Below are 115,343 nucleotides of genomic sequence, written 5' to 3'. Positions count from 1 at the left end.
GTTTCGGCGGTGACCCGCACAACGTGACCATCATGGGCGAATCCGCCGGCGGCGCCTCGGTGATCGCGCTGATGTGCGTGCCCTCCGCCTTCGGTCTCTACCACCGGGCGATCGCCCAGTCCCCGCCGATCTCCCTGCTCCACTCCACCGCCCAGTCCACCCTGTGGGCCCGGGAACTGGTCTACCGCATGGCCCTGCCCCGGCAGACCACCGTGGACGCGCTGCGCCGTGAGAACGCCGCGGACCTGGTGCGCGCCGGGCAGTCCATGATGTGGGGGAGCGGGGAACTGATCTACCTGAACTCCTGCTACGGACCCACCGTGGACGGGACGGTGCTGCCGGACCATCCGCTGACCATGTTCCACAACGGCGAGCAGGCCCAGGTGCCGCTGCTGCTCGGCACCAACCTGGACGAGGCCAGCTTCAGCAAGTTCTTCTACCTGCGCGCCTCCGCCCGCAGCCGGGCGGCCCTCCGGCTGCTCTCCGCCTTCGACCCCGTCAACGCCGCAGACGTGCTCGACGTCTACGACGGGGCGGTGTCCCGCGCGGACTTCGCGGAGATGCTTGCCGACGCCGTCTTCTGGGCCCCCGCCGTCCAGACCGCGGCTGCGCACGCGGCCACCTCACCGACCTGGATGTACCGCTTCGACTACGCCCCCGCCGCCCTGCGCTGGTTGGGACTGGGGGCCATGCACTCGCTGGAGCTCTCCGCGGTCTTCGGCGCCCCGGAGGCCTCGCGGGCCCGCAACCTCTCCCGCTGGGGCGGACTCGACGGACTGCCCGAGATCACCGAGCAGATGCAGAGTCACTGGAGCAACTTCATCCACCACGGGAACCCGGGCGGGCAGTGGCCCGCCTACCAGGCGGGCACCCCGGACGAGCCGCGCCGGGCCACGAAGATCTTCGACGTGGACACCACCGTGGAATATGACCCCAAGAGCGAGAAGCGCCGGGCCTGGTACGACTACGACATGCTCGAGTGGGGCACCGGGCGGCCCGAACTGCTCGCGGAGCTGGGACTGGCCGACGATGACCCGTGGTGGTACTAGCCTGCGGGAACCGCGTCGCAGGAGGGCGACAAAACCCGGTGACGGCGACTAGGCTTGGATCGGACCGTCGCGGCCCTCGCGACGGTCAACTCATCACCGCTTCGTTGGAAGGTTTGCCGGACATGAGCTTTTTCGAGGACATCGCGGCGGCCCTGGATGCCGATGGCATCGAGTCCCGCGTCAATGACGACACCATGTTTGTTCCGATCACCTCTGACCTGGAGATCCAGTTCGTGGAGATCGATGCGCTGCTTCCGGCCGCCAACGTCTACATCGCCGCTGCCGACGTGGACGAGGATGACGAGGATTTTGAGGCCGTGCTGGTCTCTGTCGTGTTCAGCGTGGAGGGTGCCGTGGCGACGGTGGCCCGCCACGTGGCCACCGACCAGGTGATCACCGTCCTGCGCGACCTGCTGGAAGGCACTGACGAACGGATCGGGGACCTGGAGTTCTACCAGGACGCGCTCAACGCCAACCTGGTGCGGGCGGAGGTCGGGTCCAACTCCGAGCTGCAGGTGCTCGTCGAGGTGCTCGACGGCGTCCCCACCGCTGAAGTCACCTTCGTGGCCATCGGCGAGAGCTTCGAGGAGCTGGTGGACCAGGCGATCTCCGAACTGTGGGAATCCGACGGCGAGGCCATGCTCAACGATGAGGACCGGCAGCAGATGTTCGCCGAGCTGTCCAATGACGCGGAGCTGGCCACCGACGAGATCCTGGATCTGGGCACCTTCACCGACTTCGACCGGCTCTTCGACGTCCTCTCGCTCGCCGCGGACCAGGCGGAGGACTGGGAGGAGCAGCTCGTCCCCTTCGATGACGAGGAATTCGACCAGCCCGAGGTCTACGACATCTTCGGCGAGGACGATGAGGACGACGATGACTTCGACGAAGATGACGACGATGACGAGGATGTGGCACTCGACGAGGAGGTCGACGCGGAATCCCGCGGCTGACGGGTCCCGGTGAGGTAGGTGCTGACGTGACGAGAATCGGGTTCCACGCCTCGCACGAGCAGATCGGCCCGGCGGAGCTGCTGCGCAACGTGCAGCAGGCCGAAACCGCCGGATTCACGGCGGTAATGTGTTCGGATCACCTGGAACCATGGTCGCACCGTCAGCGCCACGCGGGGCACGCCTGGTCCTGGTTGGGTGCGGCGTTGGCCACCACGACGCTGCCGTTCGGCGTGGTCACCGTGCCCGGCTACCGCCACAACGTCACTGTTCTCGCCCAGGCGGCGGCCACCCTGGCGGAGATGTTCCCGGGAAGGTTCTGGTTCGCCCCAGGCAGCGGGGAGTACCTCAACGAACACGTCACCGGCGAGGACTGGCCGACGAAGGAGGACCGCCAACAGCGACTCGGGGAGTGCCTGACCGTGCTCCGCCGGCTGCACGAGGGCGAGCGGGTCACCCATCACGGCGCGGTGACCGTGGACCGGGCCCGGGTGTGGGAACAACCGGAGCAGCGTCCCGCCATGTTCCTGCCGGCCCTGACACCGGAGACCGCGCAGCGCTTCGCTCCGCAGGTGGACGGTCTGATCACCGTCAACCAGCCGCTGGCGAACCTCCGCCGGATGATCGACTCCTACCGTGCTAGCGGTGGCACCGGGCGCCTGGCGCTGCAGGTGCACCTGAGCTGGGCGGAGACTGAGGATGAAGCCCTCGCCATCGCCCATGAGCAGTGGCGGACCAATGTGTTCAGTTCGCGGACCATGGCCGGGATGGCGTTGCCGGAGGACTATGACCGGAAGGCGGAGCGGGAGCCGGTGTCACCCGGCCAGTTGCGCGGGGCGGTGAATATCTCAGCGGATCCGGGACGGCACGCGGCCTGGTTGCAGGAGTACGTTGAGCTGGGGTTCGAAGAGATTCATCTGCACCATGTCGGGCGGTGCCAGCAGCGCTTCATCGAGGAATTCGGTGAAAAGGTGTTGCCGCAGTTCGGCTGAAGGGGGCCCGCCGATTGGTCTGGGAACGAGACAGCGGCGAATATGGTGACATGAACATCGATATCCCCGGACTCGTGGACGCGGTGTCCCAGCACGCGTGGTTGGTGATCGCCCTGATTGCCGCTGCGGCGCTGGCGGAGGCCGCGCTCGGCTTCGGGGCGATCGTGCCGGGCGAGACCATCGTGGTGCTGGGCGCCGTCGTCCTGTCTAACACGAGCAACTGGTGGGTGGTCTCCGGCTGTCTGGCCGTGGCCGTCGCCGCCTCCGCCGGGGACCACATCGGTTGGTGGATCGGCCGCAAGGCCGGACCGCCGATGCGTGACTCCAAGGTCGTGAAGTCCGTGGGAACCGGGTACTGGGACAAGGCGATGAACGCCGTGGACCGGCAGGGGTTGTTCCCGCTGGTCCTGGCCCGCCAACTTCCCGGCGTCCGCACGCTGGTGGCTGCCGCCTGTGGCGCGGCCCGGGTGCCGTACCGCCGTTTCGCCACCGCGAGTGTGATCGGCGCCGTCATCTGGTCGCTGCTGTGGGTCGGCGGGGGCGCGATCGCCGGCCGTGCCCTGCTCGAGTTCCTGGGGCCCATCCTGCCGATCATCGTGGTGGTGTGGATCGCGGGCGTGGTCGGACTGGTCATCTTCCGCACCGTGCGCAACCGGCGGAACCGGAGTCGAAAGACCGCTTAGACTGGGGGGCATGGCGGCATGGGAGAGGCTCGCGGAGAAACTGGCGGCGGCAGCCGGCAGGAAGCACGGTCCCACCGCGCTGCTGGTGGCCGAGGCTGACGGCCCGCGCCGCTCCATCGGGGTGGGCGGGCTGGACATTGACGGCCCCTACGCGATCGACGCCGTGAGCAAGTTGTTCACTCACGCCCTCATCTTCCAGCTGATCGATCAGCGTCTGCTGCGCTATGACGACCGGCTCCTTGAATTGTGGCCGGAGGCCGGGGAGCTGCTGCCCGGCCTGGAGAAGGTGACCGTGCGCCAGCTGGTCAACCAGACCTCGGGCCTGCCCGCCCCGGACGACGACGAGGCCCTGGCGCGGAACCGGAAGGTGGCGCTGCCGGAGATGATGCGGGTGGCGGCGACGATGAAGCGGCCTGCGGGACGCCACGCCCACTACTCGGGCCTCAACGCGGAACTGCTGGCCCAGGTGGCGGCAGAGATCACCGCTGAACCGTTCCCCGAACTGTTGCACAGGGGGATCTTCGTGCCCCTCGGGCTGCATCACACCGCTCCGGTCGAACCTGCCGGTCAGGACTACGCCGCCGTCATGACCGCCGAGGGGCCGGTGCGGGGGCCGCGCTACCTGGCCGGCGCGGTGGCATCCGGTGGAATCATCTCCACCGCCCGGGAGCAGGTGCACTTCATCCGGGCCTTCCACGAGGGGGAGCTCTTCGAACGCAGGCACATCACGGATCCGGCCTTCCGGCGGATTCAGCTGGCTCCGCTGCAGTACGGCGCCGGAATGATGAGCATGACGGCCGCACGTTCCTCCTCGGAGCTCCCCGCGCCTGAGATCCTGGGCCACTCCGGTTCCACCGGCAGCTTCGCCTTCTACTGCCCCTCCCGGGAGTTGTTCCTGGCCGGGACGATCAACACGGTGCTGAGCCCTCCCTACCCCGTGATCTACCAGGCCCTGGATGCGTACTAGGCGGCCTTTTCCGCTCCGGCGAACAGGGAACCGGGGGAGTGGAGCGGCCGGTAGCGGCTGTCCACGAGCCAGCAATAGGTGGGCGGTTGATCCCCGGTGACCTCGTGGACCGCGTCAATCAGGTCCGCCGGCACCAGCGCCCGGATCCAGGCCTCCGCCACGGCCGCGTCGGCTCGACCATGTCTTCCGGTCAGCCGCACGGAAACCAGGTAGGCCGGCTCGCGGTGTTCCCCGAAGCCCCGGACCCGGGCCCTGGCCCGTGGACCGACCCGGTGCCGGGTCACCGCCGCACTCAATTCACCACCGTTCACCTCCGGCAGGACTTTCGAGGGCGGCCGCCAGGTGGGGACCGGGCGGGCCAGGGAACGAGGATGGTGCAGGATCGAGGTCAACGCCTGCAGGGACTCCGCCTCCCGTTCCCGGAGTTCCGCGGCGAGGGCGACGGGGTCAAGCTGGCTGGGGCGGTGGGAAAAACGGCGGGAGCGGGGGAAACGAAAGTGGCTGGGGGAGGAGTGGGAGGAGTTCATCATGGCCTGGATCCTAAAACCTCGTGCGAACATGTTTACGAAAACACTTTAGAACGCCTGTTCGAACATCTCAAGAGGAGGAACCTGCCCTGATGGCTCAGGAGCGAGATTGTGGCTAGCCTATGGAGTGACATGTCCACTGATCACCCAACTGCGCAGCCGGTATCTGGTGAGCGCCCCGGTCCCAAGCCCCGCATCCCCACGGAAATCTGGGTACTGGTCGCGGCGGCGTTCATCATCGCCCTCGGCTACGGTCTCATCGCCCCGATCATCCCCCAGTTCGCGCAGAGTTTCGACGTCGGCATGGCCGCTGCCGGCGCCGTGATCTCCATCTTCGCCATGAGCCGGTTGCTGTTCGCACCGGTCTCCGGGCGGCTGATCGACAGGCTCGGCTCCCGCAAGGTCTACCTGACCGGCCTGCTGACGGTGGCGGTGACCACCGGCCTGGTCGCCTTCGCCCAGGAGTACTGGCACATCCTGCTCCTGCGCGGCATCGGCGGCGTGGGATCGACGATGTTCACGGTGTCTGCGATGGGCCTGATCGTGCGCATGGCCCCGCCGACCATCCGCGGCAAGGCCTCCAGCGCCTACGCCTCGGCGTTCCTGATCGGCAACATCTTCGGCCCCGTGATCGGTGCCGTGCTGTCCATGCTCGGGATGCGCATTCCCTTCGCCATCTACGGGGCGTCCGTGGCGCTCGCGGCGTTCGTGGTGTGGTGGCGGATGCCGAAGACGGACGTCAGTGCGGAAACCAGCGGGGACACCGAGCCGCCGCTGCGCTTCGGACAGGCCATCAAGGACTCCGCCTACCGCAGCGCGTTGTTCGGGGCCTTCGCGAACGGCTGGTCCAACTTCGGTGTCCGGGTGGCCACCCTGCCACTGTTCGCGGCGGCCATCTTCGAGCACGGCGGCGCGACCGCCGGCCTGGCGATGGCCACGTTCGCCCTCGGCAACGCCATCGCGCTGCAGTTCTCCGGAAGATTGTCCGACAGGGTCGGCCGCAAACCGCTCATCATCATCGGCCTCATCGTCAACGCCATCTTCACCGGTGGAATGGGCTTCGCCGCCAGCTTCTGGCCGCTGTTGATCGTCTCCGCGCTGGCCGGTGCGGGGGCGGGCATGCTCAACCCCGCCCAGCAGGCCACCCTGGCCGACGTGATCGGCAACAACCGCTCCGGGGGCAAGATCCTGGCCAATTTCCAGATGGCCCAGGACTTCGGCGCGATCACCGGTCCGATCATCGTGGGCGCCATCGCCGAGGCCGCCGGTTTCCGCTACGGCTTCCTGCTGTGCGGTGTGATCGGTCTGATCGCCGCCGCCATCTGGGCCTTCGGTCGCGAGACCCTGGAAAAGGAAGAGCGGCATACGCCGGAGAGGGTGGAATAGCGCAGTGGTCACCGCACCGGACCGGGCCGGGGCCATCCCCGAGCCCCAGGCATGGAAGGCCCTGGCGGCCCTGTGCATCGGACTGTTCGTCACGCTGCTGGATCAGTCCCTGATCGCGGTGTCCCTGCCGCGGATCCGGGAGGACCTGGACGCCAGCATCAACCAGGTGGTCTGGGTTTCGGCGATCTACCTGCTCACCTTCGCCGTGCCACTGTTGATCACCGGCCGGCTGGGCGACCGGTTCGGCCAGCGCAACGTCTACCTGGTGGGCATGGCGATTTTCACCGCGGCGGCGCTGGCGTGCGCCTTCGCACCCACCATTGAATGGCTGATCGCGCTGCGGGCCATCCAGGGACTGGGCGGCTCGCTGATCAACCCGCAGCCGCTGAGCATCATCCACCGCATCTTCGCTCACCACCGTCGCGGTGCGGCCACCGGCGTGTGGAGCGCGGTGGCCAGCTCCGCGGGTCTCTTCGGCCCGGTCATCGGCGGTGTGCTGGTGGGCACCGTCGGCTGGCGCTGGGTGTTCTTCGTCTACGTCCCGCTCGGGGCCATCTCCCTGTTCATGGTCGCCCGCTACGTGCCGAAACTGCCTACCGGCACCAGCCGGATCGACCTCCTGTCGGGTCTTGTCTCTCTGATCGCAGTGACCGGTGTGGTCTTCTCCCTCCAGCAGGGCCCGGAGGTGGGCTGGAGCTGGTGGCTGTGGGTGGTACTCGGCGTGGGGGTTCTGGCCTTCCTGCTGTTCATCCGGCTGCAGAAGTACGCCGCGGACCGGGGTTCTGCGGCCCTGGTGCCGTTGGAGCTGTTCAACTACCGCAACTTCTCCCTCGGTGTCTTCGCGGTGGCCACCCTCGGCTTCACCGTGTACTCCATCAACCTGCCGATCATGCTCTACCTGCAGAACGCCCAGGGAATGTCCTCTCAGCTGGCCGGTCTGATGCTGGTCCCCATGGGTGTGATCTCCGTGATCATGGCCCCGGTGGTCGGCCGGATCACCGACCGGGTGCCACCGGGACGGATCTCCAAGATCGGATTCACCGCCATGGCCGCTGCGATGCTGCTGTTCGGCATCCTCATGCACCTGAACGTCGCGCCCGGCTGGCTGCTGATCTCCATCCTGCTGCTCGGTTTCGCCAACTCCATGTGCTGGGCGCCGAACTCCACGATCTCCATGCGGGATCTCCCGCCGCACCTGGTCGGCGCGGGTTCCGGTGTGTACAACACTGCCCGCCAGGTCGGGGCCGTGCTCGGCGCCGCGGCCATCGGCGCGGTGATGCAGATGGGCGAGGGAGCCATCGGTTTCCACTCTGCGATGGGCAACGCGCTGCTGTTGCCCGTGCTCTTCCTGGTGGCCGGGTTCGTCGCGGTTTCCCGCTACCGCAGCACGGTGGAGAACGCTTGACGACGCCGTAGTGGGGGAAGGGGGCCCTGGCAGTACCTCCCTAACCTGTGCCTGGTGACCCACAATGGGGACAGGGGTACTTCACCGCCGCGGAACCGGCCGGTCATCTGCGTCTGAAAAGACGAAGACTGCCTGAGAGAAGGAAGAACAATGTCACGACCAAAAATCATCTGCCACATGCACACGCTGCTGAACGGGAAGATCGACGGGATCGCCAACCCCACCACGGTGGGCATGCGCTCCCAGAAGCTGTACTTCGACCTGTTCCTGGGCGAGGACCGGTACTACAAAAAGCACCGCGGCTGGCTCAGCGGAAGCGGGACGAGCCGGGCACTGATGAACGATGCACCTGCCCCGGAACTGTCTGAGCCAGCCGAGCCCGTACCCGCCGGCGATTTCATCGCCGACCCCGGGGCCGAGATGCACTACTTCGCCGTCGACCGCTCCGGCACCCTCCTCTGGGACCGGAACTCCTTCGAGTACTTCGACGTCAACGCCCACATCGTGGAACTGATCCCGGCAACAGTCAGTGACGCCTTCAAGGCACACCTGCGGTCCGTCGGCGTCTCCTACATCATCGCCGGCGATGAGCAGCTGGACATGGCGGAGGCGGTGCGCAAGATCGGTGAGATCTTCGACGTGGAGGAGTTGATCCTCGGCGGCGGGGGAACCCTGAATTGGTCGATGATCCGCGAGGGGCTGTGCGATGAGATCAGCCTGGTGCTCATGCCGACCGCGGACGGAGAGAACCACACGCACTCGTTGTTCGAGGCCAACGAGAAATACTCCACCCCCATGCCGTACGCGTTCTCCCTGAAAAACGTTGAGCCCCTCGAGGACGGCAGCGTCTGGCTGCGCTATGACGTGCAGAGCCCCGTTGATCAGGACTGACGCCTTTGCGCCTCGGGCCCCTCATGGAATACTCGGGGCTTCCGGCGGAATGTTGAGCGGCATCTTCGAAGCGGTTGTAGGGGCAAGTTTCCGCTGACCGGGTTTCCGGCGCCACTTATCGAAGCGGCTCCTGCTTGATCTCGGCGGGGCGGTGCTGGACCACCAACACGCAGAGCAGGGAGGCGGCTACCATGACCAGTGAGAAGACCAACATGCTGGTCATACCGGCCCGCTCGATCAGGGTGCCGCCGATCATCGGACCGAGAACGAATCCGGTGCCGATCATCAGGTTGGTCGTGTTCATGACCTGGCTACCTCCGGCATCACCGAGTGTGGAGAGCAGGTAAGGCAGGATCAGCGTCCAGGCGAACTTGAAGATGATCGCCGCCGCCGCAAACTGGATCAGACCCGGTGTGCCGAGCAACAGGAACACACTCAGGATCATCCCGATGAAACCAAGGCGCAGGTATAGTCCCCGTCGCGGAGTGTCGCCCAACACCGTGGCCAGAAGCGCGGAGACAATACCGGCTACCGTCGCGATCGAGAGCACCAGGCTGGTCGGCGAAAGCGCGATGCCGGCCTCGGCGGAGATCTGGGCCATGAAACTCCACACTCCACTCAGTGCCACATAGAACAGCAGCACCGAGGCAAGTCCCAACACCAGCTTCGACAGTGACAGCTTGGGCTTATCCGCTGCGTCGGTCAGAGCCGGAGCGCGCAGCGCCTCGCCGTCGATACCGCGGACCACCGGTAGACACAGCACCGCCAGGCCAGCCAGGGTCCAGTAGATCGCACCGACTTCGGCATCGGCGTAGAGAGTGGGGAACACCGCCAAAATCAGGGCACCCATGGCCAGCTGGAACACCACGAACAGGCCAAAGGCTCGGCTCGGATTGGCGGTCTTCCTGCTCAGCGTCAGAATGATCACCGTGATGGAACCGGCGGCTAAGGATGTGATCACACGTGCCATAGCCAGCAGCACGAAACTGTCGATGAATCCGGATACCAGGTTGCCCAGGATCACGATCACAGCGAAGAAATAAGTGGCGGTACGCAGATTCACCCGGCGCAGCCAGAGGTAGGCCGGAATTGTCGCCAGGCTGAACGCGCCCAGCTCCGCAGAAAGCAACGCACCCACCTGGGAGGGGCTCGCTGCAAACTGCTCGGTGAGTTTGCCAGCCACAACCGGGGCGGTCAGCAGCACGGTGTAGAGCACCGCGCTGAACAACGAGATATAGAGGTAGGTGCCCCGGTCGGATTGCTCGACGGGGTTGGTGGTCAAGGGACGAAGACTGACGGCCATGACGGGCTCCTAGTGAGCTAGATGTTCAGGCCCGAGGTTGCGGCCTCGAACATTTTGCGACCGGCGAACCAGGTTTGACGGGCAGTGATCTTGGGAAGTACATCGAGGTCAACCTCGAAGGGGTTGTGACTGAGCACCACGAAATCAGCGGACTTGCCGGGAGTAAGTGAACCGGCGACGTCATCGATGCCCATCGCCTTGGCCGGGGCGGTGGTGTAGACCCGGATCGCTTCCTCCAGGGTGATGGCCTGCTCCGGCCAGAGCGCACCGGGGAAATTACCGGTGGGATCTTTGCGGGTGACTAGGCCGTAGATGCCCTCCCAGACGTTGGGGGATTCGCTGACCGGCCAGTCGGAGCCGCCGGCGACGATGGCTTCGGTGTCGATGAGCGCGCGGTTAGGGTGCATTTTCGATGCCCGTTCGGCGGGCAGGACCGCTGCGATGGCCTCGGAGATCACGCCTGGGAACCACAGCGCGGGGGAGATGTCCGCGATAACACCGAGCTGTGCGAAGCGCGGAATGTCCTCTGGTCGGACGAACTGACCGTGCGCGATGTGATAAGTCGGTTCGCTGAAACCGGCGTCACGAACCTTTTCAACGGTGTCGAGCACCAGGCGGACGGAGGCGTCACCGGTGCAGTGGACCTTTGCGGAGATCCCCTGCGCGGCGGTACGCATCAACCACCCCTCGAGCTCAGCCGGGTCCATCGTCGTCCCACCACAGTGGCACTTCGGGAAACCGACGTCCTCCAGGTAGGGCTCGATGAAGGCGGCGGTGCCGGCCGGCGGGACCCCGTCCAGGAAGATCTTGATGAAATCGGGGCGGTGATGTTCGCTCCGGGTGCTCTCGCGGTGCTCGATGATGCCCTCGCCCAGGGGAGTGGTGCCGAAGATGAAATCATTGGCCTGCATCGAAGAGACCACCCAGGAATGCAGCTCACCCTGGTCATCCAGGGTCTTCAGTGCCCGCAACAGCTGCAGCGAGGAGGCGGCGTCCTGGAAACCGGTGATGCCGTGCGAATGCAGGATCTCGATGCCACGGGCGGTGGCCCGGGCGAGATCCTCGGTGGAGGTCGGCTGCAGTTTGGCGAGCGTCTTCTCCACGAGTACACCACCGGCCTCGATCAGGACACCTGTGGCCTCGCCCGACCCGTCGCGCAGGATCTCTCCGCCCTCCGGATTCGGGGTGTCGGCGTTGATCTCGGTCAGCTCCAGGGCGCGGGTGTTGGCCCAACGGTTGTGTTTGCTGTCGTCTTTGATCAGCGCGGGGCGACCCCCGGTGACCTCGTCCAATCGACGCCGGGCTATTGCAGTGTTGAGTTCGTTTAGCAGGCCGGAACCCCAGCTGCCACCGACCACCCAGGCTTCAGGGGCGAGCTGCGCGGCGTGCGCCTCGATCTCGGCCAGTAGCTCATCCAGAGAGAGCGCGGGCGAGGCATTGAGCTCGAAGAGCTCCATCTGGCCGGCCAAAGCGTGATGGTTGTGCACATCCAGCAGGCCCGGCATCAGGAAAGCCCCGTGGAGATCGGTCACCTCGGTGCCCGGTCCCTCGACCTCTATGGCTGCCTGGCCGAGTGCGGCGATCTTACCGTCGATCACCGCCAGAGCGGAGGTCCGTGGTTCGGTGCCATCTAACGTCTCAATGGTGCCGTTGAGGAACAGTAGATCTGCATAAGCGTTAGTCATGTGTCTCCTATCTTAAAAAAGTCATTTTGTGTTGAATATCACTATATGGACTCCTCTGAAGGTCAACTTGGCAAGTAGTGCAGGCCACTTGTCCTGTGGTGAGCAGACTTCCGCGACACCGGCATCTTTGGCAGTCCATAATGGCTGACCTCCACGCCGTGTATTCCTTGTTGCCCATGGCGGCGACACAATCCCGCCGCCATGGATGAAGCTCTGTCCGTAGCGATGCTCCTCCGTTAGAGCACGGAAAATCGTGTTGCTTCTTGGCTACTGTGACCGCTGTGGAGATCCTCGGAATCTTCTTCAAGGATTATGAAGGTCGAACGCATGGAACCCCTGAGTCAGGTATCCCCAGCAAAACCCCTCTGAATCGATCACGAAGCGCCGTTCCAGGTTTGACTTGACGCGTTGACCTGCGCAAACTCACTAAGGTGAAGATCTCCCAGCGCCCATCCCGATTCCGCGCAGCCGTGGCGGCGGCCATCGCCGCCGGTTTAATGCTCACCGCCTGTTCCGCCACTGGCGGTGCTCCCCGCAACACCGGAGGCGGTGAGGGCGGTGGAACCGTGGACACCCCACGCATCGTGGTCTCCATGGTCAGTCACGGCGCGCCGGGTGACACGTTCTGGGACCTGGTGCGCAAGGGCGCGGAGGATGCGGCACGGAAGAACAACGTGGAGCTCCGCTACTCGGCGGACCCGGAGGTGCCGAACCAGGCCAACCTCATCCAGTCCGCCATTGACTCGAACGTGGATGGCCTGGCCGTCACCATGCCCAATGCTGATGCGCTCGGACCGGTCGCCCAGCGCGCCGTCGACGCCGGGATCCCCACCGTGGGGCTGAACGCCGGCATGGAGCGCTACCAGGAGTTCGGGCTCTCCGGTTTCTTCGGCCAGGAGGAACGGGTGGCCGGCACCCGGGCAGGGGAGCGGCTCGCCGAGGACGGTGCGGAACACGTCCTCTGCGTGATCCACGAGCAGGGCAACTCCTCCCAGGAGGACCGCTGCGCCGGCGTCGCCGATGGAGCGGGACAGAACACGGAGGTGGAGACCATCTACGTCAACGGAATGGACCTGACCTCCGTCCAGTCCACCCTGCAGGCCAAGCTCGCCCAGGACACCTCGATCGACTGGGTCATGGGCCTGGTCACCCCGGTTGCGCTGACCGCCGTGGACTCCGTGGACGCCGCCGGCTCCGAAGCGCAGATCGCCACCTTCGACACCAACGCCCAGCTGGTGGACGCCATCCGCAACGGTGACATCCAGTGGGCCATCGATCAGCAGCCTTATCTCCAGGGCTACATGGCCGTGGACGCCATCTGGCTCGCCCACCGCAACGGCAGCACCATCGGCGGTGGCCGTCCGGTCTACACCGGACCGAGCTTCGTGGACACCTCGAATATCGAGACGATCGCCGAGGCCGCGAAGGAGGGCCTGCGATGAGCACCACCACGACGAAAGACACCGCAACCGCAGACGAACCCAACCGTCTGGCCAACCTGATCAAACGACCGGAGCTGACCAGCCTGCTGGGAGCGGTCATCATCTTCGTCGTCTTCATGATCGTCGCCCCGGCCTTCCGTTCCCTGGACGCGTTCGCCACGGTGCTCTACGCCAGCTCCACCATCGGCATCATGGCCGTGGCCGTCGGCCTGCTGATGATCGGCAATGAGTTCGACCTGTCCGCCGGTGTCGCCGTCACCACCGCGGCACTGGCTGCGACGATGCTCAACTACAACCTCTGGCTGAACTCCTGGGTGGGTGCCCTGCTCGCACTGTTGATCTCCCTGGGAATCGGCTTCCTCAACGGCTACCTGGTCACCAAGACCAAGATCGCCTCCTTCCTGATCACGCTTGCCGCCTTCCTCATGCTCCAGGGCCTGAACCTGGCTGTCACCAAACTGGTCACCGGCCAGGTGGCCACGCCGATCATCTCCGACATGGAGGGATTCGGCTCCGCCCGGGCCGTGTTCGCCAGCACCATCAACATCTTCGGCATCAACATCCGCATCACCGTGTTCTGGTGGATCCTCTTCGTTCTGCTGGGCACCTGGCTGCTCTACAAGACGAAGTTCGGCAACTGGATCTTCGCCGCCGGCGGGGACGAGGAAGCCTCCCGCGCCGTCGGTGTGCCCGTCAAGCGCGTGAAGATCATCCTGTTCATGTTCGTCGGTTTCGCCGCCTGGTTCGTCGGTATGCACAACCTGTTCATGTTCGACTCCATCCAGGCCGGCCAGGGCGTGGGCAACGAGTTCCTCTACATCATCGCCGCCGTCATCGGCGGCTGCTCCATGACCGGCGGTCGCGGCACCGTCATCGGCACCGCCATCGGCGCGCTCATCTTCGGCATGGTCAACCAGGGCATCGTCTACGCCGGCTGGAACCCCGACTGGTTCATGTTCTTCCTCGGCGCCATGCTGCTCTTCGCCGTCCTGACCAACAACACCTTCGAGAAGTTCAACAAGGAGCGGTCATGAGCGAGCACACCGAGCTGATCCGACTCGAGGAGATCTCCAAGTCCTACGGCGCCTTCAAGGCGCTCAACAACGTCTCCCTGGCCGTCCGCGCCGGGGAGGTCACCTGCGTGCTCGGCGACAACGGCGCCGGCAAGTCCACGCTGATCAAGGTGCTCGCCGGGCTCCACCCGGCTTCCTCTGGCGCCATGTACGTTGGCGGGGAAGAAGTGCGCTTTACGACGCCCCGGGACGCCCTCAACGCCGGCATCGCCACCGTGTACCAGGACCTGGCCGTGGTGGGGCAGATGAGCGTGTGGCGCAACTTCTTCCTCGGCCAGGAACTCACCGGCTTTCTGGGGAACCTCCGCGAGACGGAGATGAAGAAGATCGCCGACGAACAGCTGCGCGAGATGGGTATTGAACTGCGCAATGTCGACGTCCCCGTCGCCTCACTGTCTGGCGGGCAGCGGCAGGTGGTGGCGATTGCGCGTGCCATCTACTTCGGCGCGAAGGTGCTGATCCTGGATGAGCCCACCGCAGCCTTGGGTGTGAAGCAGTCCGGGATGGTGCTGAAGTTCATCGCCGCGGCGCGCGACCGGGGGATTGGCGTCATCTTCATCACCCATAACCCGCACCATGCTTACCTGGTGGGAAATCACTTCGTGCTGCTCAGCCTGGGGAAGCAGGTGCTGGACGCCACCCGGGATGAGGTGACTTTGGAGGAGCTAACCCTACAGATGGCCGGTGGGGGAGAACTGGACTCATTGGGGCATGAGTTGAGGGGTTGACTCACGCTATTCGATCCCGCGGTTCGGGTTCACCACCGTTCGCCCTGGCAATGGAACCTAATTCATGGGCTGTGGTTATCCCAGAGCACCAAGAGTTCACTGGGCAGTTACATAGTGGCGGCTAATCGTTAACAACGCTTGCATAGTGTCGTTTTGTCACTCTTCCGGGTCCCCTCCCGGATTTAGCTGAAAAGGACTAAACCATGCATATCAGCCGCCGTTCTTTGCTCGCTGCCGTCGGAGTTGCCGGAGCTGGGGCGCTTTTTTCCCCGGTCGCTCGCGCCCAGAGCTCCCTGAGCAGTCTTCTTAGCAGTAACAGCAGCTCCTCTCCGGGTTTGATTCCTGACCGTCCCAAACTGACTCATGGTGTTGCCACCGGTGATGTCAGAGCCGATGGGGCACTGGTGTGGACCCGTGCGGACCGTCCGGCACGAATGTTTGTGCAGACCTCCGCCACCGAGAACTTTCGCAATCCGCAAATCTTCCGGGGCAACCTCTTAACTCCGGACTCCGGCGGCACGAGTAAGTTGCGGCTGACCGGCCTGGAGCCCGGCCAGCAGATCCACTATCGTGTTTTTGTCGAGGATGAAGACACTCGGCTGCGCTCGGAGCCGGTTACCGGTACCTTCCGCACCGCTCCGTCAAACAGTCGCGATATCCGTTTCCACTGGTCGGCGGACGTAGCAGGGCAAGGCTATGGGATTAACCCCGACATCGGCGGGATGACAGGATGGGCGACTATGGCCTCCCGTAACCCGGACTTTTTCCTGCACTCCGGTGACACCATCTACGCGGATGGCCCTATCGAAGAAACCGTGAGTTTGGAAGATGGCCGTGTATGGCGCAATGTCACCACGGAGGCGAAGAGCCACGTGGCACAAACTCTGGCGGACTACCGCGGAAACTACGCCTACAATTTGCTCGATGACAACTACCGTGCCTTCAACGCTCAGGTGCCATCCATCGTGCAGTGGGACGACCACGAGACGGTGAATAACTGGTACCCGGGCGAGATTCTCGACCTAGCGGAGTACTCGGAGAAGAATGTCGATGTGCTAGCTGATCGCGCCTTCCAGGCATTCCACGAGTGGCAGCCGGTGGACCCGACGATGGCCGTGGATGGCCGCATCTACCGCAAGATCTCCTATGGACCGCTACTGGATATCTTTGTGCTGGATATGCGTACGTATAAGGATCCGAACTCGCTGAACCATCGGGGAACCTCCGCCGACGGGCAGATTCTGGGAGAGGAGCAGGAAAAGTGGCTGATCGATTCCGTCAATACCTCAACCGCGACATGGAAGATCATCGCCAATGACCTCCCCCTGGGCATTGTCGTTCCCGATGGTGAGGCCCAGGAAGGTGTGTCGAACGGCGGTCCGGGTGCGCCCGTCGGGCGCGAGGCGGAGTTGGTCCGTGTGCTGCGTAGTATCCGTGAGGTGAAGAACGTGGTGTGGCTGACCGGAGACGTGCACTACACCGCAGCTCACCACTATCACCCCAATCGAGCCGCTTTCCAAGATTTCTCCCCGTTCTGGGAGTTCGTCTCCGGTCCACTGAACGCCGGTGGTTTCGGCCCGAACGATATGGACTCTACCTTCGGGCCTGAGATCGTCTACTATCATGGCCCGGAATACGCGAACCAGTCGCCGCTGGACGATATCCAGCACTTCGGCGAGGTTGACATCAATGGTGAGACTAAGGAGATGACGGTACGGCTGCTCACTACAAGGGGCACCGAACTATTCACCCAGATGTTGGCGGCGGAGTAGTGCTACATCTGCTCTGCTACGAGATACAAGAGCGCTGGGCCCGGGTGGATCGAACCGGAATGAAGATATTCCGGCTGAGACTGTAGAGGGAAAATGCGTTCACTGCTTCAACCGTCTGACAATCGATTCAGTCGAGAGAAGCGTTGGTCAAGTAGTCGTAGAGGCCCTGCTCGACAGGACTGCGTAACTCAAGGTCCATGGTTACGACATTCAGAGATTTTCCATCATTGCCGGTCATCTCCTTTTGCTCGGGATTCTGAGAATCCACCTGTCCCATGTAGAAGAAGTCACTACCTTCAGCGTCGTCTTTCTTCACGAATAGGTGGAGGGCGAGCTCATTATTGATAATGGGAGCTAACTCGGCGCTCGCAAGGGTTCGGTTGCTTTTGGTGTACCAATGCATCGTTTGAGGACTGGTGAATTCGTCCTCATATTTAGTGCTTTCCGAAACTTCATCATCCTTGTGATAGGTGACGAAGATCGGCATAGTCGCGGTCGCAGAATCCTTTTTGTACCCGTACAACGTACTTTCATGATTGTCCGGCCAGTCCAATAGCCAACATACTTCTTTTCTAGAATACATAGACCCGGACTTTAGTCCTCCAGACCAAAATCCGCGCTCTCTCGAGAGGAACAGGCCAGTCTCGATAATGTCATCAATGTGCTTGCTGAATGACTCTGCTGCACTGTGATTCGACCGTGGCTCAGCAAAGTAGAGTTCGTGGAATAGAGGGCTGAGCTGGTAGCCGTCTTTGGTGTTAACCACCAGTGGCTCGCCCCCGTACTTCTTGATCTGGCCCTTGGTGTAGAACTCCAATGAAAGGACACGTTCGACCGAGCTCAGTGTGTAGTCGGAGCTGGGAATCCCTTTGGAATCTAGCAATTTTTTGAATTGGGAACGGGAAACCGATGACCGTTCAATTGCAGCTCTAAGGAGCAGCAGCTCATGGGGGCGCTTGCCGGAAAGAAGCTCAGCGGACAGGAAGGCAAGAAAAGCAGACTCAGAGGGAGAGGGACCGTTCTCCACAAACTTGAGGGACTTGAGTAGTTGCCAATAGTTCTTCAGGGCAGAGCCTTGCTCATACTTCGATGCGAGAAGAACTGGATCAACCGTGTCAAAACGTGCGAAGTCGATGAGGCTGGGAATTCGACCAAGACGATTTTGAAGCTGAACAATGTCTTCTTTGAAAACTTGCTTTCCGATCAGCCGAGCTTTGCTCAAGGAGTCCAGGATCCGCTCCTGTGCGATCTGGTCGAAGTTCACGCTGGACACTCCTGCGATAGTGTTCGTTGAGTTGTTGTCCAGCAGGTTTTTCCGAATCGAGTCCTTATTTCTAGAGTTATCACCAAAAAGTGCTACTGGGATGAGATAATTGTTTCGGTAGTTGCCAATGAAATCGATAACTCGCAGATGGTCTTTACCCTCGGCCTTACGCAGCCCTCGACCTAGCTGTTGGGTAAAGATAATGCTGGATTGAGTTCCGCGAAGCATGACCACTTGGTTTACTGGTGGGATATCGATTCCCTCATTGAAAATATCGACGGACAAGATGTAGTCCAGCTGGCCGTCCTCAAGTTCCCTAACTACTGCTTCGCGTATTTCCGCTGAGTCATCGCCTGTGAGGACTTTCGTGCGAAGCAGGTGTCCATTCAGGGTAGCTTCATTGAGCAGCCGGGAAAGCTCATAGGCCTCGCCTTTGTTGCTACAGAACATCAATCCCTTTACATCGGAGGGATGCCCGTATCTGCGCAGCATGTGGAGGATATGGACGATGCGTTCTTCCGAAACAAGGTGGGACAGTTGAGAGACATCGTCGATGGTTTCGTTCTCTGTCGTAACGAAGTCGGTTACGCCGTAGTAGTGGAAAGGGACTAGCATCTTCGCTTCGAGAGCCTCGTGGAGGCGAATCTCGTAGGGCACGTTGTAGTCGAAGAGCTCAAAGACGTTGAAACCGTCGGTGCGCTCCGGCGTTCCGGTAAGCCCGAGTAGATAATCCGGGGCGAAATGGTTAATGATCCGTCGATAGCTGTCGGCGCCTGAGCGGTGGACTTCATCGATGATGATGTAGTCGAAGGCCTCAGGATCAATACTGCTGAGTGTGTCTTCAACAGATAGGGTCTGAACCATCGCAAAAACGTACTTGCGGTCAGTTTGACGAAGATTACCTACCAACTTGCCGAACTTTTCTGCGGGTTCTTCGAGAACTCTCTGAAACTCTGAAATTGCTTTGTTGAGGATCTGTTCTCTATGAACGATGAAGAGCATCTTCTTTGGCTGTACAGCACGTACCGCGAGAGCCGCCAGTATGGTCTTACCGGTGCCAGTAGCGGAAATGATCACCGCTTTACCTTCGCCCTGTTCACGAAGTTCACGGAGCGCTTCCAATGCCTTAGTCTGCATCTCGTTGGGGACGATCCGAGCGCCGACAGGAGTTTCGAGTGCGCTGTCGCCGCCGGCAATGCGAAGAGGGCGGAACTTGCGGGTCTTTTCGTAATCGGCAATCCACGCTTCGCTGAGTAGCAAGGAGCGGTCCTTCTGTCGCTGCACCGCATCATTCAGCTGATAGGTGATGTCTCCTTCAAAGAAAGCCGAAAATCGGAGGTTCCACTCCTGGTTAACCAACAGGGCATTATCGGTCAGGTTTGAGCTACCGATGATGGCAGTGATGCCTTCTTCGCGATGGAAGATATAGCCCTTGGCGTGAAAACCTCGATCAACATCGTCATGAACGTATACGTCGATATTTTCAAGGAGAAGCAGTTCTCGGAATGCGGCGGGCTCATTGAAGTCCAAGTAATTGGAGGTGATGATTTCGCCAGTACCTTGGAATTCAACGAGAGCTTCCTTCAATAGCGCAATGCCCCTGGGACTAATAAAGGCTACCGAGAAGATGAAGTGATTGGCCTTAGCAAGCTCCTGCCGGATTGCGTGGAGCATCTTATGCTCATCGCTATTGGCAATCAGTAGTGGATTTAGAAGCTGTTCAGATCCAATTGCAGCGTTGAGAAAGCCGAACTCGGTGTCACCGGACAGCGAAGAGCTAAAAGAAGCCATTATCTTAGCTGCTCAGCGATCAGGTTAACCGCGGGGACATCAGCCGGAGCCCACTCGAGGGTGTGAAGTTCATCCGGGGCCACCCAGCGAACTTCCTCATGTTCGGTGAGCTGGGGTTCGCCGCTTTGCACGGTGCAGTAGTAAGTCGAGAGCACCACGATTCCAAAGTCATATTCATGCTCGGTGGTGGTGATGTGATCGCCGACGCAAGCATCAATAAGAAGTTCTTCGCGTAGTTCTCGAGCGAGAGATTCCTCGGGAGTTTCATCAGCTTCGATTTTCCCACCAGGAAATTCCCAATAACCGGCAAGCGCTTTCCCGGGGCCTCGGCGAGCGGCAAGGATCTTGCCGTCACCGGTGAGAACTGCTCCGGTTACATTTATGCGCTTTTTCAACTGTGCTCCCATGTTTAAGGCGAAAAGTCCTGTTCAGGCTAACATGCAAGGCGTTCAGGACTTGTTGCCGATATACATAACCGGCTCGAGAAAATCTTGAACGGGGGCTACGTCCGGACCGTTTTCTGTCCGCCCGCCGTCGCCGCCATGTGTCCCGCCGCAATCTCGTGAATCAACCGGCCCGCCACTCGTGCGGTCCGCTTGTCCACGTCGAGGCCGGGGTTGAGCTCCACCACGTCCACCAGACCAAGCTTCCCGGTATGGGCGAGGGTTTTGCAGATCGCGCGGATATTGGCCAGCGGCACGCCGACGGCGGCGGGGGAGCTCACTCCCGGAGCAACCGCGTTGGACAGCACATCCAGGTCGATGCTCAAGTGAATGGTTTCGCGTCCCCACGCGGCTTGCAGCGCCTTCGCTGCGGCTTCCGCCGAGCTGCATTCGGCGAGTTCGTCGTCCAGAACCACCCGGACGCCCATCCGCTCGGCCTCCTCGAAGTTGAAGGTGGTGTTGTCAGCGGGGGAGACGCCGAAGACGGCGTAGTCGAAGTCCTTGCCCACCTGTTCGAAGATCTGTCGGAACGGGGTGCCGTGGGTGGGTCGCTCGGAATTGCGGATGTCCAGGTGCTGGTCCAGGTTGATGATCGTCGGCGGCATCGCGCCCTTGGACATCGAGGACCGCAGGCCGCAGTGGGAGCCGAAGGCGGCCTCGTGCGTGCCGCCGAGCACGATGGGCAGGTGGCCGGCCTTGCGTACGGTGGCGACGGCGTCGGCAAGCTCCTTTTGCGCGCCCTCCATGTCATCGCCGGTGACACCCACATCGCCGGCGTCATAACGTGGGTATTCATCGTGGACAGCCGTCCAGCCCAGGGCGGCGCGGATGCCGTCGGGGCCATCGGCAGAGCCGGGGCGCCCGTAGTTGCGGCGCACGCCCTCGTCGCAGGCGAAGCCGATGAGCGCTGCGCCGGGTGGGACGCCGCCGGGATCGGACATCGGCTGGATCGTGGTGTACCAGAGGGCGTGTTTGGGGTTGGGGCCGTCGATGCGGCCGACCCAGGCGTCGGAGAGGTTGTCGCTGAAGATGGTGGTATTGGTGCTCATGACCCGGAGGGTAGTGATCTCTGGCACGGATGACATTGAGGTTCTCAGCTGGTAAATGCCGGTGATATAGCGCAGGCGGGGTCATACGCCGGCACTGCGACTCCACGAAAACCTCCGCAAAAACTGCGTGACCCTCTGATACGGGCACTACGGGCTGGGACACCAGCTGGCGTCCCTGAGTCCTCCAGACCGTTGACGTCCTGCTTGTCTGCGGGCCCCGCCGTGCTCGCGGAGCCGAACGGGGAGCGGGGCGTCATAAAGCGCGGGCGTCCTAATCCTTCAGCGGATCCAGTTCCTCGTAGTTCAGTGGTTTGACGGCCTTCGGCCGACCCGTGGCGTAATACAGGACGGTCATCAGCACCAGGAAGCCCACGCCCACGGCCAGCGCCAGGTGATACTCCGAGTACCAGAGCATGATGCCGAAGGTGAACAGGATGAAGGCGATGGCGAAATACTGTCCGTAGGGCCAGAAGGGGACCGGGAACTTCAGGCTCTTGACCTCGGCCGGGTCCATGTGGCGGCGGGAGGCGACCTGGGCCAGCAGGATCATCAGCCAGACGTAGACGGTGGCGAAGGTGGCCAGCGAGGCGACGATGGTGAACACCTGCTCCGGCAGCACGGCGTTGAGGATCACGCCGACGATCAGCACCACGAGCAGGATGGCGGTGGTCATGACGGGCACGCCGGACTTGGAGATCCTGCCCATCGCCTTCGGCGCGAGGTTCTCCTTGGCCAGGCCGGTGAGCACACGGCCGGCGCCGAAGAGGTCGGCGTTGATGGCGGACAGGGCCGCCGTGATCACCACGACGTTGAGTAGGGCGGCGGCCCAGTTCACGCCGAGGGTGTCGAAGATCTGGACGAAGGGGGACTCCTCGCCGGTGATCGAGGGCCAGGGGTTCAGCGCCAGGATCACCAGGATGGCCAGGACGTAGAAGAGCAGGATGCGCACGGGCACGGTGTTGACGGACTTGGGCACGGCCTTGTCCGGGTCCTCGGCCTCGGAGCCGGCCACACCGATGATCTCGGTGCCGCCGAAGGCGAAGAGCACCAGGATGAAGGCGGCGATCATGCCCTCCGCACCGTTGGGGAAGAAACCGCCGTGCTCCCAGAGGTTGGACACCCCGGCCACATCGGAGGTGCCCAGGCCGAAGGCGAGGATGGCGGCACCGCCCACGATCATCGCGACCACCGCGGTGACCTTGATGATGGTGAACACGAACTCCAGCTCGCCGAACCAGCGCACGCTGGCCAGGTTGGCGCCGCCGACGATCAGCAGGGTGGCGGCCACCCAGATCCACTGCGCGGTGTCCGGGAACCAGAACTTCATGTAGATGGCGATGGCCGTCAGATCCGCCAGGCACACGATCAGCATCTCGAAGGCGAACATCCAGCCGGTGATGTAGCCGGACCAGCCGCCCAGGTGGGCACGGGTGTACACGGCGAAGGAGCCACGGACGGGGTGGTGCACGGACATCTCGCCCAGGGCGCGGAGCATGAAATAGACCACCGCGCCGCCGAGCAGGTACACCAGCAGCACGGAGGGGCCGGCCGCCTGGATCGCGCCGGCCGAGCCGTAGAACAGACCGGTGCCGATCGCGGAGCCCAGGGCGATGAAGTGGATGTGGCGGGCCTTCAAACCACGGCGTTTGAACGTGGTGGAGGGGGCGGTGGCGTCTGTGCCCGTCGGGGAAACCACTGGTGGAACCTCTGCTTTGCTGTCTACGGAAGCTTTTCTGGGCCGCCTGGGCCGGATTGTTGCGCCGGCAAATCAATGGCGGTGTGACGGCGTTAGACCTTACGCCGCTGCGGTTGAGTTACAGAATCAGCACTTTTGTGACCTGCATTTCTGTGAATGGCTTTTCTGTGCTGAGGGGAGTAAGGTTGCGGTGCAATGAGCATTACCGATAACGCCGCCGGCGGCGCAGAAGAGCCGGATAACATCATTTCGTCGGAATCTCAGGAAACTTCGCAGGACAATGCAGCAGCTGCTGCATCCGCTGAAACCTCCAACACTGATCAGATCCAGGCAGAGAGCCAGGATTCTGGCGTGGCGCAGGATGCGGACCAGAACAACGGGGATGCGAACACTTCTGAGGCTACCGGCTCCGCAACTGAAGCGGACAACGACTCCACCGGTTTCGATCGTCTTGGGCTTCCCTCCGATGTGCTGGCCGCCATCAAGAAGGTCGGCTTCGAAACTCCCTCTCCCATTCAGGCTGAGACCATCCCGTACCTGATGGATGGTCGCGACGTCGTGGGCCTCGCCCAGACCGGTACCGGCAAGACGGCTGCCTTCGCGCTGCCGATCCTGTCGCGTATCGACGTCGCCGAGCGCTCCCCGCAGGCGCTGGTGCTGGCCCCGACCCGTGAGCTCGCGCTCCAGGTCGCGGACTCCTTCCAGTCCTTCGCGGATCACCTGGGCAAGATCCAGGTCCTGCCGATCTACGGTGGCCAGGCCTACGGCATTCAGCTGTCCGGTCTGCGCCGTGGCGCCCAGATCGTCGTGGGCACGCCCGGTCGTGTCATCGACCACCTGGAAAAGGGTTCCCTGGACATCTCCGCCCTGAAGTTCCTCGTCCTCGACGAGGCGGACGAGATGCTCAACATGGGCTTCCAGGAGGATGTCGAGCGGATCCTCGCCGACACCCCGGAGGAGAAGCAGGTCGCCCTGTTCTCAGCCACGATGCCCAACGGCATCCGGAAGATCTCGAAGCAGTACCTGAATGAGCCGCAGGAGGTCTCGGTCAAGTCCGAGACCCGCACGGCGACGAACATCACGCAGCGCTACCTGAACGTGGCGCACCGCAACAAGCTCGACGCGCTAACCCGGATCCTCGAGGTCACCGAGTTCGAGGCGATGATCATGTTCGTGCGCACCAAGCACGAGACCGAGGAGCTCGCCGAGAAGCTGCGCGCCCGTGGGTTCTCCGCCGCCGCCATCAACGGTGACATCGCGCAGAACCAGCGTGAGCGCACCGTCGACCAGCTCAAGGACGGCCGACTGGACATCCTGGTGGCCACCGACGTGGCCGCCCGTGGTCTGGACGTCGAGCGCATCTCGCACGTGCTCAACTACGACATCCCGCACGACACCGAGTCCTACGTCCACCGCATCGGCCGCACCGGCCGTGCCGGCCGTTCGGGCGAGGCGATCCTGTTCGTCACCCCGCGGGAGCGCCGCATGCTGCGTTCCATCGAGCGCGCCACCAACGCGCCGCTCAACGAGATGGATCTGCCGAGCGTCGATGACGTGAACGAGGCCCGCAAGACCAAGTTCAACGACTCGATCACCGCCTCCCTCGAGGACAAGCAGCTGGATCTGTTCCGCACGATGGTCAAGCAGTACTCCGAGGAGCACGACATCCCGCTGGAGGACATCGCCGCGGCACTGGCCACCCAGGCCCAGTCCGGTGAAGACTTCCTGCTCAAGGAGCTCCCGCCGCAGAAGCGTGACCGCTTCGACCGGGACGACCGCCGCGACCGCGACGATCGTCGTGGCGGCCGGGACCGGGACCGCGGTGACCGTGGTTCCCGCTTCGAGCGCAGCGCTGACATGCAGCTCTACCGCCTCGCGGTGGGCAAGCGGCAGCACGTGCGCCCGGGTGCCATCGTCGGCGCCCTGGCCAACGAGGGTGGCCTGAACTCCAAGGACTTCGGCCGGATCTCCATCTTCGCCGACCACACGCTGGTCGAGCTGCCGAAGGGCCTGGGCCGTGAGGTCTTCGACCGGCTGTCCGATACCCGGATCTCCGGTCAGCTGATCAACATCGAGCAGGACAACGGCCGTCCGCCGCGTCGTGAGGATCGCGGTGGCGATCGTGGGGGCCGTGGTGGCTTCCGCGGTGGCCGCGACCGCGATGACCGTCGTGGGGGCCGTGGCGGCTTCCGTGGCGGCCGCGACCGCGATGACCGTCGCGGTGGCTGGCGCGACTAGTCCGTCCCGCAGCTTCAGCTGAACCCGCTTCCCAACCTGTTTCAGGTGGGGGAGCGGGTTTTGCCGTGGTGTCAGGATTTGAGCAGGTGCCGGTCATCCACGGACACCGCCCCAGCGGCGATCCCCGTGATCACCGCGCTGCTGGAGAGGTGGACGATCCAGAGACTGTCCAGTTCCCAGCCGGTGGCCAGCAACATGACCGAGGCCAGCGCCGTCACCGCTGTGGCGCTCCAGAGCAGCTTCCGTAACGGGGGAAAGGGCTCGGCCATCCGGTTCCGTATCCGGGAGATGGCCCACGCAAGCAGCTCCCCGAGGGTCAGCAACTGCGCCACGGCGGCAAAGAGCATGGCGATCAGCAGCGCGAAGCCGGCGCCGATATTCGTGTCCCAGCCATCCAGGGCCATCCCGGCGGCCGCGACGAACGCCAGGAGACTGATTCCCCAGCAGACGGCGGCGCTGGGCCAGAGTCCTCCCACAAGTGTCTTCATGGCTCCAGGCTATCGGCGCAGTGGCGGAGACGGTCGAACCCGGTCAGACGTCCCATCCGGCACAGAAACCGGCCCCCTCCGCAACTGGCGGAGGGGGCCGGTGCCTCGTGCCGCGGCGGGCTGGCCGCGGTGAGGGAGCTCCTAGAGGAACATCAGGACGAGCATGATGACCCAGAGCAGGGAGAAGATGCCGCCGAACATGGACAGCTGGCTCTTGATCTTGCCCCAGTCAGCCACCTCGAAGGTCTTGCCCTCGGTGTCTTCCGGCTCCAGCAGTCCGAGCGCGCCCATCATCTTCCGCTGGCGGGGAAGGATGAGGAAGAGCAGTAGCGCCCAGGCGATCACGGCCAGCGCGATGGCGGCGTGGAACTGGCCCATCTTCCAGTACGCGGTGTTGGTGAACATGACGGCCACACCCAGGATCGGCACCAGCAGGGAGAGCATTCCGTAGGTGTTGGTGATCTTGTGCAGGATGGTGGCGCTGCCGACGGCCCGGCTGTCACCCTCGTGGACGCGGAGGGCACGCCCCTGGAAGGAGGAGACCGCGACTGTGACGGGGCCGAGGAAGAGCACGGCGGTGAGCACGTGGAGGATGACGAAGACGGTGTACATCAGTGGGAGAGGGCCTTTCAGCGGACGTTCCGGGTGGTCGTTGCTTCAACCATCCAGCCTATTCATCGGGGTGGGAATTCGCGAAGCAGGCACTGCCGCTTCATCACCCCGATGTCCGCGGTCGGCAGCGGCAGCTGGTAACTCACGGCAACCTCCGCCAGCCGCCGGGCGTACCAGCAGCGCGTCGCCGGGTGCTCCGGTAGCCAGTCGGTGGGCAGGTCATCGGATTTCTCCTGGTTGGCGGCCTGTGAGGTGACCACCAGGTTCACCGGGTCATTGGCGAAGTCGCGCCGTCGGGCGTGATCCCAGTGGTGGGCGCCGAGGTCCCAGGCGCCGCTCAGCGGGAGGATGTGGTCTATTTCCACGGGGTCAACTGATGGGTTGAGTGGCTCGCCCGTGTACGGGTCGGTGGTGGTGCCGGTGGCCTCGCACCCGGCGTGGGTGCCGTGCACGGCCGCCAGGATCATCAGTTCCCGGGTGTCGCAGCCGCGGTAGGAGCTGGTGGACCAGCCGTTGCCGAACTCCTCGCGGGAGTAGCCGAGCACGCGGACGCGCTGGGGCACCTCGTCCAGGTGCGGCAGGGAGGAGCGCAGGTGCGGGGGAGGGGTCCCCGGGGTGGGCGGGGCGTCGATAAGCGGGAGCAGCGTGGCCACCGTGAGCGCGATGGTGGCCACCCCCAGCAGAAGCAGGTAGGCGCGCAGGTACGTCATATCCGCATCAGACTGCCTGCCATGGCCGCCGGTTCCCCGGGAAACGGAAATCCCCGCCCCGGCGGGAGCCGGAACGGGGAGGGGAGGTGGGGCAGGGTGGCTGCTACCGGACCTCGCGGGAGTCGACCTTGTCGGTGACGGTTTCGCCGTCGAGCTTGGCCTTCGCGGCGGTGATGTCCATCTCCGGGTTCTTCAGGGCCACGTGGTTCAGGCGGACGGCCTCGTCGAACTCGTCCTGGACCTCCGGCACCGGGGGGCTGGTGATCAGGGTGACCACGATCATCACGAGGCCACCGATGATGAAGCCCGGGACCATCTCGTAGATGAGGTCGCCGAAGAACTGGCCCCACACCGCGGAGACCGCGGCACCGGCGATCATGCCGGCCAGGGCACCGGCGGCGTTGAGCCGCTTCCAGTACAGGGCGGCGAGCATCAGCGGACCGAAGGCCGAGCCGAAGCCGGCCCAGGCGAAGCCGACCAGTCCCAGGATGGAGTCGTTGGGGTTGATGGCCAGCACCGCGCCCACGATGGCGACCACCACGACCGCCGTGCGGGAAAGGTTGATCAGCGTGAACTCGCTCGGCTGGTTCTTGCGGAAGATCTTGAACAGGTCCTCGATCAACGAGGTGGACACGACGAGCAGCTGGGAGGACATGGTGGACATGATCGCGGCCAGCACCGCGGTCAGCACCAGACCCGCGATCAACGGGTGGAACAGGATGCGGGCCATGTCCAGGAAGATCGTCTCGAAGGCCTCACGGTCCGTGATGGCGATGTCCGGGTTCTGGGAGAAGAACACCGTGCCGATCAGAGCGGTGAAGGTGGCGCCGATGACACAGATGAGCATCCAGCCGATGCCGTAACGGCGGCCGGAGACCGCCTCGGAGGGCCGGCGCAGCGCCATGAAGCGGACAACGATGTGCGGCTGGCCGAAGTAGCCGAGACCCCAGGCGAGGTTGCCGATGATGGCGGTGAGGGCCACGCCCTGGAACATGTTGAAGTAGGTCTCGTTGCCGGACTCCCACGGACCGTACGGGTTCTCAGTGGCCCAGGAGAAGATGTCGGAGGGGTTATCGAGGGCGAACAGCGCCATGACCGGAACGAGGATCAGGGAGGCGAACATGATCACGGCCTGGACCGTGTCCGTGTAGGACACCGCCAGGAAGCCACCGATGAAGGTGTAGGCGACGGTGACGAATCCGACGAGCATCAGACCCACCAGGTAGTCACCGCCGAAAGTGGATTCGAAGTACCGTCCGCCGGAGACCATGCCGGAGGAGACGTAGAAGGTGAAGAAGAAGATGATGATGAGTGCGGAGACCACGCGCAGGGCACGGGACTTGTCACGCAGCCGGTTCTCGAAGAAGGACGGCAGCGTGATCGAGTTATTGGCGATCTCGGTGTAGGAGCGCAGCCGTGGTGCGATCCACTTCCAGTTGCACCACGCGCCCAGGGTCAAGCCGATGGCGATCCACAGCTCGGACATGCCGGTGACGAACAGGGCGCCCGGCAGGCCCAGGAGCAACCAGCCGGACATGTCCGAGGCGCCGGCGGACATGGCGGCCACGAAGGGGTGCAGGCCGCGGCCGGCGAGAACGTAATCGTCGTATTTGTCGGTCTTCCGGTAACTCCAGTAACCGATTGCCAACATCGCCAGCATGTAGATGATGATGGCGATGACGAACCAGGTTGTCTGAGACACTGGTTCCTCCTCCTTAGTGTCGCGTCGCGGGCACCGGGATCATGCGGTGCCGGGAGTGTGGCGCCGCATCGTCCCGATGCCCGCAGATGCGGTTCGTGGACAGGTGAGTCTACTGATTATAAGTGGCTCATATCACATACCGTAGGCGGCTGTGCCGCCCGCTGCAGCGGAATGGAGCACCGTTCGACGGTAGGGGGCCGTCGGGTGCGTCCTCAAACGCGGCGGCACGCATTGTGTTCATTGTGTGCTCAGGTTTTGCCGGTTTCGCGGTATTCACCTGCCACTATTACAAACGTGTAACGATCACAGTCTCCGGCGCCTTTTGGTGCTGTGTGTCACCACCTGGGGGTGAGCTGCGATGATGGAAATCTGTGGTGCATTAGAAACCCTGTCCGGGATCTCGGTGCGGTGGTGGGAGGCCCCTCCACCGGCGCGGTCCTGAGACGGGAGTACCGGTGGCGCCGTCAACTTCGCCCACCGTGGCAGCGTGTCCGGAGCGACTGGTAGAAATGTCCTTATGACCTCTCACCTGCTGCATGGACTCTGGATCAGGGGTTCCGGACTCCATTTGTGGATTGAACAGGTGAGCGGACACCGTGTTGTGCTGCCCAGTGGGGTACCCGCCGGCACCTTTCCGCCGGCCGCTGACCACCTGCTGCAGGACAAGAGGTTCCGCCATCGCCTCCGCGCCGATCTGCGGACCCCGAAAGGTCGGGAAGTTGAACTGGTGATCCCCACCGCCGCCTTCGCCCCGGAGCAGGCGGTCCAGGTGCTTTCCCAGCTGGAATTCCTCGACCACCCCACGCCGGCCGCCACGAAGGCGCAGCGGCTGGCCATCGCGCCGGACCTGTACTGGCTCATCCGGATGTACGGCGGGTTGACCCGGTTCATCCGGGCCGGCCGGGTGACCATCAAGCTCTCCTACGAGGATGACCAGTGGTGGCCGCAGTGGCAGTTGGCCTCCGGGTTGAGTGAACGCGGCTGGATCGCCCAGATGGCGGCCGCGGCGCCGGGCATCCTGACCCGCAACAACCCGATCGTGGCCGATGACCTCACCGGTGTCCTGCCGCACTGGATCGCCAGTGCGCTGCTGGCGGATCTCGCGGAAGGGGTCCGCCCCTATCCCTGGCATGAATTCACGGACGCGCTGCTGCAGTCACGGTCCCTGCGCCGCGGCGGGGCGAACCTGCTGGGGCGGTTGAATGAGTGGAAGGACTCGATCACCTCCGTCGACCTGCAGCTGGTGATCATCATCGAACAGCCCCCCGCGGAGGCCGAGGCGGAGGACCCGCGGGACTCGACCTGGCCGGTGCTCGTCCAGGTGCGCTCCGGCGTGGACAGCCCCGTGCCCATCCGGGTCGGGGAGCTGGACCGGGGCAGCGTCGAGAAGCTGCGGCAGCGGCAGCGCCGGGCACTCGAGATCACCCCGCTGCTGGACCCGGTCACCCGCCCGGCGGTGCGTGGCAGTGGCTCCGGGGACTGGGACGTGGCGCTCACCACGGAGGAGATCGTGGACTTCATCGGCCGGGACGTCCCCCGCCTGAAGGACGCCGGCTTCCAGGTGATGTTGCCCAAGGCCTGGTCCAACTATGAGACGAAGGCCCGGCTGGAGACCTCCGAGGCCAGCGACCCGACGGTGGGTGCGACCAGGTCCACCATCGGGCTGGACCAGCTGGTCGAGTACAACTGGCGCCTGTCCGTCGGGGACGTTGACCTGACCGACGAGGAGATGACCGAGCTGGTCAACTCCAAGTCCGGTCTGATCCGGCTGCGCGGCGAGTGGGTCATGGCCGACCCCCAGGCGTTGTCGAAGATCAGCGGCTACATGCAGCAGCTGTCCCAGACCTCCCAGAAGCACAAGCGCGAGGAACTGGACAAGCTGGCCAAGCGGGCCGAGCTGGCCAAGGCCGAGAACCGCTCCGACTGGCCGGAGCTGATGGCGGAGGTCGAGGCCAGGCGCGAGGAGTACAACCGCAACTATTCCCAGCTGGGCGAGGTCACCGTCGCCGAGCTCCGCCAGCTGGCGCTGGAGGCCGTGGCCGCCGAACCGGTTGAGTTCACCGGCTCCACCTGGTTCACCTCATTGCTGGGCGGCACCGATTCCCCCGCACCGGACCGGGTGGAGATCCCGGACACGGTCACCGCCGAGCTCCGCGACTACCAGCGGCGCGGCGTGGACTGGCTGTACTGGATGTCGCGCAACAACTTGGGAGCCGTGCTCGCCGACGACATGGGTCTGGGCAAGACCCTCCAGCTGCTGGCTCTGCTCGCCGTGGAGAAGGAACAGGGGAGCCGGGGGCCCACCCTCGTGGTCGCCCCGACGTCCGTGGTGGGCAACTGGGCGAGGGAGGCCGAGCGCTTCGTCCCCTCCCTCAAAACCGTGGTGCACCACGGCACCAGGCGGCTGAAGGGCGAGCAGCTTGCCGACGCCGCGCCCGACGCCGACCTGGTCATCACCAGCTACGGGGTGGTCACCCGCGACTTCAAGGACCTGGGCAAGGTCAACTGGGAGCGCGTGGTGCTCGATGAGGCCCAGCAGATCAAGAACTCCACCACCAGGTCCGCCAAGGCCGTGCGTTCCCTGCCCAGCCGGCACCGCGTCGCACTGACCGGTACGCCGGTGGAGAACCGGTTGTCCGAGATGCGGTCCATCCTGGACTTCTGCAACCCCGGGGTGTTGGGGTCGGCCAGCTTCTTCCGCAACCACTTCGCCAAGGCCATTGAGCGGGAGGAGAACCCGGAGATGACGGAGCGCCTGCGTGCCCTGGTCGCCCCCTTCATCCTGCGCCGGCTCAAGACGGACCCGACGATCATCGACGACCTGCCGGAGAAGACCGAGCAGATCCTGACCGTGGACATGACCGCGGAGCAGGCGGCGCTGTACAAGTCCCTGGTGGACAACGTGCAGGAGCAGCTGGCTCAGCGGGAGGGCATCGCCCGGCGCGGGCTGGTGCTCGCCACGATCACCCGCATCAAACAGATCTGCAACCACCCGGCGCACTATCTCGGCGACGGTTCCACCGTGACCATCAAGGGGCGGCACCGTTCCGGCAAGGTCGCGGAGCTGATGCGCCTGGTGGACGAGGCGGTCGAGTCCGGGCAGAAGATGTTGATCTTCACCCAGTACCGTGCGTTCGGCGATCTGTTGGCGCCCTACCTCAGCAACCGGCTGGGGGAGGAGATCCCCTTCCTGCACGGTGGTGTCACGAAGTCGCGCCGGGATGACATGGTGGAGCTGTTCCAGTCCGCGGACGGCCCACCGGCGATGCTCCTCTCGCTCAAGGCGGGCGGCACGGGCCTGAACCTGACGGCGGCGTCGGTGGTGGTGCACATGGACCGCTGGTGGAACCCCGCGGTGGAGAACCAGGCCACCGACCGGGCCTTCCGCATCGGGCAGCGCAAGAACGTCACGGTGTACAAGATGATCACGGCGGGCACGATGGAGGAGTCGATCCAGGATATCCTCGACGGGAAGATGCACCTGGCCGGTGCCGTCATCGGGGAGGGCGAGGGTTGGATCACCGAGCTCAACCCCGATGAGCTGGCCGAGCTGATGAGCTACCGCGGAAGGGAGGCCTCACGGTGAGTGAACGTCCGCAGCAGGACAATGTGATCTACGCGAACTTCGGCCGCAGGACCCGGGTGGACACCCCCGATATGTCCCATACTGCGCCGGCGCCCCCGGGGATGGCCACCGCCGCCACGTGGCTGCTCAATGCGGTGACCGCCCAGACCGACCAGGGCCGGATCACCCGCGGCCGCTCCTACGCCCGCAACGGCAACGTGCTCGGCGTCGACATCCAGCAGGGGCGCATCCACGCGGATGTGGCCGGTTCCCAGAATGAGCCCTTCCACGTCAGCCTGCAGCTGCCCTACCGCAACGGCGACGACCTGAGCGAGGTCACCGCCGGCCTGGCCGAGGCCACCAACGGGCTGAAACAGGCCCAGGCCGGGGACATCGACGAGGAACTGCTGGAGATCCTGCTGACCGCCCCTGGTGAGGACATCCGCTGCTACTGCGACTGCCCGGATTCGGCCACCGCCTGCAAACATGCCGTGGCCGTGGCGGAGGTGGCCGCCACCAAGATGGACGCGGATCCGATGATGGTCTTCCGGCTGCGGGGCCTGGATCTGGTGCAGTTGGAGAAGGCCGTCAGTGAGCAGGCCGCGGTGCTGGGCCAGGATTCCGCGTATTCCAGTGATGAACGCTTCTGGAACGGCCGCGAGCTGCCGGACCTGCCGACCCCGAAGACGGCCTCCGCGCTCGAGGACTCCGACCTCGATGCCCTGCACCGGGCGATGAAGCTGGTCTCCTACACCGCGGTGGACCAGCTGCGCGCGGTCTCCGACATCGAGGACATGTACGACCACCTGACCCGGGGACAGTAGTGCCGGGCGGGAATGTCCACTCCAGCTGTTAGAAGTAGAGGCATGACCAGCACCAGATTCCTGCACACCTCCGATCTGCAGATCGGCATGGACCGGCACTTCCTGGACGATGACGCCCAGGCCCGTTTCAATGACGCCCGGCTCCGCGCCATCACCCGGCTCGGGGAGGTGGCCCGGGAGCAGGACTGCGAGTTCATCGTGGTGGCGGGGGACGTGTTCGAGAAGAACTCGTTGAGCGCCCAGACCACCGCCCGGGCGCTCGAGGCCCTGAAACAGCTGCCCGTCCCGGTGTATCTGCTGCCCGGCAACCATGACCCCCTGGTGGCGGACTCGATCTTCTACCGCACCACCGGCATCGAGGGCGTGCACGTGCTGGCGGACTCCGAGCCGGTGCAAGTCTCGGCCGGGGTGGAGCTGGTCGGGGCACCGCTGCTCAGCCGCTACGCCACCGTTGATCTGGTGGGGCAGGCCCTGGCGGGGCTCAGCCCCTACGACGGGGTGCGCATTGCGGTCGGCCACGGGCAGGCCCATTCCCGGGCCGCGGAGGCCACCCCGGACCTGATCGATCTGGAGTCAGTGGAGCAGAAGCTCGCCGACGGCACGATCGATTACCTGGCGCTGGGTGACACCCACTCCGCCCAGCCGGTGGGCGACAGCGGCCGGGTGTGGTTCTCCGGCGCCCCGGAGACCACCGACTTCCACGACCTGACCCCCGGTGTGGCCGGTGGGGAGGTCAATTCCGGCAAGGTGCTCGTGGTGGAGGTCGGCGGCGGCGCGGTGGACGTGCAGGAGGTCGAGGTGGGGCAGTGGACCTTCCACGCCCTGTTCGCTGAGCTGACGGACACCACGGACGTGGACGAGTTCCTGGCACGGCTCAGCGCCTACCCGGACAAGGCGCGCACCGTGATCAAGTACGCCTTGCGCGGCACCCTGGGGTTGAGCGACCACCGGCGGTTGACGCAGGGCCTCACCCGCCTTGCTCCGGCCTTCGCGGCCCTGTATGAGCGGGAACGACTGATGGACCTGCACCTGGAGCCGGGGGAGGATGAGATCGAGGCGATGAATCTCAGCGGCTACACCGGCGCAGCCGTCGACGAGCTGGTGGAACGGCGGGAGGAACCCGCCGCCCGTGACGCCCTGAACCTGCTGTTCCGCCTGAGCAAGGAGGCCTGAGGACCATGCGCATCCACGACATCACCATCGAGAACTTCAAGGCCATCACCCGCCTGGAGCTGAAGGAGCTTCCCGGCACCGGCGTCATCGTCATCGCCGGGGACAACGAGCAGGGCAAGTCCACCATCATGGAGGCCATCGACACGGTGCTCACCGCCAAGCACCGGTCGAAGGCTGCTCCGGTGAAGGCCATCCAGCCCGTCGGCCAGGATGTACCGAGCACCGTCTCGCTGAAGGTCACCGTCGGCGAGGTCACCCTCCGGGTAACCAAACAGTACAACCGCAAGGCCAGCGCCACCCTCGACGTGCTCGCTCCCCGTACCGAGAACTACACCGGGGACCAGGCCGAGGACCGCCTGGCGGAGATCCTGGCCCAGAACGTCGACGAGCAGCTGTTGAGCACACTGTTCATGCGGCAGGGCGAGGTCGACGCCGGTATCCAGGCCGTGGGCATTCCGTCCCTGTCCCAGGCCCTGGACGGGCAGACCGACAGCTCCGGGGTGGAGGACACCGGGCTCACCGAGGCCGCGCGGAGCGAGTACCGCCGCTACTACACGAAGGGCGGCCGGGAAGCCGGCGAGCTGAAGAAGATCCGCGGCGAGGTCGAGGCAGCGGAACAGGAGCTCACCGAGGCCAGCACCGAGGTAGAGCAGTTGGCCGGCTACGTCGACAACGTCAGCCGCCTGAGCGCCGAACGCGAGCGCGCCGAACAATCCCTGCCGCAGGCGCGGGCGGATCTGGCCGAAAAGGAGGAGGCCCGCAGCGAGGCCGAACAGGTGAAGTCCAGGCTCGACGCCGTGACCGAGGAACTGGTCCGGGCGACCGAGGACCTGGCGCGCGCCACGGCCGAGCAGGACCGCCGCGAAGTGCTGCGCGGGGAACTGGAAGCGCTGCGCGAGGCCCTGGACACCCAGGCCGCATCCCGTAGCTCGGTGCAGGAGAAGGCCGAGCAGGAAGCCGAGCAACTGGAGCAGCTCGGGACGGCTCTGGACGAGGCCCGCCAGAACGAGGACACCGCGGCCGCCGCATTGCGCAGCGCCCGGCAGGACCACCGGTTGGTGGTGGACGCGGCCCGGCGCGCCGAGCTCAGTGAGCTGCTGGACAAGGTCACGGAGGTTGACACGAAGATCGCGGCCGTCGGGGAAGCACCGGAGATCACCGGGAAGCAGCTGGCCCAGGTGGAGGAGGCCGCCACCGAATTGTCGGTGCAGCAGCGCCTGCGTGAATCGCTGGCCGCGAAGTTGACCCTGCGCGCGGATTCCGCGGAGACCGTCACCCTCGACGGCGAGGACCTCGAGGTCGGCCAGACCCCCGAGATCATCGAGCTGACTCAGGGCACCAGTCTGCGCATCGGGGCCGTCACCGCCGAATACTCCCCGGGCGAGCAGCACGGGGCCGACACCGTGGAGGAGGCCGAGCGTCGGTTGTCCGGACTGCTGCGCGAACTGGACTGCCCGGACATCGACGAGGTGCGCCGCCGTCACGAGCAGGCCCGGCGGGCGAATGCGGCCACCGAGAGCCTGGAGCGGGAACGCGCCGCACTCCTGAGTGGACAGGACCCTGTGCTGCTGCGGCGGGAACTGGAGACTCTGCAGCAGACGGAGCCAGCGGAGATCCCGGAGATCGGCGTCGCCCTGGCCGAGGACACCGTGGCCGAGCTGGAGCAGGCGCTCACCGACGCCCAGGAAGAGGTGAAACTTGCCGAGTCCCGGATCGAACCCTGGCGGGAGAAGAAGCACAGCCATGAACTGACGGTGCTCGAGGCCCGGCTGGAGGCGGCCCAGAGCGCGGTCGACCGCAAGGCCTCAGAACTCAAGAACGCCGAGGAGGCCCAGTCGGCGGAGCTGCTGGCGCAGGCGGTGACCGAGGCCGAGTCCACGCGCACCGCGGTGGCGGCGCGACGGGAGGAGGCGGAGGAGGCGCTCAGGGCGGTGGACCTCGAGTTGGCCGTCCAGTTGGCTGCGGGGGCGAAAACCAGGGTGAGCGGCCTGGAGGAGACGATCAGCCGGGCGAAGGAGGACCTGGCGCGCTTGACCGGATACATCGAGCAGGCCACCGGCGCGGCCGAACGGCTGGACCGGGCGGAGTCGGAGTTCACCGCCGTGCAGGCACGCCTGGCCTCGGTGGAGCGGCGGGCCGCGGCCGCGGAAGTGCTCTGTGAGGTGCTCGACCGGCACCGGGACCGGGCGCGCAGCCGCTATGCCCGGCCCTTCGCCGAGCAGCTGACCGCCCTGGCCCGCACCGTCTTCGGTTCCGATGTGGCGTTTTCCCTGGACGATCAGCTTCAGGTGGAGGCCCGCAGCATCGGGGAGCGCTCCGTGCCGCTCGAGTCACTCTCCGGCGGGGCCAGGGAACAGCTGGCGATCCTCACCCGCTTCGCCATCGCCCGGCTGGTGGCGGAGGGGGCCACCAGTGTGCCGGTCTTCGTCGATGATGCCCTGGGCTCGACCGACCCCGAGCGGCTGGACCGGATGGCGGCCCTGTTCAGTCAGGCCGGCCGGACTTCCCAGGTGTTCGTGCTGACCTGCGTGCCGCAGCGCTATGAGTCGGTCACCGGGAAGCTGGAGTACCGGATCGAGGATCTGAAGGCACTGTCGGCGGGCTGAGCCGCTCAACCGAACTGGGCGAACACCAGCGTGGCGGTGGCGAGGGTGTTCACCACCATGTGCAGCAGGAAACCCGCCCACAGGGAACGGTGCCACCGGGTGAGCAGCGCGCAGCCCAGACCGAGGAAGAAGGTCCAGACGACCACCGGTGCCACCACGTGCAGCAGGGCGAAGGCCAGGGAGCTGAGCACGGTGGACAGCGTGAGCGCCAGCCATCGGGCGGGCAGGAGCGCACCGAGCACACGATCCAGCCAGCCCATGGTGATCCGGCGGATCATGATCTCCTCGAACAAGGGGCCGAGGATGAGGGCCGCCGCGAGCACCACGAACAGTGCCCCGGCGCCCTCCGCGGCGGCGTCGGTCACGCTGCCGCTGTCTCCGGCCGGTTCCAGACCGAGCAGCGTCCCGGCGATCACCGCGGTGGCGGTCAGACCCACACCGATGGTGAGCGGGATCTGCCAGAGCAGGTGCCAGCCCCGGCGGCCCATCGAGCGGAATCCCAGATCCAGCCAGGTCCAGCCGCGGCGCAGGAAGGCCCACCACACCCCGAACAGGCACAGCAGGAAACCGATGGCGGAGCCCAGCTGTCCGAGCAGACCGGGGAAGCCGTCCACCACCAGAGGCAGGATCACTCCGGCGATGATGACGATCAGAGAGCCCAGGAATATCCCCCAGATCGCCAGCACGTCACGTCCGGTGACGGTGCGGAGGTGTCCGGAGGCCCGGGAACGGTCGGAGGTACGTTGTTCAACTGCGGAGATTCCCATGGTGTCCCATCCTGCGTGGTGTGCCGGGGAGGTCACAGCGGCCGGAGGTATCGCTTCGGGATACTTTCGGCTGACATGGCGGGGTAGGAGGCGGTCGTATCCTGAGGGACATGGCACAACAACAGACGACACCGACAGCGCGGCGCACCTCCCGGCTGAGGCGGGTGGCGGTCTGGGGCGGGCTGGTGCTATCCGGCCTGTTCATACTGCTGATCCAGGTGCCGGCCTCCGTCGGCTGGCGGGAACTGGACACCTTCACCACCGCCGAGGCCGGCGCCTTCACCGTCTATCTGCTGCTGCAGATCATCGCCGGGATCATCGCGGTGACCTTCCTTTACCCGGCACTGCGGAACCGGCGGATGCGCTGGTGGCTGCCGGTGATCTTCTTCGGCGGCGCCTCCGCGCTGGGACTGCCGGGAGCCGTCGCCTGCCTGGTGCTCGTGGGGACCACCCAGCAGACGCGCGCGATGGTGGTGGCCGCCCTGGCGTTCCTGCTCGGCGGTTCACTGGATCTGCTGTTGTCCCCGGAACAGAATCTGGACCCGCCGGCTGTGACCCTCGCCGTCGTTGTCACCGCGCTGGTGCTGCTGGTCGGCCACCAGGTGGGGGCTCGCCGCCGGCAACGCCAACTGCAGTTCGACGGGGAGCGCGCCGGGGAAAGGCTGCGTATCTCCCGCGACATCCATGATTCCCTGGCGCATCGGCTCAGTCTCATCGCCATCCATGCCGGAGCCTTGGACTACCGAAAGGAGCTGGCCCCGGAGCAGGTGCGGCAGGCCGCCGGGGTCATCCGCCAGCAGGCGGAGCACGCCAATGACGAGCTGCACGAGATCCTGACCGCCCTGCGCACCGGAACCACGGAGCTGGGCCCCGACTTCTCCATCGCCGAGTTCGTGGTCGCCGCCCGGGAGGGTGGCACCGATATCACCACCGACGGGAATCTGCCCGTCGAGACGGAGCTCCGGGAGCGCCTGTCGACGCTTGCCTGGCATGCGGTGCAACGCACCCTTCAGGAGGCGGTGGGCAACGCCCGAGCCCACGCCCCCGGGCAGGCGGTGCGGTTGAGCTTCGAGGAAACCGGGTCATGCTTCCGGATGTGGGTGAGCAACCCGGTCGCGGAACAGTCCCCGCCACTGCCCGGTCGGGGGCTCGGCCTGGTGGGGCTGCACGAGCGTGCGGAACTGGCAGGTGGGAGACTACGGGTGGACAGGACCGGGGGTTTTCGGATCGGGATCGAGGTGCCGTGGCAGAAGAAGTGATCAGGTTGCTGATCGCCGATGACGAGGAGTTGGTGCGTGCCGGGCTGCGCCTGCTGCTCGACGGCGCTGACGGCTTGAGCGTCGTCGGGGAAGCCGGGGACGGAGAGGCGGCGCTCAAGGAGGCCGCGCGTCTGCGGCCGGATGTAGTGCTCATGGACATCCGCATGCCGGGCGTCGATGGCGTCACGGCGCTGCGCCGGTGGCCTGTGGACGGCCCGGCGGTGCTCATGCTGACCGCCTTCGACACCAGGGAGGACATCTCAGCGGCGCTGCGCGCCGGGGCCCGGGGGTTCCTGCGCAAGTCCACCGATCCCGCCGGTCTGGTCACGGCGATCCACTCCGCCGCCCGGGGCCAGGCGGCGCTGAATCCGGAGGTCCTGACCACGCTGCTGGGGGAGAGCGGTGGAACAGGGGAGCGGGACCTGGTGGCTGCCCTGAGCGGGCGGGAGAAGGAGATCGCGGGTCTGGTGGCGGAGGGGCTGTCCAATGAGGCGATCGCCGCCCGCGTGCATCTGGCGCTCCCGACGGTCAAGACCTACGTCTCCCGCGTGATGACGAAACTGGCTGCCGAGAACCGGGTGCAGGTGGCGGTGATCTATCTGCGGGGCAGCCAATGAAAAACCCGCCCCGGACACCTGGACGGTGACGGGGCGGGTCCGGTGGAACCGGGTTGCCCGGAGGTGCTTAGGCCTCCTTGATGCCGGATCCCTCGATCTCGATCTTGATCTTGTCCGAGACCAGGACGCCGCCGGAGCCCAGCGGGGCCTGGAAGTCGATGCCGAAATCCTTGCGGTTGATCTCGGTGGCAGCTTCGAAGCCGATGCGGGTGTTGCCGAACGGGTCCTCCTCGACACCGAAGATCTCGACGTCCAGGGTGACCGGCTTGGTGGTCCCCTTGATGGTCAGGTCACCGGTGACGGTCCCCGCCTTCTCGTCCTTGATGTCGAAGGAGGTGGCGGTGAAGGTCATCTCCGGGAACTTCTCGACGTCGAAGAAGTCCTCGCCCTTGACGTGGCCATCCCGGTCGGCGTTGCCGGTGTTGACCGAAGCGGTCTTGATGGTGGCGGTGGCCGAGGTGTTGGCCGGGTTGTCGGTGTCGACGACGACCTTGGCGTCGAACTCGTCGAACTTGCCGCGGACCTTGGTCACCATCGCGTGGCGGGCGACGAAGCCGACTGCGGTGTGGGCGGTGTCGAGGATGTAGGTGCCGTTGAGGTTGCTCATGAAAGTCTCCTGTAGAAAATCGAGTTCTGTTGTCCGCGTCCCCCGTTCCGAGGACCTGGCATCCATCATAGGCAATTTTGGTGACACATCAACAGCTCTGTGGGAAATTGATTGATGTTTCAAGTATTTTTGCAGTTCATCGCCCGGAACCGGAATGAATATAAATAGCGGGGCCGATGGCCGCAGGATGGGGGAGGATTCTCGGGTTTCCAGTTCTTCAGTATCAGTGATTAAGGTGAAGTGCATGACAACTCCGAGATGGCTCACCGACGAAGAACAGGCGCTGTGGCGGCTCATGCTCGCGGCCTCCCGGAAGATGGACCGGTGCATGGACGAGACGCTCCTAGCCGGTAACGATCTCTCCACCTCGGAGTTCGCGGTCCTGGTGACGCTCTCGGAGAGCGGGGCACCGGGCCTCCGGCTCCGGGACCTCTGCATCGAGTTGGACTGGGACCGCAGTCGCACCTCCCACCAGATCACCCGCATGGAAAGGCGTGGTCTGGTGACCAAGGAGAAGTGTGAGGGCGACGCCCGTGGGGTGCTGGTGGTGCTCACCGCGGAGGGGCAACGGCGGTTGGAGCTGGCCGCGCCGGAGCACGTGGAAAGTGTGCGGCGCCTAGTCTTTGATCACCTGAAGCCGGAGCAGGTGCCGGTGCTGCGGGAATTCCTGGGCGACATCATGGCGGTGGACAACGTGCCGGGCGCGGAGCGCTTCGGGGACCGGCTCGAACAGGAGTAGCCCGGTAGGGGAGTCCTCCGGTTGAAGATCAGGGAGGGGATCAGGGGAATACCTGATGTGGTGACGGACCTTTTCGACGACACTGGAAACCAGTCAACGAGTCGAGAGGAAAACCTGATGTCCACCAACCCTGTCCCCTTCCACAAGCGACGTCTGCAGCGCTCCGCCGGCGACCGGTGGGTCGGTGGCGTCCTGGGCGGCGTCGCCGAAACCTACGGTTGGAACGCCACGCTGGTCCGCCTGCTCTTCATCGCGGGCATCCTGATCCCCGGCGTGCAGCTGCTGATTCCGCTCTACCTGATCGCCTGGTTCATCATGCCGGCCAGCCGTTAATCAACCGGTGCCGGACAGCGAAACACCTGCCCCGCATACTCCACGGAGTATGCGGGGCAGGTGTTTGGTGGTGTCCCCGACACGATTCGAACGTGCGACCTTTGGTACCGGAAACCAATGCTCTATCCACTGAGCTACGGAGACGGGCATCACCTCGCGGTGACAACATTGGATATGTTAGCACCACCGCGGTGAGTGACCTAAACGCGGGGTCGGATTCCCCGTCCCAGGGCCGCCGACCACCGGTTCAGCCCCTGGTCAGGCCAGGCCCGGGAGGTCGGTGGCGTCCGTGGTGCCGGTGCGCAGGTACTCCACCACGACCTGGTCCACCGCTTCATTGCCCATCCCCACGTGGCCGTGGCCCGGCCCGTGCACGGTCACGAACTGGGTGCCCATCAGCTCGTGCAGGCGACCGGAGTCGTGGTACGGGGTCTGCGGGTCGCCGGTGGCCTGGATCTGCAGCGGGCGGTGCTCCAGGGCGTCGCCGTTGATCGCGGGGCCGTCGGTGACGGGCTCGGCACCGGCGCACGCGGCGCCGGAGCTGAACATGTCGGAGGGGGCGCCGAAGATGTCACCGGTGATGTAGTTGGACCAGATGTAGTCCGGGATGTCCTCCGGCTTGGCGGCCACCCGGTTCTCGTTGCAGAGCATCAGTGACTGCATGAAGTAGGAGGTGTTGCCGGACAGGATCTGCTCCTCGGTGAAGGAGGTCTCCGGGACCTGCTCGGTGCCGTTGATGACGGCGGCCAGGGTGGGCCACTGCTCGGCGCGCGGCAGCAGCTGCCGGGTCAGGGCGAGCGTGGGGGAGTATGCCTGGTTGGCGCCCGGATGCGTCAGCTGGTTGATCACCCCCTGAGCCTCGACGATGCCCGGGTTGGCGGCGTTGTAGGCGTCCGCGCCCGCCTGTCCGGAGGAAGTGAGTGCCGGCGGCAGGTCGCCGACCTGGGCCGGCGGCGGGGCGACCGTCGGGTTGGTGCCGGTCTCGGCGACCACCTTGTTGGACCAGGCCTGGTAGGCGCCCAGCGGGGTGTCGCCCATTCCGTAGGTGTCGTCGTTCTCGGCCAGCCAGCCGAAGAAGTCGTGCAGGGTGGAGGTGTACGCCTCCTCCTGGTTGTCCAGGATCGCGTTCCAGGCGCTTTCGGGGTTCATGCCGGAGTCCAGCACCACCTTGTCGGTGTGCTCCGGGTAGGCGGTGGCGTAGGCCGAGCCCAGGAAGGTGCCGTAGGACAGCCCCATGATGGAGATCTGCTCCTCGCCGAGGGCCTGCCGCACCAGCTCCCAGTCGTGGGTGGTGTTCTCCGTGGTCAGGGACGCGCTGTAGCCCGGCGTGCCCTGCTCGCAGATGTCGCGCAGCACGCCACCGGCCTGCGTGTACAGCGAGACCGGATCCACCTGGGCGTTCTCGAAGTCGCACTGCACCGGGGTGGAGCCCTGCAAGCCCCGCGGCTGGACGGCGATCATGTCCCACTCGTTGCGGATCTCCTCCGGCCACGCCAGGGCCTCGGGCATGCCAAAGTAGGAGTAGGCGTCCCCGCCCGGGCCGCCCGGGTTACCGAAGAGGGCGCCGCGGCTCTCGCCGGCGGCCGGGACCTTGACGAAGCCGACACTGATCTGTTCGCCGTCCGGGTCCGAGTGGTACATGGGGACGTCGATCCGGCCGCATTCCGCGGTGGAGGCCGTGACCTGTGACGGGCATTCCTCCCAGGTGATTTCTGGGGCGGTCTGGGCACCCGCGCTCACGGTGGCCACCCCCAGGCCGGTCAGGCCGGTGACGGTCGCGGTCAGCGCGGCCAGGACGGTTCTTTTCATCGACATACAACGCCTTATCTTGTTCTCGCGGAGACATATTCTGTTGAGAGGACGATTTGTAGCCTATCGGGGAAAGCTGTGTACCGCTGTGGGATTCCCGCATCATGGTGGGGTTTTCTTCTCTCCTGGCTCAGGCGAACCACAGGCAACACGGGTAACTGAAGGTCGGGAGGCGCCGGGCAATCCCGGCCCAGTTCCGCCCGGACAGGGTTGCTCGACTACACTTTTCCCCCATGACACCTGCAGATCTATCGTCCCTCATCAAGGACACCGCGTTGTCGGTCTTCGCCGATCGTGACCTGGACAAATCCGTGATTCCGGAGCAGGTCACCGTCGAGCGACCCCGTAACCCGGAGCACGGTGACTACGCCACCAACCTGGCACTGCAGGTGGCGAAGAAGGTGGGACAGAACCCGCGTGAGGTCGCGACCTGGCTGGCCGAGTCCCTGGCCGAGTCCGATGCGATCGACGTCGCCGAGATCGCCGGCCCCGGGTTCCTGAACATCCGGCTGGCCGCCGCGGCGCAGGGTGCGATCGTGGGCAAGATCCTCGCCGCCGGGGAGAGGTTCGGCGAGTCCGACCTCTACGCCGGCACGAAGATCAACCTGGAGTTCGTCTCCGCGAACCCGACCGGGCCGATCCACCTCGGTGGTACCCGCTGGGCCGCCGTGGGTGATTCCCTCGGCCGTGTGCTGACGGCCGCCGGTGCGCAGGTCACCCGCGAGTACTACTTCAACGACCACGGCGAGCAGATCGACCGCTTCGCCCGTTCGCTGGTCGCCGCCGCCAAGGGCGAGCCGGCCCCGGAGGATGGCTACGGTGGCGCGTACATCTCCGACATCGCCACCGCGGTCGTCGAGCAGCATCCCGACGTGCTGGCGCAGGAACCCGCCGAGCTGCAGGAGACCTTCCGCTCAGCCGGGGTGGACATGATGTTCGAGCACATCAAGGAGTCCCTGAAGGAGTTCGGCACCGAGTTCGACGTGTACTTCCACGAGAACTCCCTGTTCGAGAACGGTGCCGTGGACCGGGCGATCCAGACCCTGAAGGACAACGGCAACCTCTACGAGTCGGAGGGTGCCTGGTGGCTGCGCAGCTCCAACTTCGGTGACGACAAGGACCGCGTGGTCATCAAGTCCGACGGCAACGCCGCCTATATCGCAGGCGACATCGCCTACGTGGTGGACAAGATCGAGCGTGGCCACGACCTGTGCATCTACATGCTGGGTGCGGACCACCACGGCTACATCGCCCGGCTGAAGGCCGCCGCCGCGGCGCTGGGCTACGACCCGGAGCGGGTGGAGGTGCTGATCGGCCAGATGGTCAACCTGCTGCGCGACGGCAAGGCCGTGCGCATGTCCAAGCGGGCCGGCACCGTCATCACCCTCGACGATCTGGTGGAGGCCATCGGCATCGACGCCGCCCGGTACTCGCTGATCCGTTCCTCCGTGGACTCCTCCCTGGACATCGACCTCGCGTTGTGGGCCTCGCAGTCCAATGACAACCCCGTCTACTACGTCCAGTACGGCCACGCCCGCCTGTGCTCGCTCGCCCGTAAGGCGGCCGAGCGGGGGGTGGACTTCGAGGACCCGGACTACTCGCTGCTGACCCACGAGCACGAGGGCTACCTGATCCGTACCCTCGGCGAGTTCCCGGCCGTCATCAGGGCCGCCGCGGAACTGCGTGAGCCGCACCGGATCGCCCGCTATGCTGAAGACCTGGCGGGCGTGTTCCACCGGTTCTACGACAACTGCCAAATTCTGCCCAAGGCGGGGGAGGAGACGGCGCCGATTCACGGTGCCCGTCTCGCCCTCGCCGCCGCTACCCGACAGACCCTGGCCAACGCCCTCCGCCTGGTTGGAGTCACCGCCCCCGAGAGGATGTAGATGACCTCCGCAGACGCTTTCAATGAGTTGCCCGCGCACGTCTGGCCCCGCAACGCCTGCCGCCAAGAGGACGGGGTGATCACCGTTGCCGGGGTTCCGCTCCCGGAGATCGTCGAGGAATTCGGCAGCCCCGTCTTCGTCGTCGACGAGGACGACTTCCGCTCCCGGTGCCAGGACATGGCCCGCGCCTTCGGCGGTGGGGAGAACGTCCACTACGCCTCCAAGGCGTTTCTGACCAAGACGATCGCGCGCTGGGTCGACGAGGAGGGGCTGAGCCTCGACGTCGCGTCCGCCGGTGAGCTCGCCATCGCCCTGGCCGCCGGTTTCCCGGCCGAGCGCATCACCGCCCACGGCAACAACAAGAGCGCGGACTTTCTGCGCTCCTGTGTGCGTGAGGGTGTGGCCCAGGTCGTCCTGGACTCCGAGCAGGAGCTGGAGACCCTGGACTGGATCGCCGCCCGGGAGGGCCGGATCCAGGAGGTGCTGATCCGCGTCAAGCCCGGCATCGAGGCGCACACGCACGAGTTCATCGCCACCAGCCATGAGGACCAGAAGTTCGGCTTCTCCCTGGCTTCCGGCTCGGCGTTCGCGGCCGCGCGGGCCTCGATCAACGCCGAGAACCTCCGGCTCGTCGGGCTGCACTGCCACGTCGGTTCCCAGGTCTTCGACGCCGACGGCTTCGCCCTGGCCGCCGAGCGCGTCCTGGGCCTGCTCTCGCGGATCCACGCCGAACTCGACGCCGACGCCGCAGCCACCGTCAACGTCCTGGACCTGGGTGGTGGCTACGGCATCGCCTACACCGAGGCGGAGGAAGCCCTCGACGTCGACGCCGTGGCCACCGAACTGCGGGCGAAGGTCGCCGAGCACGCCCAGTCCCTGGGCATCCAGACCCCGAAGGTGATGGTCGAGCCGGGCCGGGCCATCGTCGGGCCGTCCACCGTCACCATCTACGAGGTCGGCACCATCAAGGACGTCCACGTCGACGACGACACCACCCGCCGGTACATCTCCGTCGACGGCGGCATGTCCGACAACATCCGGCCCGCCCTCTACGGCTCGGAGTACGACGCCCGCGTGGTCTCCCGGTTCGTCGACGGGGAACCGGTGGCCTCCCGCGTGGTGGGGTCCCACTGCGAATCCGGCGACATCCTGATTCACGATCAGCAGTACCCGGATGACATCAAGCCCGGTGACCTGGTCGCCCTGGCCGCCACCGGCGCCTACTGCTACGCCATGAGCTCGCGCTACAACCAGTTCACCCGCCCCGCGGTCGTGGCTGTGCGGGCCGGGTTGATCAAGCCGATGCTGCGCCGGGAGACCATCGAGGATCTGCTGGCACTGGAGGTGTAGAGGGGGCGTCCCCGCACCGGACCAGGTCGAAGGCGCCGTGACTTTTTAAGTCGCGGCGCCTCACCCATTGGAGGATGACCGTCCGCGACCCGCTTGTGACTGGTGGCGCCGGTACTCCGGAGGGCCGGAGGAAGACCGCTACTGAGCAGAGGCCCTGCAGGCCAGAAGAAAACGCTGAGAGATGGTGTAGGTGCCACGAGCCCTGAAGGTATCGCTCCGAAACTCACCCACACACCAACGGGGGAGTCTCCGTTGAGCCACAATCCGCTGGAATTCGTCATCGGTGCAGGGCAGAGCTGTGGAAGATCCGGACTTCGCAGATCCTCGAAAACCCGTTCCCGCACGCGAGGGCCGGATGTCACCGTTTATACCTAGGCTCAGGAACATGAAGTACAACATCGTCGCGGTGGACGACCATGAGGTGACGCTCTCAGGAATCTCGACGATCCTGGATGCGGACGGCCGCTGTGCCGTGTCCGCGGCCACGGCCACCGTCGATGAGGCCTGTGATTTCATCACTGCTCACCCTGAGGCGACGGACCTGGTCCTGCTGGATCTGCGGCTCGCGGATGGCTCGGATCCCTATTACAACGTCGCGCGGTTCCTCGAACTGAATGTGCCCGTGCTCATCTTCTCCTCACTGGAGAGCCCCTACCTGGCACGTCGGGCGCTGCAGGCCGGCGCCGCCGGCGTCCTCCAGAAGTCAGCCCCGGTCGCGGAGGTGGTGCAGGCCATCACCACGATCTGCGCCGGGGACACCTACGCCTCGGCGGACTGGGCGGCGATCATCGATTCCGATCCGCGCCTGGGCACCGTCGACCTCTCCCCGCGTCAACGGGAGGTGCTGGAGCTGTACGCCTCCGGGGAATCCGCCAAACGGGTGGCCGCCCTGACGTCGCTGTCCACGGACACGGTGCAGGACTACATCAACCGGATCCGGCACAAGTACGCCCTCGCCGGACGGCCGGTGCGCACCAAGATCGACCTCTACCGGCGGGCCCAGGAGGACGGCTATCTGCCCGGCCCGCTCGAGAGCTGACCGCATGGCTACCTCGGACGGGGAGCCCCGGGCGTCGGTAAGCACGGACTTCCCGGAATCCTTCTTCGACAGCGCGCCCCTGCGGCGCTCCGGTGAGCTGTCCGTCGCCGCCGCGCAGCGTTTCCACCGGCTCCGCACCGCCTCCCTGGCGCTGTCGCGGGTGGTGGCGCTGGGCACCGCCGTGCCCTGGCTGGTCTTCATGGCGCTGGGTCGACTCTCCTCCGGGGGATATGGCCCGGCATGGCAGGTGGTGTGGGGACTGTTCATCACCGCCTCGATCGCGGTCATCATCGCCGCCGTCCTGCACCGCGAACGGTTCTACCTCTTCAGCTTCCTGGGTGCCGGAGGCAGTTACTGCATCGTGCTGGCTGTGCACGTGGGCTTTGTCCTGCTGACCGGACAGTCCCCGCTGGCGGGCATGTACCTGGGTGATTATGTGGGACTGCCGGCGGCGATGCTGGTCACGGCCCTTCCCGTGCGGGTCGCCACACCGGTGGCGGTGGTCATCATCGCGGTGGCCGCCACCTTCAACCTCGGTACCCCGCCGGGATTCACTCTGATCCTGGAGATCGCCCATGCCGAATTGCTCATGCTGCCCTTCCTGCTGCTGTTGCAGGCCGGACGCAGCGCCTCCCGCCTTTTGGACGAGATGGCCACGCGGGCCCACCGCCTCGCGGCCCGGGTGGCGCGGACGAAGGCCCTGGCGGAACTGGAGACCCGGTTCCTGGCGCACCTGCACGACCGGGTCCTGACGTACCTGGCGGGACTGCGCCGCGGGGTCATCACCCCAGAGGACACCGCCGCCCGTGATGCCGCGCTGGAGCCGCGGGTCACGGAACCGGCCGCGTTGGTGTCACTGGCTGGAGTCGTGGCGGATCTGGTCGACGACGTGGCGCGGGAGGCGCCGGATATCCGGGTCACCGTCCCCGGAGCCGTGCCGGAGGTGACGACCATCCCGGCGGACGCAGCTGCCGTGCTTCACGACGCCGCCGTGGAGGCCGTCGTCAACACCTGCCGCCACGCCCCCGGCGCCCCTGCCTTCCTGGATGTGGCGGTGAACCTGAGCGGAACCAGGTGCACCGGAGTCACGGTCACCGTCCGGGATGAGGGGCCGGGCTTTGATCCTGCGGCCATTCCGGCTGACCGTGCCGGGATCCGGGTGGCCCTGGCCGGACGGATGCAGACCACCGATGGTTGCGGTCTGCTGTTGGACACCGCTCCGGGGGACGGCACCACGGTGGCCTTGTCCTGGGCACCTGATGGGCCGCGGGCGGACGGGGAGACGGTCGACGAGGTCAGCGTGCCGGGTGTCTATGAGCTGCTGGGAGTGGGGCGGATCTTCCGGCCGCGCAACGCGGTCATCGCATGGCTGGTGTTCCTGGGCCTTGGTCTGAACAATCAACACGGCCAGCCGCTGTTCTGGACGCTGTCGTTGGCGGCGGCAGGTCTCGCGCTGGCTGCGCTGACCACCGGCAGAGTGCTGCGGCTGCCCGGGCGGGCGAGCGCCGTGACCGCGCTGGCGATCCTCGTCTTCTTCCTGGCCGCCATCCTGGATTTCTCGGTCCCCGCCGAAACCTGGCCCCACGCCTGGTTCGCCCGGGTGTTCATCCTCCTGTGCACCTATCTGGCGCTGCGTGACCGGGCTGTGACGGTGGCGCTGACGTGGGCGGCGTGTCTGATCCTGGCGGAGGTGTTGACCGCCTTCGGCCTGAACACCCCCGCCACCGGGGCCGCGGTGCTGGCCCCCATGAGCATCGTGCTGATTCCCGCCGTCCTGATTCCGCGCATGGTCAAGCTGACCACGCGGGGACTGCCGCTGGCCCTGGAACTCGGACGCAACCGGGCGACCGCCACGGAGACCGTCGCCACCCAGACCAGCTTCATCGAAGATTCCGCCGGGTGGGTGAGGCACCTGGTCTTCGCCGCCCTCCATCCCGCTCTGCCGCAGCCGGTGCGCCGGGCGAATGGGGAGCTGCTGGAACTGCGGCTGCGGGATTCCATCCGCTCCCCGAACTTCGATTCCGCCAGGGTCAACCGGGCGGTCTGGGACGCCCGTGCCCGCGGTACCCGGGTTCGCCTGCTCGATGACGGCGGTGGCCACGAACCGGGTGCTGCCGCCGAGGAACTGCGGGACACGCTGATCCGGGTACTCGAGCAGGACCGTGGAAACGCCCCCACGCAGCAGGTGACGGCCCGGATCCTGCCGCCCGGCCGGGGCCGCTACGGCACTGTCGTCATCAGTGCGGGGGAACAGGTGGAGCGGATTGAAGTGGGGTGAGAAACTCCGGGGACCGGGGGAGGAGTGCCACACCATGCCCGGGTTTCTGCTACCCGTCATGTCCGAAACAGGGCGCGGCGGCAGGGGTGTCGCACATTGTCCGGCAGACGGAAAAGGAACCCTCCCCCGCGGCGTTTGTCACCCGCTGCCAGCTCAAACACCGGGTGCCCCGGATGCCGGGACGGATTCGAAAAGGTAGCCACAATCTGAACCTATGGTGTTAACATTTGCCCCATGAACATTAATGTTGTCGCGGTCGACGATCATCGGGTTGCCCTCCTGGGCATTGAACGGATCATCGCCGGTGCCGCAGACATCGAGTTGGTGGGGAAGTACCACTCCATGCCCGAGGTGCTCGCCCACCTGGCGAACCCGAACCAGCCGAAGGCCGACGTCGTGCTCCTGGACCTGCGGCTGGGCAAGGACTCGGATCCGCTGGACAATGTTCTCCAGCTCACGGAAGCCGGGATGCCCGTGCTGGTCTACAGCTCCCTGGAGAGCCCCTACCTGATGCGGCGGGCCATGGCCGGTGGGGTCTGCGGGCTGGTGGAAAAGACCGCGGAGCCGGAGCTGCTGCTGGAAGCGCTGCGGGTGGCCGCGGCCGGGCAGACCTTCGCCACCTCCGAGTGGGCCGGGCTGATCGACTCGGACCCGTTGCTGGACGCGGTGGAACTCTCCCCGCGCCAGCGGGAGGTGGTGGAGCTTTATGCCATGGGCGTCTCCGCCCGGGAGGTGGGCGTGCAGACGGGACTGTCCCAGGAGACCGTCCAGGACTATCTGAGCAGGATCCGGGTGAAGTACTCCCTGGCGGGCCGGCCGGCGGTGACCAAGGTGGATCTGTTCCGTCGTGCCCAGGAGGATGGTTTCCTGCCCGGACCGCATGAGTGATGGACCTCCCGCCCGAGTTTTTCGCCCCCGCGCCGCTGCGTCGGCCGGGGGTGCTGGCCGCGGCCGTCGAGAAACGCTACGGCCGTCGCCGTGCCTTGACACTCATCCTCCGGGCGGTGGCCCTGCTGGGCGGGACAGGGCTGTTCGTGATGCTGCTGGTGACCCGCGGTCGTTGGCAGGTCATCCTGGATCCGGCGGCCTGGTCCCTGCACCGGGTGGACACCTGGGTGGGCCTGCTGTTGACCGCGGCTGCGCTGCTGGTCATCTTCGCCGGGATCCGTCACCAGTGGGCGTGGTATGTGACGAGCTTCCGCATCGCCGGCGGCGTCTACCTCGCTGCCGTCGCCTGCCACGTGATCGGGCTGCTGAGTGGTGGGTCCGCGCTGCAGTCCCTCCACCTGGCCGATTACGCGGCGTATCCGGCCATCTTCCTGATGCTGTCGGTGCCGGTGCGTCTGGGTCTACCCCTGGCGATCACCACCTTGGCCGTGGTCAGTGGTACCCACCAGGGCATCCCGCCGAGTATCTCCAACCTGGTCGAGGCGCTGTGGGCCCTGTTGCTGGTGTTGCCCTTCCTGTTGTTAATCAACTCCGTCATGCGGTCAGCCGAGAAGATCGACCAGGAGGCGGGCCGGCGCTACGCGGAGAACCTGCAGATGGTGCGGTCGAAGGCGCTGTTGGACACGGAAACCCGGTTCCTGGGCTACGTCCACGACCGCGTGCTGCAGCATCTGGACGGCATCCGGCGGGGTCTGATCGCCCCGGAACGCCTGGAGGTCGATCCACCGGCCGGGACAATGGACATGGCGCAGCCCCTGCCGAGCAACATGGGCCGCGGGGTGTTGGAGCTGTCGCAGGCGTTGCGCCGGCTGGATCCGGAGATGCCGCTCGGGTTGCCCGCGGAAATCCCCACCCGTGCCTTCCTGCCGGCGGAGGCGCTCAGCCTGATCACCGACGCCGCCGTCGCCGCCCTGGACAACAGCCTGCGCCATGCCCCGCAGGCCCGCCGTTGGGCCGAGATCCAGGTACGCACGGATAAACAGGGGAACGGTGCCTCGCTGCACGTGACCATCTCCGACGACGGCCCCGGCTTCCGCGTCGCGGACATCGATCCGGAGCGCGCCGGGGTCCGGGTGGCCATCCTCGGGCGCATGGCTTCCGCGCCTGGGCTCGCCGCGGCGATCGATACGGAGCCTGGCCAGGGTACGCGCATCACCTTGTGGTGGCGGCGTCACCAGGAGTCCGTGGTGCCGGCGTCGGGCGTGCCTGCCGATGAGGTCCGGGAGATGTTTGACCTGCGCAAGACCTTCAACGCGGCCTTCGCTCTCGCCGCCGGGGCGCTGATCCTGCTCAAAGGGCTCGGGCATGATCACTCGGAGAGACCGGGTTGGTTTGTGGCGTCTCTGGTGCTGGCGGGGATCGTCCTGGCCGGTCTGGTGCAGGGACGCAGCAACCGGTTGCCGTGGCGGCCCGCCCTCGTGGTGGCGTTTGGCCTGGTTGCCTTCGCAGTCCTCGCGAGCCTGGAGAATGTGGGGCTCTCAGCCTGGTGGCCGCCGCTCTGGTATGCCTCGGTATTCGCCTACCTGTGCCTGTTGCTGGCCATCCGTGGCCGGCCCGGGGTGGCCTGGCTGGTGATGTTCGCCGGCGGGGCCGCGATGCTGTGGCTCACCCGGGACAGCGAGGTCGCGGACTACCTGACGGTGTCGAAGATGATGGGGCTGGCCACGCTCCTGGTGCCCGGGACGCTTGTGCCGTTGGCCCTGTACCGGTTGATGAAGGTGATGGCATCAGGGCTGGTCGAGGATATCGGCGAGGACACCGACCTGGCGGTGGCGGCCTCCCGGCGCAGCTACATCTCAGAATCGGTCACCTGGCTCCAGCGGCAGCTGGACGAGGTGCTGGATCCCGGTCTCCCGGTCGGGGAGCGGATCTGCGGAGCACACCTGCTGGAACTGCAGCTGCGCGACAGCATCCGCTCCCCGCGGTTCAGTGAACCGGACACGAGCCGTGCCGTCTGGCAGGCCCGTCAACGCGGGGTCACGGTCCGGCTCCGCGATGACCGCAGCGACGTCCACGGCGTGGATCCGGCACCACAGCCGGTGGCGCACGCTGAGCTGCACCGTCAGCTCCAGGACCTGCTGGTCACAGCGGAGGGGGAGGTCACCGCCCGGATCTTCCCGGCCGGACGGGCGACTTACGCCACCATCCACGCCGCCCGCGACACGGATGGAGACGAGCTTCAATCGCGGCAGTTGCTCATCCCCGTGGAGAGGTCGCGGGACACCCCAACCCCGGAGACCGAGCCGCACGCGGTACCCCATCACCGGGAAAGCGGCGTCCCGTCCGCTGGGGAGACCGGGATAAACGGGGGATAGTATCCTGCATCGCCAGGACTTAGGATGAGATTTAATTTATATATTTCTCAACTTCGGCCGAGCAGGTGAGCCCCACGGTGAACGAGCAGGCAGCGTCGTCGAGCGCAGAGCTTTCGGAGAGGTTTTTCGCGGCGGCGCCGTTGCGCCACACCGCTGAACTGGCGCCGGAAGTGGAACGGCAGTTCCGGGAATTCGGCACTGTCTCCCTGGCGCTGTCGCGGGTCATCGCGCTGGCCACCGCGATTCCCTGGCTGATCTATCTGATCTTCGGCCGGATCACCCTGGGGCTCAGTCACCCTGCCCAGCAGGTCGTGTGGTTGTGGTTCATCATCGTGGCGGGCCTGGTGGTCGCTGCTGCAGTGGTCCACCGCCGGCGCTGCTATTTTCTGTCCCTGCTGGCCGGTGGCGGGAGTTTCTGCCTCGTGCTCGTCATCCACATCGGTTTTATTCTGGCGACCGGGAGTTCTCCACTGGCCGGCAGCTTCCTCGGGGACTTCGCCGGTCTGCCGGTGGCCATGTTGGCCACGGTTCTGCCGATCGCGCTCGCCACCCCGGTTGCCGCGGTGGTGATCGCCGCCGCGGTCACGTTCAACCTGGGGACACCGTTGGGGCTGAACACGGTGCTGGAGATCGCCCACGCGGAACTGCTCCTGGTCCCGTTTCTCATGCTGCTGCAATCCAGCCGGGCCACCACGCAGGTGCTGGACGACGTGGTCCGGCGGGCCCGTCGCCGAGCTCTCCGGGCGGCGCGGACCAAGGCGCTGGCGGCGATGGAAACCCACTTCCTCGGGTACCTCCATGACCGGGTCCTGACCTTTCTCAACGGAATCAGCAATGGGGTGCTCGACGTCGGGGACCGCACCCTGCGGGAGGACGTCCTAACCCTCCACGCCCCGGAAACGGGAGCCCGGATCCCGGTGGGGGAGGTGGTGGCAGAGCTGGTCGAACAGGCCCCGGGGACCGCCCCCGGAATCATCCTCACCACCCCTGATCACATTCCGGCAGCCGTCGATATCCCGGCTGAGGCCGCCGCCGCGTTGCATGACGCCGCGCTTGAGGCCGCCGCGAACACCCTGCGGCACGCACCGGGCGCGCCCGCCTCCCTGACCATCGAGGTGGAGGTGGCTGCGGAATCCTGCACCCGGGTGCGCATCGTCGTCCGGGATGAGGGGCCGGGCTTCGGGATGTCTGAGATACCGCCTGGAAGGGCCGGGGTCCGGGTATCCATGGAAGGCAGGATGAAGGCCGTCGACGGCGGCGACATGGTACTGGACAGCCACCCCGGGGACGGCACCACAGTGGAGCTGAGCTGGTCGGTCACCGGCCCGGCGGCCGTCGTCCCTGACGCCCCCGGGGTCATCATCCCGCAGGTCTATGAGCTGGTGGGCATCGGCCGGGTGTTCCGCCCCCGCTACGCCGTGCTCGCCTGGCTGGTGTTCGTGGGACTCAGCCTGAACAACGTGCACCTCCAGCCGCAGCTCCTGATCCTCGCGCTGGGGAGCGCCGCCGTGGCGCTCGGGGCGCTGGTCACCGGGGACACGCTCCGGTTGCCGGCAAGAAGCACGGTCATCGCGGCCACGGCCATCCTCGTCTTCTTCGTGGCCGCCGGCAGTGAATTCAGTGAACCCGCCAGGTCCTGGCCGCAGGCCTGGTTCCCCTGGGTGTTTGTCCTGCTGTGCAGCTACCTGGCGCTCCGCGACCGGGCGGGGACCTCACTGCTGGTGTGGTTGCTGGGGTTGGCCGCGGCGGAGTTGCCGGGGGAGATGGACCTGGCGGGATCGGCCGCCGGGGCCGCGCAGATCATCCCGATGAGCACCGTATTGCTGGTCGCGGTGCTGATTCCCCGGATGATCAGGCTGACCACCAGCGGACTGCCGCTGGCGCTGGAACTGAACCGGAACCGGACGTTGGCGGCTGAACTGCTGGCCACCCGGACCCGCTTCGTCGCCGACTCCACCGTTTGGCTGCGGCGCCAGGTCACCGAGGCTCTGTCACCTGATCTTGCGGCCCAGGTACGCAGGTCCAACGCCGCGTTGCTGGAACAGCGTCTCCGGGACTCCATCCGGTCGCCGGGTTTTGACACGGTCGCCGTCAACCGGGCCGTGTGGGACGCCCGGGCCCGGGGCCTGCGGGTCCGGCTGCTGGACTACCGCGGCGAACACAATGTTGATGACGAGCGGCTGGTGCAGGTGCGGCGGGAGTTGATTGAGTTGCTGACCAGGCAGGCGAACACGGACGGTGTCACCATAACCGCCCGCATCCTGCCTCCCGGCCGTGACCGCTGGGCCTCCCTGGTGGCCAGTGGCGGTGGGGAACTGCAACAGATAGACGTGGAATGACCCGGCGATCCACGCGGATGGTGGGGGTGATGGGGCACAACCTCTTCCGTGCCCGGTTCCCATACTTTTGCCGGGTGAGAATTGAAGACCGGATGGGGATCGGAAAGACGGAATTTCGCACGAGAACAGCATTTTCCGCGGTGATGTCATGGCACGGAATGCCTGGTGCCAGAGGGGGAAGGCACAGGTTAAAGGTATGATCAAACCTGTTTTGGTCGGTTGCCCGGGCATTGTCCGTTGTTTATGGTTTATTTTGTCTGGAAAATCCAATAAAAATTAGCGTCGGGATTATTTGTGGTGAGATTCGGGATGAGAAGAATGTGCGGACAAGGGGCGGGTGTGGCACCTCAGGCTTGCGGCACCGCCGGCCCGGTCTCGATGGGGTTCCTGGCGCACCACCACGGCCCGGCCAATGTCCCCCGCCCCGGGAGCCCCACGGCATGACCCCACCCGAGGAGCTGTTTGCTCCAGCTCCGTTACGGCATAAGGGGCAGCTGACCGAGGAAGCCGAGAAGCAGTTCCGCCGCAGCCGCACCGCCACCCTGGCGCTGCTGCGCACCGCCACTCTCATCGGGGCCGTCTACTGGATCGGTGTGCTTTTGGCCGTGGACACGCGCTGGATGGTGTGGGACTGGGTCGGTGCGGGCGCGATCCTCGAGCCGGCGACCTGGGTGTGGCTACTGCTGCTGGCCTGCTGTCTGCTGCTCTTCTACGCGGCGTACCGCCACCGCCTGGCGTCCTACCGGCGGATTCTGCGGTTCGTCGCTGCCGTCTACCTGCTCCTGGTCCTCTTGGAGCCACTGGCGGTGACGTTGGAGGACTTCTCATCTCTGGAGCCGATGGTTCTCGATGCCCTCGGGGCGGCGCCGTTGACGCTGCTCGTGCTGGTGCTTCCGGAACGGATCAGTCTGCTGGTGGTACTTCCCTTGTTCGGGGTGATCAACGGGGTCAGTGAGGGCTTTCCGTTGACGTATGCCCACCTGGTGGAGGCGGTGTGGGCGATGGTGACGCTCATGCCGTATATCCTGCTCACCCACGCGGCGCGGATGGCCGCCATCCGGATTGACCGGGCTGCCACCCGGCAGTACCGGGAGGCGCGCAAGGCTGCCAGCTCCTCGGCGCTGATGGGACTGGAGAGTCGGGTGCTGGGGTTCCTGCACGACCAGGTTCTCCACTACCTGACGATGATCCGCACCGGAATGGACGGCGGGTCCCGGGCCGACCTGGCGAAGGCGCTGCCGACCGATACGGACGGGAATGATGCGGCAACGTCGGCGATGGGCCTTCCTGCCCCTCTCGCTCTCCGGCAGCTGCAGGAGATCCTGTGGGGCATCGATCCAGGACTCCGGATCGAGGTTCCCGAGGAGATCCCCACCGGACACGGCATACCGACGGTGACACTCGACATGCTCGGTGACGCCGCGGCCGAGACGCTGCACAATTGCCTCCGGCACGCCCCGGGTGCGCAGCGGTGGGCGCGACTGGAGATCATCACCGGCCAGTCCGGTTCCTTCGACGGGTTGGAACTGGAGATCATCGACCAGGGGCCGGGATTCCGGCTGGAGGACACTGATCCGGACCGCGCCGGGTTGCGCGTCTCGGTACTGGGGCGGATGGCGGCCTCCCCGGGCGGATTCGCCGACGTGGACTCCTCCGTCGCGGAGGGCACGCGTGTGCTGCTCGGCTGGCACCGTGACAGCCAGGGAAGCACCCGCCACGTGCCGCTGCCCGAGGTGGAGGAACACCGGAACGGCTTCGAGATCGGGCGGACCCTGACCCCGGTGTTCGGGGTCCTCGCGTTCTCGATCTATCTTCTGAAGGGCATGACGCAGGACCACTCCGGCGCGCCGTTGTGGTTCGTCCTGGAGATGGGACTGCTGGCGGTGGCCTTGTGGGCCATGGTGCGCGGGAACAGCGAGCGCCTACCGTTGCGCGAGACGGTGGTGGCGGTGATCGCCATCTACGGCTTCGGTTGGACCGCGACGTGGGAGGGTCTGCCCGTGGCTTCCGACTGGCCACACGTCTGGTACCTCTCCGTGTTCGCGGTGATGTGTTCCTTCCTGGCGATCCGTAACCGTCCCGTCTTCGCTCTGGTGCTCAGCGTCGTCGGCCTGGCCACTCTCTGGCTGCTGGCCCGGGGTGGCCCCACGGAGGAGTACGTGACCATCGGCAGGATGGTCGTCCGGTGGATGATGCTGGTGCTGCCCGCCGTCATCCTCACGTTGGGGTACCGGAAACTCACGGCGTCCCTCGCGGCAGGGGTCCGTGCGGAGGGGGAGCGCACCACGGACCTGATGGTGGCGACCACGCAGCGCAGCTATCTGCGGAATTTCACCGCCTGGCTCAATTCCCAGCTGGCGGTGGTGCAGGATGACGCATTGCCGGCCCGCCGCCGGCAATGCTGGGCCTTCCTGCTGGAGCTGCGGATCCGGGACGCCATCCGTTCCCCGGCCTTCGACCGGGCGGAGACCAACCGGGCGGTGTGGCGGGCCCGGGAACGGGGGACCACGGTCCGGCTGCGCGATGACCGCAGCGACACCGACGGGGCCGATCCCGCACCACAGCCGACGGCTGACGCGGAACTGCACCGGAAGCTCCGGGAGGTGCTGGACACGGCTGACGGCACGGTGACCGCCCGGGTCCTGCCGGTGGGCCGTGCCACGTACGCGACGATCCTCCTCAGCGCGGAGGATGACACCGGGCAACCGGCGTCCCGGAGCATCCGCATCCCGGCGGACGGCCCCGAGCCGCAGTTCGTGGCCGGTGGACCGTCCGGGCTCCTCTCACCGAGCCGGGGCGAAGGGGACAAATAAGACAGCTTTGTCTATAGTGGAGCGGTGGTGGTCAGCCGCCCGGTACCCGAACCGGGTGTGACCTGCCCACCCCGTCCGGCCGGATTGAGAGCTGAAAGCTACAATCGCCAGACATGTGCCCGTTGCATCCGGCAGCGGGTGGACACCGATGTTTACCCCCGATTCTGGAGAGATATGACCACGACAGCTCAGAGCACTTATAACCCCGGCAAGGGCGTGGGAGAGCCCGTCGGTATCGCCATTCTGGGGCACGGTACCGTCGGCACGGAAGTCGTGCGCCTGATGTACGAATACTCCGAGGACTTCACCCAGCGCATCGGCGGTCCGCTTGAGCTCAAGGGTGTGGCCGTTTCAGACAAGGAGAAGCACCGCGGCTCCATCGCCGAGGAACTGCTCACCGATGACGCCACCGCTCTGATCGAGCGGGACGACGTCGACCTGGTGGTCGAGGTCATCGGCGGCATCGACTACCCGCGCAAACTCGTGCTCGCCGCCCTCAAGGCCGGCAAGTCCGTCATCACCGCCAACAAGGCCCTGGTGGCCGCCCACGCCGCGGAGCTTTCCGACGCCGCCGACGCCGCCAACGTCGACCTCTACTTCGAGGCCGCCGTCGCCGCCGCGATCCCGGTGGTCGGCCCGCTGCGCCGCTCCCTGGCCGGTGACCAGATCGAGTCCGTCTCGGGCATCGTCAACGGCACCACCAACTTCATCCTCGACGCCATGGATTCCACCGGCGCCAACTACGACGACATGCTGGCCGAGGCCACCGAGCTCGGCTACGCAGAGGCGGACCCGACCGCCGACGTCGAGGGTTATGACGCCGCCTCCAAGGCAGCCATCCTCGCCTCCCTGGCCTTCCACACCCGCGTGACCGCTGATGACGTCTACTGCGAGGGCATCACCAAGATCTCCGCCAATGACATCGAGGCGGCGAAGAAGGCCGGTTACACCATCAAGCTGCTGGCCATCTGTGAACGCATCACCAATGCCGAGGGCAAGCAGTCCATCTCCGCCCGCGTCCACCCGACGCTGATCTCCCGGGAGCACCCCCTGGCCTCCGTCAGCAAGTCCTTCAACGCCATCTTCGTCGAGGCCGAGGCCGCTGGCCGCCTGATGTTCTACGGCAACGGTGCCGGCGGCAACCCGACCGCCTCCGCCGTGCTCGGTGACATCGTCGGTGCCGCCCGCAACAAGGTCCACGGCGGCCGCGCCCCGGGGGACTCCACCTACGCCGACCTGCCGATCGCGCAGTTCGGTGAGGTCTCCACCCGCTACCACATCGACATGGAGGTCGTGGACCGCGCCGGTGTGCTGGCGGAGGTCGCCAGCCGTTTCGCCGCCGAGGGGATCTCCCTACGCACCGTGCGCCAGGAGGAGTCCGGTGAGCACGCCCGCCTGATCGTGGTCACCCACACCGCCGCCGAGGCCAAGCTGTCCGAGACGGTGGAGAAGCTCAAGGGCACGGACATCGTGAAGGCCGTGAACAGCGTCATCCGCCTCGAGGACCAGTGATATGGCGATTGATCTGGAGGTAGGCACCCGGGTCAAGATCCGGGTGCCGGCGTCATCCGCGAACCTCGGCCCCGGCTTCGACACCCTCGGCCTGGCACTCAGCCTCTACGACACCGTCGAGGTCGAGGTCACCGCATCCGGGCTGGACATCGAGGTCTTCGGCGAAGGCGAGGGCGAGGTGCCGCTCGACGGCTCCCACCTGGTGGTCAAGGCCATCCGGCAGGGGCTGACCGCGGCTGACGCCAACGCCCCGGGGCTGCGGGTGGTCTGCCACAACAACATCCCGCACTCCCGGGGCCTGGGCTCCTCGGCCGCTGCGGCGGTGGCGGGCGTGGTCGCCGCCAATGGCCTGGCGGGCTTCCCGCTGACGGACGACCAGGTGGTCCAGCTCTCCTCGGCCTTCGAGGGGCACCCGGACAATGCCGCCGCCTCCGTGCTCGGCAGCGCGGTGGTCTCCTGGACCGAGATCCCGGTGGACGGCCGCAGCACGCCGTCCTACCGGGCCGTGACCGTCCCGGTGCATGAGTCGATCCGGGCCACCGCCCTGGTCCCGGACTTCCACGCCTCCACCCAGGCCGTGCGTCGGGTGCTGCCGAGCCACGTCACGCACACCGACGCCCGCTTCAACGTCTCCCGGGCCGCCGTGATGACGGTGGCGTTGCAGAACCACCCGGAGCTGCTCTGGGAGGGCACCCGCGACCGGTTGCACCAGCCCTACCGGGCCGATGTGCTGCCCGTGACCGCGGAATGGATCAACCGGCTCCGCAACCGCGGTTATGCCGCCTACCTCTCCGGCGCCGGCCCCACCGTCATGGTGCTGTCCCAGGACCCCGTGCAGGAGGAGATCCTGGACGCCGCCCGCGAGGCGGGACTGCGCGTCCTGGAACTGGCGGTCGCTGACCGCGTCAGTGTCGAGGTCTCCCACGTCTGACGGCGCGGCAGCGGGGCCGGGGCGATGCCGCCGGCCCCGCCTTCCCCGTTTCTAACCGGTCTCCGGTTCGCTCAGCCGGACCGTGCACCGGCCTTCCTCGGAGAAGGGCTTCAGATCGACCCGGACCGGGCCGTTTCCGCCGACCACCTGCCGGATGAAACCCTCGTGGATCGCGCAGACGAAGGGGGAGGGGCGTAGGTTTCCGGCCACGAAGGGGCAGCTGTACAGCGAGAGGTCCGCCGTGTGTTCGCCTTCGGCGGCGTCGGCCGGGTCCTCGTTCAGCGAGGGGTCGAAGCCCATGTCGCGCAGCCGTTGGAAGAGTGGTTCGAGGGCATCGTCCAGGGTGGTCCAGTTCTGGCCGTTGACCGCCATGTGCTGCGCCCACTGCTTGCCGATCGCCCGGGCCCGTTCCAGCGACTCCGCATCCGGGTGGTCCGGATCGCCGAGGGAGGAAACCAACACCTCGATCAGCGAGATGTACTCGTGGGCCACCGCCCGGTTGTCCGGCACCCGGACCTGGAAGATCAGGGAGGGCCGGCCCCGTCCCTTCGCGGGGGCCGTCACCGTGCGCACCGCCTCCTGGACCAGCAGTTCCTCGAGGTGGCCGCGGGCGGTGTTGACGTGCATGCCGAGCTTCGCCGCCACCTCGGCGGCCCGGGCACCGGCCGGGAACTCCTGGAGGACGGCCAGCACCTCGCGCTGCTTGGGGCTCAGCCGGAGCGAGTCCGGGAAGAGCTCGGTGGCGGGGCGCGGCGGCTGGGGCGGGGTCATGGTTTCCTATCCAATTCAGTGGGCTCGGGGGTGGACGCGCACGGACAGCGCCTTGGTCACGCACTCCACCTGCGTTCCGGGCTGCAGGTCCAGATCCACCGCCGAGGCGTGGGTGACCGGGACGAGGACGGTGGTCGCCTGACCCAGCCGCACCGTGACGTCCACCTGGGTACGTCCGGCGGCTGCAAGTTCAACGACCGTACCCCGCCAGAGGTTCCGGGCGGAATCCCGGGCAACCACGCCGGGCAGCCGGAGAGTGGTGGCCGCCGGGTCGATGGTGGCCACCGCGTGCTCGCCGACGCGGAGTTCCGCGCCCGGATCTGCCACGCCGGTGACCACCTGACCGTCTGCGTTGATGTTAACCGTGTCGCTTCCGATAGCGGAAATCATTCCCGGGACGCGGTTGACTCCCGCCAGTGCCGCCACGAAGGAGGTCGGCGGGACGGCCAGCAGCTCCGCGGGCGGGCCCTGGGCGACGGTCGCCCCGCGTTCCAGCACCACCAGATGATCGGCCAGTCCCGCGATGTCCACCGGGTCGTGGGTGACCATGATGGTGGTTCGGTCGGCCGCGGTGCTGCGCAGCAGCCGGCGCCAGCGGGCGGTCGCGGCGACGTCGATGGCCGCCAGGGGTTCGTCGAGGATCAGCACCTCAGGTCGGGCTCCCAGCGCCCGGACCAGGGCCACCTGGGCGGCCTGGCCGCCGGAGAGTGCGGGCACGGGGACGTCGGCGAGCGGACTCAGCCCCGCCGCGTCCAGGAGCTGCCCGGTCAGCTCCTTCGAGCGGGTGACCATCGTGACGGCCCCGGCGACCGTGGTGGTCCGCGGCAGTCCCGGACGCTGGGTCAGCAGCACCACGCCGCGTTCCCGGGCCGGGATGAAACGGGCGCCGTCGACCTCTCGCTCGCCCACCCGGATCCGGGCGCCGCGCAACCGGCCCGCAACCGTGCCGACCATCGTCGTCTTGCCGGAACCGTTGGGGCCGATCACCGCGGTGGTGGCCCCGGCGGGGAAGCGGGTGCACACCCCCTCGGCCTCGTGGGTGACCGCGGGCCCGACCGTGGGGCGGCACAGCTGACGGATCCGCGCGGCGTCGAAATCGCCGAGGGTTCGCGCGGCAGGGGCAGGTGTACGGCGGAGCACCGTCGGCAGTCCGGCGAGGGCCAGCGCCACCACCGCCAGGACGATCAGCACCGCGGCGAGTACGTAGGCGCCGCCGGGATCGACCTCCCGTTCCAGGTAGATGCCCAGCGGCATCGTGCGGGTGACACCGGGCATGGAACCCGCGAAGGTCAAGGTGGTGCCGAACTCGCCGAGGGAGCGGGCCAGCGCCAGGCCGCCGCCGGTGCCGATGGCCGGGGCGATGGCCGGCAGGGTGATCTTGCGCAGGATCTCAGCCGGCGTCATCCCCACCCCGGCCGCCGAGGCCAGGATCTCGTGGTCGATCTGGCGCAGGCTGGCCTCCACGGCGACCACCACGTAGGGCAGGGTGATGAACACGTGCGCGGCGACGACCCCGAGGAAGGCGAAGGCGAACTGGAGGCCCGGGACGTCCAGTAGCGGGGCGAGCAGACCGCGGTTGCCGATCGCGGCGGTCAGCGCCAGGCCGGCGACCACGGGCGGCATCGCCAGGGGGAGGAGCACCAGCAGCCGGACCGCGCCTGCGCCGCGGCGCAGGGTGGACAGCCACACCGCCAGCGGCACACCCAGCAGCAGGGTGATGATCGTGGACTGCACCGCGGCGTAGAGGGTGACGCTGAGCATCTCCGCGGTCGCCGGCTCCCGCAGCACCTCGGTGAAGCGCGGCCAGGGGACGCGGCCCGCCAGGGCGATGACCGGGCCGGCGATGACGACAATGGCGATGCCGGCCACCAGGGTGACCGGCCAGGGGACCCGCGCGGGGGCGGGGCGAGGGGCGGTGCTCATCTACCGGGCCGGGGTGAAACCGTTGTCTTCCCAGACCTGGGCCATCTCCCCGCTGGTAATCAGCTCCACTAGCTCCCGGGCCTGCTCCGGGTGCCCGGTGCCGGCGGTGACGGCGGCATAGAGGGTGTTGGGCACCTTATCCGCGCCCGGGATCTCGAAGACCTCGACGGCGTCGCCGGCGGCCTGGGCGTCGGTGCGGTAGACCCAGCCGGCGTCGGCCTCCCCGGAGGCGACCTTGCCCAGGGTGTCGGAGACGGAGTGCTCCAGGCTGACGGGCTCGATCTCGATCCCCTCGTCGGCCATGATCTGCTCGGAGACGTTGCCGCAGGGCACCTGCGGATCACAGAGCACTACGTTGGCGCCCTCCAGCGACTCGTCGACGCCGGTGATCCCGGCCGGGTTGCCCGCGGGCACGACCATGACCATGGAGTTGGTGGCGAAGGCGACCGGATCGGCGGCCACGCCCTCCTCGACGGCGCGGTCCATGGACTCCCGGTCGGCGGTCAGCAGCACGTCCCCGGGGGAGCCGTCGGCCAGCTGCTGGACCAGGGTGGAGGAACCGGCGTTGACGAATTCCAGATGCTGTTCGCTGAGTCCGGACAGCTGCTCGTTGGCCACGCGGGTGGACGCCGCGCCCAGCACAGTCAGTTCCGTGGCCTCGGCGCTCTCCCCGGACTCCGCGCCGTCGGTGGCAGTCGAGGTGCCGGCGGGGGGCGCTTCGCTGGGGGCCTCGTTGTCCGGGGCACAGGCGGCGAGCAGCGTGCCGGCGCTGAGCACGGCGATGGCGGAGCTGAGCGAACGGGAGAGCTTCATGTCCTGTCTTTCTGATCAGTTCTTTCCGGGACTTCCCAGCCTAGCGCGGCGTGATCAGCGGGGGACGGCAACTCAGGCCCCGTACCACCGCGCCTCGTTATTCACCTGCTCCTTGTTGGAGCGCACCGGCTCCCAGGCCACGTGGCGTCGGGCCGGACGGGCGGTGATGTCGCGGGAACGGTAGACCACGTATGGCCGGGTGGTGTAGCCGACCGGCGCGGAGAAGGCGTGCACCAGACGGGTGAACGGCCAGACCGCGATGATCGTGAAGCCGGCGATGACGTGCACCTTGAACTGCCACGGCACGTTCGCCATCAGCTCCGGCTGCGGGTTGAGGATCAGCAGCTGGCGCAGCCAGGGCGAGATGGTCTCCCGGTAGTCATAACCGTGGGGCCCGCCGAAGAGCTGCAGGCTGACCGTGGCGATGAACCCGCTCAGGATCGCCAGGCCGAGGAAGACGTACATCACCTTGTCCGAGCGGGACGTCGACAGGAACACCGAGCGGTTGACCACCCGGCGGTAGATCAGGCCCGCCAGCCCCAGCACCGTGGCGACGCCGGCGACCACGCCGGGGTAGGTGGCGATCAGGTGGTAGACACCGTCGTTGATGCCAACCGACCTGGTCCAGGACTTCGGGATCGCCAGGCCCATGAGGTGGCCGAGGACCACGAACACCATGCCCCAGTGGAACAACGGGGAGGACAGCCGCAGCAGCGCGGACTCATAGATCTGGGTCGAGTGGCTGGTCCAGCCGAACTGGTCGGTGCGCCAGCGCCAGATCATGCCGATGACGAAGGCGGCGATACACAGCCAGGGAAATGCCACCCACAGGAAAATTTCAAAGGCGGGCATGACGGGTCTCCTTCTAGGGTTGATCCGGTTGATGGGTCGGGAAGGGGAGCGGAGTGCCGATGCCGACCAGTTCCGCGGGCGGACCGGTGCGGATGAGCTCCAGGTAGCTGTCGGCGGTGGATTTGTCGATCTCGGGCAGCCCCATGGTCAGGGCGATCACCAGGTGGGCGAAGGGGGAGTTCAGGTGCTCGAGCGCCGCCCGCAGCACCTCGATGCCGTCGCGGTGCGCGGACAGGATCTCGGTGGCCCCGCGGTGGGCGTTCCGGTCCCCGGTGGCGGCGGCCTCCAGGATGACCCCGATGTGGTCGGCCAGCTCCTCCCGCGCCAACTCGAAGCCCAGTGCCTGCAGCTGCTGCCGGAAGGCCAGGATGGCGGCCCCGCGCTGGCGGGTGTCACCCACGGCGTAGTAGCTCAGATACGGCGAGCAACGCCGCCGCTGATCGAAGGTCTCCACGTAGTGGGTCTGCAGCCCGCGCAGCCCCAGTCTCCGGGCGGCCTCCAGAAACTCCGTCAGCTCCCGGGCCACCGCCGGGGGCAGCTCCCCGGCCTGCTCTGCGGTGACCGCCAGGATCTCCAGGTAACGGTTGTCCGCCGGGTAATCCAGCAGCAGCGAAGCCATCATGAACAGGCTGCGGCGTTGGGCCTCCCTCAACTTCACCGGGCGGGTGAAGTTCTCCGGCAGCTTGCCGGTGTGGGTGCGTCTCATCGCGCATCACCGCGGTCGGGGAACAGGGCGTCGGGACGCTCGCCCGGCCCCCAGGACAGCAGGCTGACGGTACCGGCCTTCCCGTCATCGGCGGCACCGTCGTCGCCGCAGCCGCAACCGCCCTCGGTGGTGCAGGCGGTCGGAGCCCCCATGCCCAGGTCGTCGCGGGGGAGCAGGTGCCGGGTCGGGTCGGCGTCGCCGAAGGGGTCCAGGCTGGTGATCCCGCGCGGCGTCTCCGGGGAGGCGGTCGGGATGACATAGCGGTCATCATATTTGGCGATGGCCAGCAGCCGGTACATGTCCTGGACCTGTTTTCCGGTCATGCCCACGGCTTCGGCGATCCGCTCCTGCGGCTCATCACCCAGGTTGATGTCGCGCATGTAGGACCGCATGGCCACCAGTCTGCGCAGGGATCTCTCCACCGGCACGGTGTCACCGGCGGTGAACAATCCGGCCAGGTACTCCAGCGGGATCCGCATGGTGGACAGGGCGGTGAACAACACCTTGTCATCCTCGCCGTCATTGCCGGAGGCCGTGACCTGATCCACGATCGGGCTCAGCGGTGGGATGTACCAGACCATCGGCAGCGTCCGGTATTCCGGATGCAGCGGCAGGGCCACCTCGTAGGTGAAGATCAGGTCCCAGATCGGGGACTGCTGGGCGGCCTCGATCCAGGAGTGCGGGATGTTCTCGGCCCGGGCGGCCTCGATGACCCGGGGATCATGCGGGTCCAGCAGGAGGTCCTTCTGGGCGGCGAGCAGGTCGTGCGGGTCCTCGGTGGCGGCGGCCGCCGCCACCTTGTCCGCGTCGTAGAGCAGGACGCCGAGGTAGCGCAGCCGACCGACGCACGTCTCGGAGCACACCGTCGGCTGGCCGATCTCGATGCGCGGGTAACACAGCGTGCACTTCTCTGCCTTGCCGGTGTGGTGGTTGAAGTAGACCTTCTTGTAGGGGCAGCCCGAGACGCACATCCGCCAGCCGCGGCAGTGGTCCTGGTCCACCAGGACGATGCCGTCCTCCGTGCGCTTGTACATGGCACCGGAGGGGCAGGAGGACACGCACGTCGGGTTCAGGCAGTGCTCGCAGATGCGCGGGAGATAGAACATGTAGGCGTCCTCGATCTCTTTCCGCACCGTCAGGTTCATCTCCTTGAGCACCGGATCCTCGTCCAGGGTGGTGGTGGAGCCGCCGAGGCTGTCATCCCAGTTCGACGACCACTCGACCTTGTCGATCTGGCGGCCGTCGAGCTGCGAGATCGGCCGGGCCGTCGGCTGGGTGCGCTGGCCCTTCGGCGCGCTCATCAGCTTCTCGTACTCATAGGTCCAGGGCTCGTAGTAGTCGTCGATGCCCGGCAGGTTCGGGTTGTGGAAGATGGTGGCCAGCTTCTTCAGCCGTCCCCCGGCCTTCGGCTTGATCTTGCCGTTGGCGGTGCGGACCCAGCCGCCCTTCCACTTCTCCTGGTCCTCCCAGCCGCGCGGGTAGCCCACGCCAGGGCGGGTCTCGACGTTGTTGAACCAGACGTACTCCATGCCCTCCCGGTTGGTCCACGCCTGCTTGCAGGTGACCGAACAGGTGTGGCAACCGATGCACTTGTCCAGGTTCATCACCATGGCGACCTGTGCCATTACCTTCATTAGTACTCAACCTCCTGGGAGCGGCGACGGATCCGGGTGACCTCGTCGCGGTTGTTGCCGGTGGGACCGATGTAGTTGAAGCCATAGGTCAGGTGGCCGTAGCCGCCCGCCACGTGCAGCGGTTTGATCATGATCCGGGTCAGGGAGTTGTGGCTGCCGCCGCGACGGCCGGTCTTCTCGTTGACCGGGGTGCCCATGGTCCGTTCCTGGGCGTGGTGCATGAACACGGTGCCGGCCGGGATGCGGTGGCTGACGATCGCGCGGGCGGTGACGATGCCGTTGCGGTTGTGTGCCTCGACCCAGTCGTTGTCGGCGATGCCGACCTGCTCCGCGTCCTTGTGGGACATCCAGATCACCTGGCCGCCGCGGGACAGCGAGAGGGTGTGCAGGTTGTCGTAGTACTGGGTGTGGATCGACCACTTGTTGTGCGGGGTCAGGTAACGCACCGTCACCTCCCGCTCGCCGGACTCCCCGGTCAGCAGTTCACCGGGGCCGGCCTCACCGTTGAGGTGCAGCTTGTCCAGCGGCGGGCGGTAGATCGGCAGCGACTCGCCGTAGTCCATGAACCAGTCGTGGTCGAGGTAGTAGTGCATCCGGCCGGACAACGTGTGCCAGGGCTTGTCGTACTCGATGTTGATGGAAAAGGCCGTGTAGCGGCGCCCGCCCTTCTTCGAGCCGGACCACTCGGGGGAGGTGATCACCTCCGCCGGGCGTTCCTTGACCATGTCCCAGTTGATACGGCTGCCCTCGACGTCGGTGTAGAGCTCCGACATGTCCGTGCCCACGCGGGTGCCCTGGTTGATGAAACCCTCCTTGGACACCGCGCCGTTGGATACCCCGGACAGGTGCAGGATCATCTCCGCGACCTTCGGGGCGGTGTCCAGCAGCGGGCGCTCCCCGGCCGAGACGGTTTCGCCGGTGCTGTTGAGCAGGGCCAGCTCCTCGACCTGTTGGGCCACGTTGAAGGAGGTGCCGTGCACAGCGGTGCCCTTCTCCCCGGTCAGCGGGCCGAGGTGCAGCCACTTCTCGTGGATCTTGGTGTAGTCGCGCTCGACGGGGATCAGCTTGGCCATCGTCCGACCGGGGACCAGACCCTCCTGTTCCACATCGGGGACGACACCGCCGGGCATGTTCAGCTCGTCCGGGGAATCATGGCCCAGGGGCGCGGCGATCACGTCCAGCTGTGTGCCCAACCAGCGGTGGGAGAGCTCGGAGGTGTAGCGCGACAGGTCCCGGAACACCTCGAAATCGCTGCGTGCCTCCCACGGTGGGGCGATGGCGGCGTTGAAGGAGTGGATGAACGGGTGCATGTCCGTGGTGGACAGGTCATGCTTTTCGTACCAGGTCGCCGCGGGCAGCACCAGATCCGAGACCAGGGTGGTGGAGGTGTTGCGGAAGTCCGTGGTCAGCATCAGGTCGAGCTTGCCCTCGGGCGCCTGGTCCCGCCAGACGATCGACTCGGGCCGCTCATCCGGGCCCAATTCCTGCGCGGTGGCGTCCGAGTCCACGCCCAGCATGTGGCGCAGGAAGAACTCCGTGCCCTTGGCCGAGGAACCCATCAGGTTGGTGCGCCAGTTCAGCAGGATCTTCGGCTGGTTCTGCGGCGCGTCCGGGTCCTCACAGGCAAACTGCAGGTTCCCGGAGTTCAGCTCGTTGACGATGTGGTCGGCGACCGGGATGCCCTTGTCCTTGGCCTCCGCGCCCAGCAGCAGATTGTTGCGGGAGAACTGCGGGTAGGAGGGCATCCAGCCGCGCTTCATGGCCTCGATCAGGGTGTCCGAGGTCATCTTGCCGTCCACCGATCCGCGGTTGGCCAGCGGGGAGGCCAGCCGGTCGGCCCGGGTGTTGTCGTAGCGCCACTGGTCGGTGAGCAGGTAGTAGAAGCCGGTGGTGATCATCTGGCGCGTCGGGCGCTGCCAGTCCAGGGCGAAGGCGTACTGGGACCAGCCGTTCATCGGCCGCAGCTTCTCCTGGCCCACGTAGTGCGCCCAACCGCCGCCGTTGACCCCCTGCGTGCCGCACATCGAGGTCAGCGCCAGGAAGGTGCGGTAGTGCGAATCGGCGTGGAAGTAGTGGTTGACGCCGGCACCCATGATGATCTGGGAACGGCCCTTCGAATCCACCGCATTCTGCGCGAATTCACGGCCGATGCGGATGGCTGCGTTGGCCGGCACACCCGTGAGCTCCTCCTGCCAGGCCGGGGTGCCTACCACCGCGGCGTCGTGGAAGTCAGCGGGCCACTCTCCGGGGAGGTTGAGGTCGGTGCGGTTGACCCCGTAGTGGGCGAGCATGAGGTCATAGACGGTGGTGACCAACTGCCCGTTGACCTCGGCCACGGGCACGCCGCGGTGCACCACGCCCGCCCCGATGGGGCCCGCTTCGCTGGCGACGCCCGGGAGGTCGAACCGGGGGAAGAGCACCTCCGCGGTGGCGGTGGTCCCGGTTTCCGCGACCGACATCACCGGGTCGGCGTCGTCGAGACGCAGGTTCCACTTGCCGACGCCGTCCTCGCCGTAACGGTCCGCGACGGTGCCGCCCGGGTCGACCACCGAGCCGTCGGCCTGCATCACCAGCAGCCGGTGACCGGCGTGGGCGGTCTCCGCCAGGGCGTCGTCACCCGCGTGGGTGGCGGTCAGAAACTTTCCCGGGGTGTGGGTGCCGTCCTCGCGCTGGTCCAGCGAGATCAGGAAGGGCGAGTCCGTGTACCTGCGCATGTAGTCGAGGAAATAGGGTGTCTGCCGGCCCACATGGAATTCGGAGAGGATGACGTGCCCCATGGCGAAGGCCAGCGCCCCGTCGGTGCCGGGGGCGATGCGCATCCATTCATCGGCGAACTTGGTGCTGTCGGCGAAGTCGGGGGAGACCACCACGACCTTGGTGCCCTTGTACCGGGCCTCGACCATGAAGTGGGAGTCAGGCGTGCGGGTGACCGGGATATTCGAGCCCCACATCATCAGGTAGCTGGAGTTGTACCAGTCACCGGATTCGGGCACGTCGGTCTGGTCGCCGAAGGTCTGCGGGGAGGCGGGCGGCAGATCGGCGTACCAGTCGTAGAAGGACAGGGCGACCCCGCCGATCATGGAGAGGAACCGGGTGCCGGCACCGTAGGAGATCTGGGACATCGCGGGGATCACGGTGAAGCCGGCGATCCGGTCGGGGCCGTACTCCCGGATCGTGTACACGTGGGCGGCCGCGGCGATCTCGATGGCCTCTTCATAGGGGATCCGGATGAGACCGCCCTTGCCGCGTTGGCTGACATAGGCATGCCGGTTCCCGGGGTTTTCCACGATTTCCCGCCAGGCCAGGACCGGATCCCCGGTGCGCCGTTTCGCCTCGCGGTAGAGGTCCACCAAGGCGCCGCGGGCGTAGGGGTAGCGGATCCGCGTGGGGGAGTAGGTGTACCAGGAGAAGGAGGCCCCGCGGGGGCAGCCGCGCGGCTCATAGTCCGGCATGTCTGAGCCGGTGGCGGGGTAGTCCACCGCCTGGGACTCCCAGGTGATCACGCCGTCCTTGACGTAGACCTTCCAGGAGCAGGACCCGGTGCAGTTCACGCCGTGGGTGGAGCGCACCATCTTGTCGAAGGACCAGCGGTTGCGGTAGAAGATGTCCGCCTGACGGCCGCCCTGCAGAAAGATCTGCTGGCCCGCGGGATCGGAGGAGCCCCGGCGCAGGTAGGTGCCGAACTTGAACAGCGGATTGGTCGAGTCGTTCCCGGTGGCGGACTTCGGGTGAGCGGTGGTCATGGAGATCCTTTGGTCACGAGGGGGATGGGGGAGCGGGAGTTGTCCGGTTGACTATCCCGGGTAGGGCGCCCTGGGCCGTGCGTAGAAGACCCAGGTCAGTACGGTGGCGAGACCGAAGAAGACGACACAACCCCAGAAGAAGGTGGCGGGGGCCAGCATGGACAGCAGCACGCCGACGAGGAAGGGGCCGAAGGCGCCGATGGCCCCGGTCCAGCCGATCACCCCGCCCGACTGCCGCTTCGGCAGGATCATCGGCATCTGTTTGAAGGTGCCGGCGTTGGCCAGGCCGGAGAAGAAGGCCATGACCAGCATGGCGGCCAGGAACCACCAGAACTGGCGGTGGCTGTCGGGGGTGAGGAAGAGGGCGGCCACACCGGTGAAGACGGTCATGCCCAGCAGTCCGAGGAAGGTCCAGATCGCGCCGCCGAAGCGGTCGCACAATGGTCCCCACAGTGCCCGGACGGCCGCGCCGATGAAGGGGAAGAGGAAGGCCCACGCGGCACCGCGCGGGAGGTCCGCCTCGGGTACGGTGCCCACGAACCCGGAGCTGATGCCGAAGGTGTTGTTGATGAGCAGGGCGAGCTGGGCGGAGAATCCCGCGAAGGCACCGAAGGAGGCGAGGTAGACGATCGTCAGGATCCAGGTGTTGATGTTGCCGAAGATGTCGATCTGCTGCCGGAAGTTGGCCTTGACCGGCACGTCCTTCAGGTAGAGCCAGGCGATGACCGCCATCAGCACCGACCAGGGGGCGAGAAAGATGGCCGGGTTGTGGACGAAGATGTGCTCGCCGATGTCCGTGCGCTGTGGGGCGACGAAACCGATGCCCAACAGGGTGAAACCCATCAACCAGGGGGCGACCAGCTGGATGAAGGACATTCCGAGGTTGCTCAGGCCCGCCTGCAGCCCCAGGGCGGTGCCGGATTTGCGTTTCGGGAAGAAGTAGCCGGTCGAGGGCATGAAGCCGGAGAACACGCCGCCACCGATGCCGGAGAGGAAGGACAACGCCAGCAACCACCAGTACGGGGTGTCGGTGGACTGGACGGCAAAGAACCAGCCCAGCATCGGCAGGACGAACAGCAGGGCCGAGAGGCTCACCAGCTTGCGGGTGCCCAGCACCGGCGGTAGGAACATGAACAGCAGGCGGAAGATACCGCAGGCCAGCCCCGGGATTGCGGTGAGCCAGTACAGCTGGGCGGCCGAGAGATCAAACCCGATCTGATTGAGCAGCGGGGCAATGGCCGAGACCAGGTACCAGGTGGCGAAACCGATGAACAACGTGATGGTCGAAATCCACAGCGTCCGCCAGGCGATGGTGGAGTCCCAGGTTTCCTCGTCCTCGGGGTCCCACCCGTGAAGCACCCGGCCATCAGTATTGAGCGCTGTCATTGCACATGCACCTCACCGCGAAAATATCGCAACGAAAACTGAAAGAGTTTCGGAATGATCTTTTTTTATCCGGGGGTTGTCTTCAGTCGTTGAACCGCCGGTTAAATTACGATCCTTTTTCAGTGTATCGCGTCTGACCTGCACTGTCGATCGGTATAACAGCCGTGGGTAAAGGTAATTAGCGAACACTATTGTTGCGGAAATAGGTTACTGCAGGTCATCAGTAGTGCGGGTTTTTATCCTTTAGAAATATGGTTGAATAGGAGGGTATTCACATTCTGAAAGGGACTTCCGCGAAGTGGAAAAGAGGTAGAATGTTGCGGCACGCCACGCTACGGGGAGCGGTCATCGTCGTCTCGGACCGCTGTGTCAGCGGGGAACGGGAGGACGGGGCCGGCCCCTTCGCGGTGGCCGCCCTGGCCGAGTACGGCGTGAGGGTGCCCGATGTCCGGGTCGTCCCAGAGGGGCGAGGGGCCGTCGGGCAGGCGATACGCGCCGCCCTGGAGGATGGTGCCCGCGTGGTGCTGACCGCCGGGGGCACCGGGGTCGGGCCGAGAAACTTCACCCCCGAGGCCACTGCGGGTTTTCTGGCCGTCCAGCTGCCCGGGGTGGCCACCCAGATTCTGCTGGCCGGCCTGGCCACCACCCCGCAGGCGGGTCTCTCCCGCGGCCTGGTGGGGTTGACCAGCCGGAACCCGGACGCGGCGTTGATCGTCAACGCCCCACACTCCCGCGGTGGAGTGGCGGACGTGGTGGGGGTGATCGGACCGCTCCTGCCGCACCTGTTGGAACGGCGGGACACGGTCAGTGGGTGAGGGGAAGTGCGGGGAGGAGGTCCAACCGCGGAGGTCGCGGTTCCGGTGACGTATTCCGGTTGGACACCAGGCTACTGCTCGGGGAGTTCGTACTCGCCGAGCGCCGCCAGTTCCTCGAGCGTGTCATAGTCGCGCTCTTCTCCGGTGCCGGCCAGCTCGGTGACGGAGCCCGCGGCACCCACCAGCGCCTTGGCCGGTTTGTTGGCGGCATCCCCCAGTTCATTGAGCGCCAGCCACAGGGACTCGGTGTGCCAGACCGCGCAGAGCGGCTGCAGGTGCCCGCCTTCCTCCCGGATCACGGCGACGTCGGCGCCGGACTCATCGAGGGCCTCGTTGAGCTCGGGGATCAGGGTGGCGGATTCCGGGGCGTCGACAGCGAGTACGGCGGTACGTTCGGCCGCGGCCTCCCGCAGCTCCTCCATTCCCGCCAGGATGCCGGCCACCGGCCCGGAGAACGGCGGGTCCTCGGCGGTGACCTTCACACCGGGACGCACCTCGAGGTTGCGGCCGGAGACCACGACAACCTGCTGCAGGGCGTCCAACACGGAGACCTCGTCCAGCAGATGGTCGATCAGCCGTTCCCCGTTGACGGTGACGGCGGCCTTGTCGACACCACCCATGCGTTTGCCGCGGCCACCGGCCACGATGATGACGTCCATTCCAGGTACGGTGTTCATGATGCGGGCAGCTCCCGGTTCCAGTCGCCGGACCGTCCGCCGGACTTCGCGGTGATGCCGCAGGTCCGGATATAGGCGGAACGATCCACTCCCTTGACCATGTCGATCACGGCCAGCGCGGCGACGGAGACCGCGGTCAACGCCTCCATCTCCACGCCGGTGCGGTCGGCCGTGCGCACGGTCGCCTCAACGGCCACGTGATCGTCATGGATGGTCAGCTCGACCGCACAGCCGTGCACCCCGATGGTGTGGGCCAGCGGCAGCAGATCCGGGACCTTCTTCGCCGCCGAGATCCCGGCGATGCGGGCCACTGCCAGCACATCCCCCTTCGGCACGGTGCCGTCACGCAGGGCAGTGAGAATCTCCGCGGAGCACGCGACCTCACCACGGGCAGTGGCGGTGCGGACCGTCGGGGTCTTCTCGGTGACGTCGACCATGTAGGCCGTGCCATCCGCGGAAAGGTGGGTGAATTTCGGTGCGGTCATACTTTCCCAAGTTACCGGATCAGCAGCACCGGCAGGGGAGGTCCACCCGAGGATTCGGGGTCCGCCGGGTCCAACACCGCCAGCCCGTCCACGCCGGACAGGGAGACCACCAGATGGCTCCCGACCCCGGACGGGGTGAAGGGGGTGGCGGTGGGTGCCCCACCGCTCCAGTCCAGCCGGACCGGCACCAGCAGGGGACGCTTCTTCGGGGTGGGGAACGCAGCTGCGGGCCGGGCCCACACGTGCGGGCGGTCCAGGAGCCCGGTGCCGGGACGCCCCCCACCCAGGGCCTGCAGCAGCGGGGCGACGAAGAGGTGGAAGGACACGAACACCGCCACAGGATTACCCGGCAGGCACACCAGGGGAGTGCCCTCCCAGGTGCCCAGGCCCTGCGGCTTGCCGGGCTGCATCGCCACCGGGCCGAACCACACGCCTTCGGCACCGGCGACCTCGCGCACCACGTCGAAGGCCCCGGCCGACACCCCGCCGGTGGTGATGACCAGATCCGCCTGTTCCGCCGCGGCGTGCAGGCCGGCGCGGAACTGCCTGGGGGAGTCACCGGTGTGGAAGCAGGTGATGCCGGTGACGCCGGCCCGGGACAGGAGTCCGGTCAGCAACGGCTGGTTGGAGTCGGGGAGCTGGCCCGGTCCGGGGAGCTGGCCCGCGGGCACCAGTTCATCCCCGCTGCTGAGTACCGCCACCCTCGGCGCCGGATGGACCGGCACCTCGGTGATTCCCACGGAGACCAGGGCGGCCAGGGTGCCCGGGTCGATCCGGGTGCCGGACGGGACCGCGACCTCACCGGGGGCGATGTTCTCTCCCCGGCACCGGATGTGGGCGCGGTCCGGGACTTCGGCGGGCACGGTGACCGTGGTGGGCAGCTCCTCGGGGCCGGCGGGGACGTCGGTGAGCTCCACCGGGATAACCTGCAGTCCGGGCGGTACCGGATCCCCGACGGGGGCGCCCGTCATGATGCGCACCGCCTCTCCGCTGCGGGGCGGACGGGCGACACCGCCGGCGGGGACGTCCCCGGCCACCGGCAAGGTTACGGCGTGATCGGGGGATAGATCACCGCTGTGCACCAGGTAGCCGTCCATGGCGGAATTGCTGAAGGGCGGCACCGCGAGGGCCGCCACGGCATCCGCGGCCAGCACCTGCCCCCCGGCCGTGGTCACGGGGACGGTCCGGGTGAGTGGGGTGGGGGCCAGGGCGAGCACCCGGGAGAGGTGGTCGGTGATGCTGCGGGGGTGGTCCGCCACCTCAGCCGCCGATCGCGGACATGGGCCGGTCCGGCTGCAGGAAGCCGGGATCATCGATCCCGTGCCCCGGGAGCTTGCCCCACATGGCGGTGGCCCACGCGGTGGCGAGCTCGGCGTCGGATGCTCCACTGCGCATCAGGTCCCGCAGCGGGGTCTCCGAGTTGGCGAACAGGCAGTTGCGGATCGCCCCGTCCGTGGTCAGACGGGAGCGGTCGCAATCGCCGCAGAAGGATTCGGTGACCGAGGCAATGACGCCGAGCTGGCCACCCGGGTACTCGGCGACGTCCCATTTCGCGGCCGGGGCGGAGCCCCGGGGCTCACTGGCCGGGGTCAGGGTGAACTCGCCCTGCAGACGTGCCAGGATGTCTGCGGCGGTGACCATCTCGCTGCGTTTCCACTGCTCGCGCGGACCCAGCGGCATCTGCTCGATGAACCGGAGCTGGGCTCCCTTGGCCAGGCAGTACCGGGCCAGCGGGACGATGTCGTCCTCGTTGACCCCGGGCATCACGACCGCGTTGATCTTCACCGGGGACAGTCCGGCGTCGACGGCGGCGTCGATGCTGCGGAGCACGTGGTGCAGCCGGTCGCGCCGGGTCAGGGACTTGTAGCGTTCGGCGTCGATCGTGTCGAGGGAGATGTTCACCCGGTTCAGTCCCGCCTCCCTGAGACTGGCCACCTTTTTGTCCAGCCCCAGGCCGTTCGTGGTCAACGCCGTCTGCACGGCACGGCCTTCGTCGGTGCGCAGCGCCGAGGTGAAGGCGATGATCTCGGCGAGTTCGCGGCGCAGCAGCGGCTCACCGCCGGTGAACCGGATCTGCCGGATCCCGAGCAGCTCCACGGCGATGCGGATCAATCGGGTGACCTCGGCGAAGTTCAGGGTCTGCTCGGTGGGCAGCCACTCCAGTCCCTCAGCGGGCATGCAGTAGGTGCAGCGCAGGTTGCAGCGGTCCGTCAGGCTCACCCGGAGATCACGGGCGACGCGGCCGTAGCGGTCGGCCAGACGGCGGGTGCCGTCGGCTGCCGCCGGCGGCAGGTCAGCGGGAGCCGTGGGGGCGGAAGGTGCCCCAGGCGGCGTGGTCAGCAGCGTCAGGTGCGTGGTCATGTTCCTCCAATCCTACGGAGCGGCGGGCTTATTTCAAGGTTTTCCCGGGAAAATAGCGGGGCCCAACTCCCGTTCAGGGGCACGGCCATTAGTCATCGCCCGGTCCTTTGAGTTTGATGACGTGGAGATCTCCCGCGGCCAGGTGTTTGCGGAGATCCTTCTTGTCGTATTTATCCACTGAAGTCTTGTCGATGCGGTCCACGAAAGACCAGTACTCCGGCAGCATCCAACTGGGCAGTTCGCTGCGCAGGCCGTTCCGTAACCGCTCCGCGGTGTGGGAGCCGGGGTCGATCTCGTTGTGCAGGACCACCACCGCCAGGGGGCGCTCCCCCCACTTCTCGTCCGGGTAGCCGATGACCGCGCACTCGACCACCTGGGGAGCGTCCACGATCAGGTTCTCCAGCATCACCGAGTAGATCCACTCCCCGCCGGAGCGGATCACGTCGCGCGCCCGGTCCTGGACCGTGAGATAGCCGTCCGAGGTCACCGAGCCGACGTCGCCGGTGCGCAGCCAGCCGTCGGCGGTGAACTGGGCGTCCGCGGTGTCGACGGGCTGGCCGCGGAACGTGCTGGCGGGTCCGTTGTCCTCGGCGGGCGAGTGATAGTAGGAACCGGTGACCCAGTTGCCGCGGACCTGCACCTCACCCTGATTGCGGTCCGTCCGGGCGACAACCTGGCCGTCATTGACCACCCGGAACTCCAGGGAAGCGGGGAACCTGCCCTGACTGATGCGGTAGGCCCAGCGGTCCTCGCCGGAGACCCCGGTGGGGGGTCGGGAAACGGTGCCCACCGTGGAGGTCTCCGTCATGCCCCAGACGTGCACGATGTCCACTCCGTAGCGTTCCTCCCACAGCCGGATCAGCATGGGCGGCGCCGGGGAACCGCCCACGAAGATCTCCGTCAGCGACATCCGCTCCGGGGGGCTGGTCAGGTAATGGACCATCAGCTGCGTCCACAGCGTGGGTACTCCGTGGGCCACGCGCGGATGTGTGGTGGCGATGATCTTCGCCAGGGTGGGGGCGGACAGGTCGGAGCCCGGAAAGACCAGTGGAGTGCCGGCCATGAAGGCGGCGAAGGGCACGCCCCAGCTGAGGACGTGGTAGATCGGGACCCCGCACAGGAAGGAGGTTCCGTGGGTGATGGCCAGGGAATCATTGGAACGCAGCGACATGGACTGCAGGTAGATTGAGCGGTGGGAGTAGGCAACGCCCTTGGGCGCCCCGGTGGTGCCGGTGGAGTAGCAGATGGCCGCCGCGGTGTCCTCGTCGAGCACCGGCCAGTGGTAATGGGTGGAGCGGCCGTCCAGCAGAGCCTCGTAGGAGTACACCGAGACCCGCTCCGGGAGCAGGTCCCGGGGCCGCGTGAGGTCACCGTATCCGGTGACCACCACCGCCCGGACTGAGGGGCAGTTGGTCAGGACCTTGCCCAGCTGCTCCACGAGCCGGGGATCGACGATGATCACCTCATCTTCGGCGTGATTGATGATGTGCCGGATCTGATCGTTCATCAACTGCTTGTTCAGCGGGTTGAACACAGCCCCCATCGCGGTGACCGCGAACATCGTCTCCAGATGCTCGGCGCAGTTGTAGAGCATGGAACCCACCCGCTGGTCACCGGTGATGGCCAGATCGTCATGCAGTGCGTGGGCGAGGGCTGCGGCCCGTGCCCCGATGGCGGCGAAATCCGTGACCTGGGGCTCCCCGTCAACGTAGGTGGTGACCTGGGTGGTGCCGTGGACCGACGCCCCGTAGTCGAGGATCCGGGAGATCGACAGGGGGAGGTTCTGCATCGTGGAGCGCATGGGATCCACTCTAGCCGTGCACCGGACAGACGGAAGGCGGGGTTTGGCCCGGTCCGAGGGTGGCGCCCGGCCCCCTGAGAATCAGGTTGGCGGGAAGAATGCACCGGGGAAGTTGTTCCAGCAGGGGAGGGGCGGTGACCGCGGCACCGCGCCTGCCAAGACCCGTATTCCGCGGCTGGAATGCAGATGCGCTAGAATGTCGGGCAGATCGATAAGGCACCTGTATTCGCCCTGAGCGATCGCTTGCCCGAGTGGCCGGCCCACCGCACAGGTCCGGGCTGAAACCCGGGTGCCGTCAATTCCTCGGTCTGCTGAAACCGGAAGTCTCTCATTCCGGAGACAATTTTTCTCTTGGGGCTCCACGTCCGGTGGCGTCGGGGTTGGAATCATCCGTGCGGATGATTGACTCCCGCGCTCCCCATGACGTCGTTGCCCCGGCAATTCCACAGAAGTAGCGCTCGCAGTCACTCGGTGACCGATTTTCCGTCACACGTGTATCTGAACTGCTGAAGCCCATGAAAGGAAATCTGTGACCCAAACGGATAGCGCCGCTGCCACGGCAGGCGGCGAACAGCAGAACCTGGCCTCCCTGCGGATTCCCGAACTACGGAAGATCGCTGCGGAGAAGGGACTGAAGGGGGTGTCTGGGCTGCGTAAGGGGGACCTCATCACCGCGATCCAGACCGGCCGAGCGCCCGCTGGCGTCCGAGCTCCCAAGAAGGGTGACCCGGCGCAGTCCGAGGCGGCCCCGCAGCAGGAGAACACGGCGGAGAAGCAGGCTCCGAAGACCGATGCCCCGCAGGCTCCGAAGGCGGAGCAGCAGGCGGACAACGACGCCGACGACAGGCCGGGGGACAACGACCAGTCCCAGGACGGCGATTCCGGTGATGACCACCGCTACGAGTCCCGTTCCGCGGCCCGCCGCGCCCGCCGCAATCGCGCCCGTCAGAATCAGCGGGACCGTGATCATCAGGATGACGGGGAGCCGCAGGATCACAAGTCCGCGGATGACTCCTCATCCGATCCCCAGCCCAGGCAGCAGTCCCGTGACACCAAGAAGGATTCCGGCGGGGACTCCCACAAGGACGGGGAGCGTGAGGACAAGCCGGAGCACTCACGTGATAAGCAGGATGACCGCGATAACCGCAATGACCGCGGTGACCGCAACTCCCGGGACAACCAGGATGACCGCGATAACCGCAATGACCGCGGTGACCGCAACTCCCGGGACAACCAGGGCGGCCGCAACGACCGGAATGACCGCAACGACGGTGATCGTCGGGGCCGGCGCAACCGCCGCGGCCGTCGGAACCGGAATGACCGCGACCACCGCGACCAGAACCAGCAGGACGACAACCAGCAGGACAACCTGCAGGACGTCGCCGGCATCCTGGACATCCTGGACAACAACACCGCGTTCGTCCGGACCACCGGCTACCACGCGTCGCCGGCCGATGTCTTCGTCCCCAACCAGCTGATCCGCAAGTTCGGACTGCGCCGTGGTGACGCCGTGACCGGACAGGTCAAGATGTCGGGCAACCAGGGCGGCCATCACGGAGGTGGCCGCAACCGGCAGAAGTACAACAACCTGGTCCGCGTGGAGACCGTCAACGGCATGACGGTCGAGGAGGCCCGGGGCCGCGATGACTTCGGCAAGCTGACCCCGCTGTACCCGAACCAGCGACTGCGCCTGGAGACCGAGCAGAAAGTCCTGACCACGCGCGTGATCGACCTCATCATGCCCATCGGCAAGGGACAACGCGCGCTGATCGTGTCCCCGCCGAAGGCCGGTAAGACCACCATCCTCCAGAACATCGCCAACGCGATCGCCACCAACAACCCGGAGTGCTACCTCATGGTCGTCCTCGTGGACGAGCGTCCCGAGGAAGTCACTGACATGCAGCGCAGCGTCAAGGGCGAGGTCATCTCCTCCACCTTCGACCGCCCGCCGGGAGAGCACACCGCTGTGGCGGAACTGGCCATCGAGCGCGCCAAGCGCCTGGTCGAACAGGGCAAGGACGTGGTGGTCCTGCTGGACTCCATCACCCGCCTGGGCCGGGCCTACAACAACTCTTCGCCGGCCTCGGGCCGCATCCTGTCCGGTGGCGTCGACTCCAACGCCCTGTACCCGCCGAAGCGTTTCCTGGGTGCCGCCCGAAACATCGAAGACGGTGGTTCCCTGACGATCATCGCCACGGCGATGGTGGAGACGGGTTCCGCCGGCGACACCGTGATCTTCGAGGAATTCAAGGGCACCGGCAACGCCGAGCTGAAGCTGGACCGCAAGATCTCCGAGCGCCGGGTCTTCCCGGCCGTGGACGTCAACCCCTCCGGAACCCGCAAGGATGAGCTGCTGCTCAATCCGGACGAGGCCCGCATCATGCACAAGCTGCGCCGGATCCTCTCCGCCCTGGACAACCAGCAGGCGATCGATCTGCTCATCAAGCAGCTGAAGAAGACCCGTTCCAACGGTGAATTCCTCATGCAGGTCGCCTCCAGCGCGCCGATGGCCGCGGACAAGGACGAGGAGGACTATTCCTAAACATGAGCAATCAGGTTTCAGCGGTTGACGACATCCTCTCCGAGTACCAGGGTCTGGAGGCCCAGCTCGCGGATCCGGCGCTGCACGATGACCCCGCCGCGGCCCGGAAAGTGGCCAAGCGCTACTCGGAGCTGCAGCCGGTCATCAACGTCCACACCGAACTGACCCAGGTCAGCGAGGACCTCTCGGATGCCCGGGAGATGGCGCACGAGGACCACGAGTTCCAGGGCGAGGTTGAACGGCTGGCCGCCCTGGAGGTCGAACTCGAGGAGAAGCTCGCCGACCTGCTCGCTCCGCGCGATCCGCAGGACGGCGAGGACATCATCATGGAGGTCAAGGCCGGTGCCGGGGGTGAGGAGGCCGCGCTATTCGCGGGTGAGCTGCTGCGCATGTACCAGCGCTACGCCGAGAAGCACGGCTTCGCCACCGAGATCCTGGATCTCGCGGACTCCGATCTCGGCGGGGTCAAGGACGCCACCTTGTCCATTCGCCTGAAGAAGCCCTCCCGCGATGGCGCGTGGTCCGTGTTCAAGTTCGAGGGCGGGGTCCACCGCGTGCAGCGCGTGCCCGTCACCGAGTCCCAGGGTCGCATCCAGACCTCCGCCGCCGGCGTGCTCGTCTACCCGGAACCGGACGAGGTCGAGGCCGTGGAGATCGACGAGAAGGATCTGCGCGTCGACGTCTACCGTTCCTCCGGTAAGGGCGGCCAGGGCGTGAACACCACGGACTCCGCGGTGCGCATCACCCACCTGCCCACCGGCATCGTGGTCACCTGTCAGAATGAGCGCTCCCAGATCCAGAACCGGGCCCGCGCCATGCAGGTGCTCCAGGCCCGGCTGGACCAGATCGAGCGTGAGAAGGCGGAGGACGAGGCTGCCGAGGGCCGGGCCTCCCAGGTCCGCACCATGGACCGTTCCGAGCGCATCCGGACCTACAACTGGCCGGAGAACCGCATCACCGACCACCGCATCGGCTACAAGGCGAACAACCTCGACCACGTCCTCAACGGCGAGCTCGACGAGTTGTTCACCGCCCTCCAGGCCGCCGAGCGCGCTGAGCGGCTCGAAGCGGAGTAACCCGGACGTGCGAACTCTCTCGCAGGCCCTGGCCGAGGCCACCGCAGCGCTTTCCGACGCCGCGGTGGCCTCGCCGGCCAATGACGCCCGGTTGATCGCCGCACACCTGCTGGGCGTGGACACTATGCAGCTCTTCCTGCGGGGTGGCGATCCGGTACCCGGGGGATTCGCGGAGATGGTGGCCCGCCGCGTCCGTCGCGAACCCCTCCAGCACATCCTCGGGGTAGCACCCTTCGGCCCGCTGGACCTCGTCGTCGGGCCGGGCGTCTTCATTCCCCGCCCGGAGACCGAGGTGCTCGCGGACTGGGCGGTGCACGGGCTCGCCGACATCGCGCGGCCGCAGGTGGTGGACCTGTGCACCGGTTCCGGTGCCCTGGCCGCCTACGTGGCCACGGAGCGCCCCGACGCCCGGGTCGCGGCGGTGGAGAAGCAGCCGTCGGCCCTCGACTACGCCCGCCGCAATCTACCGCAGTGGGTGGAGCTGGTGGCGGGGGACGTCACGGATCCGGCGATCCTGCCGCAGTGGCAGGGGAAGTGCGACCTGGTGGTGAGCAACCCCCCGTATGTGCCGGAAACCCCGGAGCTGGATCCGGAGGTCTACCAGGATCCGCCGGAGGCCGTGTTTGCCGGGGCCAGCGGCATGGACGTCATCGTCGCCATGACCGAGACCATCTCGCGGCTGTTGGCCGCGGGCGGGCGGTTCGGGGTGGAGCACGATGACGCCACCTCCGCCGAGGTTCAGGAGGTTTTCGCAGACCACGGCGCCTTCGGTGACATAGCGGTCCTTCATGACCTGACTGGTCGGGCCCGCTTCGTCACGGGGAGTAAGCTGTGAGACTGACTGTTTGAGGAAAATCGATGGGAGTGGGCTAGTGAGCAAGATCTACCAGTGCGATGAGGGGGAGTCTCGCGCGACGGGAATCGCCGCGGCCGCGGAGGCCGTGCGTGGCGGTCGCCTGGTGGTGCTGCCCACCGACACCGTTTACGGACTCGGCTGCGACGCCTTCAACAATGACGCCGTGGCCAGTCTGCTGGCCACCAAGCACCGCGGCCCCGACATGCCCGTCCCGGTGCTGGTCGGCAGCTGGGACACCATTCAGGGCCTGGTCCGCGAGTACAGCCCGAGGGCGAAGTCGCTCGTGGAGGCGTTCTGGCCGGGTGGGCTGTCCATCGTGGTCCCCGAGGCCCCCAGCCTGCCGTGGAACCTGGGCGATACCCGGGGCACCGTGATGCTCCGGATGCCGTTGCACCCGGTGGCCATCGAACTGCTGCGGGAGACGGGCCCCATGGCCGTCTCCAGCGCCAACATCTCAGGGCAGCAGCCGCCGACGACTGCGGTCAACGCCAAGCAGCAGCTCGGTTCCGCGGTCTCGGTCTACCTCGACGGGGGCACGGCTCCCGTCGGGGAACCCTCCAGCATCGTCGACCTGGCTGGACCGGTGCCCCGCCTGTTGCGTGAAGGCGCCATCAGTGGTGAGCGGATCGCCGGTGTGCTCGACATGGATGTGGAGACACTGCGGGGCGCCCGGTAGATGGGCATCGGCGTTTCCGGGGTACCGCTGCGCGAACTGGGGCTTGTCCTGCTGGTTGCCGCAGCGGTCACGTTCCTGTTGACCGGGGTGGTGCGCTCCGTCATGGTGCGCACCGGCCGGGTGGCGGAGATCCGGCAGCGCGATGTACACACCCAGCCCACCCCGAGCGCCGGCGGTCTGGCGATGTATTCCGGCTTCGCCGTCGCGGTGTTCCTGGCGAGTCAGCTGCCCGCCCTGACCAGGGGGTTCATGCCGGTGACCCCGGAGATGAACGCCGTCCTCTGGTCGGGGCTGGTCATTGTCGTGGTCGGGGTCATCGACGACATCTATGAACTGGACGCCATCACGAAGTTGATCGGACAGGTCCTCGGGGCGCTGGTGATGAGCCTGCTGGGGTTGTCCTGGAACCTGCTCTACCTGCCGGTGGGGGACGGAACGACCGTGGTTCTGGACCAGGTCCAGGCCACAATCTTGACTGTGCTGGTGACGGTCACCCTGGTCAACGCCATCAATTTCGTGGACGGCCTCGATGGTCTGGCTGCGGGCCTGGGCATGATCGCCGGTCTGGCGATCCTGGTCTTCTCACTCACGGTGCTGCACGACCAGGGTGGGGCGGTGTCCGCGTATCCGCCCGCGATCATCTCGGCCGGCCTGGTGGGCATCTGTCTGGGATTCCTGCCCCATAATTTCGAGCCCTCCCGGATCTTCATGGGTGATTCCGGGGCCATGCTGATCGGCCTGTTGCTGGCCGCGGCGTCCACCTCCGCCTCCGGAAAGATCACGATGAGCCTCTACGGCGCCGGCGACCTCATCGCGCTGATCTCACCGGTGATCGTGGTGCTGGCGGCGGTGGCGGTGCCGATGCTGGACCTCGTCATGGCGGTGGTCCGCCGGCTGTCGCGGGGCCAGTCCCCGTTCGCGGCGGACCGGATGCACCTGCACCACCGGCTGCTGGCGATGGGGCACAGCCACCGCCGGGTTGTCCTGGTGCTCTATCTGTGGGTGTCGGTGGCCGCCTTCGGAGCGGTCAGCTTCTCCATCGTCCCGGCCCGGTGGGCCGTGACCGGCTGCCTGGTGACGCTGGCCATTGCGTTGCTCGTCACCTTCGTGCCCTGGCTGCGCCGGCGAATCGGGGGAGAAACCGCCCCCCGCGGCTAATTGGTTGGCTGGGTGTCCCAGGGGGTAGGATTTCGACGCGTGAGCACCCCCCGAGACAGCAACCCGTCCGAGTTCGACTCCGATGGCTTCGTGATTCCGCCCGCCGGGTCGCAGCCGCCTGCCCAGACGCCGGTTCCGGACACGGCCGCTGACAGGGCCACCGACAGGACCAGGCCCGTCGCCCGGCCCGAACCCACCACGGTCACCCCTGCCCCGAGCGACGGGGAAACCGCGGAGTCCGAGTTCGACGACCCCCGCCGCCCCCTCCTGCGGGCCCTGAAATTCGGGTCGGTCGCCCTGCTGATCGTCACCGTCATCTCACTGATCGGCTGGGGTGCCGCGGCGGACCTGGCGGGGATCTGGGGCGTGGTCATCGGTGCCGCAATCGGCGGGGGCTTCGTGCTCCTGACCGTGGTCAGCGTGCTGGCCACCTCACGCACGGACCCGATCACCACTGCGGTGGTGGTCATGGCCGGCTGGCTCATCAAGATCGTGATCATGCTGCTGGTGCTGTGGGTGCTGTCGGGCATGACCTTCTACGACACCTGGGCACTGGCGGTCACGATCATCGTCTCACTGGTCATTGTCCTGGTCACCGAGACCTGGGGCGTGGTCACCAGTCGCGTCACCTACGTGAGCTGACCCGGGAGCTCCGCCGGAGGGGCGGGGGCAACGGCCCAGAGCCGTTGTCCCCGCCCTTTCCCATGCGCCGGGGTGGGGAGCCGCTCAGGAACGTCCGGGGCGGGTCGTGACGGGCTTTCCGGGCCGTTCGAACGGATCTCGGCGGGGCGGTGGGCAGGTGCATGGCGCCAGCCCGTCATGGTCACCCGTTTTCCCTGCAGCCGGGCGACGATGGCAGCGGTCCAACGGGCACAGCACGGGGGTGGAACGCTCGGGGAGGGGGCGACGTTTACGTAGGTCAACCGGGGTCAAACACCCCCGACTGGGGCGGGTAACTTGCGGTGTGACTGAACTTACAGCAACGCAAATGTGACCGACTAACGGCGGTTTCGCCGAATTCGGGGGCAGTTAACTGACGACGACGACAGACCCGCATGGGAAATACCTGAAGTGTGCTGATAGGGTTTAGCGCGGGTTACCTCGGCAACTCTCTGCGGGTTCACACGCGCGGAGCGGACACCGGGAGCAATCCCCTGTGTCCGTCGGGCTGATGTGCGACGGAATTGGTGACGGGCACAGAAAGTTCGACAGACGTCCATCGCACCGTACGGAGCAGCTCGCTTCCTTACGGCCCGAACACGGGAGAGAACGCTGAGCGTTACAACACTGTCCATGAAGGGTGAGTTTCACGCACCCGACCTGGATCAAGAATTTTTCCCGGGGGAAACTTACGGCCATTTCATCCTCGATGATTTTGCCAATGGATGGTTCGCACTTGACCGTCTCATGCTGATCCGCCTGCTCATGGCGGTTCTGCTGGTGGTCTTCTTTGTCGTCGCAATGAGGAGCCCGAAGCTGGTTCCTCGCGGACTGCAGAACGTCGCAGAATACGCACTCGATTTCGTGCGGGTCCACATCGCCGAGGACATCCTAGGCAAGAAGGAGGGGCGTCGGTTCCTGCCGATCATCGCCACCATCTTCTTCGCCGTCCTCGCGATGAACATCCCCACGATCATCCCAGCGCTGAATATTTCGCCCAACGCGCGGATCGGCATGCCGATCGCGTTGGCGATCCTGGGCTACATCACGATGATCTACGCCGGCGCCAAGCGTTACGGCTTCGGTAAGTTCATCAAGTCCTCGTTGGTCATTCCGAATATTCCGCCGCTGCTCCACATCCTCGTGGTTCCGATCGAGTTCTTCTCGACGTTCATCATGCGCCCGGTCACGCTGGCTCTTCGTCTCATGGCGAACTTCCTGGCCGGACACCTCATTCTGGTGCTGCTGTTCTCCGCCACGAACTTCTTCTTCTGGCAGATGAACGCCTGGACCATCTTGGGGGGCGTGACCCAGATCGTGGCAGTCCTGTTCACGCTCTACGAAGTCATCATCATCTTCCTGCAGGCCTACATCTTCGCTCTGCTGGTCGCGGTGTACATCGAATTGTCTCTGAACGCCGACGCACACTGACCGACGCGAATCACGCGGTCAACTGATATACCCCGAATACCACACCACCCGGCACAGGGCCGGGTACCAAGAAAGGGAACGACTTTCACATGAACGAGATCATCCTCGCCCAGGACGCTGCTCAGCCGGTTGCACACCTCGGTGCCATCGGCTACGGCATCGGCACCATCGGCCCGGGCATCGGCATCGGCATCCTCGTCGGCAAGACCGTCGAGGGCATGGCTCGCCAGCCCGAGATGGCCGGCCAGCTCCGTACCACCATGTTCCTGGGTATCGCCTTCGTCGAGGCCCTGGCCCTGATCGGCCTGGTCGCCGGCTTCCTGTTCAGCAGCCTGTAAGAAGAACAGATAACGAAGACTGGAGACCAAATGACGAACGTCATTACCGTGCTTGCGGAGAGCGCAGAGCAGCTGCCCATGGAGGGCGGCAACTCAATCCTGCTCCCCAAGACCTACGACATCGTCTGGTCCATCATCCCGCTCATCGTCATCCTGTTCATCTTCTGGAAGTGGATTCTTCCGAAGTTCCAGGAGGTCCTGACTGAGCGTGAGGACCGGATCAAGGGAGGCATTCAGCGTGCTGAAGCAGCACAGGCTGAAGCCAAGTCCGCTCTTGAAAAGTACAACGCGCAGCTCGCCGAAGCCCGCGCCGAAGCAGCCGAGATCCGTGAGCAGGCCCGCGAAAAGGGCAAGCAGATCGAAGCTGACATGAAGGCCCAGGCCTCTGAGGAGAGCAACCGCATCATCGAGTCCGGTGAGAAGCAGCTGCAGGCCCAGCGTGAGCAGGTCGTCGCAGAACTTCGCCAGGAGATGGGGCAGAACTCAATCAACCTTGCTGAGCGACTGCTCGGAGGCGAGCTCTCCGACGCCACCAAGCGCTCCGGCACGATTGACTCCTTCCTGTCCGACCTCGACACCGTGGCACCGGCAGGAAAGTGAGCAACATGCACGCAGCGAGCCGCGCCGCACTAGCGCAGGTTGAATCCCACCTGGACTCAGCACTGTCCGGGGCCGACAACGCCGTCGCAGTCGCCGCACAAGTCGGCACTGAACTGTTCGACGTCGTCGAGATCCTCGACGGTGACCGCGGCCTGCGTGTCGCAGTCGCCGATGCATCGGCTTCCGCCGATCTCCGGACCGGCCTCGTGTCGGACCTGTTCGGCGGCAAGGTTTCGGACGCCACCCTCGAAGTCCTGAAGGACGCCGTCAGCCAGCACTGGTCCACTCCCCGGGAGTTGCGCACCGGTCTGGTTGAGCTCGGCCGTCGTTCGCTCCTGCGCTCCGCTGAGCAGCAGGGACAGCTGGGACAGGTCGAGGACGAGCTGTTCCGGCTGGGTCGGATCCTGGACAAGGAGCCGAGCTTGACCCAGCTGCTGTCTGACGAGTCGGCAGAGCCGACCGCCAGGCGGGGACTGCTGGCCAGCGTGCTCTACGGCAAGGTCACGATGATCACTGAGGCGCTCGCGCTGCAGGTCATCGGCCGCCCGGAGCACAACCCCATCGACGATCTGGCCCACCTGGCCGGCACTGCGGCGGAGCTGCAGGACCGGACCGTGGCCCACGTCGTCGCGGCCAGCGATCTTAATGAGGGCCAGCAGGCGAAGCTTGCTGACAAGTTGGGACGAATTTACGGTCGTGCGATGAGCATCCACTCTGAGGTTGACCCCAGCCTCCTCGGTGGCATGACCATCCGCGTCGAAGACGAGCTGATCGACGGAAGCACCACGGGCAAGCTCGCCCGGCTCCGTTCCAGCCTGGTCTGAGACACGACTTTCGATAGATAGATAATGCTGGAAGAAACAACCGAGAGCAGGAAGAACATGGCGGAGCTGACGATCTCCTCCGATGAGATCCGTAGCGCGATAGCGAACTACACCTCGAGCTACTCCGCGGAGGCCTCCCGTGAGGAGGTCGGCGTGGTCATTTCGGCAGCTGACGGTATTGCCCAGGTTTCGGGCCTGCCGTCTGTGATGGCGAATGAGCTCCTCGAGTTCCCGGGCGGCGTCATCGGCGTCGCACAGAACCTCGAGACCAACTCCATCGGTGTCGTTATCCTGGGCAACTACGAGTCCATCAAGGAAGGCGCCGAAGTCAAGCGGACCGGAGAAGTCCTGTCCATCCCGGTCGGGGATAATTTCCTCGGTCGAGTAATCAACCCCCTGGGCCAGCCCATCGACGGCCTGGGTGCCATCGAGGCTGAGGAAGAGCGTGCCCTCGAGCTGCAGGCGGCCGGCGTCCTGGATCGCCAGCCGGTCGAGGAGCCGATGCAGACGGGCATCAAGGCCATCGACGCGATGACGCCGATCGGCCGTGGTCAGCGTCAGCTGATCATCGGTGACCGTAAGACCGGCAAGACCGCGGTCTGCATCGACACCATCCTCAACCAGAAGGCCAACTGGGAGTCCGGCGACAAGACCAAGCAGGTCCGCTGCATCTACGTCGCCATCGGCCAGAAGGGTTCCACCATCGCTTCCGTGCGCAAGACGCTGGAAGAAAACGGTGCCCTGGACTACACCACCATCGTGGCTGCGCCGGCCTCCGACGCCGCCGGCTTCAAGTGGCTCGCACCGTTCTCCGGCGCCGCCCTGGGCCAGCAGTGGATGTACGACGGCAACCACGTCCTGGTCATCTACGACGACCTGACCAAGCAGGCCGAGGCCTACCGCGCGATTTCGCTGCTGCTGCGTCGTCCCCCGGGACGCGAGGCCTACCCGGGTGACGTGTTCTACCTGCACTCCCGTCTCCTCGAGCGTGCCGCCAAGCTCAATGACGAGCTGGGCGCCGGTTCGATGACCGCTCTGCCGATCATCGAGACCAAGGCGAATGACGTGTCGGCCTTCATTCCGACCAACGTCATCTCCATCACCGACGGCCAGGTGTTCCTGGAGTCGGACCTGTTCAACCAGGGTGTCCGTCCGGCCATCAACGTCGGTGTCTCCGTCTCTCGTGTCGGTGGCGCCGCGCAGACCAAGGGCATGAAGAAGGTCGCCGGCTCGCTGCGTCTGGACCTGGCCGCGTACCGCGACCTCGAGGCCTTCGCGATGATGGCTTCCGACCTGGACCCGGCTTCCCGCGCTCAGCTGGACCGTGGTCAGCGCCTCGTCGAGCTGCTCAAGCAGTCCGAGTCCTCCCCGCAGTCCGTCGAATACCAGATGGTCTCCATCTGGCTTGCGAACGAGGGCGTCTTCGACGTCGTTCCCGTCGAGGACGTCCGTCGCTATGAGGCCGAGCTGCATGAGTACCTGAACGCCAACGCGCCTCAGGTCTTCGAGCAGATCGCGGGTGGCGCCCAGCTGTCCGACGAGTCCAAGGACGCGCTGCTGAAGGCCAACGACGAGTTCGCCAAGACCTTCCAGACCACTGAGGGCGGCACCGTCGTCAACGAGCCCGAGGTCGATGCCCTCGACGGTGGGCAGGTCAAGAAGAACCAGCTCAGCGTCTCCCGCAAGACGGCCAAGAAGTAGGGCGAACATGCCCACTGATATGACCGTCCAAGTAACAGAAGGGAGGAGCATGACCCATGGCAACGATTCGTGAACTGCGTGACCGCATCAAATCCGTCAACTCGACGAAGAAGATCACGAAGGCCCAGGAGCTGATCGCGACTTCACGTATCAGCAAGGCCCAGGCGCGGGTGCAGGCGGCGACGCCTTACGCCCACGAGATTCAGAGCGTCGTCGAGAAGCTGGCCTCGGCCAGCTCCCTCGATCACCCCATGCTCCGCGAGCGTGAGGACGGCAAGGTTGCCGCTATCCTCGTGGTCAGCAGTGACCGCGGGCAGTGCGGTGCCTACAACAACAACGTCTTCAAGAAGGCCGCTGAACTCCAGGGGTTGCTCGAGGGCGAGGGTTATGAGGTCGTCCGTTACGTCACCGGCAAGAAGGCGATCGGCTACTACCAGTTCCGTGACGCCGACATCGCCGGTGCGTGGACGGGCTTCTCCCAGGATCCGTCCTGGGACCTGACCCACGACGTCCGCCACCATCTCATCGACGGCTTCATCGCCGGTTCGAAGGGAGAGGCCCAGACCCGCGAGGGTGTGCGCCAGGGTGAAGGAGCTGTCCGCGGCTTCGACCAGGTCCACGTGGTCTACACCGAGTTCGTCTCGATGCTGACCCAGCGGGCCCGGGCGCACCAGCTGCTGCCGATCGAACCCGTGATCACCGAGGACGAGTTCGAGACCGGCGAGGGGATCCTCAATGACGCCGAGAGCCCGGGCGCGGACTACGACTTCGAACCGGATCCGGACACGCTGTTGAGTGCACTGCTCCCGAAGTTCGTCTCGCGGGCTCTGTACTCGATGTTCCTCGAGGCCTCGGCTTCCGAGTCGGCTGCACGTCGTACCGCCATGAAGGCGGCCACCGACAACGCGACCGAACTGGTCAAGGGCCTGTCGCGTGAGGCGAACGCCGCACGTCAGGCGCAGATCACCCAGGAAATCACAGAGATTGTCGGTGGCGCTGGCGCGCTCGCCGAAAGCGGAGAAAGTGACTAGATTATGACTACAGCTCTCAATGAGCAGAACGCACAGCAGGCGGCCACCGCCGGCCGTGTCGTGCGTGTCATCGGTCCGGTCGTCGACGTGGAGTTCCCGCGCGGCGAGCTGCCGGACCTGTATAACGCGCTGACTGTCGAGGTAACCCTCGAGGCAGTCGCCAAGACCATCACCCTGGAGACCGCACAGCACCTGGGCGACAACCTGGTGCGCGCTGTCTCCATGGCACCGACCGACGGCCTCGTCCGTGGCGCAGCCGTCACCGACACCGGGGCAGCGATCTCCGTTCCGGTCGGCGACGTCGTCAAGGGCCACGTCTTCAACGCCCTCGGTGACTGCCTGGACAGCCCGGGCCTCGGCCGCGACGGCGAGCAGTGGGGCATCCACCGCGATCCGCCGCCCTTCGACCAGCTCGAGGGCAAGACCGAGATCCTGGAGACCGGCATCAAGGTCATCGACCTGCTGACCCCGTACGTCAAGGGCGGCAAGATCGGCCTGTTCGGTGGCGCCGGTGTGGGCAAGACCGTGCTCATCCAGGAGATGATCACCCGTATCGCCCGCGAGTTCTCCGGTACCTCCGTCTTCGCCGGCGTCGGCGAGCGTACCCGTGAGGGCACCGACCTCTTCCTCGAGATGGAGGAGATGGGCGTGCTGCAGGACACCGCGCTCGTCTTCGGCCAGATGGATGAGCCCCCGGGAGTCCGTATGCGCGTGGCGCTGTCCGGCCTGACCATGGCGGAGTACTTCCGCGATGTGCAGAACCAGGACGTGCTGCTGTTCATCGACAACATCTTCCGTTTCACCCAGGCCGGTTCCGAGGTCTCGACCCTGCTGGGTCGTATGCCCTCCGCCGTGGGCTACCAGCCCACCCTGGCTGACGAGATGGGTGTGCTCCAGGAGCGCATCACCTCCACCAAGGGCCGTTCGATCACGTCGCTGCAGGCCGTCTACGTGCCCGCCGATGACTACACCGACCCGGCTCCGGCGGCTGTGTTCGCCCACCTCGACGCCACCACCGAGCTGGACCGCTCGATCGCGTCGAAGGGTATCTACCCGGCCGTGAACCCGCTGACCTCGACCTCCCGTATCCTCGAGCCGGCCATCGTCGGCGAGAAGCACTACGAGGTCGCCCAGCGTGTGATCGGTATCCTGCAGAAGAACAAGGAGCTGCAGGACATCATCGCCATCATGGGCATGGATGAGCTCCCCGAGGAAGACAAGGTCACCGTGCAGCGTGCCCGTCGTCTGGAGCGTTTCCTGGGCCAGAACTTCTTCGTCGCGCAGAAGTTCACCGGCCTGCCGGGCTCCTACGTCCCGCTGGAGGAGACCATCGTGGCCTTCGAGCGCATCTGTGACGGCGACTTCGACCACTACCCGGAGCAGGCCTTCAACGGCCTGGGTGGTCTGGACGACGTCGAGGCGGCCTACAAGAAGATGACCGAGAAGTAGAGGAAGCGAAGACATGGCTGAAATCACCGTTGAACTGGTGGCCGTGGAGCGCATGCTGTGGTCCGGTCAGGCCAGCATCGTCACCGCACAGACCACCGAGGGTGAGATCGGCGTGTTGGCCGGCCACGAGCCGATGCTCGGCCAGCTGGTCGAGAACGGCGTCGTGACCATCCGTCCGGTCGACGGTGACCGCAAGGTCGCCGGCGTCCAGGGTGGCTTCCTGTCGGTCTCGACCGAAAAAGTCACCATCCTCGCGGATCACGCGGTGTGGGCGGATGAGGTTGACCGCGCCACCGCTGAAGCTGATCTGCAGTCGGATGATGAAATCACCAAGGCCCGGGCCCAGGCCGGTCTGGCGGCGCTGCGCCGCCAGGCTGACGCCTAGGCCCCACCCTTCGCCCTCCGGGGCGGGGTGACGGCTGCGGTGGAGCAGGTGCCACCAGGCATACACGCTCTTCGCATCACCTAGTGAAGGACCCACCGGAAACGGTGGGTCCTTCACCGTTTCCGGCGCTGGGAGCCGCCTGGGTGCCGTTGTCCGGGGCGGCTCCCGGTTCGTTAGGTGTGCACGGTACGGACGGGTAGACTGACAGCCTAAACGTTGAAATTGCTCACCCGCGGATACATGAGCGGAAAACAGGGGAGTGCAGTGGAGATCATCACCTGGGCGCTGGTTGTCCTTGCCGTGCTTGCTGTCCTGCTCGCGGCCTGGCGGTTTTTCACGCAGCGCTCCCGGGGGACGGTGGTCATCCTGCGTCGCCTCCCCAACACCGGCACCCACGGGTGGCGTCACGGCTCCATCCGCTACAACGGTGATGATCTCGAGTACTTCAAGCTGCGTTCGCTGTCGCCCATGGCGGATCTGATCTTGAACCGCACGGACACGGAACTCGAGGGACGCCGGGAGCTGACCGGTGCGGAGCTGGAGTTCATGCCCTCCCACATCCACGTCCTGGAGGTCACCTGCCGGGAGGACCGCTACGAGATCGGGATCGGTGGCCCAGGGGAGATGGCTTTCACAGCGTGGGTGGAAGCCGCCCCGGACCGGCGCCGCGAACGCATGGACCCCACCGCGCTGCGCCGGCAGATCGCCCGTCGGCAGGGTCGGCGGGATTAGCCGACCGGCAGTTCGTTAGTCTTGGTTCCATGCGACTCGTTATTGCCCGTTGCTCCGTTGATTATGTCGGGCGCCTGGAAGCCCACCTGCCCAGCGCCGACCGTCTGCTGATGGTCAAGGCGGACGGTTCGGTGTCGGTGCACGCCGATGACCGCGCCTATAAGCCGTTGAACTGGATGACGCCCCCGTGCACGCTGACGGAATCGGCCATCACCGATGAGGACGGCGAGGAGATCGGCGAGCATCTCTGGGTGGTGGAGAACGCGAAGGGGGAGCAGCTGCGCATCACCGTGGAGCAGGTCCACCACGAGCGCAGCTTTGACCTCGGGGAGGACCCCGGGCTGGTCAAGGACGGCGTGGAGTCCCACCTCCAGGAGCTGTTGGCCGAGCACATCACCACTCTCGGAGCGGGCTACACGATGATCCGGCGGGAGTACCCCACCGCCATCGGTCCGGTGGACATCCTCTGCCGGAACGCCGACGGTGCGACCGTGGCCGTCGAGATCAAACGGCGCGGCGGGATTGACGGGGTCGAACAGCTCAGCCGATACCTGGACCTGCTGAACCGGGACGAGCTGCTCCGCCCCGTCACCGGTGTGTTCGCCGCCCAGCAGATCAAGCCGCAGGCGAAGACCCTGGCCGAGGACCGCGGGATCCGCTGTGTGACACTGGACTACCAGGCGCTGCGGGGCATCGAGAGTAACGAACTGCGGTTGTTCTGATGCCCCGGAAGAACCGCCGCATCCGTGACGCGGGCGGCCGTCCCCTCCCTCGGGACGGGTCGTCCTACCTGGGCACCCAGGTGCAGGAGGGGCCGCGTTGGACGTTCGGGGAGCCCTATCTGGTCCGCCACATGGGCTCCGCCGCGGCCCTGAAGTACTACGTCTGCCCGGGCTGCAACCAGAACATTCCACCCGGCGTGGCGCACGTCGTCGCATGGCCGAAGGACGCCGGCCGGGGAGCGGAGGACCGGCGGCACTGGCACCGCGGCTGCTGGGACCGGCGTTGACGGACCCGGGGCCACTCCACGGCGCAGGAACGGGCGGCTGGGTAATCTGGAGGGCATGATCGTTGCATTTTCCGTAGCCCCCACCCAGACCCCCAACGCGGAGGCCGAAATGGCCGACGCCGTCACCGAGGCGGTGCGGGTGGTCCGCGCCTCCGGCCTGCCGAATGAGACCAATGCCATGTTCACCCTCATCGAAGGGGAGTGGGATGAGGTGATGGCCGTGATTAAGCGCGCCACCGACGCCGTGGCCGCCGTCTCCCCGCGCGTGTCCCTGGTGATCAAGGCGGACATCCGCCCGGGTCACTCGGGCCAGATCACACAGAAGGTCGAGTCGGTGGAGTCCCGGCTCGCCCAGAACGGACAGGAGGACAAGTAGATGACCACACCGGACCGCTTCGCCTCGGGTGCGGTTGACCTGGGGCAGATCAAGGCCCGTGCGGAGGCCCGGAGTCAGTCCACGCCGGCCGGCGCCGGCCAGGCCGCCGGAGAGTCCACGCCGGCCGGTGCCGTCGCCCCGTTCTTCACGGTGACCCCGGACAACCTTGAGACCGACGTGCTGCGCCGTTCCCTCGAGATCCCCGTCGTCGTCCTGGTGGGCACCTCCCGCAGCCCTGACTCGGAGCAGCTGAAGCAGGACTTCGAAACCCTGGCCCGGGAAGCCGAGCTGGCGTTCGTCTTCGGCTATGTCGACGCCGACACGAGCCCGGACATCGCGCAGATGATGGGGGTGTCCGGACTGCCGACGGTGCTCGCGCTCGCCGCCGGCCGTCCCGTCACGAATTTCGAGGGCGGTCAGCCGATGGAGGCGCTGCGCAAGTGGACCGCTTCATTGACGGAGGCCGTCGGCAGCCAGCTACAGGGGCTGCCGGAGGGCACCGTCATGGCCGGTGGCGCGGCCCCGGAACCGCAGGAACCGCCGAGCGATCCGCGGTTCGACGCCGCCACCGATGCACTCAACGCCGGGGACTTCGCCGCTGCGATCCAGGTCTACGACGACATTCTCGCCGCGGAGCCGAAGAATGCGGAGGCGAAGCAGGCCCGGGACAGCGCCCGACTGCTGGCCCGGCTTTCGGAGACCCCGGAGGGCGTGGACCCCGTCATGGCAGCGGACGAGGATCCCACGGACGTCGACAAGGCCTTCGCCGCAGCGGACCGGGAGATTGCGGCCGGCGACCCCGATGCCGCCTTCGGCCGCCTGATCGCTCTGTTAGGGACCAGCGCCGGTGATGTCAGGACGACCGTGCGCGACCGGCTGGTGGAGCTCTTCGCGCTCTTCGACGCCGCGGATCCCCGGGTACTGGATGCCCGCCGACGCATGGCCAGCGCGCTGTACTGAGCAGTGTCCGCCACCGACTGGGCTTCTCCGCGTCGGAGGTGTATAGTTATTCGTTGTCGCGCAAAGCTCTGGTGAACGCCAGATTTTCGCGAGGTGAATGAAGAAACACCCGACGCGGGGTGGAGCAGCTCGGTAGCTCGCTGGGCTCATAACCCAGAGGTCGTAGGTTCGAATCCTGCCCCCGCTACCAACTTCTTCAGAGGAAATGTCCCGGACCCCACGGTCCGGGACATTTTTATTTCTGCTGGCTGGCAGACGCGAACGGGTCCCGGGAAGGTGTCTTCTCCGGGCCCGTTCGCAGTGGTTCAGTGGCTCAACGTGAACCGGTCAGCGCTTGAGCCGGTACCACTGCACGCTCATGGCCGGGACGGTGAGGGTGAGCCGGTGTGGCTGGCTGTCCCAGCCGTGGTCGGTGGTGGTGAGGGTGTCCGGTAGCGGCACCCCGGCGCCCTCGTAGGTGCGGTCGTCGGTGTTGAGGATCAGCTCGAAGTCACCGGCCACGGGAACGCCCACGTTGTAGCCCTCGCGGGTGGCGCCACCGAAGTTGCAGACCGAGAGCACCGCCGAGCTGTCCGTGCCCCAGCGGAGGAAGACCAGCGTATTGGCGGCCGCGTCATCGGACTTGATCCACTGGAAACCGGCGGGGTCGAAGTCCTGACTGTACAGGGCGGGTTCCGCCGCGTTGATCCGGTTGAGGTCGGTGACCAGCTGCTGGACGCCGCGGTGGTATTCGCCCTGCCAGCCCTCGCGGTCGCCCCAGTCCAGGGAGTGGGCCTCGCTCCACTCGTTGCGCTGGCCGAATTCCTGACCCTGGAAGAGCAGCTGCTTGCCGGGGTGGGAGTACATGTAGCCGTAGAGACTGCGCAGTCCCGCGGCCTTGTTCCACGTGTCTCCCGGCATCCGGTCCCACAGCGACCCCTTGCCGTGCACCACCTCATCGTGGCTGAAGGGCAGGACATAGCGCTCGGAGTAGGCGTAGATCATCGAGAAGGTGATCTCGTCGTGGTGGTGGGAACGATGCACCGGATCCAGGGAGAAGTACTCCAGGGTGTCGTTCATCCAGCCCATGTTCCACTTGAGGGAGAAACCCAGTCCGTTGTGTTCGGTGGGGGCGGTGACACCGGGCCAGGAGGTGGATTCCTCGGCGATCGTGAGGACACCGGGGTGGGCGCGGTGGACGGTGGCGTTGGTTTCCTGGAGGAAGGACACCGCCTCCAGGTATTCGCGGCCACCGTACTGGTTGGGCACCCATTCGCCGTCCTCGCGGGAATAGTCGAGGTAGAGCATGGATGCCACGGCATCCACGCGCAGGCCGTCGACATGGAACTCCTCGATCCAGTACAGGGCGTTGGCGACCAGGAAGTTCTTGACTTCGCGGCGTCCGAAGTCGAAGACGTAGGTGCCCCAGTCCTTCTGTTCGCCCTTGCGCCAGTCGGGATGCTCGTAGAGTGCCTGCCCGTCGAAGCGGGCCAGCGCCCAGTCATCCTTGGGGAAGTGGCCGGGCACCCAGTCGATGATGACGCCGATGCCGGCCTGGTGGAAGGCGTCGATCAGTCGGCGCAGCCCGTCCGGGTCTCCCCAGCGGGAGCTGGGGGCGTAGTAGCCGGAGATCTGGTAGCCCCAGGAGCCGCCGAAGGGGTGCTCGGCCACCGGCATGAACTCCACGTGGCTGAAGCCCTGCTCGACCACGTAGTCCACCAGCTCAGTGGCCAGATCTGTGTAGGTCAGGCCCTGTTTCCAGGAGCCCAGGTGCACCTCGTAGACGCTCATCGGTCCGGCGGTGGTGTCCCGGGCGGCGCGCCGCTCCAGCCAGGCGGTGTCGTTCCACTGGTAGTCGGACTCGGCCACGATGGAGGCGGTCCCGGGCGGGGTCTCGGAACGCTTGGCCAAGGGGTCGGCCTTGTCGCGGCGGTGACCTTCCTTGGTCTGCACGGCGAACTTGTACTTGGCGCCGGACCTGACGTCGGGGAGGAACAGTTCCCAGATGCCGGAGGACCCCAGGGAGCGCATCGGGTGCTGGGAGGCGTTCCAGCCGTTGAAGTCGCCGACCACGGCCACGCCGACGGCATTCGGTGCCCAGACGGCGAAGGAGGTGCCCCGCACCGTGCCGAGAGTGGTCTGGTAGGTGCGGACATTGGCGCCGAGCACCTCCCAGAGACGTTCGTGCCGGCCCTCGGAAACCAGGTGGATGTCGAGGTCGCCGAGGGTGGGCAGGAAGTGGTAGGCGTCGGCGACCAGCACCGGCTTCGTCCCCGGCCAGGTGATGTTGAACCGGTAGTCCGCAGATTCGCGGTCGCCCGAGAGCTCCGCGACCCAGACATCGTCGCCGACGGGGGTCATGTCGATGCCCCGGCCGTCGACGAACAGCTCCACATGTTCGGCTCCGAGCTGGCGGGTGCGCACCACGGAGCCGTCGGCGGTGCCGTGCCAGCCGTAGAAATCGTGCGGGGCATGGTGGTGGCAGTGGCGTAGCCGTTCCAGATCTGCCTCGGGGATGAGGGCGGAGGGATTGATGTTGGTACTGGCTTCGGTCATGCTCGTTCCTTGCGGTGGGGGACCCGGTGCAGGTCGTGACCTGCATTTCTCCTACCGAAGGTACCGGAGGAAGAAGTCCCGGGCAGGGGAAAAGGCGGTACGTAGGGGATTTGGGGGTGACAGCGGGTCCGTCGGCGGTGTGGTGGGGCCGCAGTCACCAGGGCAGGTTCCGTCTAAGGGCGGTAGTCGCTGACCTGGCGCCAGGCCAACTGCTCCCGTCGTTCGACCGGCACGGTCGGCAGCGTGAGGATGTGGGCGACGTTGCCGAGCGGTTCCAGGCGGACGAAGTTGTGCTCGGACCAGGTCCAGTCCGCCCCGGAGACGAGGTCATGCACGGGGAAGCTGGCCCCGGGGGCCTGGCCGATGGCGGCCAGGTCGAGGTGCACCGTGGCCTCCTTGGTCTCCCGGGGGTCGAGGTTGACCACCACCAACACGGCGTCACCGCTGACCGGGTCGGCCTTGGAGTACGCGAGGACCGCCTCGTTGTCCGCATCATGGAAGTGGAGGTTGCGCAGCTGCTGCAGGGCGGGGTGGCCCCGCCGGATGTGGTTGAGCTGCGTGATGTAGGGCTCCAGCGACTCACCGCGCTCAAGCGCCAGGGCGAAGTCGCGCGGGCGCAGCTCGTACTTCTCGGAGTCCAGGTACTCCTCGCTGCCCTCCTGCACCGCGACGTGCTCGAAGAGCTCGTAACCGGAGTAGACGCCCCACAGCGGGGACATGGTGGCGGCCAGGGTGGCACGGATGGCGAACATCGCCTTGCCGCCGTACTGGAGGGAGGCGTGCAGGATGTCGGGGGTGTTGACGAACAGATTCGGCCGGGAGATGTCCGCGGCGTCCCGGATCTCGCTGGCGAATTCCGTCAACTCCGGCTTCGAGGTCTTCCAGGTGAAGTAGGTGTAGGACTGGGAGAAACCGAGCTTGGCCAGCCCGTAGAGCCGCGCCGGCCGGGTGAAGGCCTCGGCGAGGAAGATCACCTCCGGGTTGGTCTCGTGGACCTTGGCGATCAACCAGGCCCAGAACTCCGCCGGCTTGGTGTGTGGGTTGTCCACCCGGAACGTCGTGACACCCAGGTCCACCCAGTACTGCACCACGCGGTAGATCTCCCGGGTGATGCCGTCCCAGTCATTGGTGAAGTTCAGCGGGTAGATGTCCTGGTACTTCTTCGGCGGGTTCTCGGCGTAGGCGATGGTGCCGTCGGCCAGTTCGGTGAAGAACTCCCGGTGGGTGCGGGCCCAGGGGTGGTCGGGGGCGGCCTGCAGTGCGAGGTCCAGGGCGACCTCCAGGTTCAGCTCCGATGCGCGTTCCAGCAGGCGCCGGAAGTCCGCCTCCGTGCCCAGCTCCGGGTGGAAGGCGTCGTGCCCGCCCTCAGCGGAGCCGATGGCCCAGGGCGAACCGACGTCGTCGGGCCCGGGGGTCAGGGTGTTGTTGCGGCCCTTGCGGTTGACCTCACCGATGGGGTGGACCGGGGGGAAGTAGACGGTGTCGAAGCCCATGGCCGCCACCCGCTCGAGGGCGTCGGCGGTGGTGGCGAAGGTGCCGTGCACGGGGTTGCCGTCAGCGTCCCGGCCGCCGGTGGAGCGGGGGAAGAGCTCGTACCAGGAGTTGAACAGGGCGTCGCGACGCTCGACCAGCACCTCGTGGACCCGGCCGCGGCGCAGTTCCTCCCGCAGCGGGTACAGGTCGAGGAGGGCGGTGGTGTCCGGGGACAGGGCGGCAGCCACGCGGCCGTCGAGGTCTCCCGGCAGGCTCAGTGCCTCACCGATCTGGCGCAGGTGCTCCGCCTCGGGTTCCGGGGCCTGCTCCGCGGCCCGCTGGAACAGCTCCACACCGTGCGCCAGGTCGTTGGCCAGCTCGGCCTCCGTCTGCCCGGCCGCCATTTTCTTGGTCACGGCGTTGCGCCAGGTGTTGAAGGGGTCGGACCAGGCGTCGACCCGGAAGGACCAGGTGCCGGTGTCGTCGGGGGTGAAAATCGCGTGCACCCGGTCCTGGTTGTCCGGGTCGATGGTCATGGTCGTGACCGTGGCTTCACCTGCCGGGGGCGAGACCACCAGGCTTGCCGCCACGGCGTCATGGCCTTCCCGCCAGACCAGCGCGGTCACCGGGACGACCTCTCCGACCACGGCTTTCGTCGGGTAACGTCGTTCGGAGATCAGGGGTCGGACATCATCAATCTGGCCGGTCATGTTGTTCACCTTCGATCAGTGGGCGGGCCGCGAGGCAGGACAGCAGAAAGCCTAACGCAGCTGTGTCAGTTCCACAGGGATCCGGAAAATCAGCCATGATGGAGGGTGTGAGCGAGATTAACGAGGACCTGCTGATCGACTTCCGGGACGTCACCTTCCGCCGGGGTGGCCGTAACCTGGTGGGACCGGTCAGCTGGCAGGTGGAGCTGGACGAACGTTGGGTGATCATCGGTCCGAACGGGGCCGGCAAGACCACCCTGATCCGGATGGCGTCAGCGGAGGAGGTGCCCAGCTCCGGTGAGGCCTATCTGATGGCGGAGCGGATCGGCAGGACCGACATGCGGGACCTGCGGTCGATGATCGGCGTCAGTTCCGCGGCCCTGGCCAGCCGCATCCCCGTGGACGAGAAGGTCGCCGACCTGGTCATCTCAGCGGGGTACGCCGTGCTGGGCCGATGGCGCGAGGACTACGAGGAACTCGACTTCGACCAGGCCATCGAGGTGCTCGAGCGCGTGGGCGCCTACCACCTCGCGGACCGCACGTGGGGAACCCTGTCCGAGGGCGAGCGCAAGCGGGTGCTGATCGCGCGTGCGCTGATGATCAACCCGGAGCTGCTGATCCTGGACGAGCCTTCGGCGGGGATGGACCTGGGTGGCCGGGAGGACCTGGTCGGCTACCTCGGGGACCTGGCGATGGACGCGGACGCCCCGGCCATCGTGATGATCACCCACCACGTGGAGGAGATCCCGGACGGGTTCACCCACGCCATGCTGCTGGATGAGGGGGAGGTGGTGGCCCAGGGTCTGATCGACACCGTGCTGACCTCGGAGAACCTGACCAGGACCTTCCACCAGCCGATTCAGGTGGACCGGATCGGGCAGCGCTACTTCGCCCGCCGCATCCGCCGCGGCGGCAGTCACCGGCGCTGAGCGCGGTGCCCGGTGGTGCCGGCCCGTTGTGGTCCCCGACGCCGGGCGGTGAGTGCCGTCACAGTAACATGGGCCTGCACGCGTCATGACCGGCTTGCGGTCGGGGAGGAGTGAAGGGTGTCCGTGCCGACGAACGAGGAGCAGCAGGGGTACCAGGGAGCCCGCCTGGCGGCCACGGTCCTGCTGATCCGGGACGGCGCTGAAGGCCTGGAAGTCTGGGTGCAGGAACGCGTGTCGTCGATGCGCAATTATCCGGGCATGACCGTCTTCCCCGGAGGCGGCGTGGATCCCCGCGATTTCCCGGCGAAGACCTGGGACAGCGGCCCCCTCTGGAGCGGCACCTCCGCCGTCGCCATGGCGCGCCGGATGCGCAGCACGAAGGTCAAGGCCCACGCGCTGGTGTTCGCTGCGGTCCGGGAGTTGTTCGAGGAGACCGGCACCCTGCTGGCCATCCACGCCGACGGTCGCGAGGTCACCGACGCCCATCCCTTCCACGCGGACCGGCTGGCGCTGGAAAGCCACCGACTCTCCCTGACCGACGTGCTCGACCGCAACCACCTGAAGGTCCGCTCCGATCTGCTGGCCCCGTTCGCCCGGTGGATCGGCACCTCCGCGGCCGGAAACGCCTTCGACACCTTCTCCTTCCTGGCCGTCGCCCCCGAGGGGCAGGACACCGACGGAGACACCTCAGAGGCGGCCTCCGCCGGCTGGCTGCCGCCGCGCCTGCTGCTGGAGGGGTGGCGCGTCGGGCTGGTGCGGCTGGTCATCCCCACCTGGGCCCAGCTGCAGATCCTCGCGGCCGCCGACAGCGTCGTGGAGGCCCTCGACCTGGCCCGGCAAGCGGACATGCGCCCCGTCATCGGTGACCCGTCCGGAGACCCCCGTTACCGCGAGTTCTACACCACCGTGCGCCCCGACCGGATCGGCGGCTCGCGAAGGTGAGCTGCACCCTGCGAAGGCGGCGGCGGGAAGCGGAACCGGGCGCCTGTTAAAGTCTGTGTCCAGCAACATACCTGCTCTGGAAGGACCCGCCCTGAAGATTCTCGTTCTCCCCGGTGACGGCATCGGGCCGGAGATCACTGACTCGGCCGTCACCCTGCTGGACACCCTCAACGCCGCCCATGGCCTGGACCTGAGCCTCGACTTCTACGACGTCGGGCTGACCTCCCTGGCGGCCCACGGCACCACTCTGCGGGAGGAGGTCTACCAGCGGATCGGGGAGTCGGACGGCGTGATCCTCGGCCCGGTCTCGCACTATGACTACCCGCCGAGAACCGAGGGTGGCATCAACGTCTCCGCCGAGCTCCGGATCAAGCTGGACCTGTTCGCCAACATCCGCCCCAGCCGCTCCCGGACCGGCCTCAGCCTGCTGCGCCGGCCCATGGACCTGGTGATCGTCCGGGAGAACACGGAAGGGTTCTACTCCGACCGCAACATGTACGAAGGCTCCGGTGAGTTCATGCCCACCCCGGACCTGGCGCTGAGCGTTCGCAAGATCACCGCCTCGGCCACCGAGCGTCTGGCACGCAGAGCCTTCGACCTGGCCCGCACCCGTCGCCGGCGGGTCACCGCCGTGCACAAGGCGAATGTGCTCAAGCTTTCCGACGCCCTCTTTCTCCGGGTGGTGCGCGAGGTCGCGGCCGAGTACCCGGACGTGGAGCTGCGCGAGATGATCGTCGACGCCACCGCCGCCGCGCTGGTCAGCCGACCGGATGAGTTCGACGTCATCGTCACCACCAACATGTTCGGCGACATCCTCTCCGACGAGGCCGCCGAACTCTCCGGCAGCCTCGGCCTGGCTGCCGGTCTCAATGTCGGGGAGTCCGTGGCGGTGGCGCAGGCGCAGCACGGTTCCGCCCCGGACATCCAGGGGCTGGGGATCGCCAACCCCACCTCGCTGATCCTGTCCGCCGGCATGCTGCTGGACTGGTACGGCCGGCGCGCCGGACGGCAGCCGCTGATCGACGCCGCCGCCGACCTCGAGGCCGCCGTGGACCGGGTGCTCGATGATCCCGGCACCCGGACCCGTGATCTCGGCGGCGACGCCACCGCCACTGTCTTCACCGACGCCGTCCGGGTGGCCCTGGGCACGGTGTGAGAGCCGCGGGGGTAAACTCACAGTCCACATAAGGTGACGGGGCATCGGGGTGGGTCCCGTCAGAATTGAACGAGGGCAGGAGCCGGACACGCGATGACTTTCACTGCGGAGGAGGTCCACTTCCTGGCCGCCCACGCCACCGAGATCCACGCTGTGGCCACGGAACTGCCCAGCGGTCCGAAGCTGGGGATCCAGGACGTGCAGCAGCTGCGCGACCGGTTCGGCACCCACGGCCGGGCCGTCACGGAGCTCATCCAGGCGCGGCGTTCAACCGCCGGGAAGCTGCCCGGGGACTGGCTGATGTGCCAGGACTCCGCCCAGCAGTCCACACCACCGGCCATCGCCGCGGAACGGATGCGACGGATCGCCGAGTTCTCCGAGGCCGGGATCCTGGACGTCACCTGCTCCATCGGCACCGAGGGGGCCGCCGCGAAGCGGGCTGGGCTGGAGTACCTGGGTGCAGATCTGGACCACCCGCGGCTGCTGATGGCCCGCCACAATCTCGGCGGGGCCCCGCTGATCCGGGCCGATGCCCTGGTCCCGGCGGTCAAGGGCGACCGGGTCATCGTCGCTGACCCGGCCCGTCGTGCCGGTGGCCGCCGGATCACCAACCCGGCAAAACTCCTTCCCCCGCTGCCGGACCTGCTGCGGGCCTGGGCCGGTCACCCGGTGGCCGTGAAATGCGCTCCCGGTCTGGATTTTTCCGGCTGGGACGGTCTGGTGAGTGTGAGTAGCGTCGACGGCGGGGTCAAGGAGGCTTGTCTCTACAGCAGCGAGCTGACGGCCGGGGAACGGCGGGAAGCCGTACTGCTGGACCGGGACGGGGTGGTGGACCGGGTCACGGACCAGCTGGATGACCGGCCGGAGGAGGATCTGGCCGGCCCACCCGGGCGCTTCATCATTGACCCCGACGGAGCGGTGGTGCGCGCCGGGCTGGTGCGGCACTACGCCGTACGGGAGGGCCTGTGGATGCTGGACGAGCGGATCGCCTATCTGACCGGTGACCGTATCCCGGTGGGACGCAGCGGGTTCGAGTTCCTGGAGCAGGTGCCGCTCAAGAAACTCCGGGCCGCGCTCCAGGCCCGGGACTGCGGCAGCGTGGAGATCCTCGTCCGCGGAGTGGCGGTGGATCCTGATCAGCTCCGGAAAAAACTCAGGCTCAGGGGGCGGCGTCCGCTGACGGTGGTGTGCACCCGCATCGGTTCCGCCGGGGTGGCGCTGGTGTGCGGGCCGCGGGAATTCCGGACTACGGTGGAGGGCACTCCACCGGTGTGACCTGCCCGGTCGCGCTGTAGTTGAACTAGACTAAACTGTTCGAAGATTACGGACTGCTTAGTACACAATCGAGAGGTGAATGCGATGCCCACCATCGTGGCGCTAGTCAAGAATGTCCCGGACACCTGGTCAACCCGCACCCTGGCTGCGGACTTTACGCTTGACCGGGAGAACGTGGACAACGTGATCGACGAGATCAACGAGTTCGCCATGGAGCAGGCTCTTCGCCTACGGGACGACAACCCCGACGCCGGGTGGCGCGTCGTGGCGTTGACCGCCGGCCCGGCCGGTTCCGATGAAGCCCTGCGCAAGGCATTGGCCATGGGGGCGGACGATGCGGTGCACCTGCAGGACGAGACGCTGGGCGGGTCAGATGTCATCGGCACCGCCTGGGCCCTGCACAACGCCATCAACACCATCGAGGACGTGCAGCTGATCGTCACCGGCGCCGCCTCCTCCGACGGCTCCATGGGGGCGCTGCCGGGCATCCTCGCCGAGTACCGGCAGCAGCCCGCCCTGACCTCCCTGAGCTCCGCGTCTGTGCAGGGTGCGGAGATCACCGCGACGCGGGAAACCAACCTGGGCGTCTACGAGCTCAAGGCGAACCTGCCGGCCGTGCTCTCCGTGGGGGACAAGGCGGACAAACCGCGCTTCCCGAACTTCAAGGGGCTCAAGGCCGCGAAGAAGGCCGAGATCACCACCCTGGACCTGGCTGCGATCGGCGTACAGCCGCAGCAGGTGGGGCTGGACAACGCAGCCACGATGGTCCGCGCCGCAGAGGACCGTCCGGCCCGGACCGGCGGCGACGTCATCCACGCCACCGACCCGGGCGAGGCAGCCGGCCGGATTGCCGACTACCTGGCCGAGCAGAACCTGATCTGACCACCCCGCCCGACCCGTCAAGCACGAGGAGAGTTTTTTCATGAGCACCACCTACGTCCTGGTTGAGCAGCAGCGTGGCCGTCTCGATCCGGTGACCGCCGAACTGATCACCGCCGCCCGTCCCCTCGGGGACTCCGTCACCGCAGTCGTCGTGGGCAGCGAGGGCTCCCACCAGCCGCTGGCCCCGGAGCTGGCCGCCGCCGGTGCGGACCACATCATCGCCGCTGAATCCGGGGGCTATGACTCCCGGCTCCTGCTGCCGGAGGTCGACGCCCTGCACGTGTTGGCGCACGGTAACCCGGGCGCGATTGTCATCGCCGCGACCGCCGAGGGCAATGAGATCGCCGGCCGGCTGGCCGTCCGGCTGGCTTCCGGCGTGCTCGCCGATTGCGTGGCCATCAACGCGGACGGCACCGCCACCCAGTCCATCTTCGGTGACTCGATCACCGTGCGTGCCGCGGTGGGCGGCTCCTGCCCCGTCTACACGGTGCGGGCCGGAAAGGTGACCCCGGAGCCGGTTCCCGCCGCCGGCACCATCCAGATGATGGGACTGCCGGCTCCGTCCGTGAAGGACGTCACCGTCACCAGTTTCAGCCCCGTCGAAACTGCCCAGCGCCCGCCGCTGACCCAGGCGAAAACCGTGGTTGCCGGGGGTCGCGGTATCGGTTCCACCGAGGGCTTCACCGATCTCGTGGAACCGCTTGCCGACGCCCTGGGCGGTGCCGCCGGGGCCACGCGCGACGCCGTGGACCTGGACTACTACGGGCCAACCCTCCAGATCGGTCAGACGGGTGTCTCCGTGGCGCCCGACCTCTACATCGGCCTGGGCGTCTCGGGTGCGATCCAGCACACCTCGGGGATGCAGACCTCGAAGCACGTCATCGTGATCAATAATGACGAGGATGCCCCGATCTTCCAGATCGCCGATCTCGGCGTGGTGGGCGACCTCTTCGAGATCGCCCCGAAGCTGATCGAGGAGATCCATAAGCGCCGCTCTTAGCTGCCGTCGGGGGAGATGGGGGTGCTCCCCGCTGACGGTGCCAGCCCTGGTGCCTGCGAACGAATACCCGGTGTCCCGGAACGCGCCGGCCAATTCATGGGCGGGGAGGAAAGCCGAACCTGAAAACCAGCGCGGCCACGCTGAACCGGAAGAAGAACAGCAGGAGAGCCGCCAGCACCGGCATGATCGTCACACTCGCTGCCCGGAGGTCGCGAGGGAGAGGTGCTCGGCATCGGCCAGCAATGTATCCAGCAGTTCCGGGGCGTGTACGGACTCGGTTCCGAAACCCGCGTTAACTTGGAGCACCGCCGGCCTGCCCGAACGGTCGCGGCACACATGCAGGTTGATGGGGCCGTAGAGCCCGAGCGCGCGGATGGTGTTGTGGACGAGCTCCTCGATGTCCGTGGCCCGGGACGTCGGAATCCGGCGGAGGGAGGCGGCACCGGTCTTTTCCAGGACGACCGTGATGATCTCTCCGTCGTGGAGCGGGCTGCGGTAGGCCTGCGGACGGTACTCGGCCCCGGGGACGCGGTCCCGGGAGATCATTGCCGCCCCCGGAGTGGGTGATTTCTCACGGGAAGCAGCGACGCCGTCACCGTTCTCCGGCACAGTGACACCGGCTACTGCCAGAAAGCGACGGGTCAGCAGCTCGTTCCCGCACAGCTCCACTGCCGTGTGGTCGGGCATGATGACCGGGACGCCCAGTTCCGCGCGGTGCGCCGCGAGGACCCGGAGTTCCTCCTGGCCGGTGGGGATGAGCAGGTCCACCGAATGCTGCGCGATCAAGGACCTGAGGAACGGAAGATACTCCGGGGAAGCTGCGGAGTGACCGACGACGAAGGTGTCCACGTCAGCGGTGGCAGGGCGGGTGTCGGTGGCAACGATGGTGACGTCCGGGCAGAGAGTCCGCAGCTGGTGGCACACACTACTGCCGGCGTGGCCGCCGGCTCCGGTGACCAGTACCGAGGCGAGGGATGAGCTCATGGGAGTCCTTCGGAAGATTGGGAGTGGTGGTGATCAGGGGCGGCGGACAGACGGGTCCCGCCACGTGATGTCGAAGGAAATGGGAAGCGACGCCACGATAAACCACCTGATCGCTGATGAAATGACTTTTACTGGGAGGGCATTCAGCGCGAAGGTGACTTCACGGTGCGCTGTACGGGATTTGTCGAAAAAGAATCCCCGTTTCAGGGGAAAATAATCGACCATGTAGAACTGGGATTCTACTTAATTATTAACAAGTGATCAAGGGATTCTTGGTATGACTATATTTGCTGTTTTGGCTGGTAGTGGAGATGACGCCAGGATTCGTGCCCCTTAAGAAAGGGGGTAAAAAGACGAAAAGAAGATATTATTAAAGTGTTTTACCTGGTTTCTCTCTGACGTCACTACAACTTGGGGTATGTCGGAACTGGCGGTCTAATTTCTCCGGGGAATGAGGACCATTCCTCCTTGGTTTGTGGAAGTGTCCCGGCCCCGTGAGCGTTCGGTGGGTGGGGGCTGGTTGACCTGCTGACCGGGAGTAGCCTGGTGGGAAAGCGGTGAGTTCCTGAGCGGTCGTGTAACCGGAGGAGAGGCAAGATGACTGAACGCGTGTACCTCGACCATGCCGCCACCAGCCCCATGCGGGAGGTGGCGGTCGAGGCCTGGGTGGAGCATGCCCGGGCACTCAATCCGGGAGGGCAGTACGGCTCCGGCCGCCGGGCCCGCAGCGTGCTTGACGATGCCCGGGAGACTGTCGCTGAGCTGCTGGGATGTGAGCCGGTCGAGGTGATCTTCACCGCCTCCGGAACCGAGGCTGACAATCTTGCGGTGCAGGGGCTCTACCATGCCTCGAAGCTGGATCGTGTGGTCTCCACGCCGGTCGAGCATTCCGCGGTGCTGGAGACGGTCGAGCATCTGGCGGCGCAGGGCGCGCAGGTGGATCTGCTACCGGTGGACGGGGCCGGGCGGGTCAGTGACCTCACTGCACTGGACCGGCCGGCGGCCCTGGCGGCCTGCATGTTCGCCAACAACGAGTCGGGGGCGGTCCAGCCACTGGATCAGGTGATCGCCCGGGCTGATGCCGTAGGTACCCCGGTCCACATCGACGCCGTGCAGGCTGTCGGTCAGGTGCCGGTGAACTTCCAGGATCTGGGGGCCACCACGCTGGCGGCCAGCGGACACAAGTTCGGGGGGCCGCGCGGCATCGGGCTGTTGCTGGCCAGGCGCTCCCCGGCACCTTCGGCCGTGCTCTTCGGCGGCGGGCAGGAGCGCGGGATCCGTCCCGGCACGGTCGACGTCGCCGGGGCCGCCTCCCTGGCGGCGGCCCTGCGGGAGGCCGTCGCAGAACTCGAGGAGGAGACCGCCCGCCGCCGGGCCCTGCGTGACCGGCTGCGCACCGGCATTGAACAGCTGGTCGACGGGGTGGTGGTCCACACCACCGAACCCTCGCTGCCGGGCCACCTCTACCTGTCGGTGCCCGGGGCCGAGGGGGACAGTCTCCTCATGCTGCTGGACAGCCTCGGGGTGGAGGCCTCCACCGGCTCGGCGTGCTCATCCGGGGTGAACCGCGCCAGTCATGTGCTGCTGGCGATGGGGGTGCCGGAGGCCGACGCCCGGGGCGCGCTGCGCTTCAGTCTCGGCCGGACCACCACCGAGCAGGACGTCGACAGGTTGCTCGGGGTGATCGGGGACGTGGCGGGCCGGGCCCGGACCGCCGGCATGGCCGCCGGCTAGCTATCCGCCGAGCACGATGCCTTCCCGCCTCGGGTCGGCACCGCCGGTGATCGTCGTACTGTCCTCCGTGACCAGAGTGGACAGCCCACTTGATTGCTCGGTCGGATTCACCTCGTGGCCCAGTTCCTCCAACGCCGAACGCAGGGCATCCAAATCGGCGGCGACGGCGGGGTGTTCGACGCCGAGGCCGGTCGCCGGTTCGTTGAGGGCACCGAAGTTGGGTGCGGAGACCGCCTGCTGCGGATCCATGCCCCAGTCGATGAGGTTGACCAGGGTCTTGATCACGAACTGGATGATCAGCGAACCGCCCGGGGAACCGAGGACCATGTTCAGGTCGCCCCGCTCGCCGTTGTCGGCGGTGTGGAACACCAGCATCGGGGACATGGAGGAGCGGGGGCGTTTGGCGGACTCCACGCGGTTGGCCACCGGTTCACCGGTCTCGGTGAGCGGCTCCGCCGAGAAGTCGGTGAGCTGGTTGTTCAGGATGAACCCCCGGGTGAAGTGGAAGGACCCGAACGCCGCCTCCACGCTGGTGGTCAGGGAGGCGGCGTTGCCGTAGGAGTCGATCACGGATACGTGGCTGGTGCCGCTCTCCGGCATCGGGGCACCGGCGACGACCGCACCGAGGCCGGCCTCGGCCTCACCCATGGAATGGTCCGGATCGATCAGCCGGGCGCGGTCGCGTGTGTATTCTTTGCTGACCAGTTCCTCGATACCGCCGGCGGGGACATCCACGAAGGCGGGGTCCCCGATGTAGGCGTCCCGGTCGGCGTAGGCCAGCCGCTGGGCCTCGGAGATCAGGTGGATGGCCTCCACCGCGGGAAGGCCGCCGTCCTCCGTGACCTGTTCCGGAGCGTAGTCGCCCAGGTCAAAGTTATTGAGGATGCCAAGTGCCTCCAGCACGGTGACCCCGCCGGAGGAGGAGGGCGGCATCCCGCAGACCGTCCGGTCCCGGTAGGGCGCGCACAGCGCCTCGTGGGTGACCGGGGAGTAGGCCGCCAGATCGGAGGTGGACATCAGGCTCGGGGTGAATCCCTCGACGTCACGCGTGGCGCGCTCGACGATATCGGCGGCGATCTCGCCGGTGTAGAACGCATCCGGACCGCCCTCGGCGATCAGACGGACGGTCTCGGCGTAGTCGGGGTTGTGCAGCAGAGTGCCGGCGGGCTTGGCGGTGCCGTCCTCCTGCAGGAAATAGGCGGCCGCCGCCGGATCGTGGGCCAGGTCTTCCTCGGCGTTGGCGATGGAGGCCGACATTCGTGGGCTGACGCGGAAACCGTCCTCCGCCAGGGACTGCGGGGAGGACAGGAGACTGGCCCAGTCGTTCTGGCCGTGGGTGGCGTGTAGCTCACCCAGGGCGGCGACGATGCCGGGCACCCCGATGGAACGGCCCGACCGGCGGGCGTCCGGGACCGGCGGGGAGGGGTCCTCCGCCGAAACCTCGAGGAGGTAGTTCTCGTCGGCGGCCACCGGGGCGGTCTCGCGGCCGTCGATGGCGGAGACCGCCCCGGACTCGGCGTCGTAGTAGAGGATGTAACCGCCACCGCCGATGCCGGAGGACTGTGGTTCGGTCAGCCCCAGCACGAACTGGGCGGTAACCAGGGCGTCGGCAGCGGTGCCGCCGTCCCGGAGGACGTCGCACGCCGCCCGGCTGGCGACCGGGTTGGCGGTGGCGACCGCGTAGTCCCGGGTGGTCACCGGCGTCATGCCGGAGCGGTACCCGGTGGCGATCTCGGGGGCCACGGAGATGTCCTCACCGCTGTGGGTCCCCTCCACATCTTCTTCCTCGGGGCTCATGGCGTCCTCCGGTAGCTCGCAGGGTTGAGGTTCCGGGGTGGTGGTCCCAGCTGCAGTGGTGTTCTCGGTGTTTCCGGCGCCGGCGGCAGGGGCGGGGTCGGTCTCGGTCACGCAGGCACTGAGGGAGACGACCAGGACAGCGGCCGACACTCCGGCGGCGGCCCGCTTTATTGTGTTATGGATCACGTTCATGATTCGGACTTTAACAACTGACCCTGCGTGCGGGGGGCGGTTTGGGGCAGGAAGATCCCGGATGTCGGCGGGGGTCTCCCCGGCTCAGTCAGCTACCACATCGTGGCGCGGCTTCGCGCCGGAGGCGAAACGGCGGACCCAGGCCGCGTCCCGGTAGTGGGCGGGCACGCCCCCGCCCAGCAACTGCCGGGTCATCTCCGCGGCGGCGGGGGAGGCGGCGTCGGGAAGCGGGGTGTCCGAGGCCAGGAAGACGATGTTGCCGTAGCGCCGGCCCTTGAGCATCGGGGGGTCGGCGATGGCGGCCACATGGTCGAAGACCTCGAGCATCCCCGCCACCTCGGCTCTGGCGACTTTCAGGTCTGAGTTGTCGCCGCAGTTGGCCACGTAGAGTCCGCCGGGAGCCAACCCGCGGTGACAGTGGGCGAAGAACTCCACCGTGCTCAGGTTGTACGGGGTCTCCGCGTCGGTGAAGACGTCCCGGATGATGATGTCCCGGCTGGCCGGTGTGAAGTCCTGGGCGACTGCCCGGGCGTCGTCCACCCGGATCTTGACCCGCGGGCTGCGGGGGATGTCGAACCACTCGCGCACGAGCCGGGCCAGCTCACGGTCCAATTCCACAACCGTGTTGCGGGAGCCGGGGTAGACGTCCGCGAAGTACCGGGCCAAGGTGCAGGCTCCGCCACCTAAGTGGGTGATCCGCAGCTTCTCCGCATCCAGGTGCTGCGAGACGAAGGACTCGATCCCCGTGGCCATCCACCGCATGTACTCGAAGATCAGCTTCCGTGGTTCCCCGAGCACGATGTGGGAGCTGGGGGTGCCGTCCACGCTCAGCAGCCAGCCGTCAGTGGTGTAGGGGTCCGGGAACAGCTCGATCGGGGAGTGACTGCCCTCGTAATGGCCGGCCTGCGGACCGGCGGTCGTACCGGACTTCCGGGCGTTGGATTTCTTGTCGGCGGAGCGGTTACGGGCCACGGTGATCGGGGAGTCCTTTCCGGAAGGGGTCTGATCAGGTAGAGAAACCGCGGTGCCGGGGCGGGCGGGGAGCCGCGGGCGAACTTCCCACTGAGCTTAGATCCTCGGGCGCACGACGTGACATCCCGCCCGGAGAGGACGGGAGCACCAGAGATTCGCTGAATGGGGGAATGGGCGATTACGCTTCGGTGTTGAAACGTGCCGAATGGCACCGGGCAGAAGAACTGAGGGGAGAACATGCGGGTACTGGCAGCGATGAGTGGCGGTGTTGACTCGGCGGTGGCGGCCACCCGGGCGGTCGAGGCCGGGCACGAGGTCATCGGCGTGCACCTGGCCCTGTCCCAGGACGCGCAGCAGACCCGCGAGTCCTCCCGCGGCTGCTGCTCCCTGGAGGACTCGGCGGATGCTCGCCGGGTGTGCGACAAACTCGGCATCCCCTTCTATGTCTGGGACTTCTCCGACCGCTTCAAGGAGGATGTGATCGAGGACTTCATCGACTCCTACGCCAACGGTGAAACCCCCAACCCCTGCTTGCGCTGCAACGAGAAAATCAAGTTTGCGGCCTTGCTGGAGCGGGGGATCGCACTCGGTTTCGACGCCGTGGTCACCGGTCACTACGCGCGGCTGACCCAGCCCGTGGACGGCGGCGACGGTTACCTGCGCCGCTCCATCGACCCGGACAAGGACCAGTCCTACGTCCTGGGGGTGCTCGGCGCCCACGAGCTCGCGCACTGCATGTTCCCGGTCGGCGACACCGTCAAGCCGGAGATCCGCGCGGAGGCCGCCACCCACGGCTTCTCGGTGGCGAAGAAGCCCGACTCCTACGACATCTGTTTCATCCCGGACGGCGACACCCAGGCCTTCCTGGGCAGACACATCGGCCTGCGCCCCGGCATGATCCGCGACCAGGACGGGGTGGAGCTCCGTGGGCACGCCGGCGTGCATGAATTCACCATCGGTCAGCGCAAGGGCCTGGACATCAAGACCCCGACCCCGGACGGCAGCCCCCGGTACGTCACCGACATCGACGCCGCGACCGGCACCGTCACCGTCGGTCCGCGCGAGCGGCTGGCCGTGACCGAGATCCACGCCGACCGCCTGAAGTTCCTCCATCCCGCCATGGGCGGGGAGCTCGACTGTGAGGTGCAGGTCCGCGCGCACGGTGGGGTCGTGGCCTGCCATGCGCGTATCGACGCCGCCGGCGACTACATGGTGCTCGAGCTCGCCGAGCCGCTGTCCGGCATCGCCCGTGGCCAGGCGGCGGTGCTCTACCAGCCCGACCCGGCCGGGGATATTGTCCTGGGCTCGGGCACGATCTGCGGCACGGGGAACTGATGGTCGCCTTCGGACTGGGGGAACTGCCCGGCACCTCGGTGGCGGACGCCGCCGACATGATCCTCGGTGAGACCGGGGACCTGGTGCACCTGCCCCAGCTGCCGGCGCGGGGACTGGGCTCCGACGCCGTGGGCCGCACCGCCGCGCTGCTCGAGGCCATCCACGTCGACCGGGGGCCGCGTTCGTGGATCATGACCCCGCGGCCCCAGCTGGAGACCCGACGGGCCAAGGACCAGATCGAACGTGACCTGGAAGCCTGTGAGACGGTGTGGGACGGCAAGGCTCGGGCGATCAAGTTACAGGTCACCGGACCCTGGACCCTGTCGTCCCGGATCGAGCTGACCAACGGTCACCGGGTGATCACTGACCGGGGCGCCCTCCGTGACCTGACGGAGTCATTGATCGACGGGGTGCGTGAGCATGCCGAATACGTGGCCAGGAACATCAAGACCGCGCACGTCGGCGAGATGTCCCCGCCGTTGACCAGCCCTGAGATCGTCGTCCAGGTTGATGAGCCCATGTTGCCGGAGATCATCGCCGGCAACCTCGCCGGCAGCAGCGAGTTCGAGGAGATCGCCGCGGTCCAGAGCACGGATGTGGCCGAGCGTCTCCACGGGGTGATCGGCAGGCTCCGTGGGGGAGTCGTCTCCCAGGTACTGCTGAACCAGGCCGGGTATGCACCGAACTGGCAGGTGGCCCGGGAATCCGGGGCCGACACCGTATTGCTCACCCTGGACCAGGTGCGGGGCAATGAGCAGAAGGATGGCTTCGGCCGGACCCTGAGCGAGGGGACCCGGCTCGGCCTCGGGGTCACCGGCCCCGGCGACGTGATCGATGAGCTCGGGGAGAACCCCCGCGAGCTGGCGGTGCGCATCGCCCGTTTCTTCGATGAACTGGGGCTGGACCGGGCGCTGCTCGCGACGTCGGTGGATGTGCATCCGCGGAGCGGCATCCGGCAGGGCACGGTCCTCGAGGCCGCCGGGGCGTACCGCATGGCCCGGGTGGTCGCGGACATGCTGGAGCACGACGCCGGGGATCTCTGAGCGGGGCGTCGATAAGTGGTGGCCGGGTGGAAACCTGATAGGTTGCCGCCGGTTCTG

At 66.5% G+C, this 115,343-nt stretch carries 92 protein-coding genes and 2 tRNA genes (1 of these 94 only partly in view); 61 read left to right on the top strand and 33 right to left on the bottom strand.

The window, feature by feature from the left end; translation table 11 throughout:
* The 5 genes from ACQCVD_RS08020 to ACQCVD_RS08000 all read left to right on the top strand — a co-directional run.
* Positions 1–1,049 carry the 3' portion of a carboxylesterase/lipase family protein gene (locus ACQCVD_RS08020; RefSeq protein ID WP_426823209.1) on the top strand. It extends 532 nt beyond the left edge of the window, so 1,049 of the gene's 1,581 nt are visible here — the last part of the coding sequence; its start codon lies beyond the left edge, outside the window; the stop codon is at positions 1,047–1,049.
* A 122-nt stretch (positions 1,050–1,171) separates the two neighbouring features.
* Positions 1,172–2,002 (top strand): hypothetical protein, encoded by an 831-nt coding sequence (locus ACQCVD_RS08015; protein WP_426823208.1) that lies wholly within the window; start codon positions 1,172–1,174, stop codon positions 2,000–2,002.
* Positions 2,003–2,028: 26 nt separating this feature from the next.
* A complete protein-coding gene (locus tag ACQCVD_RS08010; RefSeq protein WP_426823207.1) occupies positions 2,029–2,991 on the top strand; it encodes a TIGR03885 family FMN-dependent LLM class oxidoreductase in 963 nt (320 codons plus the stop codon).
* Between the two features lie 50 nt (positions 2,992–3,041).
* Positions 3,042–3,674 (top strand): DedA family protein, encoded by a 633-nt coding sequence (locus tag ACQCVD_RS08005; RefSeq protein WP_426823206.1) that lies wholly within the window; start codon positions 3,042–3,044, stop codon positions 3,672–3,674.
* A 10-nt stretch (positions 3,675–3,684) separates the two neighbouring features.
* Positions 3,685–4,641, top strand: coding sequence for a serine hydrolase domain-containing protein (locus tag ACQCVD_RS08000; protein WP_426823205.1), 957 nt, complete (start codon positions 3,685–3,687; stop codon positions 4,639–4,641).
* On the opposite strand, the gene ACQCVD_RS07995 is transcribed toward ACQCVD_RS08000, so the two are convergent.
* On the bottom strand, positions 4,638–5,171 hold the full coding sequence (locus ACQCVD_RS07995; RefSeq protein WP_426823204.1) for a hypothetical protein: 534 nt from the start codon (positions 5,169–5,171) through the stop codon (positions 4,638–4,640). The genes ACQCVD_RS08000 and ACQCVD_RS07995 overlap by 4 nt on opposite strands.
* Before the next feature lie 129 nt (positions 5,172–5,300).
* On the opposite strand from ACQCVD_RS07995, the gene ACQCVD_RS07990 reads away from it, so the two are divergent.
* The 3 genes from ACQCVD_RS07990 to ACQCVD_RS07980 all read left to right on the top strand — a co-directional run bounded on the left by ACQCVD_RS07990 (position 5,301) and on the right by ACQCVD_RS07980 (position 8,850).
* Complete coding sequence (locus ACQCVD_RS07990) at positions 5,301–6,554, top strand: MFS transporter (RefSeq protein WP_426823203.1); 1,254 nt, start codon at positions 5,301–5,303, stop codon at positions 6,552–6,554.
* 4 nt (positions 6,555–6,558) lie between these two features.
* Positions 6,559–7,959, top strand: coding sequence for an MFS transporter (locus ACQCVD_RS07985; RefSeq protein WP_426823202.1), 1,401 nt, complete (start codon positions 6,559–6,561; stop codon positions 7,957–7,959).
* Between the two features lie 150 nt (positions 7,960–8,109).
* Positions 8,110–8,850 carry a dihydrofolate reductase family protein gene (locus tag ACQCVD_RS07980; RefSeq protein WP_426823201.1) on the top strand — a complete coding sequence of 247 codons (741 nt, stop codon included), beginning with the start codon at positions 8,110–8,112 and terminating at the stop codon, positions 8,848–8,850.
* A 115-nt stretch (positions 8,851–8,965) separates the two neighbouring features.
* On the opposite strand, the gene ACQCVD_RS07975 is transcribed toward ACQCVD_RS07980, so the two are convergent.
* Positions 8,966–10,153, bottom strand: a complete 1,188-nt coding sequence (locus tag ACQCVD_RS07975; protein WP_426823200.1) for an MFS transporter — start codon at positions 10,151–10,153, stop codon at positions 8,966–8,968.
* Between the two features lie 17 nt (positions 10,154–10,170).
* Complete coding sequence (locus ACQCVD_RS07970) at positions 10,171–11,838, bottom strand: amidohydrolase (RefSeq protein WP_426823199.1); 1,668 nt, start codon at positions 11,836–11,838, stop codon at positions 10,171–10,173.
* 497 nt (positions 11,839–12,335) lie between these two features.
* Here ACQCVD_RS07970 and ACQCVD_RS07965 point away from each other — a divergent pair, with 497 nt between their 5' ends.
* From ACQCVD_RS07965 to ACQCVD_RS07950, 4 genes are all read left to right on the top strand, one after another.
* Complete coding sequence (locus ACQCVD_RS07965; RefSeq protein WP_426823242.1) at positions 12,336–13,280, top strand: substrate-binding domain-containing protein; 945 nt, start codon at positions 12,336–12,338, stop codon at positions 13,278–13,280.
* Positions 13,277–14,314, top strand: coding sequence for an ABC transporter permease (locus ACQCVD_RS07960; protein WP_426823198.1), 1,038 nt, complete (start codon positions 13,277–13,279; stop codon positions 14,312–14,314). The genes ACQCVD_RS07965 and ACQCVD_RS07960 overlap by 4 nt, the downstream gene beginning before the upstream one ends.
* The gene (locus tag ACQCVD_RS07955; protein WP_426823197.1) at positions 14,311–15,081 is read left to right on the top strand and encodes an ATP-binding cassette domain-containing protein; all 771 of its coding nucleotides are present in this window, start codon (positions 14,311–14,313) and stop codon (positions 15,079–15,081) included. Before ACQCVD_RS07960 ends, ACQCVD_RS07955 begins: the two co-directional genes overlap by 4 nt.
* Before the next feature lie 203 nt (positions 15,082–15,284).
* Complete coding sequence (locus ACQCVD_RS07950) at positions 15,285–16,853, top strand: alkaline phosphatase D family protein (RefSeq protein WP_426823196.1); 1,569 nt, start codon at positions 15,285–15,287, stop codon at positions 16,851–16,853.
* Positions 16,854–16,980: 127 nt separating this feature from the next.
* On the opposite strand, the gene ACQCVD_RS07945 is transcribed toward ACQCVD_RS07950, so the two are convergent.
* From ACQCVD_RS07945 to ACQCVD_RS07930, 4 genes are all read right to left on the bottom strand, one after another.
* On the bottom strand, positions 16,981–19,908 hold the full coding sequence (locus ACQCVD_RS07945) for a DUF3427 domain-containing protein (RefSeq protein WP_426823195.1): 2,928 nt from the start codon (positions 19,906–19,908) through the stop codon (positions 16,981–16,983).
* Positions 19,908–20,303: a (deoxy)nucleoside triphosphate pyrophosphohydrolase gene (locus ACQCVD_RS07940; protein ID WP_426823241.1), complete on the bottom strand. Its 396-nt coding sequence runs from the start codon at positions 20,301–20,303 to the stop codon at positions 19,908–19,910. The genes ACQCVD_RS07945 and ACQCVD_RS07940 overlap by 1 nt, the downstream gene beginning before the upstream one ends.
* Before the next feature lie 107 nt (positions 20,304–20,410).
* The gene (hutG, locus tag ACQCVD_RS07935) at positions 20,411–21,400 is read right to left on the bottom strand and encodes a formimidoylglutamase (RefSeq protein WP_426823194.1); all 990 of its coding nucleotides are present in this window, start codon (positions 21,398–21,400) and stop codon (positions 20,411–20,413) included.
* 271 nt (positions 21,401–21,671) lie between these two features.
* Complete coding sequence (locus tag ACQCVD_RS07930) at positions 21,672–23,096, bottom strand: amino acid permease (RefSeq protein ID WP_426823193.1); 1,425 nt, start codon at positions 23,094–23,096, stop codon at positions 21,672–21,674.
* A gap of 195 nt (positions 23,097–23,291) precedes the next feature.
* On the opposite strand from ACQCVD_RS07930, the gene ACQCVD_RS07925 reads away from it, so the two are divergent.
* On the top strand, positions 23,292–25,334 hold the full coding sequence (locus ACQCVD_RS07925) for a DEAD/DEAH box helicase (protein ID WP_426823192.1): 2,043 nt from the start codon (positions 23,292–23,294) through the stop codon (positions 25,332–25,334).
* A 71-nt stretch (positions 25,335–25,405) separates the two neighbouring features.
* On the opposite strand, the gene ACQCVD_RS07920 is transcribed toward ACQCVD_RS07925, so the two are convergent.
* The 4 genes from ACQCVD_RS07920 to putP all read right to left on the bottom strand — a co-directional run bounded on the left by ACQCVD_RS07920 (position 25,406) and on the right by putP (position 28,846).
* Complete coding sequence (locus ACQCVD_RS07920; protein WP_426823191.1) at positions 25,406–25,822, bottom strand: hypothetical protein; 417 nt, start codon at positions 25,820–25,822, stop codon at positions 25,406–25,408.
* Positions 25,823–25,963: 141 nt separating this feature from the next.
* Entirely contained in the window at positions 25,964–26,434 is a 471-nt protein-coding gene (locus ACQCVD_RS07915) for a DUF2269 domain-containing protein (RefSeq protein WP_426823190.1), read from the bottom strand.
* 62 nt (positions 26,435–26,496) lie between these two features.
* A complete protein-coding gene (locus ACQCVD_RS07910; RefSeq protein WP_426823189.1) occupies positions 26,497–27,144 on the bottom strand; it encodes an HNH endonuclease family protein in 648 nt (215 codons plus the stop codon).
* Positions 27,145–27,247: 103 nt separating this feature from the next.
* Positions 27,248–28,846, bottom strand: a complete 1,599-nt coding sequence (gene putP, locus ACQCVD_RS07905; protein WP_426823188.1) for a sodium/proline symporter PutP — start codon at positions 28,844–28,846, stop codon at positions 27,248–27,250.
* 517 nt (positions 28,847–29,363) lie between these two features.
* On the opposite strand from putP, the gene ACQCVD_RS07900 reads away from it, so the two are divergent.
* From ACQCVD_RS07900 to ACQCVD_RS07885, 4 genes are read left to right on the top strand one after another with little or no spacing between them, the layout of a single operon-like run.
* Positions 29,364–32,432, top strand: coding sequence for a DEAD/DEAH box helicase (locus ACQCVD_RS07900; protein WP_426823187.1), 3,069 nt, complete (start codon positions 29,364–29,366; stop codon positions 32,430–32,432).
* Complete coding sequence (locus ACQCVD_RS07895; protein WP_426823186.1) at positions 32,429–33,235, top strand: SWIM zinc finger family protein; 807 nt, start codon at positions 32,429–32,431, stop codon at positions 33,233–33,235. Before ACQCVD_RS07900 ends, ACQCVD_RS07895 begins: the two co-directional genes overlap by 4 nt.
* 42 nt (positions 33,236–33,277) lie before the next feature.
* Positions 33,278–34,408 (top strand): metallophosphoesterase family protein, encoded by a 1,131-nt coding sequence (locus ACQCVD_RS07890; RefSeq protein ID WP_426823185.1) that lies wholly within the window; start codon positions 33,278–33,280, stop codon positions 34,406–34,408.
* Positions 34,409–34,413: 5 nt separating this feature from the next.
* Complete coding sequence (locus tag ACQCVD_RS07885) at positions 34,414–37,014, top strand: AAA family ATPase (RefSeq protein WP_426823184.1); 2,601 nt, start codon at positions 34,414–34,416, stop codon at positions 37,012–37,014.
* 5 nt (positions 37,015–37,019) lie between these two features.
* On the opposite strand, the gene ACQCVD_RS07880 is transcribed toward ACQCVD_RS07885, so the two are convergent.
* Positions 37,020–37,781, bottom strand: a complete 762-nt coding sequence (locus tag ACQCVD_RS07880; RefSeq protein WP_426823183.1) for a CPBP family intramembrane glutamic endopeptidase — start codon at positions 37,779–37,781, stop codon at positions 37,020–37,022.
* Positions 37,782–37,891: 110 nt separating this feature from the next.
* Here ACQCVD_RS07880 and ACQCVD_RS07875 point away from each other — a divergent pair, with 110 nt between their 5' ends.
* Positions 37,892–39,040, top strand: coding sequence for a sensor histidine kinase (locus ACQCVD_RS07875; protein ID WP_426823182.1), 1,149 nt, complete (start codon positions 37,892–37,894; stop codon positions 39,038–39,040).
* Positions 39,025–39,657 (top strand): response regulator, encoded by a 633-nt coding sequence (locus tag ACQCVD_RS07870; RefSeq protein WP_426823181.1) that lies wholly within the window; start codon positions 39,025–39,027, stop codon positions 39,655–39,657. Before ACQCVD_RS07875 ends, ACQCVD_RS07870 begins: the two co-directional genes overlap by 16 nt.
* A gap of 67 nt (positions 39,658–39,724) precedes the next feature.
* On the opposite strand, the gene ACQCVD_RS07865 is transcribed toward ACQCVD_RS07870, so the two are convergent.
* On the bottom strand, positions 39,725–40,264 hold the full coding sequence (locus ACQCVD_RS07865) for a YceI family protein (RefSeq protein ID WP_426823180.1): 540 nt from the start codon (positions 40,262–40,264) through the stop codon (positions 39,725–39,727).
* Positions 40,265–40,508: 244 nt separating this feature from the next.
* Here ACQCVD_RS07865 and ACQCVD_RS07860 point away from each other — a divergent pair, with 244 nt between their 5' ends.
* Positions 40,509–41,003, top strand: a complete 495-nt coding sequence (locus ACQCVD_RS07860) for a MarR family winged helix-turn-helix transcriptional regulator (RefSeq protein ID WP_426823179.1) — start codon at positions 40,509–40,511, stop codon at positions 41,001–41,003.
* Between the two features lie 117 nt (positions 41,004–41,120).
* The gene (locus ACQCVD_RS07855; protein WP_426823178.1) at positions 41,121–41,336 is read left to right on the top strand and encodes a PspC domain-containing protein; all 216 of its coding nucleotides are present in this window, start codon (positions 41,121–41,123) and stop codon (positions 41,334–41,336) included.
* 68 nt (positions 41,337–41,404) lie between these two features.
* Here the strand turns inward: ACQCVD_RS07855 and ACQCVD_RS07850 are convergent.
* Together ACQCVD_RS07850 and ACQCVD_RS07845 are read right to left on the bottom strand one after the other, a co-directional pair.
* Positions 41,405–41,480: transfer RNA gene (locus tag ACQCVD_RS07850), tRNA-Arg, on the bottom strand.
* A 114-nt stretch (positions 41,481–41,594) separates the two neighbouring features.
* Entirely contained in the window at positions 41,595–43,151 is a 1,557-nt protein-coding gene (locus ACQCVD_RS07845; RefSeq protein WP_426823177.1) for an alpha/beta fold hydrolase, read from the bottom strand.
* A 227-nt stretch (positions 43,152–43,378) separates the two neighbouring features.
* Here ACQCVD_RS07845 and argS point away from each other — a divergent pair, with 227 nt between their 5' ends.
* From argS to thrB, 10 genes are all read left to right on the top strand, one after another.
* A complete protein-coding gene (gene argS, locus ACQCVD_RS07840) occupies positions 43,379–45,031 on the top strand; it encodes an arginine--tRNA ligase (protein WP_426823176.1) in 1,653 nt (550 codons plus the stop codon).
* Positions 45,032–46,381 (top strand): diaminopimelate decarboxylase, encoded by a 1,350-nt coding sequence (lysA, locus tag ACQCVD_RS07835; protein ID WP_426823175.1) that lies wholly within the window; start codon positions 45,032–45,034, stop codon positions 46,379–46,381. It begins immediately after the preceding gene.
* 385 nt (positions 46,382–46,766) lie between these two features.
* The gene (locus ACQCVD_RS07830; RefSeq protein WP_426823174.1) at positions 46,767–47,420 is read left to right on the top strand and encodes a response regulator; all 654 of its coding nucleotides are present in this window, start codon (positions 46,767–46,769) and stop codon (positions 47,418–47,420) included.
* Between the two features lie 4 nt (positions 47,421–47,424).
* Entirely contained in the window at positions 47,425–49,698 is a 2,274-nt protein-coding gene (locus tag ACQCVD_RS07825) for a sensor histidine kinase (protein WP_426823173.1), read from the top strand.
* A gap of 234 nt (positions 49,699–49,932) precedes the next feature.
* Positions 49,933–50,586: a response regulator gene (locus tag ACQCVD_RS07820; protein ID WP_426823172.1), complete on the top strand. Its 654-nt coding sequence runs from the start codon at positions 49,933–49,935 to the stop codon at positions 50,584–50,586.
* Entirely contained in the window at positions 50,586–52,961 is a 2,376-nt protein-coding gene (locus ACQCVD_RS07815) for an ATP-binding protein (protein ID WP_426823171.1), read from the top strand. The genes ACQCVD_RS07820 and ACQCVD_RS07815 overlap by 1 nt, the downstream gene beginning before the upstream one ends.
* A gap of 77 nt (positions 52,962–53,038) precedes the next feature.
* A complete protein-coding gene (locus ACQCVD_RS07810) occupies positions 53,039–55,300 on the top strand; it encodes an ATP-binding protein (RefSeq protein WP_426823170.1) in 2,262 nt (753 codons plus the stop codon).
* Positions 55,301–55,740: 440 nt separating this feature from the next.
* A complete protein-coding gene (locus ACQCVD_RS07805; protein WP_426823169.1) occupies positions 55,741–58,113 on the top strand; it encodes a hypothetical protein in 2,373 nt (790 codons plus the stop codon).
* A gap of 174 nt (positions 58,114–58,287) precedes the next feature.
* Positions 58,288–59,625 (top strand): homoserine dehydrogenase, encoded by a 1,338-nt coding sequence (locus tag ACQCVD_RS07800; RefSeq protein WP_426823168.1) that lies wholly within the window; start codon positions 58,288–58,290, stop codon positions 59,623–59,625.
* 1 nt (position 59,626) lies between these two features.
* Entirely contained in the window at positions 59,627–60,556 is a 930-nt protein-coding gene (gene thrB, locus ACQCVD_RS07795; protein ID WP_426823167.1) for a homoserine kinase, read from the top strand.
* 51 nt (positions 60,557–60,607) lie between these two features.
* Here thrB and ACQCVD_RS07790 read toward each other — a convergent pair whose 3' ends face one another.
* The 8 genes from ACQCVD_RS07790 to ACQCVD_RS07755 form a co-directional block, all read right to left on the bottom strand.
* Positions 60,608–61,327: a helix-turn-helix transcriptional regulator gene (locus ACQCVD_RS07790; RefSeq protein ID WP_426823166.1), complete on the bottom strand. Its 720-nt coding sequence runs from the start codon at positions 61,325–61,327 to the stop codon at positions 60,608–60,610.
* A 15-nt stretch (positions 61,328–61,342) separates the two neighbouring features.
* Complete coding sequence (locus ACQCVD_RS07785) at positions 61,343–63,250, bottom strand: ATP-binding cassette domain-containing protein (RefSeq protein ID WP_426823165.1); 1,908 nt, start codon at positions 63,248–63,250, stop codon at positions 61,343–61,345.
* A complete protein-coding gene (gene modA / locus ACQCVD_RS07780; RefSeq protein ID WP_426823164.1) occupies positions 63,251–64,063 on the bottom strand; it encodes a molybdate ABC transporter substrate-binding protein in 813 nt (270 codons plus the stop codon). It lies immediately after the preceding gene.
* A 72-nt stretch (positions 64,064–64,135) separates the two neighbouring features.
* On the bottom strand, positions 64,136–64,915 hold the full coding sequence (gene narI, locus ACQCVD_RS07775) for a respiratory nitrate reductase subunit gamma (RefSeq protein WP_426823163.1): 780 nt from the start codon (positions 64,913–64,915) through the stop codon (positions 64,136–64,138).
* A gap of 13 nt (positions 64,916–64,928) precedes the next feature.
* A complete protein-coding gene (gene narJ / locus ACQCVD_RS07770) occupies positions 64,929–65,621 on the bottom strand; it encodes a nitrate reductase molybdenum cofactor assembly chaperone (protein WP_426823162.1) in 693 nt (230 codons plus the stop codon).
* Positions 65,618–67,255 carry a nitrate reductase subunit beta gene (gene narH / locus ACQCVD_RS07765; protein ID WP_426823161.1) on the bottom strand — a complete coding sequence of 546 codons (1,638 nt, stop codon included), beginning with the start codon at positions 67,253–67,255 and terminating at the stop codon, positions 65,618–65,620. The genes narJ and narH overlap by 4 nt, the downstream gene beginning before the upstream one ends.
* Complete coding sequence (locus ACQCVD_RS07760; RefSeq protein WP_426823160.1) at positions 67,255–70,998, bottom strand: nitrate reductase subunit alpha; 3,744 nt, start codon at positions 70,996–70,998, stop codon at positions 67,255–67,257. The genes narH and ACQCVD_RS07760 overlap by 1 nt, the downstream gene beginning before the upstream one ends.
* Before the next feature lie 51 nt (positions 70,999–71,049).
* On the bottom strand, positions 71,050–72,384 hold the full coding sequence (locus ACQCVD_RS07755) for a nitrate/nitrite transporter (RefSeq protein ID WP_426823159.1): 1,335 nt from the start codon (positions 72,382–72,384) through the stop codon (positions 71,050–71,052).
* Positions 72,385–72,698: 314 nt separating this feature from the next.
* On the opposite strand from ACQCVD_RS07755, the gene ACQCVD_RS07750 reads away from it, so the two are divergent.
* Positions 72,699–73,199, top strand: a complete 501-nt coding sequence (locus tag ACQCVD_RS07750; RefSeq protein WP_426823158.1) for a molybdopterin-binding protein — start codon at positions 72,699–72,701, stop codon at positions 73,197–73,199.
* A gap of 71 nt (positions 73,200–73,270) precedes the next feature.
* Here ACQCVD_RS07750 and mobA read toward each other — a convergent pair whose 3' ends face one another.
* From mobA to ACQCVD_RS07725, 5 genes are all read right to left on the bottom strand, one after another.
* The gene (gene mobA, locus ACQCVD_RS07745; RefSeq protein ID WP_426823240.1) at positions 73,271–73,858 is read right to left on the bottom strand and encodes a molybdenum cofactor guanylyltransferase; all 588 of its coding nucleotides are present in this window, start codon (positions 73,856–73,858) and stop codon (positions 73,271–73,273) included.
* 14 nt (positions 73,859–73,872) lie between these two features.
* Positions 73,873–74,361 (bottom strand): cyclic pyranopterin monophosphate synthase MoaC, encoded by a 489-nt coding sequence (moaC, locus tag ACQCVD_RS07740; protein WP_426823157.1) that lies wholly within the window; start codon positions 74,359–74,361, stop codon positions 73,873–73,875.
* Positions 74,362–74,372: 11 nt separating this feature from the next.
* Positions 74,373–75,620 (bottom strand): gephyrin-like molybdotransferase Glp, encoded by a 1,248-nt coding sequence (gene glp / locus ACQCVD_RS07735; protein ID WP_426823156.1) that lies wholly within the window; start codon positions 75,618–75,620, stop codon positions 74,373–74,375.
* Between the two features lies 1 nt (position 75,621).
* Complete coding sequence (moaA, locus tag ACQCVD_RS07730) at positions 75,622–76,722, bottom strand: GTP 3',8-cyclase MoaA (RefSeq protein WP_426823155.1); 1,101 nt, start codon at positions 76,720–76,722, stop codon at positions 75,622–75,624.
* Between the two features lie 88 nt (positions 76,723–76,810).
* Positions 76,811–78,523 (bottom strand): long-chain fatty-acid--CoA ligase, encoded by a 1,713-nt coding sequence (locus tag ACQCVD_RS07725; RefSeq protein WP_426823154.1) that lies wholly within the window; start codon positions 78,521–78,523, stop codon positions 76,811–76,813.
* 529 nt (positions 78,524–79,052) lie between these two features.
* On the opposite strand from ACQCVD_RS07725, the gene rho reads away from it, so the two are divergent.
* The 20 genes from rho (at position 79,053) to ACQCVD_RS07625 (ending at position 96,517) form a co-directional block, all read left to right on the top strand.
* Positions 79,053–81,065: a transcription termination factor Rho gene (gene rho, locus ACQCVD_RS07720; RefSeq protein WP_426823153.1), complete on the top strand. Its 2,013-nt coding sequence runs from the start codon at positions 79,053–79,055 to the stop codon at positions 81,063–81,065.
* A gap of 2 nt (positions 81,066–81,067) precedes the next feature.
* Entirely contained in the window at positions 81,068–82,141 is a 1,074-nt protein-coding gene (gene prfA / locus ACQCVD_RS07715; RefSeq protein ID WP_426823152.1) for a peptide chain release factor 1, read from the top strand.
* 7 nt (positions 82,142–82,148) lie between these two features.
* The gene (prmC, locus tag ACQCVD_RS07710) at positions 82,149–82,976 is read left to right on the top strand and encodes a peptide chain release factor N(5)-glutamine methyltransferase (RefSeq protein WP_426823151.1); all 828 of its coding nucleotides are present in this window, start codon (positions 82,149–82,151) and stop codon (positions 82,974–82,976) included.
* 37 nt (positions 82,977–83,013) lie between these two features.
* On the top strand, positions 83,014–83,673 hold the full coding sequence (locus ACQCVD_RS07705; RefSeq protein ID WP_426823150.1) for an L-threonylcarbamoyladenylate synthase: 660 nt from the start codon (positions 83,014–83,016) through the stop codon (positions 83,671–83,673).
* Entirely contained in the window at positions 83,674–84,831 is a 1,158-nt protein-coding gene (locus tag ACQCVD_RS07700) for a glycosyltransferase family 4 protein (protein ID WP_426823149.1), read from the top strand.
* A gap of 267 nt (positions 84,832–85,098) precedes the next feature.
* Positions 85,099–85,473: a hypothetical protein gene (locus ACQCVD_RS07695; RefSeq protein WP_426823239.1), complete on the top strand. Its 375-nt coding sequence runs from the start codon at positions 85,099–85,101 to the stop codon at positions 85,471–85,473.
* 651 nt (positions 85,474–86,124) lie between these two features.
* Entirely contained in the window at positions 86,125–86,922 is a 798-nt protein-coding gene (gene atpB, locus ACQCVD_RS07690) for a F0F1 ATP synthase subunit A (protein WP_426823148.1), read from the top strand.
* Positions 86,923–87,011: 89 nt separating this feature from the next.
* Positions 87,012–87,260 (top strand): ATP synthase F0 subunit C, encoded by a 249-nt coding sequence (locus tag ACQCVD_RS07685; protein ID WP_426823147.1) that lies wholly within the window; start codon positions 87,012–87,014, stop codon positions 87,258–87,260.
* Between the two features lie 30 nt (positions 87,261–87,290).
* Positions 87,291–87,860, top strand: coding sequence for a F0F1 ATP synthase subunit B (locus tag ACQCVD_RS07680; protein ID WP_426823146.1), 570 nt, complete (start codon positions 87,291–87,293; stop codon positions 87,858–87,860).
* Positions 87,861–87,865: 5 nt separating this feature from the next.
* Positions 87,866–88,684 (top strand): F0F1 ATP synthase subunit delta, encoded by an 819-nt coding sequence (locus ACQCVD_RS07675; protein WP_426823145.1) that lies wholly within the window; start codon positions 87,866–87,868, stop codon positions 88,682–88,684.
* Between the two features lie 24 nt (positions 88,685–88,708).
* The gene (atpA, locus tag ACQCVD_RS07670) at positions 88,709–90,385 is read left to right on the top strand and encodes a F0F1 ATP synthase subunit alpha (RefSeq protein ID WP_426823144.1); all 1,677 of its coding nucleotides are present in this window, start codon (positions 88,709–88,711) and stop codon (positions 90,383–90,385) included.
* A gap of 56 nt (positions 90,386–90,441) precedes the next feature.
* The gene (locus ACQCVD_RS07665; protein ID WP_426823143.1) at positions 90,442–91,416 is read left to right on the top strand and encodes a F0F1 ATP synthase subunit gamma; all 975 of its coding nucleotides are present in this window, start codon (positions 90,442–90,444) and stop codon (positions 91,414–91,416) included.
* 3 nt (positions 91,417–91,419) lie between these two features.
* Complete coding sequence (gene atpD / locus ACQCVD_RS07660) at positions 91,420–92,865, top strand: F0F1 ATP synthase subunit beta (RefSeq protein ID WP_426823142.1); 1,446 nt, start codon at positions 91,420–91,422, stop codon at positions 92,863–92,865.
* Positions 92,866–92,878: 13 nt separating this feature from the next.
* Positions 92,879–93,250 (top strand): F0F1 ATP synthase subunit epsilon, encoded by a 372-nt coding sequence (locus ACQCVD_RS07655; protein ID WP_426823141.1) that lies wholly within the window; start codon positions 92,879–92,881, stop codon positions 93,248–93,250.
* Positions 93,251–93,490: 240 nt separating this feature from the next.
* Entirely contained in the window at positions 93,491–93,982 is a 492-nt protein-coding gene (locus ACQCVD_RS07650; RefSeq protein WP_426823140.1) for a DUF2550 domain-containing protein, read from the top strand.
* Positions 93,983–94,011: 29 nt separating this feature from the next.
* On the top strand, positions 94,012–94,704 hold the full coding sequence (nucS, locus tag ACQCVD_RS07645) for an endonuclease NucS (protein WP_426823139.1): 693 nt from the start codon (positions 94,012–94,014) through the stop codon (positions 94,702–94,704).
* Positions 94,704–94,991 (top strand): hypothetical protein, encoded by a 288-nt coding sequence (locus tag ACQCVD_RS07640; RefSeq protein WP_426823138.1) that lies wholly within the window; start codon positions 94,704–94,706, stop codon positions 94,989–94,991. Before nucS ends, ACQCVD_RS07640 begins: the two co-directional genes overlap by 1 nt.
* A gap of 55 nt (positions 94,992–95,046) precedes the next feature.
* Positions 95,047–95,367 (top strand): thiamine-binding protein, encoded by a 321-nt coding sequence (locus ACQCVD_RS07635; RefSeq protein WP_426823137.1) that lies wholly within the window; start codon positions 95,047–95,049, stop codon positions 95,365–95,367.
* Positions 95,368–96,327 carry a tetratricopeptide repeat protein gene (locus ACQCVD_RS07630; protein ID WP_426823136.1) on the top strand — a complete coding sequence of 320 codons (960 nt, stop codon included), beginning with the start codon at positions 95,368–95,370 and terminating at the stop codon, positions 96,325–96,327.
* A 113-nt stretch (positions 96,328–96,440) separates the two neighbouring features.
* Positions 96,441–96,517: transfer RNA gene (locus ACQCVD_RS07625), tRNA-Met, on the top strand.
* Positions 96,518–96,654: 137 nt separating this feature from the next.
* Here the strand turns inward: ACQCVD_RS07625 and glgB are convergent.
* The gene (gene glgB / locus ACQCVD_RS07620) at positions 96,655–98,862 is read right to left on the bottom strand and encodes a 1,4-alpha-glucan branching protein GlgB (protein WP_426823135.1); all 2,208 of its coding nucleotides are present in this window, start codon (positions 98,860–98,862) and stop codon (positions 96,655–96,657) included.
* 173 nt (positions 98,863–99,035) lie between these two features.
* Positions 99,036–101,045 carry a maltotransferase domain-containing protein gene (locus ACQCVD_RS07615; RefSeq protein ID WP_426823134.1) on the bottom strand — a complete coding sequence of 670 codons (2,010 nt, stop codon included), beginning with the start codon at positions 101,043–101,045 and terminating at the stop codon, positions 99,036–99,038.
* A 98-nt stretch (positions 101,046–101,143) separates the two neighbouring features.
* Between ACQCVD_RS07615 and ACQCVD_RS07610 the strand changes: the two genes are divergently transcribed.
* The 6 genes from ACQCVD_RS07610 (at position 101,144) to ACQCVD_RS07585 (ending at position 107,229) form a co-directional block, all read left to right on the top strand.
* Positions 101,144–101,974: an ABC transporter ATP-binding protein gene (locus ACQCVD_RS07610; protein ID WP_426823238.1), complete on the top strand. Its 831-nt coding sequence runs from the start codon at positions 101,144–101,146 to the stop codon at positions 101,972–101,974.
* Positions 101,975–102,091: 117 nt separating this feature from the next.
* Positions 102,092–102,916 carry an NUDIX hydrolase gene (locus ACQCVD_RS07605; protein WP_426823133.1) on the top strand — a complete coding sequence of 275 codons (825 nt, stop codon included), beginning with the start codon at positions 102,092–102,094 and terminating at the stop codon, positions 102,914–102,916.
* A 55-nt stretch (positions 102,917–102,971) separates the two neighbouring features.
* Positions 102,972–104,072 (top strand): isocitrate/isopropylmalate dehydrogenase family protein, encoded by a 1,101-nt coding sequence (locus tag ACQCVD_RS07600; protein ID WP_426823132.1) that lies wholly within the window; start codon positions 102,972–102,974, stop codon positions 104,070–104,072.
* 93 nt (positions 104,073–104,165) lie between these two features.
* The gene (locus ACQCVD_RS07595) at positions 104,166–105,347 is read left to right on the top strand and encodes a THUMP-like domain-containing protein (protein ID WP_426823131.1); all 1,182 of its coding nucleotides are present in this window, start codon (positions 104,166–104,168) and stop codon (positions 105,345–105,347) included.
* A gap of 84 nt (positions 105,348–105,431) precedes the next feature.
* Positions 105,432–106,229: an electron transfer flavoprotein subunit beta/FixA family protein gene (locus ACQCVD_RS07590; RefSeq protein ID WP_426823130.1), complete on the top strand. Its 798-nt coding sequence runs from the start codon at positions 105,432–105,434 to the stop codon at positions 106,227–106,229.
* 40 nt (positions 106,230–106,269) lie between these two features.
* On the top strand, positions 106,270–107,229 hold the full coding sequence (locus tag ACQCVD_RS07585) for an electron transfer flavoprotein subunit alpha/FixB family protein (RefSeq protein ID WP_426823129.1): 960 nt from the start codon (positions 106,270–106,272) through the stop codon (positions 107,227–107,229).
* A 189-nt stretch (positions 107,230–107,418) separates the two neighbouring features.
* On the opposite strand, the gene ACQCVD_RS07580 is transcribed toward ACQCVD_RS07585, so the two are convergent.
* On the bottom strand, positions 107,419–108,213 hold the full coding sequence (locus ACQCVD_RS07580) for a hypothetical protein (protein ID WP_426823128.1): 795 nt from the start codon (positions 108,211–108,213) through the stop codon (positions 107,419–107,421).
* A 597-nt stretch (positions 108,214–108,810) separates the two neighbouring features.
* Here ACQCVD_RS07580 and ACQCVD_RS07575 point away from each other — a divergent pair.
* Complete coding sequence (locus tag ACQCVD_RS07575) at positions 108,811–109,947, top strand: cysteine desulfurase family protein (RefSeq protein ID WP_426823127.1); 1,137 nt, start codon at positions 108,811–108,813, stop codon at positions 109,945–109,947.
* Here ACQCVD_RS07575 and ACQCVD_RS07570 read toward each other — a convergent pair whose 3' ends face one another.
* Positions 109,948–111,936 (bottom strand): gamma-glutamyltransferase family protein, encoded by a 1,989-nt coding sequence (locus ACQCVD_RS07570; RefSeq protein WP_426823126.1) that lies wholly within the window; start codon positions 111,934–111,936, stop codon positions 109,948–109,950.
* Between the two features lie 84 nt (positions 111,937–112,020).
* Positions 112,021–112,809 carry a spermidine synthase gene (locus ACQCVD_RS07565; protein ID WP_426823237.1) on the bottom strand — a complete coding sequence of 263 codons (789 nt, stop codon included), beginning with the start codon at positions 112,807–112,809 and terminating at the stop codon, positions 112,021–112,023.
* A 336-nt stretch (positions 112,810–113,145) separates the two neighbouring features.
* Here ACQCVD_RS07565 and mnmA point away from each other — a divergent pair, with 336 nt between their 5' ends.
* Entirely contained in the window at positions 113,146–114,243 is a 1,098-nt protein-coding gene (mnmA, locus tag ACQCVD_RS07560) for a tRNA 2-thiouridine(34) synthase MnmA (protein ID WP_426823125.1), read from the top strand.
* The gene (locus ACQCVD_RS07555; RefSeq protein WP_426823124.1) at positions 114,243–115,286 is read left to right on the top strand and encodes a hypothetical protein; all 1,044 of its coding nucleotides are present in this window, start codon (positions 114,243–114,245) and stop codon (positions 115,284–115,286) included. The genes mnmA and ACQCVD_RS07555 overlap by 1 nt, the downstream gene beginning before the upstream one ends.
* Positions 115,287–115,343 lie beyond the last annotated feature (57 nt).

It is taken from the genome of Corynebacterium halotolerans (assembly GCF_050107895.1).
In the GTDB taxonomy this organism is placed as follows: Bacteria; Actinomycetota; Actinomycetes; order Mycobacteriales; family Mycobacteriaceae; genus Corynebacterium; species Corynebacterium halotolerans_B.
Note: the sequence above shows the minus strand (reverse complement) of the source record. Positions and strands in the feature narration are given on the sequence as shown.

Excerpts from the sequence above, each read along its gene's own strand:
- ACQCVD_RS07990 (WP_426823203.1), top strand. The coding sequence starts at position 5,301 with ATGTCCACTGATCACCCAACTGCGCAGCCGGTATCTGGTGAGCGCCCC.
- ACQCVD_RS08000 (WP_426823205.1), top strand. The coding sequence starts at position 3,685 with ATGGCGGCATGGGAGAGGCTCGCGGAGAAACTGGCGGCGGCAGCCGGC.
- ACQCVD_RS07945 (WP_426823195.1), bottom strand. The coding sequence starts at position 19,908 with ATGGCTTCTTTTAGCTCTTCGCTGTCCGGTGACACCGAGTTCGGCTTT.
- ACQCVD_RS07860 (WP_426823179.1), top strand. The coding sequence starts at position 40,509 with ATGACAACTCCGAGATGGCTCACCGACGAAGAACAGGCGCTGTGGCGG.
- ACQCVD_RS07830 (WP_426823174.1), top strand. The coding sequence starts at position 46,767 with ATGAAGTACAACATCGTCGCGGTGGACGACCATGAGGTGACGCTCTCA.
- ACQCVD_RS07980 (WP_426823201.1), top strand. The coding sequence starts at position 8,110 with ATGTCACGACCAAAAATCATCTGCCACATGCACACGCTGCTGAACGGG.
- ACQCVD_RS07785 (WP_426823165.1), bottom strand. The coding sequence starts at position 63,250 with ATGAGCACCGCCCCTCGCCCCGCCCCCGCGCGGGTCCCCTGGCCGGTC.
- ACQCVD_RS07915 (WP_426823190.1), bottom strand. The coding sequence starts at position 26,434 with ATGTACACCGTCTTCGTCATCCTCCACGTGCTCACCGCCGTGCTCTTC.
- mnmA (WP_426823125.1), top strand. The coding sequence starts at position 113,146 with ATGCGGGTACTGGCAGCGATGAGTGGCGGTGTTGACTCGGCGGTGGCG.
- ACQCVD_RS07900 (WP_426823187.1), top strand. The coding sequence starts at position 29,364 with ATGACCTCTCACCTGCTGCATGGACTCTGGATCAGGGGTTCCGGACTC.
- ACQCVD_RS07865 (WP_426823180.1), bottom strand. The coding sequence starts at position 40,264 with ATGAGCAACCTCAACGGCACCTACATCCTCGACACCGCCCACACCGCA.
- modA (WP_426823164.1), bottom strand. The coding sequence starts at position 64,063 with ATGAAGCTCTCCCGTTCGCTCAGCTCCGCCATCGCCGTGCTCAGCGCC.
- ACQCVD_RS07665 (WP_426823143.1), top strand. The coding sequence starts at position 90,442 with ATGGCAACGATTCGTGAACTGCGTGACCGCATCAAATCCGTCAACTCG.
- prfA (WP_426823152.1), top strand. The coding sequence starts at position 81,068 with ATGAGCAATCAGGTTTCAGCGGTTGACGACATCCTCTCCGAGTACCAG.
- ACQCVD_RS07760 (WP_426823160.1), bottom strand. The coding sequence starts at position 70,998 with ATGACCACCGCTCACCCGAAGTCCGCCACCGGGAACGACTCGACCAAT.
- moaC (WP_426823157.1), bottom strand. The coding sequence starts at position 74,361 with ATGACCGCACCGAAATTCACCCACCTTTCCGCGGATGGCACGGCCTAC.
- ACQCVD_RS07845 (WP_426823177.1), bottom strand. The coding sequence starts at position 43,151 with ATGTCGATGAAAAGAACCGTCCTGGCCGCGCTGACCGCGACCGTCACC.
- ACQCVD_RS07680 (WP_426823146.1), top strand. The coding sequence starts at position 87,291 with ATGACGAACGTCATTACCGTGCTTGCGGAGAGCGCAGAGCAGCTGCCC.
- ACQCVD_RS07700 (WP_426823149.1), top strand. The coding sequence starts at position 83,674 with ATGGGCATCGGCGTTTCCGGGGTACCGCTGCGCGAACTGGGGCTTGTC.
- ACQCVD_RS07655 (WP_426823141.1), top strand. The coding sequence starts at position 92,879 with ATGGCTGAAATCACCGTTGAACTGGTGGCCGTGGAGCGCATGCTGTGG.
- ACQCVD_RS07575 (WP_426823127.1), top strand. The coding sequence starts at position 108,811 with ATGACTGAACGCGTGTACCTCGACCATGCCGCCACCAGCCCCATGCGG.
- ACQCVD_RS07855 (WP_426823178.1), top strand. The coding sequence starts at position 41,121 with ATGTCCACCAACCCTGTCCCCTTCCACAAGCGACGTCTGCAGCGCTCC.
- ACQCVD_RS07950 (WP_426823196.1), top strand. The coding sequence starts at position 15,285 with ATGCATATCAGCCGCCGTTCTTTGCTCGCTGCCGTCGGAGTTGCCGGA.
- moaA (WP_426823155.1), bottom strand. The coding sequence starts at position 76,722 with ATGACCACGCACCTGACGCTGCTGACCACGCCGCCTGGGGCACCTTCC.
- ACQCVD_RS07925 (WP_426823192.1), top strand. The coding sequence starts at position 23,292 with ATGAGCATTACCGATAACGCCGCCGGCGGCGCAGAAGAGCCGGATAAC.
- ACQCVD_RS07955 (WP_426823197.1), top strand. The coding sequence starts at position 14,311 with ATGAGCGAGCACACCGAGCTGATCCGACTCGAGGAGATCTCCAAGTCC.
- ACQCVD_RS07755 (WP_426823159.1), bottom strand. The coding sequence starts at position 72,384 with ATGACAGCGCTCAATACTGATGGCCGGGTGCTTCACGGGTGGGACCCC.
- ACQCVD_RS07965 (WP_426823242.1), top strand. The coding sequence starts at position 12,336 with ATGCTCACCGCCTGTTCCGCCACTGGCGGTGCTCCCCGCAACACCGGA.
- ACQCVD_RS07960 (WP_426823198.1), top strand. The coding sequence starts at position 13,277 with ATGAGCACCACCACGACGAAAGACACCGCAACCGCAGACGAACCCAAC.
- ACQCVD_RS07630 (WP_426823136.1), top strand. The coding sequence starts at position 95,368 with ATGACCACACCGGACCGCTTCGCCTCGGGTGCGGTTGACCTGGGGCAG.
- ACQCVD_RS07800 (WP_426823168.1), top strand. The coding sequence starts at position 58,288 with ATGACCACGACAGCTCAGAGCACTTATAACCCCGGCAAGGGCGTGGGA.
- ACQCVD_RS07825 (WP_426823173.1), top strand. The coding sequence starts at position 47,425 with ATGGCTACCTCGGACGGGGAGCCCCGGGCGTCGGTAAGCACGGACTTC.
- narJ (WP_426823162.1), bottom strand. The coding sequence starts at position 65,621 with ATGAGACGCACCCACACCGGCAAGCTGCCGGAGAACTTCACCCGCCCG.
- argS (WP_426823176.1), top strand. The coding sequence starts at position 43,379 with ATGACACCTGCAGATCTATCGTCCCTCATCAAGGACACCGCGTTGTCG.
- ACQCVD_RS07585 (WP_426823129.1), top strand. The coding sequence starts at position 106,270 with ATGAGCACCACCTACGTCCTGGTTGAGCAGCAGCGTGGCCGTCTCGAT.
- ACQCVD_RS07570 (WP_426823126.1), bottom strand. The coding sequence starts at position 111,936 with ATGAACGTGATCCATAACACAATAAAGCGGGCCGCCGCCGGAGTGTCG.
- ACQCVD_RS07555 (WP_426823124.1), top strand. The coding sequence starts at position 114,243 with ATGGTCGCCTTCGGACTGGGGGAACTGCCCGGCACCTCGGTGGCGGAC.
- ACQCVD_RS07750 (WP_426823158.1), top strand. The coding sequence starts at position 72,699 with ATGTTGCGGCACGCCACGCTACGGGGAGCGGTCATCGTCGTCTCGGAC.
- ACQCVD_RS07640 (WP_426823138.1), top strand. The coding sequence starts at position 94,704 with ATGCCCCGGAAGAACCGCCGCATCCGTGACGCGGGCGGCCGTCCCCTC.
- ACQCVD_RS07685 (WP_426823147.1), top strand. The coding sequence starts at position 87,012 with ATGAACGAGATCATCCTCGCCCAGGACGCTGCTCAGCCGGTTGCACAC.
- ACQCVD_RS07790 (WP_426823166.1), bottom strand. The coding sequence starts at position 61,327 with ATGACCCCGCCCCAGCCGCCGCGCCCCGCCACCGAGCTCTTCCCGGAC.
- ACQCVD_RS07725 (WP_426823154.1), bottom strand. The coding sequence starts at position 78,523 with ATGCGCTCCACGATGCAGAACCTCCCCCTGTCGATCTCCCGGATCCTC.
- ACQCVD_RS07910 (WP_426823189.1), bottom strand. The coding sequence starts at position 27,144 with ATGACGTACCTGCGCGCCTACCTGCTTCTGCTGGGGGTGGCCACCATC.
- ACQCVD_RS08015 (WP_426823208.1), top strand. The coding sequence starts at position 1,172 with ATGAGCTTTTTCGAGGACATCGCGGCGGCCCTGGATGCCGATGGCATC.
- ACQCVD_RS07880 (WP_426823183.1), bottom strand. The coding sequence starts at position 37,781 with ATGGGAATCTCCGCAGTTGAACAACGTACCTCCGACCGTTCCCGGGCC.
- narH (WP_426823161.1), bottom strand. The coding sequence starts at position 67,255 with ATGAAGGTAATGGCACAGGTCGCCATGGTGATGAACCTGGACAAGTGC.
- glgB (WP_426823135.1), bottom strand. The coding sequence starts at position 98,862 with ATGACCGAAGCCAGTACCAACATCAATCCCTCCGCCCTCATCCCCGAG.
- ACQCVD_RS07970 (WP_426823199.1), bottom strand. The coding sequence starts at position 11,838 with ATGACTAACGCTTATGCAGATCTACTGTTCCTCAACGGCACCATTGAG.
- ACQCVD_RS07820 (WP_426823172.1), top strand. The coding sequence starts at position 49,933 with ATGAACATTAATGTTGTCGCGGTCGACGATCATCGGGTTGCCCTCCTG.
- thrB (WP_426823167.1), top strand. The coding sequence starts at position 59,627 with ATGGCGATTGATCTGGAGGTAGGCACCCGGGTCAAGATCCGGGTGCCG.
- ACQCVD_RS07890 (WP_426823185.1), top strand. The coding sequence starts at position 33,278 with ATGACCAGCACCAGATTCCTGCACACCTCCGATCTGCAGATCGGCATG.
- ACQCVD_RS07995 (WP_426823204.1), bottom strand. The coding sequence starts at position 5,171 with ATGATGAACTCCTCCCACTCCTCCCCCAGCCACTTTCGTTTCCCCCGC.
- ACQCVD_RS07805 (WP_426823169.1), top strand. The coding sequence starts at position 55,741 with ATGACCCCACCCGAGGAGCTGTTTGCTCCAGCTCCGTTACGGCATAAG.
- ACQCVD_RS07885 (WP_426823184.1), top strand. The coding sequence starts at position 34,414 with ATGCGCATCCACGACATCACCATCGAGAACTTCAAGGCCATCACCCGC.
- ACQCVD_RS08005 (WP_426823206.1), top strand. The coding sequence starts at position 3,042 with ATGAACATCGATATCCCCGGACTCGTGGACGCGGTGTCCCAGCACGCG.
- atpD (WP_426823142.1), top strand. The coding sequence starts at position 91,420 with ATGACTACAGCTCTCAATGAGCAGAACGCACAGCAGGCGGCCACCGCC.
- mobA (WP_426823240.1), bottom strand. The coding sequence starts at position 73,858 with ATGGACGTCATCATCGTGGCCGGTGGCCGCGGCAAACGCATGGGTGGT.
- ACQCVD_RS07815 (WP_426823171.1), top strand. The coding sequence starts at position 50,586 with ATGGACCTCCCGCCCGAGTTTTTCGCCCCCGCGCCGCTGCGTCGGCCG.
- lysA (WP_426823175.1), top strand. The coding sequence starts at position 45,032 with ATGACCTCCGCAGACGCTTTCAATGAGTTGCCCGCGCACGTCTGGCCC.
- narI (WP_426823163.1), bottom strand. The coding sequence starts at position 64,915 with ATGCCCGCCTTTGAAATTTTCCTGTGGGTGGCATTTCCCTGGCTGTGT.
- ACQCVD_RS07650 (WP_426823140.1), top strand. The coding sequence starts at position 93,491 with ATGAGCGGAAAACAGGGGAGTGCAGTGGAGATCATCACCTGGGCGCTG.
- ACQCVD_RS07615 (WP_426823134.1), bottom strand. The coding sequence starts at position 101,045 with ATGACCGGCCAGATTGATGATGTCCGACCCCTGATCTCCGAACGACGT.
- ACQCVD_RS07635 (WP_426823137.1), top strand. The coding sequence starts at position 95,047 with ATGATCGTTGCATTTTCCGTAGCCCCCACCCAGACCCCCAACGCGGAG.
- atpA (WP_426823144.1), top strand. The coding sequence starts at position 88,709 with ATGCTGGAAGAAACAACCGAGAGCAGGAAGAACATGGCGGAGCTGACG.
- ACQCVD_RS07675 (WP_426823145.1), top strand. The coding sequence starts at position 87,866 with ATGCACGCAGCGAGCCGCGCCGCACTAGCGCAGGTTGAATCCCACCTG.
- ACQCVD_RS07610 (WP_426823238.1), top strand. The coding sequence starts at position 101,144 with ATGGAGGGTGTGAGCGAGATTAACGAGGACCTGCTGATCGACTTCCGG.
- ACQCVD_RS07875 (WP_426823182.1), top strand. The coding sequence starts at position 37,892 with ATGGCACAACAACAGACGACACCGACAGCGCGGCGCACCTCCCGGCTG.
- ACQCVD_RS07595 (WP_426823131.1), top strand. The coding sequence starts at position 104,166 with ATGACTTTCACTGCGGAGGAGGTCCACTTCCTGGCCGCCCACGCCACC.
- ACQCVD_RS07920 (WP_426823191.1), bottom strand. The coding sequence starts at position 25,822 with ATGAAGACACTTGTGGGAGGACTCTGGCCCAGCGCCGCCGTCTGCTGG.
- ACQCVD_RS07580 (WP_426823128.1), bottom strand. The coding sequence starts at position 108,213 with ATGAGCTCATCCCTCGCCTCGGTACTGGTCACCGGAGCCGGCGGCCAC.
- ACQCVD_RS07975 (WP_426823200.1), bottom strand. The coding sequence starts at position 10,153 with ATGGCCGTCAGTCTTCGTCCCTTGACCACCAACCCCGTCGAGCAATCC.
- atpB (WP_426823148.1), top strand. The coding sequence starts at position 86,125 with ATGAAGGGTGAGTTTCACGCACCCGACCTGGATCAAGAATTTTTCCCG.
- ACQCVD_RS07590 (WP_426823130.1), top strand. The coding sequence starts at position 105,432 with ATGCCCACCATCGTGGCGCTAGTCAAGAATGTCCCGGACACCTGGTCA.
- nucS (WP_426823139.1), top strand. The coding sequence starts at position 94,012 with ATGCGACTCGTTATTGCCCGTTGCTCCGTTGATTATGTCGGGCGCCTG.
- hutG (WP_426823194.1), bottom strand. The coding sequence starts at position 21,400 with ATGAGCACCAATACCACCATCTTCAGCGACAACCTCTCCGACGCCTGG.